The sequence below is a fragment of the Candidatus Leptovillus gracilis genome (assembly GCA_016716065.1).
Taxonomy (GTDB): domain Bacteria; phylum Chloroflexota; class Anaerolineae; order Promineifilales; family Promineifilaceae; genus Leptovillus; species Leptovillus gracilis.
In genome coordinates this window covers 1-115343 of sequence record JADJXA010000026.1, presented here as the reverse complement: position 1 = coordinate 115343, position 115343 = coordinate 1, and the positions used below count along the sequence as shown (strand labels likewise).

The following is a 115343-nucleotide window of genomic DNA, read 5'->3' as shown; positions in this document are numbered from 1 at the left end:
CGCACCAATCCAGCCAGCCTTCGGGCAGCCGCAGCATAGGTGGGGCAAATGTTTCCCAGATGCGCTGCGGCCCGGCGAAGACGTTGCCCGGCATGGGCAAGGGCAGATGGCGCGGCCCTTGCTTGAAGGCGGTGGGCGAGAGGAAGCGCAGCCCAACCTGATGGCCGGGTTGGCTGAGAGCCAGCTGCGGCCAGCCGGGGCCGGGCACGGTCTGCACGTCAGCGATGGTGAATTCCTGCCCGCCAATGTGGCACGGCCGTCGCTCGCGGGCGAACCATTCGCCGGTGCGCTGGAAGAGCGTGGCGGCGCGGTCGGTCAGGGCAGAGAGGCGCAGCCCGGCCAGATGGCCGGCGTCGTTGTAGAGCGGCACAAAGGTGAACGGCCGGGGCGTGGGGTGGCGGTGCAGCCAGTCGGATTCGGCCCGGTCGGCCTGGCCGGTGATGTTGAAGAGGAAGCCGTGCAGGCCGCGGGCGTGGATGGAACGGCCGTTGACCGGATCACGCAGGGGGGTGAAGGTGTAGGTAATGGTGTGCATGGCAACTTACAGCAGTTCTACTGAATTATCCATATCCGCGTCCAACTGATAAAAAGGATCGGTCAATCCTTCCCATTCATGTTCACTTAACTTTGCCGCGATGTCACGCAAGCGATCAGCGTACAAAGGATATAGAGCAGGGAAATCGTTAAAGTGGGAAACGCACTCCCAGGCAAATTCAGCGACATCGCCCAACAAGTCCATATCATGAATGCCTATGCCCCAGAAAAATCCTGCGACAGCTTCAAGCGCGTAAACATACAGTTCTGTTGTACCGTCTGGCTCTTGCCGGGTTGCTAACTGGTATTCCTGGATGGCTTGCGCAATCTGCCCCAAATCCGGCCACATTTCCTCTCCCTCGAATTGAGCGTCTATTCGCTTCAGATAGGGTTGTATGCGTGCGGTGATGTCTTGGGTGTCAAGGTAACGGGCGTGTAAGAATTGCGCTACTGTTGGGGAAACGGCCGTTAGTTCTCGCAGCAGCTCAATTAACCCGTCCTTATTCTCGGCTTGCAATTTTTTGCGAACAGTATGCCATTTATCCATTTCCATTACATGTCACCCAATTGTTGTTGCAGGACTTGGATGGCTGATCGCCACTTTTCATCTTTTCCTACATACTTTTCGGCCTGGTGCAAATCCGTCGCTGCCGCTTTGATATTCCCGATTTGCAGATGCACCTGTGCGCGATGGTAAAGATTTTGCGCTCGTTCTTTCAAGGCAATGGATTGGTCGAGCGCTGTCAATGCTTCCTGTGGCTGTTGCAGCAATCGCAGCGCCCATCCCCGCACATCATACGCGCGCCATTCATTTTCTGTGCCGGCGGTCAATTCAACTGCCTGATCTGCCCAGCGAAGCGCGTCACGTAAAGTCGCGTCTGTTTCAGCAATCCACCTTTTTTCGATGGCCTCTAATGTGCGCCAGGCCATACTGCGCCAGATGTGTTCTTTACGGCCGTTTAGTTGTACCGCTGTATGGTAATGGGTCATTGCCTGCTGGTAATCACCCTGCTTGAAGGCGATAGTGCCCAGCCGCTCCTGGGCATCGGCAAAATTAACCGCGTGGCTGAATGCTTCACGCGCCGCTTCCCGCCAGATTGGGTCGTTTCTGCTTTTTGTGTCGTATGCCTGGCCGAGATGGAACCAACCAAAAGCAAAGCCCGGTTGAATGTCTAATGCCCGTTTCAACCAGGTGATCGCTTCTTCCGAGCCTTTTTCATAGGTGTCGGCCAAATTTACATAGGGAACGGGGTAAGCGGGTCGGCCTTCAATGGCTTGCTGCAACAAATCGCGTGCTGCTTCCATGTTTTTTACTTGCAACTGGGCAAACCCATCACTATGGTCGGCCGCAGCGAATACAATGGCACGCATTTGTGCATCTGAGATTTTGGCCGCAAGGTTACGGGCAAGATCTGCGTAAAACTGCACGGCCGTTAACCGTTCCATTTGCGGGTCAACCTGCCAATCTGCTTTTTTGATGCGCGGGCTGGCCTCTAGCGCAGCGACGATGCCCAAACCAGCATAGGTTAATGCCAGCAACACTAGTTCTTTGTTGGCGTGGGTCGCGGCGGCCTCTACTCTCTGCCGGACAAGATGGAACTGTTCAGCGGCGCTTTGGCGTGCCCAAGCCCCTTTTTCAACCTGATGGTACAAACTAACGCCCAAATTGTAGCGCAGGGGAAGATCGTCTTCGCTGTTGTTGGTGGCAAGTAACTGGCGAAATGTCGCTTCGGCCAGCTCATATTGACCAAGCGCATTGTACAGCGTACCCAGGGTGAATTGGGCTGGCACCCAAAAAGGAGCATCAGCTTGGGCGGCCCGTACTTGCTGCAAAGCTTTCTGTAGCAGGTCTGGCTGGTAACGGCCGTCTTCCCGGTAGCGCTGCCAGAGGTGCAAACCATGCACATATGCAGCCAGCGCATGCCAGGGAGGAGCATCCCCATCGCTCTGGGTCGCCATCAGCCGGTAGGCCCATTCGCTGGCAATAAGTTCACGCTGTTCAGCTAGCGATTGTTGCGCGTCTCCTTCAATCTCCCAATAGGTAATGTGACCATCGGGATGGTGGCGAATTTCGACATGGAGAGCAAGACGACCACCGCGCTGGTGCATTTGCGCGGTGATTGTGTATTCTTGCTGCCGCCAAAGGGTATAAAGGGTTTGGGCAAACGGCCGTAAACTTACATTCACCCCAGCCACAGTCACCTTCTCGAGTACAGACAGAGCGTTGCCCAGAGGGACTGATATTTCCTGCCAGGGGGTGATGACAGGGAACAGGCCCGCCGCCAATGCCTGCGTTTGCAGCGCCTCAACGGCGGCGGTTTGAGTTCGCTGTGCTGTTTGTAGCTGTAAAAAAAGAAGATGGTGGAGACCATTGCCCCAACCATCTTTGGTAAAGTCCTGAACCGGCTGCACCAGGTATCCTAGGCGTGGCTGCCGGGTACTGCGCCATAACCACGCCAGACTCATAACAGCAGCTACTATAGCTAATAAAAAGAAAACCTGGCTAAGCCAAACGGCCGTTGCCCGCCATTGCGCCCACCAGGCTAAACGCCAATTCTCTTGGGCAGCCAAAACACGAGACAACCCGGCCGTGGCCGCTTGTTGAATTTCCGGCTGCACAGAAAGAGCGGCCTCGGCATACTGTTCTTGGGCCGCCGCCCAATCTCCAGCTTCTTCATACACCAAGCCCAGCGCGTACTGCCGCGCCGCCTCTTCCTGCCCATTCGTGATGGTAACGCCAGCCAAGTCGTTCTGGGCAGCATTGGGCACGGGCCATAAAAGCCAGACCATTAGGAGGAGGAAGAGAAAGAGGATGAGGGTAACGGCCGTTGCCGCAACGTGCTTCTTTTTCACTGATTTGCTCTATTGCTTCCCTTTTCTTTGAAGGTTAAGATAGCATTTCACTTAAACAGGCCAGATGGTTCCCTTGTAACTACTAGCCTGTTTCTTGATTTCCTCAACATTTAAACCGTTAGCGCCAGTGAAATCTGCCCTATCTAAAACAGCCAACCGAAAAGAAGCACTATCTACGCGACAATCTCTAAACGAGACGCCAGATAGATTTGTTTTATCAAAGGTTGTACCAGAACATATTTTGCCACTTAAGTCAGCATCTTCCAGGTTCGCGTCTGACAAAGACTTCTGCATTAAATCAACATCATCCAGCTGGCGATTAACGGCCTGCCATACAAGCATCCCCTTTGGATCGAAACAAGTATTTTCATCAATTATTGCATTATGTAGCCTGGTGTTTTTCAAGGAAGCACCAATAAGATTTGCCCCTGATAGATTTGCCCCTGATAGATCTGCGCCATCTAGAATAGCTCCCATTAGTAAGGCATTATTGAATTTACATTTTTTCAAGTTCGTGTTGCGCAAAATTGTGCCTTCTTCAAAATCATGAAGACCAATGGAAGAACTTGTAAGATCAGCCCCTCGCAAGTCGCTACCTTCCAAGTTTGAATTGCTCAGATCAACACCTTGCATCTTGCAGCGAAGGAAATTCCTGTTCCTTAGGTCGAGATTAGTTAGGTCTGCATCCTGTAAATCATCTATGTGAATTATGCTTTGGGTTTGTTTGTTTACTAATTGCCATACGATAAACCATTTATTTAAACCCTGCTCTCCAGAGCTGATCTCACTGTCAATTCTTGACTTATGGAAGTGGCAACGCGAGAAATCTTTTACTTCTGCGAATATCATACTAGAAAGTCGTGCACCATCTAATCTTGCTCCGCGTAATACAGCACCTTTCATACTGCATCCACGTAAATCTGCATTTTGAAACTTTGTTCTTACCAATCTAGCGCCATCAAATTGCGTATTGACAAATGTTGCCTCCGTAAGATCTGCATCTTCAAGTTCAGCTTCCGTCAGATCAACATCCTGCCATTTCACTTTACGCATCTCAACATTTTGCAAAAGTTTAGCCTTGAAAAGTTTTACCCTTTTAAACTTGGTTCCATTCAATTTTGCGCCGTGTAAATGGGCCTCATTTATAATACCATCAGTAAAAACGCAATATGTCCAGTTGCTGTACTTCAAAACAGCCTTATTCATATTGACCCAATTAAACGTAGCATTTTGGCAAGACAGATTTTCCAAATCTGAATCCTTGAAATAACCCGCTTCCATGACGGTTTCATCAAAATCAACACTACGCAAGATACAGTTCGAAAAATCAACATTTACTAAATGCGCACTTTTCATACGGACACCAGATAGCTCCATTCGCGCAAGTTTTGTGTTTTTTAACTCAACTCCAGAGAAATCGACGCCATCTAGAAGGGAATCCGGAAACCGTCGTGGCTGTTCTTGAAGGCCGGAGTCGTTTTCATCTTTAGAGTCGTCATCATTTTTATCTAGATTCGCCTTTAGCAAGATTAACTCCAAACCTTGCAAAAATTCAAACAACTGTGCTTTACGGCTACCATCTAATCCTTTAACTACTTCTAATAAGCGAGCATGGATCATTTCGTGAACATGGTTATTATGGGTATTATCTTCTCCTCTCTCTTGGATGTTAGATTGATTTAGAATCAAATCGGAAACCCTATCAATGAATCCCGTCAACGCCGCCTGTTTCCGTTCTTCATCTGCAATACGCTGCTTGGCTTTTTTATCGTTATGGTCAAGAGTATAAATCACAAGCGCTGCTAAAGCGGGCAAGATGGCTGCTTCAAGAAAATCCCACAGCGTTTTTGGAGGTCGATAAAAAACCACTTCCTCATTAGTGGAGCTCTTTATCAACTTAAATTCCCCCAAACCAACCCAAGACCAGCCAAACTGGCTTCCAATATATACAAAACTAACCAGGATCGTGACTGTTATTAGGGCAATTACTAATCGCTTACTGACAAGTGTTCGCCAATAACTTTTCGCCCTAGCCCACAAATCTTTAAGCTTATATTTCAATGAACGGAAAATCCTGGAAGGCATTCTGCCTAGCTCACTGTTATTGCTCAAATCAGGCAGCAAGTCGGTTAACTTGCTGCCCATTTTTCTAAATCGTTTATTTACCAACTTCCAACGGATCAGGGAGTACCGGTCGTTCCTTGTATTCGTTTAGCTTGCGTGGGCCGTACTCAATCTCCATGTAACGGGTGGCATCAGTCCAGGCAGAATCATCCTCACGCCAGACCAGCATTTCCAGCAGCATACGAATGCGCTCCTGGCGGGCGAACGAACTGCCGCTAATCCTTTCTAAAATAAACTGCTCAAACTTATCGATGTATAGTCCTGGGTCAGTTGCTTCGGCCGCTTCCTGCCAGTTTGTACTAGTAAAAAGGGTGTGGTAGCGTTGCAGCCGTTTCGTTAGCGTTAGTTTGGGGCGAATAGCCACACCACCCATACCCAGCGGCTTGCCCATCCCTATTTTGTGGCAAAAGGTACGACCGTCCTCAGTCGGAAGAGCAAGCGCCCACCATAACAACCCCAACTCCTCCGGCTTCAAATTCTCGAAGCGGATGCGGCAGGTAAAGATGATGCCCGGCTTCAGCGGGATGATGCGGGTCAACTGCGATTCGTGTTCTTTTTCCTTAACTGTTGCCCGGATTTCTGGCTGGTGGCCGCGGTGCCAGTAATGCTTTACACCCCGTATCTGCGTGGTGGTTAAGTCAGAACCATAATAGGCCAATTGATCATTGCGATCTGGATCGTGTCCCTGGCTTTTATCCTGCACTAGGTAGTGCTGAAAAGTGTTGGGCTTGGGGCTTGCCAGGACATGGGGCGTTACCATCTGCATCCAGACACCATCTTTGGCGTTTTTAAAATGGGCATCGCTAAAGAAAACACGGCCGGCGCGACTGCCGGCAGGCCCATCCGCTTCTTCCACCCAGCCAAAAAGCGCGTCGGCCAGATCAGGGTTCTGTCGCCCCTTATGCTCCTCAGACACAAAGTCGTAGGGTGTTGCCGCCCGCTTATTGCCATTCTCGTCCTCAACCAACGCCGGCACTCGGAAGTTGGGGCTGTGGCCAAAGGCCATTACATCACCCCTATCCAGAATGTAAAAGACCGGCTTCAAATGCCCCAGGCAACCCTGGTCACTGCTCCAGTCGATCAACTGCTCGCGTTGGAAAGTGGTAAGGCTGTCCAGGTAATCTCTTACAGTCTGTGGGGGGATTTTCACGGGCTGCTTTTTGCTGTCTGGCAGTAGCATGAGTGCCTGACGGGCGCGTGGAGATCGCGTTTTACCCACATCCCCCGCTTCTAACATATTCCCAGCGCAAACAAGGTTACCTTTGATGCGATAGGCATCACGGGCGCCAAGTGCATTTATTTGCACATAAAGGCCTCGCTTACCATGTTTCGTTTCTGGTTCAAAGCTAACGGCTTGGATTTGTGGCCGGTAATTTTCATCATTGAAGCCGATATAACCTTCCAGCCCCAAAGATTGGATTGCTTTGTCCTTAATCCGGATGTACGTCTCTCCGGTGGGCCATTCGCGTGCTGGTAAGATATACCAGCCATCATATGGCTCGTTGTTTTGATCGTCGTAGAGAAGGTAACCAGCACGAACGTTTTTGGAAAAACGGCCGATCAGGTCATTGTATGGCTCTCGCAACGGATCAAATTTAGACGCAGCCACAGCCCGGAAGAACATTTTAGGCTGGTCGGCCACCCAGCGGATACGGCCGTATCCCAACACTTCCACCAGCTGCCGGATCATCCCACGTAGCGAACTGCCTGGAATGATCGGCTGTAATTGCCCTTCCACTTTACCATCACTAGACGAAAAGAATGGTGCGCGGGTTTCCTTCTCCGCCAAAGTCAACTCATCAGGCTTTTTTAACCCCTGATCACGGAACATCGCCTCCATCATCATACCGCGTATGTGGGTGGGAGCCATGGTCTCAATTTCACAGTCAATCCAGCCGGTGAGAGAATCTTCCTGGAAGGTGTCTTGGTCCGGAATTGTATCCGGTGAAATCCGTACCACCTTATCAGTCAATGGAATGAAATTGTACGGAGCACGAGCTGTATAACGATTGCCGTCGCGATCTTGGCGCTGCCGTGTCGGATTAGTATGTTTAAGAGCCATTGATCTCGCCTCCTTCTGGAGAAAGCTTCAGATTACTGTGCTTCAAGGTCATTTCTCACTCTCCTAGCTCGCTTCCAAGTCCACCAGCCGGCTCAGGCCCACATAGGCCTGCTGCCGCGCATCGTATTCAATATAGTGCCGCACCTTCAAGCGGGCGTGCTGCCCCCGCGCCTGTGGCAGCGGGGGCGCATGGTACAGTTCTTGCTCGCCATCGCGCAGCAGCGTAAATTTGCCGCCAGTCTCAACCCCTTCGCCCCATAACAAATGGTACTCTTCGTAGCTATTGGCAGGCGGTGTAGGCGCATCGGTCAGATAACGGCCGTTAAACACCCCCTCCCCCACCCGCCAGATAAACAACTCCCCGGCCGGGCCAAACAAGCGCAACTGCTGAATCTTCACGCCCGTTAGCTGCGCCTGCCGCGACACCGCCTGCCATTGCTGCTGGCTCGACAAGTGCAGCGTCCCCTTCTCTATTATCCCCCACGCCACCCCGTCATCGGTGTGCACCAACAGATAAGGCATCTCAGGATTTTGGGCATTTTTATACCAGGTCAGCAGCCATGCCCCCGGATCCGTCAAAAAGCTGTCATCAATTGTTACCGGTGTCATGCTGTCACCTCCCTATAAGCCGTTTTGAAGGTTGCCAGATACTTCTCTTCTAGCAACTTGGGATCGTCGCCAGCAAATTGCAGCTGGCCATCCTCGCCCTGGCGCGTAATTGTCCAGGTCTGCCCATCGGCCTCGATGGTTGCCGTCTCCCCTTGTAAACGGCCGCGTCCCACGCTGCTTTCGCCACCCAGCGCCAGATCACCAGTCCATAAATCTTTCAGCAGCAGCAGCAGCAACCCGGCTTGCGCCTCAAATTCAGCGGCGGCATCTCCATACTGGCGCAATTCCAAATAGATGGTCACCTGCGTGGGCGCAAGCGCCTTGGCCCATACCGGCTGTTGGCTAAACAACGCCTGAGGATACGCGCCGCCGGTGAATCGGTCAATTTTCACCCGGCTCTGTACCCGGTCGGCAATACCGTTGTCAATAGTCGCTTCACGCACCAGCAAGCGGCTGCCGGTGGGCTTATCGGCTGCTTTTTCAATCTGCCGCCCAAACATGTCGTCAATGATGGCCGGATTTTTGCCCAGGGTGTTGGCGATGCGCAGCGCTCGCCCACGCAACGCGCCGGCTAGACTGGTGGCGGAGAGAATGGGCACACGGCCGTTTCCCGGCCGGTAAGAACGCAAATGCACCATATCCGGCCCATCTCCCTCCTCACCGGCAGCGCGGATAAGAATAGAGCCGAGCAGGTTGAAGGTCGCCTTCAGGTGCAGGGCACGGCCGTTGCTTTCTCCAACTTCTATATCGGGAAACCATTCGGCAATGGGCTTGGCCGGGTCATCAGGCGCAAAGGCGTGGTTGAGCCAGCCCAACACGTCAGCAGGTTGAGTCATGTCGTAATCTTTAACCTGCCAACCGTCAACGTGACAACGGCCGTATCCCCGCCGCTTACGCATCCCCAACCCAATTTTGCCCGCTTCCAACCCCGAAAGGGCCATGACAAAAGCGCGTAAACACACCTCATCACCTTGGGGTAGCCACAGCTCAAAATGCAAATCAAAAGTAGTCCCGGCGGGCAGCAACTCCACGTCAAACTTTTTCCTGTCCCTGGCGGTGCGCGTCTGCGGGTCAATCGCCACCCCATCCCGGATTTCCACCGCCGCCGCGTCCGGTAGCCGTCCCAGGGCATCATCCACCATCAGCCAGCTTTCCACCGTCGCTTCATATCCCTGCAAGTAACCAAAAAGCTGCTCGGCTAACAAAGCCCCATCTTTCTGCTCCGCCACGCCGAAGCCAGCCTCAAACTCGCGTACATAATTACGCAGCGCCCCGGCAAGAGACGTGCCGGTGAGTAACGGCCGTTGCCGCTCCACCTCATCCCACAGCAGGGCTATGTCCGCCAGCGACTCCGTATCCCCATTTCCCAAATGGGTCGGCGTGTCTAAAACCAGCTTCCCTTGTACATAAATGCGGCGGCCAACACCGCGACTATTCTGCCATTGTTCAGCCATGGGGTGCCCCTCCTTTTCCGCCCGCGCCTGCGTCACTGCCAGTTTAAGAACGCCATCAATCAGGCGCGTCATGTATTCCGCTTTTAACGCCGGTTCCAGAGCTGCTTCCACATCGCGCAACCGCGCCACTGCTTTGCCAGGCAAAAATTTACGCTGGAAATCTGTGTCACTCATTTCGGTCTGGTCCAGAACCCACTGGTAGAGCGATTCGCTGCCATAACGGGCCTGCTGCCATTCTGCTTTGGCCCCTTTTAAGTTTTTTAGGTGGTTGGCAATGATGGTCAGGTCGCCGCGTGCCTGCGCCTGCCGGGTCGCCACGCGCAGCCGTGACAGCTGCGTGGCGGAGGGCAAACGCTGAAACTGCACGGCCGTTACATTCAACCCACGCAATAACCCCTGCTCTAAATCGGCGCGCAGCTTGCGCTGTGCCATGCGCTGCGCGATTGGTTGAGCGGCCGTGTCACGCAGTTCAACACGCGGCGGCGTAGGTAGCTTTATCTCCTGCCGCGTATATTGGCTTTGCGTGTGCCAGTTCAGGGCGATACGGCCGTACCCTTCATTGCGCCGTTCCCCCACTCCATCTCGCGCCAGCTGTTGCAGCTTCCCCATATCCACATCGGCTGTGGCGAAGCAAAACACCGAACCCGCCGCCAATGCCCATGCCTGCGGCAACGGCAAGCCCCAGTAACGGTTGAACCCCCCTACCAATTCCAGTTCGGTAAAGGCGCGGTAATGGGCCTGCGCGTTGGCTAAAAACAACTGCGCCAGGTCTGCCGCCGGGTGCCCGTTAGCCCCACGCACAATGGCCGGGCTGAGCAGGGTGACAATCACCTGTTGCTGCGGCGGCGCTCCTGGGGGCGCTTCGTTTCCAGCCCAGCTTTCTGGTAGGCTGGCGGTGATGGCCACACGGCCGTAGCCACCTGTATGCGAACCGCCCAGCAACAGCACCTGCGGCAGCAACCCGGCAATGTCCTGCAATGCGCTCAGGTCTTCAGCCAACACCAACCCTACCAGCTTTTGCCCCGCCGCCAACGCTTCATAGCGGAAAACCTGGCTGCTGCCGGCACGCTTCTCGTTGCGGTTCTGGCTGGCGTTATGTACCTGTTCCTGGCGTAACGGCTTGTGCAGCGCTACACCACCGCTGGTGTTTAGCTCGCAAAATAAACCATCAGGCGGTTTGGGACGCGCGACGGCCGTTGCCTCCGCCTGGCTAAAATCATAAACAGGGACACCCAACTTGTTTTCATGCCCCTTTTCCACAAACCATGCCCTAGGCGTTGGTAACAGCCGATTACCGCTTTGCGGGTGGGCAGGATAAGCATTTAGAAACCGCACGCTATCAGCAAAAAACAGGTCGCGGCGACCCCGGCCATCATCAGCCAGGTCGCGGAGTTTGTGAGTCTGCTGGAAGGCGCGAATGCAGGCCCCCCGCACCATGCTGCCAGGAATGTAAGCGTAACTGCTGGCGCTGTTGGCCTCGCCGCTGTAGGGCTGGGTTGCCAGCACCGGCTCCTGCAATTCGATGGTGTAAGTCAGAACAAACATCAGCTTCCCTCCTCGGTAGCCGGCGCTAACAGGGTCGCCAGTGGCGCAAAGGCGCTGGTGGTGATGGCCGCCGCCGCCGGATGGGTAAATGGGTCCTGGTCGAAAAGCTGCACCCGTATACGGCCACGCCCCCGATTGCGGTCGGTACCGGCGCGCCGCAGTACTTTGGCGCAGGCCGCCAACAGCGCCAGCGTATTAGATGATGGCGCTTCGTCTACAAAATCTAGCTGCGCGACGAAGGACGTGTCTCGCAAAATCACGCGCACGGTGCGCAATGTCTCATCTCGTGGCGCACCCGTTTTTGCATCCATGGCCGTCTGGCGGCGCAACGTTGTCAGGGAAGCCAATACTTCCTCCCGCTGCCAGCGCCCGTTGGCTATATCGTAGGCCACTGCCTGCTGCAAACTGGAGGGCAATTGGGCGTCGCCAACGTGCAAACCGCCCATCTGTTCTGCCAGGCTGCCGGGAGCGCCAAAAAGTTGTTGGGCGCTTTGCTGCCAGGTGGCAATCTGTCCCGGCAAGGCAACTTCTAGTGCGGCCAGCAGTTCCGCGCATGTAGCCGCCAGCAACCCTTTCAACGTTTTACCGCTGAGGTAGGGCAATCCATAAGCATCGTGCTGCACTTCCGCATCTACCACACCAGCAACGCCATCGCCGCGCCCCAGGGTGGTATCGCTCAGCAGGTCTATTTTTAGCCAGTATTGTTTATTTTCAGGCATGGGGCACCTTTCCTGGTTCCAGAGAGACGTAAAAGTCCAGCGCTTCGAGGGCGTCGAAGTAACCACAGTTACTTCCCGCCCACCCTTTTTGGCGCATATCCGGTTCACCGGGGATGGACGGCAGCTCTAAAGGTGGGTTGTAGCTGCGCAGGAAAATTTGCGTGGCATCTGGCCCCCGGCGCAATGCCTCAGCCAGCCCTTTAATCTTGTTGCGCTTGTTGGCCCATTTCTTTTCTTCTTTCTGCACTTCCTCATCTTGAAACGCATCCAGAAGGCGTACCAGATTTGACCAGGTGCGCCAATGGTGGGGCTGATCATTGCCCGCATGGTCCAGGTAGATGGGGCGCATGAGCAGAGATGTATTGAGGGCTGAGGTATGTTCGCGCTGCCGAATTTCAGCCAGGTCGAAGAGGAAACCGGTGGTGGCAAAGTGCCAATCCAGCGCGTTGGCGCTGGGTTCCTGCGGTTTTCGCAAAACGGGAATGGCTTGCTTGGCGCTGCTGGTTAATGCGGCAGCCAGGTCGTAGGCGCGGGAAAAGGGGTAATGGGTATGCACCACGGCGACGCCGGCGCGGGCGTAAGCGGGTTGCCCATCGGTCAGGTTGCTGCGGCTGAAAGCCTGAACATATTGGGCGGCAAGATTGAGACCAATACGGCCGTCGCCCACAAAGGTCACGTCATCGCCGCCAAAAACTATGGGGCGAAAAGGCAAATACAATCGCTGCCCCCCGCTGACCGGTTTGGGTACGCTGATTTTGCCGCCAAATTTGTTCTCTTGATCCAGGCTGGCAAGCAGGTAATCCACCGTCTCGCGCAGCGCGTCGTTGGCATTGGCCTGTATAGATTCGGAGAAGCGGCGCAGGTTGTAAACATAGGCGTCGTTTTGTGCCGGCTGTGCGTATTGCCCGGCCAGCGCCTCAAAACGGTCGCCCATGCCGTTGCCGTCGGTGTGGCAAACGGCAATGTAGCTGGACTCATCTTTGTTGCCAATCTGGTCAAAGTCGTAGACGAAGAGGAACCCTTTGTTGTGAACTTCGGGCAGCAAGGCGTGGAGCCGATCTTTGCCGGCCGGTTCGGCGCGCAGCTTGGCTGCTACCTCAGCGGAAATAGGACGAGGCCGTTCGCCGAGGTCGGCGATGCGTTTGGCGGCCTCGTCACCGACAATTTGGGGGTCGTCATCATATCCGACGGCCGGTAAACCGGTGAAAACGCAGCTCATGGTGACGCTAAGGCCGGGCAGGGGCATGGCGGGCAAGCTGGCCCGTTTGCGTTGGGATAATTGTTGGCGGAGGGTGGCGTGGACGGCCGTTAACGCCTCTTGCTGCCAGTCAAAGGAGCGCCAATCCATGACCAGCTTCAGGTTGGGAGCCTGACGCAAGACATGGCTACTCAACTGCTGCACAAAGGTCTGGGCTACCGTCTCATCGGCAAAGAGCAGCATGGTGTTACCGCCACCGGCATACACCACCTCTACCTGCAGCCCACCAGAGATGGTTTCATCATTCAGGCGCAACCCCTCGGGCGCTTTTGCTTGCACGTTGCTGTGCGGTTGCAAGTTCATCTCTTGCAAAATGTCGTACACCCAATCTGTTGTCGCCTGCATAACCAACTCCGACGCGCCGATATTTTGCGCCAGGTGGTTGCTGCCAAAGACGTATCGCTGGATGTCGGACACCTCCAGTAAAACCAAAGTGACATTCATTAGCACCCTCCTCGAATTAAGCTGTTTGTGCAAAACCAGTTGCGGAATGCTTCGACCAGATTCGGTATATCGCTGCGGCCGAATACTTTAATGTTTTCCTGAATGTGCCAGTTGCGCTGGATAACGCTTTCCAATTCCATTTTTTGCCCATCATCCACGTAACAAACCAGGGCAATGCGCGCCTCATCCCCGCCTAGCTGCCGGGCACGCAGGTACGCCTCAAACAGGTGCTTTTTCGTTTCGCCCTTTGCCCTTTCGCTGGCAATGCAGGAGACGGCGAAGAGCTGGTAGCCTAACATGGCCGCGACGTCTAAATCGAATTCAGGAACTTTAAGCCCTTTTTGTTGGAATTGTGCTTCTCTTTGTGGGTTGGGGGTGGGCTTGATTTCCGCACCATAATGCGCGATCTGAAACTCGCGGCTGTTGGCTATGATGGCCTCCAAAGCCACATCCTCCAGCCAACCGCTACGAAAAGCCTTGTCATAGCTAACCAGACCTTTATGCTTTTTTCTACCCAGTCGATCTGCTAGCAGGTTTGTATCTGCACGCCCATCACAGAGATTCAAGAAATATTGGCGAATATTGGTCAGCCGCTCATGTTCAGGAAAGGCTGCCATTTTTGTGTCAAGCCAGGCGGTCCACGCCTGCATTCCTGCAGATGTCTGGTGGATTTCTTTCAAAAACGGTAGCAGGTCGGGGAATTCTGGCGTCTGACGAGGCGGTGTTCCCACCGTATAGCCGTGCATGGCGGCCAATGTTTGCAAGCTGAGGGTTACGTCGGTGTGGGAGATGCAGTATGGGTCTGCGGAATTGTCGTACCAGAAAGCCATGCGCCGGGGGTCTAAGTAGCTAAAGCGGCAGCGTGTGCCAAACCGGGCGACCAGGGCACGGTAGGTATGGACAGACATGGGTTTTGTGGCCCCGGTGTAATTGAGGCCGATGCTGGTTTTTGTGCTGCACGTTAAGCCAGCATCATCACAGATTATCTCCAGCTGATTCTCAATTGCCCGTCTGTTACTGTCGTGAATTCCGCGAGGGGAAGCGACCTGAACACCTCTGGTTTGGAGAATCAGGTCGTTTTTGAACACATCGGCCAGGTAGCCCGCTTCATCACGGGTGCTGGGGATGTTTTTTTGGGTGTCAGTATCTTCGGAGTAGAGGAGATGGATGGTGGCGTTATCGTTTGTTAGCAAGCTGGCCGCAACGTAATTGGGCAAGGGGTTTGAGCCGACCAATAAAAATAAATGATCCACGGGATTAGGAGCAAGCTCTGTTTGCGACGTCACATCCCCCTCTTTTGGAAAGAACCTGATAAACAGAACAAAAAAACAAACGGATTAGGAAAGAGCATATTGCCTGGCACTAAGGCATTATGTCCACCTGTCCTATGAAGTTTAGGTGTTTTTGGGCAGGCTGTCAACACCAACACACCAACAGATGGCGGGAATTTTCCTTTTTATTTTGCCAATAGGCTGCTAGAGACAGGTAAACCCATGGGCAATAAAATGTTGATCAAAGGCAAACACCTGTTCGATCTGACGCTGGCGACAGACAGCAAAGCTAACGCAGTCTACCAGGCTCAATCGCCGCTGATTCACCTGTAAAAAGAGCAACATCGCCGCTTCATGCAGCGATTCATCCACCCAAACCACCTGGAGTAACGGCCGAAACCGGGCTACAAAATCTTGTACGGCCGTCATCCCCAACCGATTCTGTATTAAGGCCAGCGTCTCTACCAAAACATAATTACTAGTCACCAACAAGGCGCGTTCTTGCGCCAGCCGCGCCCAAATGCGCAGCGACGCTTCATAATCTTGATCATCCTGGTTTAAGATGGGCAGTAAAGCAGAGGTGTCTACAAAAATTTCCATTATGCGCCGCCCATCCCCCCGGTGGTGGCATAGGCATCGGCCAGGTAATCATCATGGTTACGGCCCAAATCGGCGTCGCCGCTGCGGTATTTACCGGCTACTGCTAATGCCCGCGTATATTGTTCGTCCAACGGCCGTTCCCTCTCCATGGCGATGTACAAATCCACACTCTGGCGAATTATCGCCGATACGGACATCTGCTTTTGCTGCGCCAGCCGTTTCAAGGTACGCGCCTGATTTTTTGTTAACTGAATCTGGGTCCGCATCATCATCTCAGTTATTTCCTGTAGGGCAATTGATGGAATTAGCCCAAATATGTCGTCACTTTTGCGAATATGATAACATGGTTGCCATCACTAAGCCAGACTTCTTAACGACCAGACTGCCTGACTAGCCGATGTCCTGCGGCAACGACATTCCGCACAACCCCTCTCAGGAAACGCCATCTACTCTGACAAGTACGCGCACACTTCTTTTTTTCCGGCTGGAATGTTTCAACCCCTCTCAGGAAACGCCATCTACTCTGACCCATAAGACATATTTATAGTTATGATTGTGGAATGTGTTTCAACCCCTCTCAGGAAACGCCATCTACTCTGACATGATGAACGAATTCAACTCCCAAGAACTGCCTTTTGTTTCAACCCCTCTCAGGAAACGCCATCTACTCTGACCTTAGTGATCTTTATGATCACTGACTCAGGCTCATGGTTTCAACCCCTCTCAGGAAACGCCATCTACTCTGACAACGGGATCAAGTGTCTCAACGATTAGTGGTAGTGCGTTTCAACCCCTCTCAGGAAACGCCATCTACTCTGACCAAAGAATGTTTGGTCGAACGTAACCAGCATAATGCGTTTCAACCCCTCTCAGGAAACGCCATCTACTCTGACTCGAAAGATTCTACTCTAGCGATGGCCGAGACAGAAGGTTTCAACCCCTCTCAGGAAACGCCATCTACTCTGACGACGGCAGCTACAATGCTGCCAAAGACGGGCAGTTGGTTTCAACCCCTCTCAGGAAACGCCATCTACTCTGACTGAGTCTATTTGGACACTAGTGAAGCCTACCTTTGGTTTCAACCCCTCTCAGGAAACGCCATCTACTCTGACTCAAAACGAAACGCAAACTGGTTTTGTCTGGTCTTGTTTCAACCCCTCTCAGGAAACGCCATCTACTCTGACAGCGGGTTCCAGAATTACATCGCCTGGTATGGTCTGGTTTCAACCCCTCTCAGGAAACGCCATCTACTCTGACTCGAATACACCTGGGACTTCGGTAATGGTTCAACCGTTTCAACCCCTCTCAGGAAACGCCATCTACTCTGACGGGTTCCTTCTGTACTTTGACTTGGTTCCTTCTAAAGGTTTCAACCCCTCTCAGGAAACGCCATCTACTCTGACGCAGAACCATCACACCAGAAAACTGGTGGAAAGAAGTTTCAACCCCTCTCAGGAAACGCCATCTACTCTGACGAAGCTGCGGAAGTCCTCTGCCCTGCAATGGCAGGTTTCAACCCCTCTCAGGAAACGCCATCTACTCTGACGGTGGCCCCAAAGCCGAAATGAAGATGACCTCTGGTTTCAACCCCTCTCAGGAAACGCCATCTACTCTGACTGGGATCAATGATCTGCCGGAGCATCTGCCATTTTGTTTCAACCCCTCTCAGGAAACGCCATCTACTCTGACAAATGGCTTTGATCGTCTAGCCAGAGAAGAATATGAGTTTCAACCCCTCTCAGGAAACGCCATCTACTCTGACCAATGCAGAAGTATAACAGTGATTTGATCTAGTTTCGTTTCAACCCCTCTCAGGAAACGCCATCTACTCTGACCGTTTACGGTCACGGTGATGCCAACACCGAAATCAAGTTTCAACCCCTCTCAGGAAACGCCATCTACTCTGACAAAACAGTTTCATAATCATTTGTTTAGTGGTCTTGTGTTTCAACCCCTCTCAGGAAACGCCATCTACTCTGACACTCAATTCAACACACATACAAACCAGCGTGTTTTGTTTCAACCCCTCTCAGGAAACGCCATCTACTCTGACAGTCGCACACCCGGCAATATGGCTGCCGGTAACTGAGTTTCAACCCCTCTCAGGAAACGCCATCTACTCTGACAAGACGTGGATCCTGGTAGACGCCGCGATCCGGTTGGTTTCAACCCCTCTCAGGAAACGCCATCTACTCTGACTATTGGGTGACCATGGCTGCAAATGCCTATGGTATGTTTCAACCCCTCTCAGGAAACGCCATCTACTCTGACCGTTGCTTTCCAGGTTGGTGTTAGCGTTGCATCTAGTTTCAACCCCTCTCAGGAAACGCCATCTACTCTGACATGGACTAAAGTGTCAGATGAAAAACCCAGAATACATGTGTTTCAACCCCTCTCAGGAAACGCCATCTACTCTGACGAGCAATTAACAATGGCAAAACAACCTTGGTACAAGAGTTTCAACCCCTCTCAGGAAACGCCATCTACTCTGACGTTTGACAAAGCTGTAGAAATGTACGAAGAAGCTTTGGTTTCAACCCCTCTCAGGAAACGCCATCTACTCTGACTAGCTGAATTAGCTAACAACATGGCTGAGACAATTTGTTTCAACCCCTCTCAGGAAACGCCATCTACTCTGACGAATGGTACGGTGAAAACTTCCGCGACGCGCAAATGAGTTTCAACCCCTCTCAGGAAACGCCATCTACTCTGACCCATCGATCTGGCCGACGAAAAAATGCGGGCTTACAGTTTCAACCCCTCTCAGGAAACGCCATCTACTCTGACGGTATGGATCTCAATCGTGGAACCCGCTTGATGGCGGGTTTCAACCCCTCTCAGGAAACGCCATCTACTCTGACCCGTCCAATCGCAACTCGCCAGCGCTGAGCCAATTGTTTCAACCCCTCTCAGGAAACGCCATCTACTCTGACTTCTGATTGGAAGTATAATGAGTTGGAAAACCACTTGTTTCAACCCCTCTCAGGAAACGCCATCTACTCTGACGTAGGACTAGTTGGATTGAAAGCATGGGTAGATGAGTTTCAACCCCTCTCAGGAAACGCCATCTACTCTGACGGGGTATAAAATGAACAAATTTGCAAAGGCCTTAGGTTTCAACCCCTCTCAGGAAACGCCATCTACTCTGACCTCATGGTACAAAAATACTTTTTAAAGTCTACTTCGTTTCAACCCCTCTCAGGAAACGCCATCTACTCTGACAACGAAGAACTCATTGCAGCGGAGATGAATTTCGCTGGTTTCAACCCCTCTCAGGAAACGCCATCTACTCTGACTCGGGACTAGTTCCTTTACTTGTAGGACTAGTTGGTTTCAACCCCTCTCAGGAAACGCCATCTACTCTGACCCCATTGGTTGAGAGTCTCTTATTGGGATTGTGGTTGGTTTCAACCCCTCTCAGGAAACGCCATCTACTCTGACTGGCGAGTGGGAGAAATTATCCACGAGGAATGCTTCGTTTCAACCCCTCTCAGGAAACGCCATCTACTCTGACAAACTGGGTGCCAAATTGCGCGCCCTGAAATCTCAGTTTCAACCCCTCTCAGGAAACGCCATCTACTCTGACCCTGAAATCTCAGGTAGTTCACCGACTTGGCATTTGGTTTCAACCCCTCTCAGGAAACGCCATCTACTCTGACTTTGGACAAATGAATGAACCTCCAGGAGTAAGACTGGTTTCAACCCCTCTCAGGAAACGCCATCTACTCTGACTTTGGCTTTGTATCTCTGGTTTCGGCAATTAGTTACGTTTCAACCCCTCTCAGGAAACGCCATCTACTCTGACAAGGGGAAGCAATCTTTGTTACGAAAGTAACAAAAAGTTTCAACCCCTCTCAGGAAACGCCATCTACTCTGACAGTGTTCATTTGGAACGTGGGCGTGACGGCTACTCGTTTCAACCCCTCTCAGGAAACGCCATCTACTCTGACGCGTATAGTTTTATGTCAGCAGTAGCGAATGCTACGTTTCAACCCCTCTCAGGAAACGCCATCTACTCTGACGAGTTAGTTGACTCCGATAAATCTTATAAAAATCTGTTTCAACCCCTCTCAGGAAACGCCATCTACTCTGACCCGACGTCCTCGAACGTTGGCTCTCTCCGGCTACGGGTTTCAACCCCTCTCAGGAAACGCCATCTACTCTGACGCATTTTACTTGGTTTTTGGAGTTCACAAAGAACTGTTTCAACCCCTCTCAGGAAACGCCATCTACTCTGACGGTTGTTTCCTGAGGAAACAGGCTATGAAGATCTCGTTTCAACCCCTCTCAGGAAACGCCATCTACTCTGACACGTATATCTCTTAGCGACACGCTAAGGAGGAGATGCGTTTCAACCCCTCTCAGGAAACGCCATCTACTCTGACGTATGTGTAAAGCATCGGCCCAAACCAGAGAGTTTCGTTTCAACCCCTCTCAGGAAACGCCATCTACTCTGACGACACCTCCTACTACTTTACAGTTCTTGATGGTGAGTTTCAACCCCTCTCAGGAAACGCCATCTACTCTGACTCCGGTTGGCAATGCCCGGAAATTATCACTAGAGTGTTTCAACCCCTCTCAGGAAACGCCATCTACTCTGACAAGCCACGAGTGGCAGTACGGCGACAGTGAAGATATGTTTCAACCCCTCTCAGGAAACGCCATCTACTCTGACTTACAGGATTGCAATCTTAGGTAGTAATCACGTGTGTTTCAACCCCTCTCAGGAAACGCCATCTACTCTGACATGATGATACCTGTTACAGGACAGAACCAGTACAAGTTTCAACCCCTCTCAGGAAACGCCATCTACTCTGACGATATCCCTTCTTACAACAAAGAGAGCTGGTATCTGCATGTTTCAACCCCTCTCAGGAAACGCCATCTACTCTGACACGCGCTAGCCAAAATGGCTCAGCGCTGGCTCTTTAGTTTCAACCCCTCTCAGGAAACGCCATCTACTCTGACTCAAGAATATGAAAACCAATCGCAAGTACCAATTTGTTTCAACCCCTCTCAGGAAACGCCATCTACTCTGACTGATCGGAACGTTGGGCTTTGGAATTGTGATGTTCTTCGTTTCAACCCCTCTCAGGAAACGCCATCTACTCTGACCCGTGATTTTGCCACGCGTATTCGTCCTCTCTACCACGTTTCAACCCCTCTCAGGAAACGCCATCTACTCTGACGCGACGGGGTGGACGTTTAACGGCTCGACTCAGTATTGTTTCAACCCCTCTCAGGAAACGCCATCTACTCTGACTTGAAGTAAACAAGCAAGCAAATAAACGAATAGTTTGTTTCAACCCCTCTCAGGAAACGCCATCTACTCTGACGGACGCTCAGACAAATCTCCTGGGTGGTTGGTGTCAAGTTTCAACCCCTCTCAGGAAACGCCATCTACTCTGACCTGCCGCCCCTTTCCCCCCTGCCGGGGCTCTTGAGGGTTTCAACCCCTCTCAGGAAACGCCATCTACTCTGACGAAGCAATTTTTCAGCGTGCGGAAGCGGCTCTCGAGTTTCAACCCCTCTCAGGAAACGCCATCTACTCTGACTCAGGTATCATTAACTGGGGTGATGGTGTCACAACCGTTTCAACCCCTCTCAGGAAACGCCATCTACTCTGACCTGAGGCTCACACGGCATGGCGGGGTGTCGTGTGAAGGTTTCAACCCCTCTCAGGAAACGCCATCTACTCTGACCTGGACCAGCTGGATTACAACGCCGATCCGGTCGAGGTTTCAACCCCTCTCAGGAAACGCCATCTACTCTGACTCGCACTAGCCAAGCGAATCAATCCTGATCTCGAATGTTTCAACCCCTCTCAGGAAACGCCATCTACTCTGACTCTCAAGCAAAAAAAATCTCGGGAGTGAGATTTTTTGTTTCAACCCCTCTCAGGAAACGCCATCTACTCTGACCCTCCGGCGAACAAACCTACCCCTTTCTATGGTATGTTTCAACCCCTCTCAGGAAACGCCATCTACTCTGACGTGCGATTACGTACAAGAACTGCAACAATCAAATTCGTTTCAACCCCTCTCAGGAAACGCCATCTACTCTGACGAACAATACATAGCAGAATTAGAAAACGAGAATTATGTTTCAACCCCTCTCAGGAAACGCCATCTACTCTGACGGCGGCAGAGATAGCCGAAGTAAAAGCTATCGATGTGTTTCAACCCCTCTCAGGAAACGCCATCTACTCTGACTTACGGCCGGTACGTACCCGATCTCTCTTCAGATCGTTTCAACCCCTCTCAGGAAACGCCATCTACTCTGACTTGGTCACCCAAAAAACCCACCACCTTTGTTAGTTTGTTTCAACCCCTCTCAGGAAACGCCATCTACTCTGACGTTTTATTAGTTCTATTACCCATTATGGGTATAATAGTTTCAACCCCTCTCAGGAAACGCCATCTACTCTGACGATGACCTTGACGCTCAGCACCGATACGGCTGTAGTGTTTCAACCCCTCTCAGGAAACGCCATCTACTCTGACTAGTTTGCCATAAGGCGGACCTGAAATGATTGATTAGTTTCAACCCCTCTCAGGAAACGCCATCTACTCTGACTTTCACTAACATTGCACAGTTAGTGAAGCCAGTGAGTTTCAACCCCTCTCAGGAAACGCCATCTACTCTGACCAACGGCTCCATAGCGTATATGGCGGCAAGGTTGTGTTTCAACCCCTCTCAGGAAACGCCATCTACTCTGACTTGCCACACCATGTTGGTCTGGCACAAGGGAGAAAGTTTCAACCCCTCTCAGGAAACGCCATCTACTCTGACGGCGCAGATTGACGCGGTGGCCGCGCAGACACCTTCGTTTCAACCCCTCTCAGGAAACGCCATCTACTCTGACGGCTGGGTTGGTGAATGCGGCTGAACCCGCTATCCCGTTTCAACCCCTCTCAGGAAACGCCATCTACTCTGACGTGGCTGTTGCGTACGCGCGACAATAAGCCAGTACGTTTCAACCCCTCTCAGGAAACGCCATCTACTCTGACTTGGGATACCCCAGTTCATCTTCATCACAGCCATTGGTTTCAACCCCTCTCAGGAAACGCCATCTACTCTGACAAAATAGGTGAGAGGGAGGGAAACCAATATGTTAAGTTTCAACCCCTCTCAGGAAACGCCATCTACTCTGACAAAGGATAAGTGAGAACAATGACCCCTTTACGGATTGTTTCAACCCCTCTCAGGAAACGCCATCTACTCTGACCCGCAAAGAACTGGCTGAAGGCATCAAGGAATTGGTTTCAACCCCTCTCAGGAAACGCCATCTACTCTGACCCACCGCCCCTGCGGTTGTCCCCCCGGTGGTTCCCGTTTCAACCCCTCTCAGGAAACGCCATCTACTCTGACCTGGAGCGCGAGCCGCTCACCCGAACCAAAGTCCAGGTTTCAACCCCTCTCAGGAAACGCCATCTACTCTGACCCATGTACATGGCAAAGAACAACAACCCCGGATCATGTTTCAACCCCTCTCAGGAAACGCCATCTACTCTGACTCTCTGGCCTTACGAGGATTGGTAGAAAAGCATTCCGTTTCAACCCCTCTCAGGAAACGCCATCTACTCTGACCCACGGTCTTCCGTGTTGACGGCCGGAAGGTCGGTGAGTTTCAACCCCTCTCAGGAAACGCCATCTACTCTGACACCCGGGCACGCGGAGGCCGCGGTATTGGCCGCTGCGTTTCAACCCCTCTCAGGAAACGCCATCTACTCTGACCAACGCCAACGACGCCAGCGACGGCAACGCCAACGAGTTTCAACCCCTCTCAGGAAACGCCATCTACTCTGACTTATGCCTTCCAAAACGGAAGAGCGCCGCCAAGTGAGTTTCAACCCCTCTCAGGAAACGCCATCTACTCTGACGAGATCACTATCTTAATTGGCAACCATGATAATCGTGTTTCAACCCCTCTCAGGAAACGCCATCTACTCTGACCCGTTTACTATCTCGAATTATTTCACCGCGTTAATTGTTTCAACCCCTCTCAGGAAACGCCATCTACTCTGACCCGCGCAGGCATCTCCAACCCATCCAGCACGAGTTGTTTCAACCCCTCTCAGGAAACGCCATCTACTCTGACATTCGACATTTCCACTGTAAACTTCCTGTACATTGTTTCAACCCCTCTCAGGAAACGCCATCTACTCTGACGATCGAGGCGCATTTTCAAGCATTCCTGGCTATTGTGTTTCAACCCCTCTCAGGAAACGCCATCTACTCTGACTGTCGCGCCCCTCTGAGGAGGAGCAAACCTGGCAAGTTTCAACCCCTCTCAGGAAACGCCATCTACTCTGACACGTTGATGCCCGTGTCTTGGCAGCGCTTGATGTGGGTTTCAACCCCTCTCAGGAAACGCCATCTACTCTGACTGGTTCGTGGACTACAAAGAATTCGAGCAGGAATTCGTTTCAACCCCTCTCAGGAAACGCCATCTACTCTGACAAAATGCCTATCTGAACAACAAAAAAAATGTAGCAAGTTTCAACCCCTCTCAGGAAACGCCATCTACTCTGACAGTCCAGGATTCGAATGGCCAAACGGTTGAAGTTTTGTTTCAACCCCTCTCAGGAAACGCCATCTACTCTGACACATGCACCAGTGTGGTGACAATGACAAATGGCTTGTTTCAACCCCTCTCAGGAAACGCCATCTACTCTGACGTTCTTCATGAGATGGGACATATTTTAGCTTGTCTCGTTTCAACCCCTCTCAGGAAACGCCATCTACTCTGACTGATTTCGATTGGGCCGAAAAAACCCAAGGAGTTAGTTTCAACCCCTCTCAGGAAACGCCATCTACTCTGACAAAAAACTTTCGTGGTTACGGTTGATGATGCTACGTGTTTCAACCCCTCTCAGGAAACGCCATCTACTCTGACCTAACACTGTTCCAATTAGACAGATCAAGCATTAAGTTTCAACCCCTCTCAGGAAACGCCATCTACTCTGACAACTGCACCAAAGAGGCTGTTGAACCGTGGCAGTATGTTTCAACCCCTCTCAGGAAACGCCATCTACTCTGACTAAAATATCTAATTCTGTACCAGGGGCTTGTTTGTGTTTCAACCCCTCTCAGGAAACGCCATCTACTCTGACCCGAAACGCCAGAACCTGTCGCTGAGGAACCCATTGTTTCAACCCCTCTCAGGAAACGCCATCTACTCTGACGCGGCTATGGAAAACGTTAACGTTACGCCGATCTTGTTTCAACCCCTCTCAGGAAACGCCATCTACTCTGACGAAGTTCTGGTTAACGAGGACGGCACACTGATTGAGTTTCAACCCCTCTCAGGAAACGCCATCTACTCTGACGTTTCTCTCTTGTCGCTGTACCCTGTACCCGTGATCGTTTCAACCCCTCTCAGGAAACGCCATCTACTCTGACTCTCTAATCCAAGCATCCCCGAACTTAGGAAACTTAGTTTCAACCCCTCTCAGGAAACGCCATCTACTCTGACCCGAACCCCTTTTGATCGGGACCACGGATTCTACGTGTTTCAACCCCTCTCAGGAAACGCCATCTACTCTGACCTGTTTTGAGATACCGTTTCTTTTTTCTTTTATTTTGTTTCAACCCCTCTCAGGAAACGCCATCTACTCTGACTACCAACACACCATGCAACACTGGGCCGAGTTGATCGGTTTCAACCCCTCTCAGGAAACGCCATCTACTCTGACGAACGAGATATATAAACTAACCGTTTACCACAAAAAGTTTCAACCCCTCTCAGGAAACGCCATCTACTCTGACTATGATAGCCTGAGGGTTTATATTGACGGCGTGGAGTACGTTTCAACCCCTCTCAGGAAACGCCATCTACTCTGACGCGCCTTTCCGCATACATGTAACCAGCGATGGTATGTTTCAACCCCTCTCAGGAAACGCCATCTACTCTGACCCGGTTTTCACTGCGGCCGCTTATGACGTGTTTTGTTTCAACCCCTCTCAGGAAACGCCATCTACTCTGACCCGTAACAGACAGCACCCCGACAACCGCATAACCTGGTTTCAACCCCTCTCAGGAAACGCCATCTACTCTGACTGTCCTCAAACTGTACTGTGTATCGTTTGCATATTCAGTTTCAACCCCTCTCAGGAAACGCCATCTACTCTGACAAACCTGTCGATAGGTCGCATTCGTGTATGTTTCAACCCCTCTCAGGAAACGCCATCTACTCTGACGGTTCCGGGACCGTGTTTCAACCCCTCTCAGGAAACGCCATCTACTCTGACAGCAGTTATCCACAATAGGAAACCACATGCCTTATCATAGCAGATTTGCTGAATTTGTGGGCAAATCGGTCCATTTGTTTGCCTCCATTAACCCTGGTTTCACTCATCTTGCCCCACCGACCTTCGTCTTCCGAGGGTCTGCGTTAGTAACCGCTAAAATGACCGTATCTCATCTTTCATTAATCTTTTTTTGCCCGGCAGACCACCCTGTTTTCTCGCGTTTTCGCCTGTTTTCGCCTGTTTTCGCCATTTCCGAGCGTTAATCGCCTCTTCGACCCTTCAATTCGCTTTTGGCGGCTCCGTTTCTCTATGCTACAGTAAGCAAAACAGACTTTACGGATGGGCCATATGCCAGCTCAAACTCTCCCACAAACAAAATCGGCGCCTTCCGCCAATATGCCGACGCCTCTCACGCCGGTCACCCTGACGCTGCTCCTGGCCTACCTCCACTATTATACCCCAGAACTGCTGCCCAGGGGTCATTTCATCGCTCCCACCCACCTGCGCATCATGGCCCATTGGATCGGCCGACCGGCGCCTAAACTTCGCTCTATCCGCCAGCACCCGTTCCTGGCCGCCCACGTCGCCCTGTTGCAAGGCGCTGGCTTTATCCCAACCACCGGACCACGCCTCATCCCCTTGCCCCCGGTCACAGATTGGCTGCACGCCACCTTTTCCGAACAGGTTCACCGGCTGCTGGTCCCGCTGGGCAATCCCTCGGTCTGGCAAGAAACGCTCGCGCACCTCGGCCTGGGGGAGACCATCACCGAAGACCTCACCGTCTATCTGCAGCAGCTCTTGGAACGACAACTAGCGGCTCCCGCACCTGACGAGTCCGGCGCGATGGATTGGCTGCCTGATTCAAACGACGATTCCTGGCTATTGCGTCTGCCAGACGCTTTGCCGCTCTGGCTCCACTTCGACCTGCGTCAGTTCGGAGATTGGTCACCCGGCCAACCTCTCATCTGCACGCCGCTCACCATCGCTACGGCTGCGCAGCGCGGCTATGGGCAGGCGGCGATGCAGTGGATTTTGGAGACCGCTACCCACCAGCCGCTGCCAGAAAAGCGGCAAAAACAGCTCGCCCTTTGGCTGCGCCGCGCCCACGCTTTCCAGGTTCAGACCGTCCGCTTACTGACGACGGCGCAGCATCAGCAGCTTAAAACCATCATCCGGCAGAAACGGCTGCGCGAATCGGTCATCTCCCAGGTCTCGCCCCATCACGCGCTTGTCACTGGCGAGATGCTGCCAAAACTGGAGAAATGGCTAGCCGCACAGGGCTACCCCCTGCGCTATTACCCCTCAGAAGCAGCTGAACCGGGCAGCAACAAGGATAAATCGGCCGAATACCACTGGCTTGGCTTACGGGTTCTCGTTGGTCTGGGCGACCTGCTTCCCCTGCCCTACCCAGCACCGCACGCGCTGCTGGAGGATGCCGCTCACTCCTTGCCGCCGGAAACCATCCATGATCTGGAACACCTGGCCCAACAAACCCTGGACAACTTGCGGCAGGCGGTTCGCGGGCGTGATGCTTTTTTCCCCAGTGAACGTCCCATCCCGGAGGCATGGCTTGCGGTTATCCGGCAAGCTATCTATGAGCAAACGCCTCTCAAGCTCTGTTACCAGGCGCTTGGCGAGCGCAAGCCTTCCTGGCGCGAAGTGCAGCCGCTCCGCCTGGAAGAGTCAGGCGCGTTGGTTTACCTTTACGTCTACTGCTATCGCGCCGAAGCCAATCTTACGCTCCGCCTGGATCGCGTTGAGGAAATAGAAGTTTGAAGAGAGACATCATGAGTGGTCACAGCCACCAGGCGGGAGCGAGAGCGGGAGGAAGAGGTTTGACCAAACTCTAGCTCTCGCTCTTGCTCTGGCTGTTTTCTCATCTCCTCGCGCGCTACACCACTGAAAATATCCCCAACGTCCTGGCGTAGTCAGCGCCCATGACCTCGATTTTCTCCACGGCGTCAGCCGGCAAGGGATAGAAGCGAATGCTGTCCATCTCTTTGGCCTTCACCAGCCGACGCAGTTGTTTCTGCAAGGCGCGCAGCTGCTTTTCCGTCAGGTCACACTCAAACACGCTGTACTGCACCCGATACCCGTGCCCCTCCATAATTTTGGCTATCAGCCGCCGCCGTTTATCGTCACTGATGTCGTAACTTATTACTATGCGCATAACCTGGCCTCGCTTCATACCCCCAAGAATCGCCGGGCCGCCTGCGGCATACGCACCACCCGACCGGCCAACGCTTCGGCGGCCAGGGCATCGGCCAGGTGGTTTTGCTCCCGCGTCACATGCCGAAAGGACACCGCCTCAAAATGACCCAGACGAGCGCATGTTTCCTGATGCAGCCTTTTCAACCGCCCGCTCAACACGCGGCTCTGCCCTTGCATCTGCCGTACCACCACCTCGGAATCGGAGATGATTTCCACTGTTCTGGCCCCCAGGCGATGCGCCAGCGTCAGACCCAACAATGCCGCATGGTACTCCGCCTCGTTGTTGGACATTGGCTCTAGTTGACGGCTTAACCAGCCGACGAAGTAACCTTCTTGCGAGCGCGCAATGGCCGCCGCGCCAGCATGTTCTGTGCCGGACACCGCCCCATCCACGTGAATTGTCACCCGATTAGACATTGAATATGTCCTCCGCGTAATTTTCCTCACCGTTGGCCGACATAGGCCGCTGACGGCCGTTCTCGCGCATTGGTCGGTGACGTGGCCGGGTGTAGGTCCGTCCGCCCTGATGCAGCAGTCGGTCCGTCGTCACCGCTATAGACCCGATTAACAAAATGCGCGTCAGCCAAACCAACAGGGCGACAAATATTGGCGCGTAGCGCAGCATGGTGGACGGGGTGATGAGCGTCGCACCGACGCTGCGCGGCGCAATCGCCAGGGCCACAGCATACCAGGTCATCACCGCGTTCATGCTGGCCCCCAACAGCCAGGCGCCCATCAATAACCACACTTCACGTGGTTCATCCCGCATCGTCTGTTCTGGCGTAAACATGCGCACCAGCCCAGCGAAATCTATGCCGCAAAAGGCAAAAGCCAAAATCGCCGCCCACTCGATTCCCAAAAAACGACGGCCGCTAAACAAATCCATTAAAGCGAAACGGGTGGTGTCGTAGTTAAACAGCTCGAAGCTGACCAGGGCAGACATCAGAATGATGGCCACCAGCACGCCACGTCCTTTCAGCCAGCGCCAGTTACCCCATGAAAATTTCAGACCGCTCATCGTCATCACCTCCATTCAAGACCAAATGACCATCCCCTTGTTGTGCCTGAAGCAGCCGCCGGTGCAGTTCGGCCAGAGGCACGGCTGTTATCACCACATGACCACTGTCCAGGACAACGGCCGTTTCCCGTTTCTTGCCGCCCGTCAGCGAGACCAGACGAGCCGGTGGCAGCGCGCGCAGCAGCCGGCGCATGGGCATTGCCTCCACCCGTCCCACCGCCACGATCCGTTCCAGAGCTATCAGCCCTTCGCCAACCACGACCACCCATTTCATCGTTACCCACCACCTCCTTCACCGTAGACAAACCCGCAAACCATAACGTTCTCCCCGTCTCCCCATCTCCCCATCTCCCCGTCCTCACTTCGCCCGCATCGGCTCATAGCTTGTTTCCTGTCCGGCTATCAGCCGCGCCAACCGCCGCGCTTGCAGCACCACCGCCTGCTGCAGCGTCGTTTCGCCGCCCGGTCCAGCCAACGGGTGATACAACCGGGTACTGAGTCGGCTGCCATAAGCTTGCAGCACTCGCTGCACCCCCGCTTCCCCCAGTTCGACGAGGCGCTCTTTTTGCCCGGTCTGGACAAATTCATCCGGCAGCAGCGCCCCGCGATTGACCATTTCCAAGACCAGCGCGTCGGCAATAAGGGGCCGCCACTCTTCCATGAGATCTAAAGCCAGAGACGGCCGTCCCTGGCTTACCTCGTGGAAAAAGCCCAGATACAGGTCCAGACCCACCGTCTGGATCGCCGCCCGAACGTCTTTAAGCAGCAAGCTGTAAGCAAAACTTAACAAGGCGTTAAACGGGTCTGGCGGCGGGTAATACTCGCGCCGTTCAAACCCCCACGATTTGTCCAGCAGGCTGCGTACGGCCGCGAAATAGTAAGCGGCTGCTTTGCCCTCGTAACCGCGCAAGGTATTCAAGTCACTCGCCTGCCTGGCCGACTGCTGCATCTGCCCCATACCGGTCAACGCCCTGTCGAACAGCCCTCTGTCACGCGGCCAGACCGTCGCGCCCCGGTCTTGTTGACCGCTGGAGGTAATCCGGCTGGCCTGCCGCTGCAAAATCACCCGCTGGTTGTGAATCTTGGCGTCTACAATGGCCTGGGCCACCGGCAGCGTCAACCGCCCTTCGCTCATTACCTGCAACTGGCGCTGACGCAGCGCCACGTGTTTGGAGCCGTCGCCTTCGACGCGAAAGCGATACTTACCGTAGCTGGAGAGAAACACCACATCTATCTCCCGCTGTACCAGTGTAGCCATGATTTGCGTCGTCAACTGCACGCTGCCCATTACCACCACCTGCTCCACCTGGGTTAAGGGAAACTCTTCCAAGACGGAACCTTCCTTAGATTTAACAACCAGGCGTTCGCCGCGCCGGGCAACCCTGGCCCCTTGTTCTTTCACATAGACTGTTGTCATCGTTCACCTCCAACCTTATTTCAGTTGAAACATCTCCTCGCGTACAAAAAACCAGCCAACAAACTGAAAACCTTCGGCAAACGTGGTGACGCGGGTCTTATGGGGATTCATTTCCAGGCCAACCCGCTTCAGATTCAACGCCGCCCACTGCTGCGCCCAGGCAATGGCCGCTTTGTGCCGGGCCAAAATCACAAAATCGTCGGCATAGCGCACCAGCGTGATTCCCCGCTGCTGCATCGCCTGGTCGAAAGGATGCAGGTAGATATTGCACAGCAGGGGCGAAATCACGCTGCCTTGGGACGTGCCAGCTATCGTCTGTTCTGGCCGCCAGGCGTTGCCAATGCGCGTATGCAGCCAATGACCGATGAGCGCCGTCACCGGACCCGGCACACGCCAACGCTCCAGTTGTTTCAACACCCATTTGTTGCGCATCTGTCCAAAACAATCGGTGATGTCGGCGTCCAGCACCCATTGCGCCCCGGCGCGCCGGGCCTGCAACACCGCCTCAGCCGCATCACGGGTGGAACGGCCGTTACGAAATCCATAACTGCACGGCAAAAACTGCCGGTCAAACACCGGCTCCAGGTAGTTGTACGTCGCCCGCTGCGCCACCCGGTCTTTAATCGTCCACAGGGTCAACGGCCGCCATTTGTCGTCTGCTTTGGGTACAAGAATCTGTTTGACGGGCTGCGGGCGGTAACGCTGCTGCACCAACTCCTGGTGCAGGTCGTTCAAATGACGCTCCAGGTCGGCTTCAAAGTCGGCCACCGTCTGACCATCTGAACCACCACCGCCTTTGTTAGCGCGCACAGCCAGCCAGGCGCGGCGCAGCGCGTCTACCTCAAAGGCGGCCTGCCAGGGGCCATACGGTGAGCGCAGATCAGCTACCAACGGCGGGAAACGGGCAGCTCTGTTCATGATGCGCCTCCCGACTCCTCCGACTCGATGACCGGGATAATCTGCTCGTCGGCTGCGTCCTCTCCCAGGGACGCGGGTTTAGCCGGCAGCCAACGCCGTCGGAAGGCTTTTTCTCGTCTCTGCTGCTGCCACTGCGCTCGCCACGTCCCGAAGCGGACGCGCCGGGTACGAAAAAAGTCGCCAATCGTCACCACGCCGCCCGCTTCGTAATAACGAATGGCTGTCTCTCCCAACATGATGGTCATCAGGGCGCACAAGACGCCGCTAACAGCCCAGCCAACAATTGGCACGAACTTTACCAGCGCCAGCGCCAGGTAACGCAGCCCCAAGACGCCAATCACTGTGCCCATCACTTCCCGGTTCATCCCACCGGTGGGGGCCTGCCCATAGGCCGCCCCCACCCGCATCACGACGCCGACCTGAACCATCGCCTGCAAGGGGATGTCCAACAGCGGCACCGGCTGCGCGCCCATCAAGCCGGAAAGAATCGCCGACTGGCGAATGACCCGCCGCGCCGCCACCCGCCGCAGCGCCAGCAGTTCCCGACCCAGGGGAACGGCCAACCGCGGCGCCGCATCTAACATGGCCGGCAGCAATCCATCCTCCACGTTGCTGCCTGTTTGCGCCGAGATGGCGATGACCGGCATGCCCAATTTTTGCACCGCCTGGGCAACTGACTCGTCGGCCGACTCCAATACGTCCACTTTGTTCAAGGCGACAATGAGCGGGCGGCCGCCGGCCCGCAGCGCCGCTACCCAGCGGAAATCGGCCGGGCGCACCCCAATCTGGCCATCCAGCAGGTAGACAACCAACGCCGGGTCACCCAACGCCAACAGCAGCTCGGGACCTGACAGTCCATTCTCCGCCGGTCGCGCCGGTAAATCTGCCAGGACGAACAGGCCCAGCGACTCCAATGCCATTTCGTTGTATAAATGATACTGAGCGACTGTTTCGTCGCCGTTTGACCTACTGCTCGCCGCATCGGAAATGGCCCAACCGCGCAGCCGGTTGAACAGCAGACTCTTGCCACAGGTTTTCAGCCCGACGATGGCCACGCGGGCCTGGCTCTCCTGCCCGATTTCCGCGGCCAACTCATCCCACTGCCAGAGATGGCTTACATTGTCTAACCAACCACCACCGCCTGCCCCAGGCAGCCATCTGCCCAGCCCGCGCGCCGGTGGCGGTAGATTCTCATGGTTCTCGAAGTCGTAAAAATCATCGTTCATTTCACATGCTCCTTATGAATTGTTAAGGCGACGCGCCGAAATGCGCCAGCGCATCTGCTACTGACCGGCGGCCATCGCCTGCGCCGTCAGCCCCCGGCGCAAACGGAAGAGGATCAGGCGCTCCCGGTCGGCGGAGTCCAACCAACTCGTCTGCTCCAATTCCGCAGCGGCCACCGCTCCTTCGGCCGTCAAATGCTCCGGCAGCCGGCTGGCCCCTGCCCCGATAAACCAGGAGCAGGTATCGTGTGGGCGACGGGCCGTCTCCGGCAGTCGGCTTTCGTCATAACGCCACAGGGGGGTGGCCGCTTGCCAGGCGCTCTGCCACCAGGCCGTCCAATCTGCTGACGTTGTCAGGTGGGCAGACAGAACGGTAACGGCCGTTGCCTGCCAGACGCCAGCCATGCGCCCCTCAGCCAACCGATGCAGTCCAACGAAAAGCGTCTCATCTAGCCGCCCGATTTGCCGCCCCAGCCCGCCGAGCCGTTCCGCCGCCCACGTCGCTTCCTGACGGCCGTCGGGGAAGAGGTGAAGGTATAAAGCTTCGGGGAACCTCAGTCGGTTGAGCGGTATGTCGGTATAGATGGGGGCGTCTGGCGCAGTCGGGCTGCCCTCTGTCAACGATTCGTCCGCCTCGCTGCGCTGCCAACTGGCCAACATATCGCCCAATTCAGCCACCTGACCCTGCCACTGTCGAGCCAGGCGGGCTAACTCGGCTAATGTCTGGTTAACGGCCGTTTGCGCCAGCCTTTGCCGTTGTCGGACTGACTGCTGCGCCAGCAAGCCGGCCAACCGCAAACCAGTCTGCCGCAGGCGCCAATAGCGCCAGGCCAACGTTGGCCAGCGCCAGACGCGCAGCCCAACGCCCAGCCAGTGACGCCAATACCCTCCTGGCCAGCTTTCCAGGCAAGCACGCATCCCCGCCTCGACTTCGCCACGCTCCTCAGCCAGGTCGGTATCCAGGCCATCATAGGCAGCCGCGTCATCCAGCATCTGTTCATACAGGTCATCACAGAGTGCAGCCAGCGCCGACAGCCAAACTACGGCCGCAACCATACCCCCAACTGGCTCACCATCTAGCGAGGTAGTCAGGCTATCAACGAATTCCCTGCCCGTCGCCCGGATAATCTCCCCCACAATCTGGTTGTTCGCCTGTTTCTGCTCCTGCAATCTGGCCGCGTCAGCCTCGTAACTCTGTTTGAGCGATTGGAGGTGCTGGCGCATCTGCCAGGGCCAGGGATAATGCCGCGCCAGCCGCGCATACGATGGCGCGGCAAACGGTTCGCCGGCCGTAAACCGGGCAGTTAATCCTTCCCGGTCGAGCTGCTGCGCCTGCAACCAGGCATGCAAAGCAGGCGCTGTCAGGCTTTCTTCAGGCGCAGCCAACCAAAAAGACAGCACCTCTTGCACCCAGCGCCGGATGAAGCGGGGGATCGTCTCCGACGGCGACCACTGCCACACCGCCAGACCAACGCTGGCGATGGGCGTGGCGCTGCTCAACGTAGCCGTGTCGTGGGCGGCAACCCATTCCGGCACGCAAGCCTGCAGCGGAGTGGCAACCAGTCCCCACAACAGTTCCCCCGCTACAAGACCAAGCGCAGCGGGGTCGGACAGGCGCAGCCCCTCTTCGTTCAAGACGTTCAGGGCCAGAATGGTCTGAAAAAACGGTGGCGCGGCGCTCTCTTCCAGGCAGCTGGCCGCGTCGTCGTTGTTGTCCGGGGCCAACCAGATGAGCGTCGGGGCGCATTCCAGGCCGAGATGGCGATAGATGGCATCGCCGATATGTTGGCTCAACGCGCGGATGTAGCCGGCCCTTTTGGCCGCGACATCGGCCACCAGAAAGATTTGCATGTCGCGTGGCCGGGCCAACAACCAGCCTTGCCCGGCAAGCAAACTACTGATGTTCGGTTGAGAAATATGGTTCAGAGCAGCAACCAGGTTCTCATTGAATGGTTCGTCATCGGGCGCACCCTCTTGCGGCGCTTGCACCACCGTGACAGCCGCCGCCGGGCCGCGGCGATTGACCAACAGCTGACTAAGACCTTGACCGGCCATCTCCGCCAATGCCCCCCAGGTAACCACCAAAGTACGGGTGACTTTCTTTTGCTCGTCGGAAACCATGTCTGCCTCCGTAGGAAATTAGAAATTAGAGGGTAGCAGTGAGAAGGGCAGAGCGGCTCTGCCCGCCCTTCTCATATCTCCGTTACATCCGCCGGGCTGGCGCATGAATACCGGCGCTGAACGCATCAATACTGCGCAGGCTGTCGGTATAGTCTCGTACCAGCCGCTTGAGTTCCCGCAGCGGCTCATCCAAGGAGGTTGGGCCGGGAGAGACGCTGCTGTAGTAACCAGATAAGACATGAATCGCCTCGCGCAGCCCCAGTCCGGCAATTTGCGCGTTCACCCGCTCGTTGACTTCGGCCACCAACTCTTCCCGCTCGATGAAGGCGTTGATCGCGTTCGCCAACCCATTGGCCAGCTTCACCGCGATACTGAGGGGATCTGCCGGTTGGTAGTAGAAGAAAGTCCCCTGGCTGTAGATCAGGCCGAAAATAGACCCCAGGGCGAACATCAGGCGACCCTGGTCGCTGCTTATCAGGAAATCCGGCAAGACGTATAACGGCCGTTTGTTCTGATGCCGCTCCAGCGCTTGCTGGTACAGGTCATACTGCTGCAAAGCCGACGGCGGCGCGCCAGCCACGACCACCAACGCCGTCAGACGATAGGGATCATGGGTAGAAACCATCATTGGCTCGCCATCAAACAGGGTGTCGCCCACGTCGGGTACGCCCAACACTTCCAGACGGGCCAGGCCCGCGCCGCCGTCTACCAACCGCGCCCGATTCAGGTTCCAGGATGGCGTCGCCAGTTGGAAAAGCTGCTGCCGCCGGGCGCGCGGTGATACTTCCTCTGCCTGTTCGCGGATCGCCTGCTCCACCCCAATGCGTTTCACCGGCTCAAAGTAGGGCGACAGGCGGGCCGTCAACTCCTGCAACAGCCCTTCCTGGTCCAGCGACAACCAGGTCAGACCATTGCCCAGGCGATGCGGCACATCGGCCCAACCTGGCCGATGGCGCTGGTAGAGGGCCGTGACAAATTCAGGCGAGGCCAGACTGACGGTGGCAATGCCGCCAGCAGAAAGCTTTTGCAGCCGCCGCGGCGTCTCCGCTTCCAGATAATCCCTGATGCCCGCCAGCCGCTCGCGCAGGGAAGTCAGCGCTTGAATGTGCCGCCCAACCCACTGACTGGACTCAAACCAGACTGAACGCTGCGCTCGCGTCAAGTGATGGGACACCTGCGTCTCATGGTAGCTTTGCGCCGCCTGAAAGTAATGCGTCAACGCCACCCGGATGCGGTTCGCCCGCCCCAGAGGAAAACCGGTCGCCGCCCGATTCAGCGCGGTTTCTAATTGGCTGACAGTCTCCGCCAGACGGGACAGCGTTTGCTCTTCGGCGGCGATTTGCTTTTGCGCCTGCTGCGTCAGGTTGTGCAAAGCCTCCTGCGTTTGCGTCAAGGCAGCGACGAGCGTCGCCGGGCTGTTTTCTACCGCAAACAATCTGCCGACCAGCCATTCCTCCCACTGCCGCCGGGTCGCCTGGATGAGCTGCTCGGCCTGCTGGCTGATTTGTGGCAGACAGACCTCTTTGATACGCGCCTGCCCATACTCTTGTACATATTGGCTCGCTTCGGCCGGAAGTTCGTCCGCGCCCTTACGTGTTAACCAGGCCGGCGGCGTTAAGTCAACCAGCCATTCCTGACCTGTCTCCGGGTCCAGACGCAAATAACTGCGCACCTGGTCGCCGCTCAACCCGGCCAGCAGACCGGTTGCCAGTTGGTCGGCTCGCTCTCTCTGCGCGGCGAGAAGCCAGTTTTCTCGCAGCAGCTCCAGGAGAAACCAATCGGTATGTAGTTCGGCCACCATCGGGGCGTCGAACAGCAAATCCCCTTTGCCGAAACTGCCCAGAAAATGGCCCTGTCCGTCGGCCGTTTGTCCAGACAGCGCTTCATCCAGGTTATCGAAGGCATTCTCCCCTTTGCGCCCCATCTGGGTACCCATTTGCAGGAACATGGCCTCGGCTGTCATGGCGGCCACTTCGTAGATGTCATTCCAGGTCTGGCCTCGTGCATCTACCCCATCAATGGCGTGAAAAATGTCAAATGGCGCCTCCTGCGCTTGAATCGTTCGCCCATCCGGATAACGGGCGCGGAATCCATCTTTGACCATCAGGTGATTGAGTTCCCGCAGAAAAGCGCCGCAGTTGGCCACAATGTTTGGCCCGGTGATGCCCTGAAACGCCTGATGCAAAACACCAATGCCGGTGATATGGCAAAATTCCGCCTGCGCCCCCAACTCGGTAAAGTAGTCACGAACCAGGTAGGCCAGGTCCAGCATCGTGCCGGAGCCGGTGCCGCCGACCAGGCTGCCGCAGATAAAGACGTTGATGCCCTGCTGCTGCGAGACATGCGCCGCGTCCGTCTGCCCGCGCCCGGCCAGGGACCACAGCGCCTGACTGATCTGTTCGCTGACCGCTGTGTAATTCCATAACATGGCCAGCAGACCCAGGACGCGCAGTTGTTTGGCCCCGCTGCGCAGGACAACCGGCGCCAGGGTGTTCATGATGCTGCCCAACCGCTCCTGAATCGCCTCCTGGCTGCGCAAGTTTCGCTTAATTGCCAGCACCGGGACGTTGCCGATGTGAATGAATTCGGATGTTGGCTCTAACATGACCAACCCGTGTGGCCCCGGTACGGAGAAGGGTTCCTCGGCTGTATCGAAAGCCAGCAGCCGGATGCGCTGTCGCCACAACGGACCATAGCGCGTTTCCAGAATCACTTTGAGGTAGGTCAAGATGATCTGGCCTGTGCCGCCCGTCCCAATAATGAGCGCCGGACGCATCTGTTCTAACTGCGTCTGACGGCTGAGGGTCAGCGCGGTGGGCGGCTGGCCGTTGCTGCCTGGGGGTTGTTGGGCTAAAGAACTGTTTGTGAGTACCATTTTTCGTCTCCTTTCTTGCTTAACGTTGCGTCACTCTCGGTTAAATCGCCCGCTTCTGGCTGGCTGACCAACCGTTTTGCCGGGCCGTCCGGCGCAGGCGCAGGTCTTCGTAACGAATTCTCACCCCGCCGCCCAGGTCAATAGTGGCCATGTCGAACAGCGGAGTTGGCCGGGACAGTGGCACGTCGTTGACGGTCAACTCGCCCGGACCCTCTAGTATCATCTGAGGCGCGCCATTCACGCTCAGGCCGGGCCGGATAGTGGCCTGCCAGACGCTGCCGGGCAGCGGAATGTCAGCCGGAGGTTTACCGATGGTCACGGCCGTTTGGCGGCGGGTGTCCAGTTCTACCAGTTTGGGCAAACGGCCGTTCTCGGCCAGGACGCGCAGGCTGCCGGAGAGGCGCGGTTGGCGCATCCGATACAGCCCAAACAGGCCGCCAGCCAGACCAGCCAGCAGCAGGCTCGCACCCAACAGCCAGAGGGGCCAACGCCGCGCTGATGGGCTGTCTGTCTGAGGAACGACCGTCGGCGTCAGGACAGGGCTGGTCAGGACGGCCGTTTGCGTCGTCGCTGCGGTAACAGAAGGGGTCGGGCTGGGTGTGGCCAGCGTAGTCGCTGGCGGTCTGGCCGGTGTGCCCGTTGGCTCCCCGGCGGTAGGCAGCGCCAGGGAGATGGCCGGCGTTGGCGTTGTAGACAACGCGGTGGGCAGCGCAGTCGCAGGAACGGCCGTCACCGATCCACTTTTGTAATCCTGCCAAATGGTGACTTGCCCCGCCCCTTCGATGCGCACCGTCCAATTACCGGCGACCGGCTGGTCAACTACCCAGACCTCTTCGGGCGTTTCCTGGCTTTGCCCGGCGCGGCGCACCAATGGGGAATCCGGTGTCAGGGTCTCGCCGGTGGCTGTCTCAATGGTGACTTTTTGCGCTGGATCGCTTTTGCTGATAACCAGGGTGAGTTGTACCAGGCCAGAGGGGACGGAGAGTGTTTCCACCACCATGTCACTCACAGTTGTGGACAGCACGACCCCCTCGCTCTCCCGCCCGGTGAGCGCCACCACAATGCGGTGATAGATGTCGGGCAAATCGGCTGCCGACCGGGCGGTGAAAAAACGGCCGGGCGGCGTCGCCTGACTCATGCTTTGCCACAATGGTTGCCACACACCGGCGATTGTTCGGTCGTTGTCGGTAGCCTCATTGGCCAGGAGAATCAGGAAGAGGGGTACGCCAGCCTGTCGGAACTGGTCACTTTGCGCCTGGAGCGCGTCCCGGTAGTCGGCTGCATCCACTGGCAACGGGGAGCCGGATAACTCTGGTTTGCCATCTGTCAGTAAAACGATGACTGAACGGCCATCGCCCTCTGCCCTCTCGATTTCTGCCTGGGCCAACTGCAAGGCGGTCAGATGGTCTGTCCAGCCAAGTCGAGTAGGCGTGACAATTTCGGTCAGCAGCGCAGCGCGCTGCGCATCGTTGGTGAGGCGGCTGAGGGGGACGGCGACATGCGCTTCGCTGCCGAAGAAAATGACGCCAGCCTGGTGAATCAGGGCCGGCTCATCCACGCCTAGATAGGTCAGAAAAAGTCGGGCAGCGTCCAGACGGAGGAGGTCGGGGTCTGAGCCGACACCCCCCATCTCATACATAGAGTTGCTGTTGTCTATCAGGAGCCAGACGTGTAACGGCCGTGGTGGAAAATTATCTGGCGAACTCGCCTCAGCCGGGGTGAGCCACAGAGAAAACAAAGCGCACAGGCCACCAAACAGCAGTACAAAAAGCAGTAAACAGCCAATGCTGATGCGTCGGCAGCTTCGTTTGGGGCGAGACAAGAGAACTTGCGACCATTGAGAAGGTTGTGGTGTAGCCATACTGAACGCTCCTATGGGAAACTCGAGGGAGAGTGCCCGACGAATATGGCCCAAAGCGGTGCTGCGTACTTTGCGCCGAGTCGTTTTGTTGCTATTCAGTATGAATTACGAAGGAGTGAAAATCTATTAGGCCTGGTTATGCGAGTGGCTAAGAAAAATCTATAACCGCATGACTAACCAGGTTAAGGTGGACAGACTGGAGGGTTGCAAAAGCCGGCATGTTTCAAAATAGCCATTATTGATCTTTACCACTTTCCAGAAGTTACACGGAGGTTCACGGAGGGGGTTACGGAGAGTTGGAGGAGAAGGAGGGTTTTTCTCCGTAAGTCACTGAGCAGATGTTTGTAGGTTGTTATCCTATCAGTTTATCTCTGTTCAGACGGTACCATACCTGCAGCTGTCGCCTATCTTTTAGCGCCAGTTTGCGCAGAATACTATTCACGTGCTGCTTAACAGTGCCAGACACAATATACAAATTAGCCGCAATCGCGTCATTCTGGTAATTAGCCGCGATGAGTGCCAAAACCTCTTTCTCTCGTGGCGTCAGGCTGTGATAGCTATTCAGAGCATCGCGCACATGTGCATCATGCTCTATGTCATGGATCGAGTTATAGCCATTCAAGACTTTCTTCACATTCCTGTCCCAAACGCCAATTCCCTGCATCACCGCATATACCGCTTCGATAATCTCGGCGTCTTTTGATGACTTAAGAATGTAGCCGTCTACATCCGCTGCTACTGCGTCAAAAACATACTGCGCCGAACAATAAGCAGATACCAATAAGATCTTCAATTGCTGGTGGGTAAACTTCCGCCGCAGCTGCTGCGCAACTTCCAGCCCATTTATGCGAGACCCATCCAGCCGTACGTCCAAAAGAACGACATCTGGTTGTATTGCCGCCACAACCTCTAGGGCATCAACCGCGGTGTGGCAAATGGCGGCGACACGAATATCTGATGTTGTTTCCAGGTAGCTTTTAAGCCCATCGGCCGCAATGGGATGATCATCCACAATGACGACAACAATAGGCCACCCTTGTGACTCTCTGCTGCGTATCTGTCTTACCATATCTGTCTTCATCGTCAGACTCCTGCAGGTGGCGGCAAAACCGAGATTTGAATTCGCGTTCCTTCGCCCTCATGAGAATTTACAGTTAGAGAGCTGTTAACCTGTTGCGCGTAATACTCCATTGTGCCTAACCCATAACGGCCGTTTTGTCTGGCTTTAATGACGTTAAAACCGATTCCGTCGTCCCGGATGATAAGTTCCACACCGTTAGCCGCGTCCACTCGATAAACAATTTGAACCATCCGACATTGACTATGACGCAAAGCATTGTTCAGCGCTTCATGCACAATCCGCATTAGGCAAAACTGCACCTGACTCGGTACCATTTCACCCGACGTATATTCAAAACAAATATCAACGTGTGGATGCAGCAGATCCATCCGCGCGATGTAATCACCCAACTCGTGGATAAAACTGATCTGACCATCCGGCGCTTCTTCAAGTGCATTTAGCATGTCATGCAATGATTCCTGGCTTTGATCGGCCGTCGCCTTCAGTTTGCCCAGGTTCACAAGCAACATATCTGTCTGGCCTGCTTCAGCATATCTACAGGCTGTATTCACATACTGTGTCAGGCCAAACAAATTCTGTGACAGGGAGTGGTGAAGTTCTGCTTTCAAGTGACTTCGTTCCCTGGCAATAGCTATGCGACGCGACAGCCGATGGCTGTAGCTCTCCTCCAGGGCAACCGTTGCTTGAGCAGCAAATAGCTTGATAATCTCCTGAAATTCGTGATGGAATTCACGGCGGCGGCGGTAGTTGATGCACAAGAAACCAACAACATCTTCCCGTTTGCCGATAAGGGGGACTCCAGCAAAGGATTTAATATTCTGTCGCTGGGTGAAAGTACGCACACCACTTTCAAGACGGCCGTCTTTCAAGTTGACAAGCAAAGGATCCTGCCGAGCGTTACTGGAGAAATAGCTGGTACGGTCTGTATAGAGCTGATGCATCACGCGCGTGTACATACTGATGAGAATCTGCCCATACCCACGAATGGCATCCGCCGTTTGGTAAGCCAGATCGAGTTCATGGGTATCCTCATTTAAGGTATAAAGCATCACAATATCCGCCTTGAGCAATTTTTCGGCCGATTTCCCAATGAGGGTGATCATCTGATAGGGTTCGTAATACGCCGCAGCATGCTGCATCTTTTGACTTAACGACTGCAAGGTCTTCAATTCTTCAGCTAACTCTTGCGTGCGTTGATGCGCTTCAGCGTTTGCCAGCGCCAGACCAACATGACAGGCGTATTGCTCTAAAAGATGAATCAGGTCCTGCGGTATCGTTTCCTGATGGCTCCGCTCAAAGCCCCCTTCAATTGTGCCTAACGCCGGATAAGGAGATGTGAGCGCCGGATCCGGAATCGGAACCCAGACCCGCACATAACGCCAAAGCTGCTGTTGATGCCACGTTTTGCCATCCAAATACTGGCTGTACTTTCCGTCGTTGAATCGGCTGATGCCCTCTCGAACCGTCCTGGATTGAATGTTTTCTTTGGAACCTGACTGAGGCGAAAGCGGATAGATCGAATTCCTACCCCACATAGTATTGCGATCTGCGACACAACGTATAAGGTTTTCAGCATCGTCAACCAATGATACGGCCGCAAAATCAAACCCGAACTCCTGTACAACATCGTCTGCCACTTGTTTGGCTACCTCCGTGACATTCAATTTGTGGTGTAATTTGATAGACAACGTCCAGAGAAGTTGCTGCTGTTCATGTTGCCGGCTGTTAATGAGCAGCAAACGTATATGACCGAGCATCTTCATCAGTTCATCACAGGCCGTCCTCAATTTGTACTCGGAGACCTGCTCTTGCTCACACGAAATGGTCAGTACACCTAACAGTTCATGTGGTTTCTCAGACCGTCGTATTGGGATAATAACCTGAGCCGATGCCCACTCGTTTACTGGCGATCCCTCTCTTACCAGACATGACCCGATTGTTTTCCCAACTAACATTTGCGACCTAAGCCAGATAACCGGCTGTGCCTGTGACGCAGCTTCAGGAATGCGCGGATCAGCGATCTCTCCCTCTTCGTTACGCAATACACCGTCTCGTAAACGGGGCAACCATAGCTCCGCCTTTCCTTTGGTCAGCTCCTCGATTTGTTTGATAAAAGCACGCCGTTTTTCCTGTGGATCGCCGACCGAAGCCCATTTTTCTGTTGCCAGATTCAACCAATTTTGCTGTTGGTCATAGGCTCGGTTTCGACCATGAATGTTGCGCACCAGATAGTGGAAAACAATCGTCACCAACCAGATACCTAATATATGCTCTCCTAAACTATTGTTCGTCTCCCAAAACGCAAGACCGCGCAGCCACTCGCCCGTATAGAGTCCCCATCCGAGATAGGTAGCAAAAAAGTACAGAAAGGCGACTTCTACCAGAGTGAGAATGACCGTCGTTGTCTGATTGTGTTCGCTAATCAAAAGCGTCGCCAATGCATACAGAAGCCAGAGCATATGATCGTAAACCCCGAAAGTTGCCAACACAAAGATGATCAGAGTGACACCCAGAAGCGAAATCTGCCCTCGAAAGAACTGGACATGCGGATGGTAAAAACGGTGTTCGACTGATTTCTTCATACGCATGCGCCAGATAAAGACAGCACTGTACACAGCCAGACTGCCAACCAGTGTGCGGGGAACGATAATAGGCGCATGCCGATGCTTGAAGGCCGTTTCCGCGACAATAAGCGTCACAAGCACAAAGATGATGGGCCTGAAGTAGGGGGCAGCATGTCGGGCGAGCCATGTGCTGCTGGGAATATATTGGGGCTGGAAAATCAGGCTACCAAGGCCGCGAGGCTGATCGCTCATACTGACTGCTCCTCTTCTTAGTGTCAGCAGAAACCAGTACACCACGTCTGTTTAAGTAACCGATACTTGCGGTCAAGTATAAGAAGGAAAACTAGCCTTGTAAAGAAGCGCTCGGAAAAATCTAACCAGGTTATATACCTCCTGCGGTGTCACCAAAAGGGTGATTGCCTACCTGATTGCACCCCACCTACCCCACTTCTTTAGCTCCTTGGGTGTTTTGCATATCCCACCCAAAAGGCATATTCCAGCGTACCTCAGTCGAGTAGACTAAAGTAGATATGGCCCATTAATTTGGTTGTTTTCGATCATTTTTACTCGAGAAGGAATTTTGGAATATACCTATTGGGTTGGATATGCAAAAACACCCAAATTGTGGGAGAACCCCTGGGATCTAAACCCCCGATCCTGTCAACTATCGGTTAAAGCCTTATGCTTACGCGCAATTCATCCACCTTTCTTTCTAACTGTTGAAAATAGTCTGTCTCCACAATGCTGGCAACTTCATTAGCCGTTTTGTTTTTATCAATTTTGATGTGCAACTGCCGGATTTGTCGTTTCATATTTTCCTGGCGCATACTCGTTTCTTGCGCCATTTGCCCGAAGATGCGGCACAGCTGGCTGATTTCATCATTGCCGGGTGTTTCTTTGAGCGCGCGAATGTGGTAGGCGGACAATTGATCGGTCTCCATGAGTTGGGCTGCATCGCTGAGGTTGACAATGGCGCCAGACAAACGTTGAGCCACCATGCTAGCATTGACGATAACAAAAAGCATCGTCAGAATAATGGTAAAAAGCAGTTTAAACAGGATTAGCCCTTGATCATTATTCCCGCTGATTGCATCAGGCTGGAGCAAAAAGAGGCCAAGCAAAATAATTGGCAAGCCGGCCGCACCCAGAATAACAAACAGCAGTCGTCGGATGAATTTGGAGCGCAGCGCTTTGAAGGCGGTGAAGTCCAAATATTCAAAATTGTAGAGCAGAACAGGCAGCAAGAGGATGACGTTGTAGATGTTGCTCCACACGGCCGGGATGAAGTATTGGGTAAAGACAAAATACGCATCGGCAATGCCCACGGCAACGGTCAAGATTGACGCGACCCCCATGCCGACAACAATGCCAACGATAGCAATGAGCAGCGCAGTTCCATAATCCTTTAAGGTATTGAAGCGGACTATCCGTCGCCGGGCAAAGCCGGGGACCATGCCCATCAGCCCGTTTCCTAGCTGCCAGGGCAGGTAGGTTCCGGCGGCGAAATTGATCCAGGGATTATCGAAAACCTCAGGTAACGGAAAGGAGACGACGCCAGAAAACAGGTCTCCCAGGAAGTTACCGACCATGCCGGTGAAAAACCCGACCTTCGGCCCGAAAGCAAAGCCAAAGAAAATAGGCACAACAATACCAGGGCGAATATTGACATCTCCAGCGGTTGCCAGGGGGAAGATCGTGGTGAGCCAGACTAGAGAAGCATATAACATGGCCCCGATAACAGGGGTTAAGAATTTTTTGCGAATGAGAGCCAGTTGCTTTTGCACATGTTCGTCCATCTCACACTCCTTCGTAAATGTAGCCCAGGTTAACAAAACCTGGGTTACTAATTTCTATCCTTCGCTGCGCAGACTCGCGCCTCTTGTGAAAATGGGAGCGCGGACGTCCTGTCCGCCCCGGCAGGCGAGACGCTTGCGCTCACAGGGTTTTCATTGGTGGTGGTGGGTTAGACCACTCATGAAGTCTCCCTTGAACAAATCTGGGCAGTGCTGAAATGGCAGGTACATTAAACCATTTGCCGTTTTGCCAGATCGGCAAATAGTCCTTCCACATTCATCAGTTCGACGTAGGTTCCTTGTTGGACAATACGGCCGTTTTGCAACACAAAAATCTTGTCCGCCCCCTTGATGGTGCTAAGTCGGTGGGCGATGACCACCCGCGTCGCTTGCAGGTCTTCCAGACTGCGGCTGACCACAGCCTGGGTGTGGTTGTCCAGGGCGCTGGTCGCCTCATCAAAGAACAAGATGCGCGGCCGGTTGACTATAGCGCGGGCGATGAGCAGACGCTGCCGCTGCCCGCCAGACAACGTGCCACCGCCATTGCCGATGATGGTGTGCAAGCCCATCGGCATTTTCTGAATATCTTCAGTCAACCCGGCCATGACGGCCGCGCGCCAGGCGTCTTCCACAGTCAATGGCAAGGAGCCGACAATGTTTGTGAAAAGATCACCGGCCATCAATTTGCCATTTTGCAAGATAACCCCCATTTGCCGCCGTACTTCGCGGACATCCAGATTGTTCAGGTCACGGCCGTCGTAATAGATGCTGCCAGACAAGGGCTGCTCAAAGCCCAGCAGCAGACGAAATAGAGTAGACTTGCCCGAACCAGAAGCGCCGACCAACGCCACAAATTCGCCCGATTTGATCTCCAACGACACATCCTTGAGGATCATCGGGCCATCTTGGCTGTAACGGAAAGAGACGTGGGACACTTCAATGCTGCCGACCAATTCGCCTGGATGCTCTTTGAGGGCGTCAACTTCTGGCATGGCTTGCAACACCGGGCGCGCGCGTTCGTACATGGGAATGATGTTGAGGATGGTCAAAAAGGCGCCACTTAGAGTGAGGACGGCCGTCATAAATTGAATAAACGCCGTGTTGAACGCCAGGAATTGACCGATGGTTAACTCTTCTCGCCCGGACAAAATAACGACGGCAAAGATCGCCATGGCCGTGACGACTTGATAACCGGCGTTAAACACGTTCAAATTATTAGAAACGTCACGCGCCTGGTAACTAAGCTGCCGGGCCTGGCTGAATTCTGCCGCCCAGGTGGCAAAAACGCGCCCCTCGGCGGCAGCGGCGCGAAACTTGGCGATCCCTTCAATCGCCTGCAAGAGAATGCCCGACAGTTTGCCCTGCCGGTGAACCAGCTGACGGTAATACCCCATCTGGCGATACCCGGCCCAAACCATCACCGCGACCGAAATCGCCATCAACCCGGTTGCCGTCCAGGCCAGGCGGCTGTGGTAATAAAAGAGCAAGAAGAAACTGAACACCGAGAAAATACCGGCCAACATGGCGCTCATCACCGTGCCGGAGAGAATTTGTTGGATGCGGCGAATGCCTAAAACACGGTTGCCCAAATCGCCAGACGTATAGCCGCGGAAAAAGGAGACGGGCAGGCTGAGAACCCGCTGCCAGATAGCCGCTTCTAAATCAGCGCCCATGCGCTCTTGCAGCCGGAGCAGGGCCAGATTTTGCACGACCTGAAACAAGGCCATAGCCAAGACGATGATGATTAACGAGAAGCCAAGCTGGAAGAGCTGCAAACGGCCGGCCTGGGGGATGATCTGGTCGAAAATGATGGCGGTGGTGATGGGGATGAGCATACCCAATACGCCCACGCTTACACCTGCAAACAGAATAAGGCGCAGATCCATTGTGTCTCCCGCCAGGCCAAACTTGATCAGTTCCCAGGCGCCCACCGGTTTGTTGGGTAGGGAGCGGTAAAACATGTAGGCAAACGGCCGCATGGTTTCGGCGACTTCGGCGGTTATCGTTTGTTGCTGCCGCGCACCGGGATCATGCAGTTGGTAGCCCTGTTTGTGGGGCATGAGGACAATGGGCTGCCCTGTTTCTTCCCAGAACCCCAGCAATGGGCCATTATCTTGCTGCCACCAAGCGCCCTTCAAAACCACCTGGCGCGTCTGCACACGCGAAGCGCGGACGATATCCGCCAGGGAAAGGGTCTTGTTTTGCTGCGCTTTTTTCGGAGGCGCAATGATCTTCATGCCCAACCGCTGCCCAATCATCTGGCAGGCTTGCAGCAGGGGGTTGTCTTCAGTGGTCACGGCCGTTAACGGCGCAGTCGGCGACATAAAAGGGCCAGCCAGACGGGTCAACGCCTCGTTGATGATGGATTGATCGGACACCTGTTTGCTGCGCAGGCGATCTAGCTCCTGCTGCCGGGTGTGTTCCAGCCATTGGGCGATATTTTGCAACATGTGACGGTGAAAATCCGCCAGATGCGGCCAGGGAACGGTTTGCGCCAGGAATGTGTGGGTGTCAACGAGATCGATCTGGCTGTTTTCGGCCGTTTGAATCCAGGCGCGTTCCGAAATAGGCCAGCGTACTTTGCCATTGAGCAGCGGCAGTTGATTCGCGCCAATAAATCGGGAATGTCCATAATCGTGCCGCACCCACAACACGCCGCGCCGCGCACAGACATTGCTGGCCTCTTCGATGTAAATTGCCGGACCCGCCTCCAGGCGATGGCAATCTTTGGGCGGCAGGCTGTCCAAAAGGCAGGCCGAGAGTTGTCGTACCCAGTTATCGAGCAGCGTAGTCACCGGCTGCCGGAAATCATGATCTTGAGACAGGCGATACAGCCGCTCGGTCGAGAGGCGCAGCAGCCGGGTCTGTTTGCCTCCCACCAACAGCAGCCCGACCTGGCGCTGTTCCACGCGCAAATCCATGCCGAAGATGGCCTGACCCGCCTGCACACGAAACAGATGCGTTCTGCTCCCAGCTGCACCGCCATTTTCCAATGAGACGGCAAACATGTCGGCCCACCCGGTATACACAACCCAACAATGCGCAGGATCGTCCAAGAGGATTGGCTTGTTGCTGCCGCTTTCGATCATTTGTGCTTCCTTATAGCGCAAATGCAGCAGGAACAACTCTTCCACGGGCATCTCTTCTGATTGTTCTACTATCGGGTCGTCTGGTTGACCCCCCTCTGGTAATTGTCGCGTTTTCATACGTACAACTTCTCCAATATTGAGTCAAGCAGCCGCTCTGATTCGGGCGTTTCGGCTTTAATGAGGCGGGCATATTCCCCGCCACGACGCCACAGTTCTTCGTGTGTGCCGCGTTCGACTACCTGGCCGTTGTTCAAGACAATAATCTCGTCACAGTCGCGGATGGTACTCAGACGATGGGCGACAATCAGGCAAGTGCAGCCGCGACGACGCAGGTTGCCATCAATCAGTTTCTCGGTGATGGGATCGAGGGCGCTGGTGGCTTCATCGAGAATCAAGATGGATGGATCGCTGGTCAGCGCCCGCGCGATTTCTAGGCGCTGCCGCTGCCCGCCACTAAAGTTGCGTCCTTCTTCTTCGACAATGTGATCGTACCCGGCGGCCTGGCTGGTGATTTCATCATGGATATGGGCATCTTTGGTGGCGCGGATGATCGTCTCCTCCGGTATTTGCCGATCCCACATGGTGAGATTGTCGCGGATGGTCCCTTCAAAGAGGAAGATGTCCTGATCGACAATGCGCAGCGAGTGGCTGATCACGACACGCGGAAATTCTTCGCGTTCACGGCCGTCAAAGAGAATTTGTCCATCCCAGGGGCGGTACAGGCCAGCCACCACGCGAGCAATGGTAGATTTGCCACTGCCACTGCCGCCAACCAGGGCCACGCGCATCCCTGGCTGCAAAGAGAGGTTGAAATTCTGAATTAAGGGGGCGGCCAGCCGGCTGTAGCCAAATGTCAGGTTACGGATTTCGATCTGCCCTATCAATTTTTGCAGAGGGTGGTCGGCATCTTCCAACAAAGCGCTATCCGCCAAATCTACGCGCGGGTCTGGCTCGTAATTGGTCACATCGCTCAGGCGGCGGACAATGCCATCTACTTCTTGCAACTGCGTGCCCAACTGCACGACCTGGTTGACGGGCGTCAAAAAGCTGGACATCAACGTTTGAAAGGCGATCAGGATGCCGATGCTCATTTGCCCATTAAGGATCAGCGACGCGCCAACGATGAGAATCACAACAGTAGTGATCTGGGTGAGCAAGAAGGGGACAACGTTGATGATTTGGGTGGTGGCCCCTAGCTCCTGGTTGGCGTTGAAAACTTTGGCTTGATACCCAGACCAGGTGGTGAAAGAATCTGCCTCGCGCCCGGTTGATTTGATCGTCTCGATTTGGGACAGACTGTTGAAGGTGGTGGAGAGCAACTTGCCATGTTCCTGAACCAGGCGTTGGTTGACATCTTTGCGATGGCGCGCCACCAGCCTCAGCGCCAGGAAGTTGAGGGCGGCCATCCCAATGCCGATGAGAGTCAGTGTGACGCTGTAATGGAACATGAGGATGGCATAGAAGAAGATCAACACAACGTTGAGCAGGGTGGTCGCCAATTCGCCGGAGAGGAGTTCGGCGACGCGGTCGTTTTGTTCGATACGGGCGCTGATGTCACCTGCGCCGCGCTGGCTGAAGAATTCAATGGGCAGGCGCAAGATGTGCCAGGTGAGACGGCTGGCATTGGATAAAGCCAGCCGTGTTTCCAGGCGCAGTAAATAACGCTGCTGCATCCAGGTGAGGACGGAACGCAACACGGCCGTTAACGCCATTCCGCCCAACAAAGGAACCATCCATTCCGTGCGGCCGCCCACCAGGTAATAATCCACAAAAACCTGGGAGAAGGCGGGGATCATCAGGCCAGGGATGACCAGAACCAGACTAATCAGCACAATGAAGGTCAAGGCCGTTTCCACACCGGCTAACCGAGGCAGCAAAGCGGCCGTCAGGCTGGGCTTTTTGCCCTGCGGTTGGAAATTCTCGCCTCTGCTAAAGGTCAGGACCACGCCGGTAAACGCTTCGTCCAGCTCCTGGGCCGACACCGTGCGCGGGCCGGTCGCCGGATCGTTCAGGTAAACCTTATCCTTGTAAAAGCCTTCGAGGACGACAAAATGGTTGAAGTTCCAATGGATGATGGCGGGCAAGGGCACATTACGCAAATCGGCCGGCTCTTGCCGATACCCTTTGGCTGTCAGGCCATAAGTGCGCGCCGCTTTGACCATGTTGCTGGCTTTGCTGCCATCTCGGTTCACGCCGCAAGCCGCGCGCAGCTCTTCCAGGGGGATGTGGCTGCCATGATAGGCGAGGATGCTGCCCAAAGCGGCTGCGCCACATTCGACCATTTCCATCTGCAACACTGTGGGCGTTTTGGCGCGATGCCGCCCAAGCAGGTAGTTTTTCAGTTCTGGCCACGCCTTTTTTGCTCTCTCGATCCGGTTTTCGGTCATGGAATCACTTACCTTTGGGCTTGTTCGCTTGCGCACGATCTATATCAAGCCGGGGCTAACGAAGGGGCAGCACCAATTCAATGGGGCGCTGCGCGCCGACCTGGATGGTGGCGGAAGCCAATGTGCCGATGAGTCCGGGTGATAGTTGGGCAACGGCCGTATCCGTCTCGAGTAACACACGCACCTCAATCGGGTTGTCCGGCAGCGCCAGGTTGCGGGCAAGCGCCTCGCTGCCCAGCAAGTGGGTTATTTGCTGCGTGGAGACGGGGTATTGGCTAACGGCCGTTACCACACCGAACAAAGCGTCAACATTGGTGGTGGTGACAGGCTCGACCGTCACCGGCATACCGACCCGGAGTTGGCGGGCGGCGGCCGGTGACAGGTAAAAGACGGCTTCCAGGTTCTCATCTGCCCCGGCGGATTGCAGGCTGGCCAGGGAATCGCCGCTGCGCAGTAGTTGGCCTACGACTGTGTTAAGCTGCAAGATACGGCCGTTGTGCAAACTGCGTACCGGCACAGGCGCGTTTTTCCCCAGGGGCAGAATCTCGGCCACGATCTGGTTTTCGGCGACGCTTTCCCCGGCGGTGACGTGCCAGGCAAAAAGCTGCCCGTTTTCAGCCACAATGACATTTTTGATGCCTCCTGTGGGGATCAAGGCGGCCGTCGCCGTTTGTTGCAAGGAGATTTGGCCGAAGATAGCCCAATAAACGGCCGTCGCCACCAGCAGCGCCAGCGCCAGAAAGGCGAGCCAGCTACGGGGGCTGGTCACTTGCATGAGCAGATCAAGCTGCTCCGGGGATGAAAGACGGTCAAGGGAAACTTTGCGAAAAATCGAAGAAGTCATGGGGTTCTCCTCACATCACAACCTGGGGCAGCGGCGTCTCGTTGTTCATCGCCTCTATGCGTCTGGCTGCCGACAAGATGGCTTCTTTCCAGGCGCATACATTCTCCGCCAGGCGTTCATCGGCGGCGGCGGCCAGATCGGCCAGGTTCATGCCGGCCAGCGCGCAGAGTAAAGCGCCCCGGCCGACCATGTCCCGATCCCGTCCCGTTAACGCGCGGTCGAATCGTTCCAGATTGTAGACGGCCGTGACAAACGTATTCATGATCTGGGAAAATGCCGGTTCCGGCCGCAGCGATGAATCCAGGTAATTTTCCAGCCGCCCCCCTGCACGGTAAGCTGGGTATTCTTCCAAACCCATAAAACGCAGCGCCCAATCGGCCCGGTAATGCCCGATGGCGGCGACGATGCCCGCATAGTCGGCCAACAACTCGTCGTGCAGGTGTTGGCGAATAACGCCAAAAACTCGTTTGGTGAAGTAGTGCGCACACTCATGCTCAAGCCGTATAGTCAAGGAAAGGGAGCGCCATTCGTCTGCATCCAACCCTAGCGAAGCAGCGGCCACGTTGCTGTAAGGCCCCTGGCCAAGGATGATGAAACGATCCTGATAAAGATGCTTTTGGGGGATGAGTTCCTGGAAGGCGTGCGGCCAATCTTCGGGCGTGCGCCGGGGATCGGCCGTCAGCCATTGGCGGCGATAGGCACGAACGCGATCCCAGTTGTTGTATCCGGCGACCATGCAAGCGCCCATGGAATCGGGGATGGGGGATGGCTCGTTGCGTTTGGTCAGAGCTTGCACCAGGGCGCAAAAATCGGCGCGGGTGGCCGTGATGAGCGCTGGCACGTCGCCGGCGATGCTTTGGTGAATGTGTAACTGGAGGGCGTCCGGTTGTTCAAGCAACAGGCCGCTCGCTTCGGTCCAGCCGGTGGTATCTACCCCTTGTTTGGTCGCGGCGTGGTAGACGGCCGTTTGGCTGATGCCCTGGTGAATGGGAAATTGCAACTGCACCAACCGGGACCGCAGCGCTTCCCAAGCGGTACCCCGCACCGCTTCCGCCTGATACCCCTGCCAGGCCGCCACATGATGTTCTGAGGGTAAAGGCAGCCGGTCATATTGCCAATCATAGGTAGCTGGTGTGTGTTGGTAAATTGGTGCGTTAACATATGCTGCAATCATGATGCCTTCCCGCCAAAATTTCACTTCGAGTCTAGCTTCAATCCAGGTCAAACACCATATGGGGGTAGTTACATTTCACCTATGACTTTCACTCTATGTCATTCACGGCGACAGTAATGGTTCCATTTGTCGCAATACAGGGGATCGTTTCATCGCCAAGGTCTCTAACAAAGTAGCCGCTTGCGCCGCGCCCTTATAGCGCGCCAACGCTTGCTGCACACACTGTGCATTTTGCCTGAGGTTGCCCTCATAAAGCATCGCCCGGATGCCCTCTTTAAGATTTGCCGGGGTCACTTCATTGGCCGGTATACAATGGGCAATCTCTGCCTGCTGACACACTTTAGCCACATCATAACTTTCGCTTGCCGCAGCAATGATCACCATGGGCAGCCCATACGACAAGGCGTTAAGCATAATACTTGTCGTCCCATTGGTGATCACGCCGTCTGCGTAAGGAAGAATGGCCTGGTGTGGGATATGCTGGCCCACAAAAAAATTGTCTGGTAAATTGCTCTGTATTATTTCAAGATCATTGGTTGACATGGCCACCGCAACAGGCAGCTGCCCTAGCGCCTCTAGGAAAACGGGCCAAAAATCGGGTATGCCATTCATCGTCACCCCATTCTGGCTGAAAGGATTTGACCAGCGATTGTTATGCTGCACATAGATAATGGGTTTCTGAGACGTGGTTACGTTGTTTATCCAGTCCAGTAAAGGTTTATCTGGTGAAATAGGCGATTCCCACAAGCAGCCGCCAACCAGATGCACTTTTTCAGGGAGTGTTTCGATATTTTGTTGCAGTTCTGGCACACTGCGTAAGAGAAACAGGTCCCCCAATAAGCCCGACTGGGAATGGGTGCTTTGCTCCAATGGGGGCGGCTTGCCTGTTAAGTAAACATGAGCCAAACGATATATCTTCCAAAAGTCATCATACCGTTTGGCCTCCCATCTTTCAGATTTCGAGACCGCGACCCCGTTAATGGTTGGCCAAGGATAAGTCGCCAACCCCAATACCGCAACCGGGATGTGATGTTTTCGGGCAATGACCAGTGGTCCCATCGCCAACGCTGAGGCAACAATGACATCTGGCTCAAATGCACACACGGCAGTGGTGACATAATTTGCTTGCCGGCGAATACTTTGTTGATTCATCCATTGTGGTACAGAGAAGATGTGGTCCTGTTCATCCGTTGGTATATATGAATACCCCGATTGCTCCAGCCTCGCCGCAAAAGCAGGGCCAGTGGCAAAGGCAACTTCATGGCCTCTGCTTTGTATTTCAGAGGCAACGGCCATAGCCGGGTAAACATAGCCTTCGCTTGCCAGAACAGAGAATAGATAACGCATTTGCTTTACTCCCGGGGCAATTCAAGCAGCAACAGAGAAGGTATATCTGCCGGATTGGCGACTCTCAATAGACTGTACCCGATACCTGCAAGGCCATTCATGAGGCCCATGGTTTCGATGCCAAGCGGCGCGCCACAAACAAGCCCTTCCTGGCAAATGGATACCGTGAGATCATTGGCTAACTGCTGCACGCGGGCTTTGAGGTTGTTGTCTGGCAGTTGTTGTGCAGCCTGGAGCAAGAACTCCAGGTTGCCAAACGCGCCATGGCAGAGCGAGTGGTTGTCGCCCAATCCTGTGGCGAGTACGCTTTGCACGGCCGTTTCGATTTCCTCGCGCATTTGGGGATCATCCATATAGCCGGATGAAGCTAAACGCGCCATCCCGACGCCGGTTATCCCGTCACACCAAGTAATGGGTAAATTGGGTCCCTCGGCGGCTAAAACAGTTCGTTCATAGGCAATACCAGCAACGGCCGTCTGGTAAAAACGGGATTTCCCGCTCAATTGGTGCAGCTTCAACAATGCCCAGGCAATCCCACTCCCCCCATTAGCAAAACCTACTTTGTTTGAATTGGTTTGTAGATTCTGCGCTTGCCAGTATATGCCTTGCGCTGAATGCTGCGCCTTGTCGAGCAACCAATCGCCGCATTGTATCGCCACATCTAACACCTGTGCTGAGGGACGATGGGCATACAAGCCGGTTAAACAAACAATTGAGCCGGCCGCGCCAGAGAGAATATCCAGGTGAGCATCGCGCTGAATGCGAGGGAGGATTTGCGTCACATAGCTTGCAGCGCGCGTGAGAAGGTCTTCATCTTGCCAGAGAATGCCGAGATGCGTCAGGGCATAGACGATGCCGCCCCAACCGTCAAACCCGCCAATCAGTTTAAGCGCGCGTTTCATAGCCAGTGTCGGGTTTTCCACCCAGCGCAGCACAGAGTTAATTGTTTGTTGAGCCAATGTGGTATAACGGCCGTTGCCCGTCACACGCCCCAGATGCGCTAAAAACAAAGCAGTGCCCGGCAAACCACTATAAAGGCTTGTGTTCCCAGCCTCCAGAAACCACTTGTGCTCTTGAGCATACAGATCAACCCAGGTAGCATGATCTTCTTCCTTGAAGGCTGAAGCTGCAATCCTCTGCCCCAACACGTTTGCCAACACGAGCGAATCGGAGCGCGTACCTGTCGAGGCAACCATCACAGGGTTTCTCGCCAGTTCGCTTGCTGTCGCTGCTCGGACAAATGAAGCCCGCAAGAACCAGATCTGTCGTTCATAATCGGCCGCACACAAGTCTCGCAACCGTTTTTCGGCCAATTCCAGCCCGGACTCTTGCAGGTAACTGGGGATGCAGTCACCCGCGCTGCTCCATACGTTCTTTGAACCGGGTTGAGTTGTAAAAAAGGGGACATCCATCTGCCACAAATCGCTGCGTTCAAAGGGAATTAACTGTTTTAGGTGCGGCTGATCGGGCACTTCAAGCCACAATCTATCGCACGTTTTTTCGTAGTTCAAGCCATCACGCAGCTCTTGTGGTTGCAAACATTGCCGTAATAGCAAGGCATAGGTCATGGTGTTTCTGAGTACAATGCGCGTTTGATCAGCCGCAAATTGGTATAAGGGACTGCCGTGATGTAAAAGCTCGTCACGATGATCGTGCAATAACCAATACATGGCGCGAAATCCGGCCAGTATGTCATCTATATACGCCACGCTGTTTATCGCATGCCCTTGCAGATGGGGCTGGTGATTTGCCTCCCCTCCAGAAATCGGTTTGTGGGCGTACTGCATTTTGTCTGTTCCTACATTTTCCAATACCAAAGCGGTTCGAGTACTTTCTCTGGCAGCATCTCCCATACCGCCTATATCTAAACCGAGGCTGATTAACCTGATATTGGGCAGCAACAACGTGTTGACCACAGAGTCATTGATTTGCTTGTAAGCCGTGGCGATTGCACCATGTGCGGCCATATATGTAGGATGAAACAATGTCTCCAGGTCAATCAGCATGGGATGTTCACCGGCGGCGATCACATTTTCATAATGAAAATCAACTCCTTTCAGAACGGTCAACAACACCAGATAGCCTCCTTGCCTGGTGAAGAAACGCTTAACTTCCGCCTCTGTCGCACAAGCCTGCGCGGACACGAACTCGACCCAACCATGGCTGCCACAGTTGAGCAGCTGCAATGTCGCCAAAGGCGGGGTGAAGCCACGCGCATTGATCCAGCAAAGCAGGGCTTGAAAATGTGCATCAACGTCTAGGGGTTTGGGCTTATAGACCAACTTTCCGCCAGAGCGAAAGGTGACGATCATGACTCTGTCGCCACCAACGTGCCGATCGCCTGCATTGGCATTGATATGGGTCACACAATCATAGGGATCTATCGCCGCAAAGGTGTGGCAAATATCTTCCCAATCACCGCACAAACGGTGCAGGAATAAGCGCATTGCCTGGCCCCAGTTTTGCAAAAAGGTGACCAGCAAACGAGCCAGGACCGGATATTCTTGTAAGAGTGACAGCGCCAGTTCTGGTTGATGCAGACGGCTGATGAAACTTTGAAAACGAGCCTCCGGCGTTTCTCCTTGTAGAAGCCCCAGCATACCCGCCGCATGAAGCTCCAAAATCATGACCGGCATCAATATCTCTGTTAATTCATCCAGCAAGGGGCTAAACAAGCTGTCTTCAATAGTGGTTAAATCAATCGGGATGGGGGAACGGCCGTTCTGCACAACAAGCTCATTGACGACTTCCCGAATGGCGCCTTGCATCTGATGGATCAACGGTTTGATCAACGCGAGAAAGGTTGTATCCACCTTCTCCTGCAAAGCCTCTGACAATCCGGCATCGGCATCAAGGTTTGTTGAAAACGCCGCCAACAACTCCTCGACCCACTCTTGTTTAGACAGGCGCTCTTGCAAGGCCTCCACCGGCTCAGCTAACAAAGAGAGCAGCCCCTCTTCCGTTAAATGGTTCTCCGCTAGTCTCTGCGTAAAATATCCATCCTGGTCAAAAGGCCGCTGACCTTTCCAATGACCCAGGCGTTTCAGATGACGTTCAGCAGGCGCTTGTTCCCTGGACAACTTATTGCTGGCCTGACAAGTTCCCCTTGCCCGACAAGGAGAGCCTGTCCGTTCAAACAGCGTCGCTGCCTGTGACCATAAAGGGGTGTCAAATTTTGCATTCAACATAGCAAACTCAAGTGAGGCAAACTCCTCTGTCTTTCCCGGCTTGGGCAATACATCCCAGAGTACAAAAGAGGTTCGTCAGTTTGCATGAGACATCCTTTGTCCCAGATGCAGTTGCTACTAACACACTGGCGCGGTCACAAGACCGCGCCAAACAAGAGAGATTTGATTGTGATGCCCAAACAAAAGAGGGTTGCTCTCCAGTCAAATTGAATTCACTCTTACAACTTGGCCTGAGAGCAACCCTGACACAGTTTACTGAGCGTTAATTTTAGTATTGCCACAAGTGCCGACGCAGGTCCAGGCTCCGCCGGCAACCTCCTCCAACTCTTCATCCGACAATTCGGCTATGTTGTCGGGAGACGCCGGCAAAGCAGCGAGTTGTTCGGGGGACAAACTGTTGCGGAATTCCTCATCTTTCCAGGCGTGTACAATTTCTTGCGGGGTTGGGGTCTGTTCTGACATGATTTTTTAGTCTCCTTATATTTTTGAATACTGAATATGGTTTCTTGACTGCTGCTTGGAACACGTTTTGCAAAGAGCGTGCACATCTCTATTTACAATCTGTATTCCTTGTATTACAACCTGCCGCGGACAGATTGAAAAACGACGTAATACCATTGTTAATCAAGCGGTATAACTTGACGGTTGTGCAAAAGATAGTGCCACCACTTATCTTCAGACGGCTCGGTATCTTTTCCCCATTCAGCGTTAAGGCCAAAAACACCGAACTTCCGATCTTCTTCCTTTTTGTACTCTTGTATCCAACGTTGTGCATCCACAATGGATTGAAAGGCACATCCACCACGATACTCTTCTGTACGGCCAACCTTAAAGAGGTCGCCCCACACCTGTAGCTGCGCTTTGTATACTTTTTCTGGGCCGACGGTGTAGATCACGTCACAACTCCTTGTCATTGACTCATGCGCCTAACTATGCCAGATCATATTGCAACCACGATCTTGGGACATGATGTAACGGCTATATTTTGCCGTATGACATTGAACCTATAGAGCTGTGTCATCGGTTGGAGAGGGAACAAGACGGTGACGACATTGCCACCTGGCAAACAAAAGGAATAATTGCAGGAGTCCGGCGAAACTTGCGCCGACCTATGATGCCGTAACACAGATTGCCAACTTGTGTTACACGGTAAATGACAAAAAGGGTGTGAAATGAGAAATCTTGCCGTGATCAATCATGCACAAGAATCGTTATCTGACAGCGCAAAGGAAACGGTTGAGATAGATGATATTCCCGTTACCTTTGGCATTGTGTCTACGCCTACGCCTGAGTTTAATAGAAATGCCCCTGAAAATCGGCAGCGGGTACTAGTGAGAAAAAAGGCTTTTTCCTGTAACTACCGTGATAAGGCCGTCATCTTTGCCGCCAGCAAGCAGACCCGATCAGGATTTTTTCACCCTATCGGTTCAGAATTTGCCGGCGAAGTGGTTGACATAGGGAGCGATGTTGTGGGATTGGCTATCGGGGACAGAGTGATTGGCAACAATCATTATTATGACAACAGTTCCCCTTTTGCCGAAGGCGTGCCTACGAATAAAGCATCCAAAGAGTATGAGGCGCTGCACTACGCCAAGCTCATCAATATCCCACCGCAAATGCCAGATGAGGTTGGCGCTGCGTTTAGCATTGGGGCGCAAACGGTTTATGGCATGATCCGTAAACTCAATTTGAAACCTGGCGAAAAAGTTCTCGTGACTTCAGCGAAATCGAATACGTCTTTGTTTGCCATCAATGCCCTGCGCCAATATGATGTCTCCGTCTATGCCACCTCGACAAATGATGAGTATGCCGACAGGTTGCAAGAGATGGGCGTGCGGCAATTATTTGTGATATCACCTGAACCTGACACAAGCAGCATCATGGCAGCGGCCGGCATGTTTGATTGTGTCATTGATCCCTTTTTTGATCTCCATCTAAGCTGGGTGGTGCATTTAATGACCTATAATGCACGCTACATCTCCTGCGGCCGTGCTGGTCAGTATCATGGCATCATTGATAAACGATCACCTGTTTTAGAGGAAACGTATGCGTTGACAGACGTTTTATCCAACGTTGTGGTGAAAAATTTGCAAGTGATCGGAAATTGCGTGGGCGTGACAGAAGATCTGGCTCAAGCTATCGCGGATTACACGGCCGGGCGTTTTAACGTTGTAATTGACTCAGTATACTCTGGCAAGCAGATAGGGAAGTTTATCAACAGGAGTTACAATGCCAGGGGGCGGTTTGGCAAAGTCGTTTATAAATATGACGGCGCTTAACCAGGCAGTAACACAGGTTAGTTGAGCTTATACAAAATACTACTGGTATTCACATGTCATACTAAGGAGCGAAGCGACGAAGTATCCCAGAGGCGTTGGGATTCTTCGCTTCGCTCAGAATGACAAGTTTAAGTTTATACCAGTGACCTGTGTTACCCTGGCTATATACCAGTTATCGCTTGGTTAAATGCCTTGCGGAGTAGACTTGGCGGGTGGCAACCAGCTCTTGTTGATACATAAGTAAGCTTTGGCCTCGTAAGAGGAATCGGGGTGAATGACAACCTTTATATGATTGACGCATCTGATAAACACATTGCGGGAACATGGACCATCAATAAAATTGACCCCTTGCTCTTGGGGTAAAATGTTATATTGACCACCATACCACATAAGTAGGGCTTCTTTTTTATCCGGCGTGCATTGTCCTATTTTGACAAGATAATCTAGTAACAGACGCCAACGCGCTTCTTTCCTAGGGTTATGTTCAGTCAAATAGCATTCAAATCCGATCTTTGGGGAGATCACACCATCTATAATATCTAATTGAAAGGCAATTCGATCCAACAAAGGATCTATTTCGTGCAGCAGATTGTGTACGTCATCATAACAACCGGGCCATCCCACATTTTTCAAATAAGGGACGAGTTGTTCTGAAGTCATATCGGCTACGCAGAGTTTGATGGGCACAGAGTCTCTAGACAACATAGCCCCTACGGAAAACATATAAGACTGCTCTGGTAACAATTCGAAACAAGCGTCTATATTTTGTGCAAGCAGGGGAGGTAAAGGCGCTGCGAACAGTATCTCCAAAGCGAGTTTGGTGGCTTGATGATGCTTCGATCTAAGCGCCTGTAAATCGGTTATACTCGACTTCTTTTCATAAGTGACAAATAACCCGGGGATTGGGATGTGGGGCGGTGGGCCATCTACATCGAACTCAAGCCAAATGTCAGCCACTTCCATGTTTAGAAGTTCTGCCTGCTCCCATTGCACACAGAATTCCTGCACCCGCCGCCAGACATGGCTATCAAGAATCTCTGGTTTGGGAAGCATGTGGCTTGGACGCTTGTTGATGAAGAAGGCACGAGAACCATCATGAGCCAGGAATTGGGGAGCCAAATCCACTGAATCCGATGTTCCTAAACGACATTCTAAAAGCAAGTTAGAGATTGGGGGCAAAATCCCAGAAATTGTTTTGAGGCGCGCCAAAGCTGTGGGAGAAACCAATTCAGGCCTCATCCAGGATTGAGTAACTTCTAAATACCGAGTGGGTGAATATATCATCCTAGATCCTCTTATTTTAATTGTAACCCGCTTCTAGCCGCATAATTTTGGGTTGCGCAGCAATCAGGCGGGGACGGGTTCTGTGCTGTCAAGCAATAGTCGCTCAATGACGTTTTTTAACCCTGCTGTGAACGAGTGGTCGGGATAGTTGATGCAAAATAGAGCGGCGCTGCCGTTTTCGGCGATGTCTATTGACAGGGGCAGCAATGCCGCCACGTCGCACTGATAGGCCTGCTCAACCTGTTCCTTTACTTTGTCAAAGTTGTATTCTGGGGGGACTTTGTTAACGACCAGGCATATTTCGGGCACGCGCAGGCGGCGAGCAACGTCTACGGTGACGCTGGTTCCCTGAAAGTCTTGCTGGTCGGGACGCAAGATAATGACCAGGCTGTCGGAAATGGCAATGGAGAGTAAGGTCTCTTCATTTAGCCCAGGGTGGGTATCAATGAGCAAGTAGTCCAGGGCGAGAGCGGCGATCAGGTCTCGAAAGGCGCCGTGCATGTCGCTGGCGTCATATTTTTCGCGGAGGATGCGCGCAATGTCGTTGGGATCGAGGCTGGAGGGAACCAGGTGGACTTCGCCGCCATTGGCGGTTGTGTACACCTTATGCGCGGCCTCTTCGATGGCGCATTTGCCCCATAGGAAATCGTTTAGGGTGTAGGAAACGGCCGTATCATTCAATCCAAATATAACATGAATACCAGGGGACTGGATGTCGGTATCAAATATGCCGACTCGGTAGCCTTGCTGCGCGAACAGCGCCGCCAGGTTGGCCGTCACGTTGGACTTGCCAGTACCGCCACGAAACGAATGTGTCGAAATAATTTTTGTCATCGTTGCCTCCATTTCAAACTAAAATAAGCTGATTATCAACACTAATTGCAACAGCTTCTTGCTTCATATCCTGTTTCAAGTCTGCTGCAAAATGAATGATATCATCCAGGTGGGCTTCCAATGCCTTCTTGGAAACAAAAGTACGCACAATGGTTACTTGCTCTGTCACCAGCCCACTCTCTTCACTACGCCAGGCGCCTTCGGCGTTGCTGCTGGTCGCACCGCCGAAAAGATTACCGAGGAAGGATAAGGTCGCCTTGACCTGGTTGCTGTTGTCCACTTGTTGATTAACGTCAACGGTTGAAGGGACGAACAAGGCAACGGCATGGTCAAGAGAAAGGCGGCGATACACTTCGTGCAGGGATTGGCAGAGTGGGCTGTCGGCCGCGGCCTGCACGACGGGCGCCTGTTGTGCCTGGGCGGTTGCGACGGCCGTTGAATCCGCCGGAATGACCAGGTGAAATCGAGGATCAACAGTCGTCGTCGCGCCAACAGCTCCATTCAGTGCCAGCACCCGCTTCTGCCCTGGGAATGAATAGGGTTGCAGGGCAGCCCAACGTTGCAGTCCGGCATCAGCGCCCTCTTTCGTTTGTGTCAGAGTGATCAATGTGTGAGCCTGTCCGCGCAAACGCAATAAGAGTTCATCTTCACGGCCGCTGCCGGTGTCGCAGATGATATATTCATATTGCGCCAACAAATCTGTTAACAACATATCGAGCTGCACCTGGGGGGCATAGCCGCTAGGTTCAACTTTGGTCAATACGTCCAGGTTGCTGGCATGGGTCACAATGGTCGCCGGGCCGACATGCTTTTCAGACACGGCCGTTGCCCCATTTGGGAAAAGGCTCTGCGGTTCATCTTTGTGACCTAAAGCCCAGAACAGCGTGCGTCCGTCCTCATCCAGGTCTGCCTGTTGGTGCGCGAGACAGGCCAGGTTATAGGCAAAGGTCGTCACGCCGGCCTGGGGATGGACACCCTCAATGACCCATAACTTACTTTGCTTTTGCAAATGAGCCTGTTGGCAGGCCACCAACCGCTGGCTTAAATAACGGTTCAGAGAATACGCCAGCATGCTTTGTTGGCTGGCAAAGGTTAAAAAATCTGAGGCTGACCAGGCGAGCAAGGTGGTGGGCGCAACGGCCGTATACGTCGTCGTCATCGGCGCCTCACTCAGGCTCTCGCTCAGACCTATCCAGCTGCCACAATGCAAATATCCTCTCCTTTGTCGCGTCTGTATCCCCTTCAACCTGGTTTGCGCCAGCAATCCTTGTTGCACCAACCAGATTCGCTCCGTTTTCTGCCCTTGCCAAGCCATCACCTCATCTGGCAACAGCGTGCACTTCTCCGCTAACCGCAGCAACTGGTCTCTAGTCTGATCATCCAGTTCAGATGTTATCGGCGCCTCAACCAGAAACACATCCGCCGTCTGCTGCAACAAATTCAGGACTACGGTCGGCATATTACGGACAGTCTGGCGCTTAAACTGAAAGCGCGTCGAAAACACCCGCTTCCCTTCGCGCAGTTGCTCCAGGATGCGATTTTGCCGCAGCAGCCCGGCCAAGACCTGTTCCACTTCCGTCAGGCTCATCTTTGAATTCGCCACCAACTCAAAGATCGTCGCCTGTGGTTGTTTGATCAGGTGGCGCAGCAAAGTCTGCTCGGCAGACGACATAGCCAGTAAATCAATAGGAGAAATTGAAGCCATCTTGCCTTACTTAATTGAATAGGCTCTCAAGCAAACCAGAGCCGGCGCGTTCTTGCTTTGCACCCCGGTTATTCAGAAGAACCTGAAATTTACTGTCCCCATCCTTATCAAGACGAGACTCCTGTACCATGCTGTTCACAATCCCTTCCAATTTATCCACAGGAATCTTGGTAAACCCGGCAATTTCTTGCAAGGTCAGGCGCGGACGCCGTATGAGACATCTGATCACATCCTGTTCATGGTTGGATACTGTCAATAAATCTAACGGAGACATAAAGGTCATGATCTGTTTCTCCTTACATGAGTTATAGACATTATCAAGAATGATCTCCCCGATCCGCCGGTTATGCCTGACAGTCAGCCGACAATCATCCTGAACATATTATCTGCCAGCGCGAGTTTGATTGCCTGAGATAGCAATCACTTTTAAACTATGATTCTGGGTATAGGGGGGTATGACTTTCGGCATAGGCGAGCAGCCTCGCCACTTGCTAATAAGACACGATCCGGTTGATCCACGCCCAGGCAACGGCCTCGGCGCGCGTGCGCACCCAGGGGATTTTGCGATAGGTGTTGTGCAGGTGATTTTTTACGGTTCCTTGCGTAATTTTCAGGCTTGCCGCGATTTGTTCGTTTGATAAGCCGTGCGCCAGGAGTTGCAAGACGTTGATTTCACTCTGGCTCAAATCCTGATGCAGTTCGGGGATAAAACGCAGTAAGGTGTTTTGGACTTGTTGATTCAAGACGGTTTGCCCCACATCAACGGCGCGAATGCCAAAGACAACTTTTTCCAGGGGATCGCTTTTCAGCAGATACCCTTTAACGCCAGCCGCAAGCATCGCCCAAACATATTGCTTATCACTGTAACTGCTGAAGGCTAATACGCGGGGAGGTGTTGTTTCGGCGCCTTCCAGGCTGCTCTGGTTGATGTGCCTGGCAACCTGAATGCCGCTTAGATGCCTCAGGTTAACATCCAGGACAACCACGTCTGGGTGCATCTGGTCAACAAGCCGGATGACTTCATATCCGTCATCGGTCTCGGCTACCACTCCCATATCATCATGCCGGCCGACTTCATGCCGCAGCCCATCGCGGATAATCTTATGGGTGTCGGCTAACAAAACATGAATGGCAGGCTCGGTCGACAGGCGAATAATGTCTTGGTTCAAAATACCCTCGATACAAGCAATGCGCGATGAGTTCTACTGTAGAAGGCGATCGGCCATAGGAGGGCAAATCGCTGGTGAATTTCCATTACAGAGAGTATTTTCCCCAAAAACACAAGTCCGTGTTGAGCAAGATAACACATTTCGAGCGTGACTCGTTCATTATTTGCTTATGACTTTAGGTTTATATTCAGGAAGCGCGACTGGCTACGGCCGTTTAACCACAACTATGAATCCTACTCAATCTCAACAATGCGATTTTCCCAGGCCCAGGCGACCGCCTCCGAGCGAGTGCGCACGTTTGGCAATTTCTTGTACGTATTCATGACGTGGTTTTTCACCGTTCCCACCGCAATAAACAAAGTTTCGGCGATCTCTTCGTTGGTATTGCCCTTGGCAATTAAGCGCAATACCTCTAATTCCCGTTGGCTCAAATTATGTTCTGGTTGTTCCCTGCGGGTCAACAACACCTTTTGTACCGGCAGGCTGAGAGCCGGTTCGCCCTGAATCACGTGCCGAATTCCGGCCACAATCCGGTCTGGCGACTCATCCTTCAGCAAATAGCCCTTCGCCCCCATTGCAAACAGATTATAAACATACTCTGGCTCGCAATAGGCGCTGAGAATGAGGATGTGCGGCGGCCAAGGAGCATTGTTTTGGGCATCCCCTGTGACCGGCGTCTCCATCAGCTTCCTCGTCACATCTGTAACCAGCATCCCCGGCATGTTGATGTCTAACAGCAAGACATCTGGGCGCAATGCCTGCGCAAGTTGGATGGCTTCCGGCCCATTGGTTGCTTCGCCAATTACCTCGATATCTGGGTGACGCCCTAACTCATTGCGTATACCCGATCGTACAACGTGATGATCGTCTGCCAACAAGACACGGATTTTGTTCAAACGCGGATTTTGTTCATCATGTTTTATCATTATTCTCACCCATCCCTGTTTTATCCAATAAAGGCATGACAACTTCCAGGCAGGTTCCCTGAGACGGCGTAGATGTGATTTGAAAAGTTCCGTTCAGCAGGTCCACACGTTCACGCATCCCAACCAAGCCAAAATGATTTTGTTCCATCAAGCTACCCAACCGTTCGGGCACAATGAACCCTAACCCATTATCGGTGATTGAGAGCAGAACCTGTTCTGGCTGGAGCGACAATCTGACGCTGACATGTGTGGCCGCAGCATGTTTGCGGATGTTCGTCAAGGCTTTGTCGGTACAACGAAATAAGCACAAAGCAGTGTCTTCGTCAACGGCCGTTCCCCGATCCCCCTCGATCAACAACATTGTCGCAATGCCCGATTCCAACTCAAACCGGTTAACCAGAGAACGAATACTGGGGATCAGGCCCAAATCAAGCGCAGCCGGCCGTAAATCCTGACACAAATGGCGCGTTGTTTGAATTAATACGCTGATTTCTTCTTGCAGCGCCAGCATCTCCGCACCATTCGCTTTGCTGCTCGGATCGGACAGGGGCAAAGCAAACAAGGTCGTCATGTGGGCAAACTGATACTTCAGACCGACCAATTCCTGAATAACCCGGTCATGAAGCTCACGCGCAATATGCTTCCGTTCCTCTTCGCGTGCCCGAATGATCTCCTTTTGGTATTGCTCATTCTCTTGTACTTTGACCCCTAATTCCTGAATGAGCTGCGCATTTTGGAAAATGGCGCTGGCCTGCCGGGAAACAACGTCTAATATCTCCATATCTTCATCACTAAACAAATCCCCGCCATACTTTGGCCCCAGGATCAAAATGCCCAATGAATGATTCAATCCCTTGATCGGAACCCACAAATGGATCGAACGATGATCAAGAACCGTCTGTTCAATGACTGACAGCGCATCTTGCCTCAGTTTGCGCAAGATCATCTGGTTGGTCGTTGGGTGTTGTTCTTCCTGTAAATAACGGTTGATATTTTGCAACTGGCTTAAATGGAGCATATCCGGCGAAAAAGGCGCTTCTGCATCTCCGGCCAAACAGGTAATGGTCTGGAGCGAATGCTGTTCTTGCCACAGTAAGTAAGCCCAATGTACACGCATCGTTTTCTGAATGCTCGCATTCAGCGTCTCCGCTAAGGCTTTGACGTCTGGCGTCAACTCAAGCGTATAGACCACCTGGCTCACTACTGTAGGGTAATCATACCATCCGCCATAGAGCAGATAATCAACCAACCTTTGCAACCGGCGGTACAACGGGTTATACACAACCACCAACCCCATGATAATGACGACGTTCACCAGCGAATCCAGCAGCAGATTGTCGCGGAGCAAACTTTGCAGAGAGTAGGTTGCATAAAGGTACAGGGTACACAAGATGCCGATGACATAGATGGTCGTCGCGCTGCGACTGACATAGCGTTCCAGCTTTATGAATTGGTATTGGCGAATGGCATAGCCATAGCCCACAGGAATGAAAACAAGAAAAAGAAAGGCGAACTTTGCCGGCAACAGCATTTCGTTCAGCACAACTTTGGGAAAGACAACCAACGTCAACAGCGGCATACCGGCTATAAACCCAAAAAGCGCGACCATGCCGACCTGCCGCTTGGCAATGCTCGAAAGGGATCCCCGATAAGCACGCAACAACAGTAACAAGATCAGGCTCAGTCCAACTAACAACCACAGATAAAAGGCAGGGCCATAAACGGCCGTTACACCTTCTGGCAGTACAATCCCATCAACTACAATCAACAGCCGCCATAGCGCGCCCAGCGTGGCGACTCCATACAAAGGAAAAATAAACCACTGTCCTTGCTGTTTAATCTGGCTAAAGGGAAAAAGTAAATGAAAATGAATCGCAAAAGCGACTGTACACCAGGTAAAAACGTGAGACAAATGCCCGGCCCACGGTTGGCTGGTCACACTGCCCAAAGCTAAACTCATGCCAAGCGTCTGGCACCACAAAAAAAAAGCTGCATGTTGCCTGGTAATGACCGACGACAAAAGCACCGTAGTCAGGCTAACAATCCAAAACGAAAGCGCAACAAAGGTGAGCGATAAATGAGTGGCTAACACAAAAACGGGCGCCGGCTCCGTGTACAAAACCTCCAGAGAAACAAGATCACTCCCCCTGTTTATCTGTAACTGGATAATAGAACCCCGTTGCCAATCATAATAAGGAAAGTTACTCTGACTGAACGGCACACCATCAATGCTGACGAGCCGATCATTCACTTGTATCTCAGCGTCCGGTTTTGCGTGATAGACAATGCCCCTGTCGGTCCACAAGACACCCAAATCGGGTTGCGCGACTGTTTGCCAGGTTGCCCAAGAAACCATCAACAAAGAAAAGGCAGCCACAATCGCCATAATAACTTGTGAGATCGTGTTTTTATACTGGACGATGAACATGATCCCTCAACAGAACCAATCACCTCAACCGCATAAACACCGCGCCGATAAAACACAGCAGTTTTCTCAATTCAGTGTAGGGATCAGAACAAAACAAACTTGTCCAATAATTGCTGTAATTTGCTTTTTGTCTCATGGCTTGCGTACATAGTTTTCAACAAATTCGTCGCCTGTTGATGATACAACTTTGCCTGTGTCATCAAGTAAAGAGCCGCACCGCTTTTGATGATCAACTGCCGCGCCAACGCTTCTTGAGCCAGTTCTGCATGAGATGTTTGCAGTAAATAGCGTAATTGGTCTCGTTGCGCACCGGGCAACACAGTCAAAGCATAGGCAATCGGGAGCGTGTGCCTGACGGCAGCGCGTAAATCGCTTTGACCCGTCTCCGTCACCGCCAGATCTGCCAAATCATCATGTATTTGGTCTAAGAGGCCCAAATTATAACCAAATTGGCGATACTGAACGAGTGTGTCCTGATCAGAGCAAACAATACGACCGCCGGCCCAACACACCGCCCCTGTGCCAATTCCACTCTTCGCTGCAGCGATCTGCCAGCTATCCTCCAAAGAGGGCGATGAGTTTGATAAATCCACATGTTGCCCCGCGCACGTTTGTAACAAAGCAAAATAGAACGTCCGCCGTACATCACGGGCCGCAGCCGACGATACGCCATACGTTTCCAAGCTATCCAGAACCAAACCAACCGTGAACAGCAGTCCGGTAGAAAGATTGAGATCAACCGCCATCTGGTCTTGCGTCACAATGTGGTGCCCATCCTCGATATTATCTAGCAGGCGCGCCGAGTGCCGCAACAAGTTCCATGCCGTGACAATTGGCAGCGCCTGTTCATAACTCCCGCCGTGCATTTCACAAAAGAAATAAGGCAGCAGCGCCAGATGATAAGCCAAGGCCGACTGATCGGTGGGATGGTATACCTGTCGTAGCGCCGCGGTAAAACTTTGATCCAGTTGCGGATTGGCCCATATTTCTTCAACAAGTGAGGATGAGGATACGATCATAAAAACATCGAGGGACATCACGGCCAACGTTACAGATCGTCGCCCTAATGCCAGAAACCGGTAACTGGACACTAACAGGTTTAATGCCCTTCCATGATCTAAGGCATAAATTTATTACTTCCCGCACTTGCTTAACTTTGCTATGACTAGGGTGCGGGAACTTATTCTTTTATGGACCCTAAAATTACTATTTACCAGCCCTGACTGCCAATTAGACAATCCCCAGAGGCAAGCTTACCGATAACCATACACGGATTATCGATAAGATAGCAGATTTTAAGGAACCCAAACATTGGCCGGTAACATTGGTGTTGAGTCTTGAACGGATAAAAGCATATGGAGTGTGTTGCCATCCTGGATCAGGGCAAGCAGAGAGTTCGCTTCCAGGGGGGAGAGATTAAATTTATCGAACAACACGTGGGTATTTTGCGTGATTTCAGCTAAAAGGGCGGGGTTGGAGACAATTTGGTACACAACTTCATGTAAAGTATCCATCATTTTTCTCCTTAGGGGCAACTACTAAGACTCTCTGGCTATGATACCTGCGAAGGCGAGTATCCATCGTGGATTCCGTCCTTCCCAAGTATGACAGTCAAAGTAATACAATAACTTTTAATTAACATAAGCACAATGGGTGCGTCAATTAACCGAATGAACTAAGTGCAAAAATCAGCGTGAACGATTCAAACAATGGGGATTACCCATTAAAGAGGTTACCAGCCTCGGCGAGCCGTTCTGTACGCTCTGTAACTAGTTTCGCCCGACCATGCAAACCAAAGACTCTTGTTTGCGTAAGCAGCAGCTTCGTGAGCGTGTCCCGGAAACCTGACATTGTTGTAGCAGTTAAAAAACCTTCTGTATTCTATCGCAAGCATGATTTCTGTCGCGTAAAGAAAGTCATTTTCTAACCGTGACTTTCACCCTATAAGGGCAGTAGCTCGGCAGCCGCGCAACCGGACCAACAGGAATATAAAGGAGTGCACAGGGACGATTGTAGGCAACCACGGACGGCCTGACAGTGTACAAAAGGGCGCTATTTTCTGCTACTTTAGATCACCATAGGGGCGCACCAGGGGTTTTAGGTGGTGTTGACAACCGGCAGCGAAAAGCGGTTGATGCCTTCTTTTGTGCTGAAATCCAGGCGGGTTGTATCATTAGCTGACTTTTTCGGAATCCCTGGGGGTTTATGAACCATCTTTGGCTACAAATTATGGGGTTGTTGCTGTTAGTTTTGGGGGTCAGCCTGGGCTATTGGCGCTGGCTGCGGCCGTATCACAATCGGCTAAATAATGCCCAACGCAGCCTGCTGTTGTTGGTCATTCTAACGTTAATGGGCGGCTTTTTGGGATCGTTTGGTTGGTGGCTGGACGTGCCCGCCAGTTTTTCCTGGGATTTACCCCCGTTAGCGGCGCGAATGCTGGCGGCGGCCGGGTGGTCGTTTGCCCTGGTTTGCTGGTTGGCGCTAGAACGGCCGTCGCTGCCCCGTTTACGCCTTGTTGTCATCATGCTCTTTGTTTACCTGGCGCCATTAGCGGCAGCCATTTTGTTGTTCCACCTCGACAGCTTTGATTGGACGGCGCCGATCACCTATGCTTTTTTTGCCCTGGTTGTGCCGATGACGGCGCTCACCACCTGGCATTTATTTCATCCGATGGGCGTCATTGAAATATCAGGTGATGGGCCGCCAACAGGCATGGTGCGCGGTTGGCTGTGGGGGGCGGCCATTCTCATGACCTTGTGGGGATCAGCTTTGTTTGTCACTGACGGCGGACCATCAGCCTTCATTTGGGTATGGCCGGGTGATTTGCTCACCAGCCGGCTAATCGCCGTGATGCTGTGGACGCTGGCGGCCGCCGCCGGGTATAGTCTGCGCTCCACGGAGGCAATGCCAGTCGCTTTGGCAGCCATGGCCGCTTATGGCGTGGGCGTGGTGGCGGCCAATGTGTGGCATTTCCCGGCCGTCAAGCCCTTCTATGTTCTCTTTTTTGCCGTGCTGGCGCTGGGTTCCCTCGCCACTCTTTACCAAACCAGGTCCAGGTGACTTCGCCCACCTCCGCTGGCAAGCTTTTTACAATTAGGCGCACGGCCGTTGACACAAACGGCCGTCACGTCAAACGGATAGGACCAGGAAACGACCCGGTGACACAGACGAAGTGACTCAAACCCGCGTCGGCAGCGGATGACGCCAGCGCACAACTTCAAACTTCATCTTCTTGTCCGGGCTAAGCGTGGGCACGGGGTCAAATCCTAACTCATAGTTGGCCGGGCTGAGCCTTAACTCGGCAAAGTGAAACAGGGTAGCGACGGTAAGCGCCATCTGCATTTCGGCCAGGCCCTGTCCCAGACAGGTGTGCGGACCCAGGCCGAATGGGGCATAGACGCCGGGTTGACGATGTTCTTTTCGTTCCGGTGTATAGCGCTCAATGTCGAACACCTCCGGGTTGGGAAGTAGGTCGCCAAATGGTGGGGCACTGTCGTGGCGATGATGACGTCGGTGTTGGCGGGAATGGTATATCCGGCAAAAGTGATGTCTTGCGTGGTGGTGCGCGTTAAGGCTGGGGCAATGGACCACAGGCGCATCGCTTCCATGGCTACCCGGTGAGTGGCATCCATGTGGCGCAGACCGGCCGCTGTGGGGCCATCGGCGCCAAAAAGTTCGTCGGCTTCAACCGTCACCTGAGCAGCCAGATCAGGATATTTAAGCAGGGCGTAGAGGATGAAGGCGGTGGTGCTGGCAACGGTGTCCAGTCCGGCGATAAAGGGACCTAAAACGGCCGTCATCATGTCCTGTTTGGGCAAAAAGTCGGGGTCCTCCTGGTGCAGGGCGACTATTGCGTCAATCAGGTCGGGTTCGGCTCCCTGGCGCAGTTCCGGCGCATGCGCGGCCACCACCTCATGCCCGATTTGCATGAACCGAGACTTGGCCTTGCGAAAAGCAGGCGTCCGGCGCAAGATGGCGGGGCGCTGTTTGGTGACGCGGGTGGCAAGGATGGTGCGTACGGCCGTGATGATCTCGTCCAGGTCATCTTTGGCGGAATAGTTGGCGGCAATAACACTGAGCTGCTCGGTGACAATGCGTTGAATTGAATACAGGGCAGGCATTGGCTGATTCTGCGGCCAGGTACTCATCTCGCGCGTGGTAATGGCAACGGCCGTGGGTAAGTTATCAAACAACATCGAACGGGCGTATCCGGGGCGCTGCACTTTGCGGAAACGGGTGTGGTCATCGCCATCCATGCTGATGAGTGACCGATTCGCGCCAAATTCCGCATCCTGTTCCTGCCAGAAATCTTTGGACCGGAACAACGTTTTCCCTTCCTGGGCATAAAACAGATTGGCTTCCACTCCCGCCAGCACCACCATTTCTCGATTTAAGGCGCGCACGCGAAAGACAGGTCCCAATTGACGGTATTGCTCCGTCAGGAAACGGGCCACATTTTGCGCCAGCGGCAGCGCGCTACCCAAAACAGGCAACCCTGGGGCCAACGGTATTTTATTGACGGTTTGTGGGGCGGTTATTGTCATAGGCTCCTTACTTTAGCTCCTTGTTTGTGTGTATGATGGCTCAAGCCTATCGTATCACAAATCAGGCAGAAGGATATGAGAAAGGAGAGAAAGTTGGGAGCTTGTGACGGCAGCGCCGCCAAATGCAGGCGCAGAATCCCACGAAAGCAAAACCGCCCCGTCGAAACGGAGCGGTTTTGTTTTGCCGCCAGACCGGGGATGGTGGCCTGGAGACAGGCGGGCGGGCAATACGTATACGAGAAAGGAGGGTGTATTAACCCTAAGTCCAGCGGAGCGTTCCAGTCGCGTTTCTCTCGTGCCAGTTTTGGGGGGGAGGAATTTCTCTCTCGTATATAACCCCACTGAACCTGACTACAGTCTACAAAAAAAGCGGTGATTTGTCTATAAACGAACGGGGACTTTGGTCAGGGACATGGTGCGTCACCATCCAGGAGTCTCATCAGCGGTTCCTGCCCCGGGTGAGCTGGAAATGGCGTTTGCCCAAAGTGGATAATGGCGGAAAATAGGGGCCATGTCCATACCACCACCTGACATTCCCACGGCCGCGGCCGACATCGCCGCCCAACTCCAGGAAACCCACCCCCCGGCCATCCTGCAAATCCGGCGCATCATCGAACAAATCGGGCTGGAGGCCGCCTACGCCTGCCTGCAAAAGGCGCTCGAAGTCGAAGCCGCGGGGGGAATGCTTACCGCCAACAACAAACAGCGCCGCACGCCCGGCGGGACCTACTTCTATATCGTGCGCGGCCAACTGACGCCGGAACAGCGGCAAATTCTCTGGCCGCCGCCCCAATGGCCGTCGCGCACCAAGCCGTCGGAATCCGCCAAAGTCCCTTCTCCGCCGCCGTCGCGACAGTCTGGTCGCCAACCCAAGTCCCCTCCCCCGCACCCGACATTGCCCTGGGATGCGCGTGAAACCCTGGCCGCCCCGGCCCTGGCAGAAAAAGGAGTCGCCACAACCGTGAAAATCACTCTCGTTGGCCGTCCTGGAAAAGTCATCGAACGTCCTGATGCTGTTATTGTCACCCTGACCGGCCGCAAACCGCCGGCCCTGCCCAAAGGCTTGCCCATCTTGCCCGAAGACGCCGTCACCGTCTTTCTGGTCTACATCGCCAGTAAACAGTGGCAAAAGGTGTCCGTGGCCATGCAAAATCCTGAAGACAAATTGGTCATCGAGGGCTACCCCTTCATGGACGCCAAACTGAAGGTCATCGGCGTATTGACGCAAAATGTGACCACAGTGCTGACGCAGCGCGCCCTGCGCACCAACAGCTAACTCCCCGATTCCCTGTTCCCGCCTTCCCCCGCTTCCGCCCCTTGCAGCCCCTGCGGGCAAAGCTGCTTACTGCGACCGGCAAAACCTTCGTGTAACCATCAAGAGAGACCACCCCCACATGCAGACCCCCAAAGAGAGGGTTAAGAATTTATCCCTATAAGGGGCGCAGGTTCTTTCCGCTTCCGGACACAAAAAAGAGTCATGACCCCTCCACCGGGTGCCAGATAGCCGCACGGCCGTGTCCCACAGACGGCCGTCGCCAATACCGCACCCCCTCGCTATGCTGCCGCCTCTGCGCCGCCAGACGGCCGTTGGCATAATACCGCTTCCCCATCGCTGCCGCTGCTGCCGGCCCGCGTCTCAACACCTCGTCTCCATCGTTCCCCGGCATCCCTTTCATAACCAGGTCTTGGAGTTGGCGGTTGATCCGCTTCTGCCGGCCCTTGGGCCGCTGTAGGTGCTGCCCCGCGTAGCTGTTGGGCAGCTGCCAGGCCAGGTAGGTCTTGCCCTCACGGCCGTGCTGCCCGGCGTAATCCTTCAATTCAAACAATGCCTGGCCTCTCGCCCAGGCGGCTATCTCCTGATTCTCCCTGGTAGCTATATTCCCTACGGCGAAGTTGGACTGAATATTGAGACCAACTCGTTCCTCATAGGCGCGTTGACTGGACCGCCCTACTCCACTCAACTGCTCCAGGGTCACACGAGCAATGGGCATATCCCTTCGGCCGCGCCTAGAGCCTGCCTTGAGTGCATCAAAGGGACAGGCCTGGTCGCCATAAGGCGTTTCTTTGACACGGCCGCTGTGAAACGCAGCATACAAATGGGCGCGGAAGGCACCGATACCGTCCAGCAACACCGCCACCGGCAACGCCACCGGACGGCCGGTTAGCCGGGCGACATCCAGAGCATAGGCCACCTTTGCCGCTGAATACAGCCAGACATGCTGTTTATCGCGCTTCCAAAACACACCTTCACCATCTCTGAGTAAATTTCGCAACTGGCGTTGGCCGCATAAGCGCAGTTTTGAAGATTTTCTTGTCAGGGTTTCTGTTATAATGTCTATGCGAACTACGCCGCGTCCTTCCTCATCCAAATAGCGCAGCATTAGCCAGAGACGGCCTGACGCCGTCATTTCTTGACGCAGCATCCCCAGGCCAATATCAGGGTACAGCTTAACCGCACCGTTGAATAGAAAATTGTGGATTGGCGGTGATTCAGTAAGATCACCAGCAGGCTTACTCTCAGCAGCGGATGACTTAAAGTCTTGTGGCAAAGCATTTAGCCACGCCTGGACATCATCAGCAACATGAGCTGCCGGCTGCCGGCGACGCAAAACGGCCGTTAACGCAGCACTCCCCCACCCTAAATGACCGGGAAAAGCAGCAGTCCCCTCTAAGCAGGATCCATCCCCTACAGAGGCGACAGCATTCCAGGGCAAGCCGTTAGAAGGCTCCCCAGGCAATCCGGCAGGCTCAGTTAGCTGACCCTTAAGCTGCTCACGCAAGGCGTGGAGCTGCCGGTTGGCCTCAAGAAGGTGCGCCGAAGGTGTGGCGAGGGAGCCGTCCATGCCGGTTGGCACGCTGCACCCAGCATCAATTCATTATGCAGGCGCATAACATTGACACAGAGATCAGCCTGTGCTATTCTCCTTAGTGAACTGTGTTGCATAGGAGATGAAAAAATACAACTCCCCCCTCCCCAGTGAAGGGGCTTTATAACAAGGTTAGGGTGGTACCAACACCCAAAACCTCAAAAGTATGCAATTTGACGAATAAAGATACTTCTGCAAAAGCCTGTGTTGACTCACCGGCTTTTTTGCATTCTAGCGGCAGAAAGTGCGGCCTACCGTTAGATGGGTGCGTTTAGCCACCCATGACTGCCGGCCACGCTTAAGTGGCAAGCAATCACGGAAAGCAAAATGCTTGCAAGTGCAGCAATTAGCCAGCTTTATAATTTGGAGGGCAGGTGAGAAGGGAGAGAAACAGCTTGACGCGAACGCTGTTTCAATGCTAATCTACATAATGTAACTTGAAGATGCAGGTATTCCCTACCTCATCGCCGAAACCCTTGTCAGGCCCAAAAATTGACAAGGGTTTTTGTTTGTCATTTCGTTGCCTTGACGCTGCTTCAAGTGGACCAGCGCCGCAGGTCTTTATCAAGCTCCTGTAAATCAACAAGCCGGATACCAACCGATTGCCACCGCTTGCGCCGACTGGGCTGCCCTTCCGCAGGTGGCTCGGCGGCCATCTGCTGCGCTTCAGCCGTCCAGCCACTGGCCGAAAACAAGACGTAATAAACCGACCATAGCTGATTCGTCTTTGGCAACATGATTGATGTCTTGTGCATCAGATTGTGAATAGCTTCTGGGCCAACCGGTCCATTGCCCCAGAAACAATCGCCCAGCACCAGGCTGGTCTCTTTTTCGCTTATCCCCACCACATCAATGGTATAGTTTTTAGTCCATTCACTGCCCACCTCTTCAATGGGCAGCGGCATCTCGCCTTGAGCGCTGGACCGCAGCACCCATTCACGGCATAACTCTTGCCAGGTGTTGGCACCAATAAAGGCTGGCAGTGTTTCCTGGATAAGCTTGAGCATTTCTTCCATTTGGCCCAAGGCCAGCTTGGATTGGTAAGCAGACATGAAACGGTAAAAAAAGCGGAGATAGGGATCGGTCACTGTGTAACGGCCGCGGCGCGAATCGGCGCCGCGCTGAGAGATGGGGACATCACGAACAACAAAGCCCGTGTCGCGCAGGACGCTCAGGTAAAAAGAGGCTTTACTGCTATTTAGACCGGTCCGGGTGGAAATGTCGCTCATCGCCTGCTCGCCATCGGCAATCGCTCGCAGTATTCCCACGTAGTTGTGCAAATCAGTGATGAAATCCTGGAGCAAAATGCGGGATTCATCAATCATCCAGGCATGGGCGGGCAAAACATTGCGGCGCAGGTTGTCGGTAATGCTCAGGTTAGCATCCAGCCGCTCCCAATAGGCCGGTACCCCGCCCCACATGGCATATAACGTCATCCGCTCTTTGGCGCTATAGTCTGGGAAATAGTCGTGTGTGGTGCCGTAAGGCAAAGGGGGCAGCTGCATCTGGGTAGCGGCGCGCCCGTAGAGCGGCGCATCATAGTTGAGCAGGTGCTGACGCATCAGCCCCATCTGGGAGCCAGCCAGAGCCAGCATCAGGTTGGAGTCGCTCAGCCAGCGATCCCATACTTTTTGTAGTACACCGACAAATTCGGGATCCACATCAATGACGTAAGTCACTTCGTCAATAAAGACGGCTACCCGCTTGTTTTGAGCGTAGAGAGAGAGCTGGCGAAAGGCCAACTCCCAACTGGAAAAAGTAAATTCAGGCGGCACGACCGCTTCTGGATCCATGAAATTCATCAAAGCTTGAGAGAAGGATCGCAGCTGGGAAAGAGATGAAGAAGGTTCGGCCACCCAATACAGCCCCCTATCGGCACTTTGCTGCAACCAATGTGTCAGCAGCCGGGTTTTGCCAACTCGCCGCCGCCCGTATAAGATTAGCAGTGTCGCTTTATTTGATTCCCACAAATTGTCTAAAACCTGTAGCTCACGGCTACGTCCTACAAAAGCTGCTCTAAACATGATCGCCTCTTCTAGCATAGGTATGAATAGGCTAGTTTCAAATATGGTAAATCGCTTTCCTTGTTTTGTCAAGCGTTTTCAGATCGAATGTTCGAGATTGTTGCAAAGGCACAACAATTGTCCTTGTAACATGGTTCAGCAAACCTGCTCTTGCCCGGCCAGGCGCCCTTGCCAGGTGGTAAAAACAATACTTCCTGCCTCGACCAAAATCCCTTCCCCCCGCTGCAACAACTGCATGTTTTCAACCAACCGGGGATCACTGCTCAAATACCGTTGCCCCACTTTAGCCGCCATTTGCGGATCTGACTGCACCAGCAACGCAGCCGCCCCAGCGAGAGGCGGGCCGTTGCTGATAAACAGCGCCGGACACAGCCGCATATCCTCAATGGCAAAGGTGGCCCAAGGAAAGCCATGCACAACCAACTTTTTCTCCCGTTGACCAGCTGCGGCCAGCAGCACAGCCCGCAGCAGATGCCGTCGTTCCCAGCTTTCGGCTCTGCAGGCAAAAAGTAAAACACCCGCCCCCACCTGAGACCAGGGGTTGGTCGGCCAGGCCACCCATTCACGCAGCGCCCGGTTAGCGGTCAGCCGGGTTAACGCCAGTCTAAGGCTGGCAACGGCCGCTGACTGTTCCTGCCGCTCTACCTGCTTCAACCATTTTTGCAGGGCGGGAATATCCCCCACTCCCGCCTGCTGCGCTGGAGTCAGCAGATGGAGTCCCTGCGGATGCACATGCATTCCCTGGAACCAATTCTGCCACCGTTGTAATTGGGCCGCCTCTGTTTCCCCCGGAACAAGGGCCAGCGGGTTAAAGCCACCAACCAGCGACGCGCTGTCAATATCCACATAAGTCAACTGCTCACCCAACAGGCGGGTGACGGCCGCTTTTCGCTTTAAGTTGGGGACCAGATCGCCCGCCCCATCAACGACGATAAGATCGGTGTGGTTGTGTGTCACCATCTGTGTGACCTGCTGCACCAGCCAATCGGCGACTGCTTCCTGACGACCGTAAATGTTGATCCGCCCTGTCACATGCAGCGGTGAACCCGACTGCGACCGTCCCAACAGCCAGCATCGTGGATCCGGCTGAGTCGCCCGCAGGTGCGCCGGTGGCTGCCCACCGTTCCAGGTGGGTTTTAGCACCAATCCGGGTAACGGGTTATCCGATAAACGCCAGGTGGCCGGACCGCGTCCCGGCTCCAAAGAAGGTGGCTGCGGCAGATACGCACCGCCTTTATTCTCGTCCTCAACCAGGCATACAAAAGCAAACTCGTTGGCAATGTGTGCGACAAAGGCTCTGTCCCAGGGCAGGTCACTCACGGCCGTCATCCGCGCGGCAGGTGACATGGTTACTTCTGGCGACATTGGCTTGAGCGAAAAACCAAAATCAGCTGCCATGCGCTGCACCAGGCGCACGTGGGTTCCCGGCGCGCCCAGATATAACTCTGAAACCGCTTCTCCCGGTCGGTAATACAAAGCCACGCGACCACATGCTGGCGAACGGGACAGCAGATTAATACAACGTGTCGGCCTCTCCGGTTCCAGGTAGCGCAGCCGAAACCAGACCAGGCCGGTATCCCACTGGGCGCGTGCGGCGCGTTTACCGAACCAATTTTTGAACATGCATTCCTCTTATCAGCCGATCTTATCAGCCCATCTCTTTCCAGAAATCATCTTGCTCGCCATTACCATCTACCGGCAGGTCGCTGGCTACCAGCTTTTGTTCCTGCTCCCGAATCATCACTTCGATCATCACCCGCGACCAGCGGTTGAACTTCACCGACAGGGCAATATTGTCGGCTTCCTGCTGGCGAAATTGGTCCAGTAGTTTGTTACTCATGTGTCTGGTAATCCTTTTCATCTTGTAGTCTGTTGGTCTTTTAGTCAGGTAGCCCATAACCTTCGAGGGTCTCCCGACTATCTGACTACGGGACTACTCGACTAACAGACTAACTCCCAATCAGATACTCGGCCTCTATCGGCCGCAGCTGGAAATAGACCATGTCGGCTTTGCCATTGGCGCGCACCACGGCCATACCCTTACCGTGCCGGTCATCGCTGCCCATCCGCGCCAGGAATTCGGCATGCGAGGGTAGGATCTCGTCCTTGTAATGGTCGGCCAGCCGAAAGGCGGCGTCCCGTTTCATGCCAAAGGCGATGGTCCAACTGACATTGTTGAGGATGAACTGCCCGGCGGTAACGTTGGCGCCGGCGGCCATGGATTCGGCCTGCGCCCCTTCCACGCCAATGAACGCTTCCAAATCCTGGTCAATCATCACCACCGCCGCGCCAAAGGTGCGCACCGTCTTGACCATGTTGGCCAGGAAAGTCATCAGACTGGCTTCCTGGTTCATGTAATGCACTTCATCCACGATGATGGCGCGTTGGCGAGGTTTGCGCCGTACCTGGTGGTTAATCCCCGCCAAGACAGCGTAATAAAACAATGGCCGTCGCCGCTCCGGCACCTGGCTGAAATCAAAGAGCACAATGCGCTCTTTGAGACGTAAGTCCAGGTTGGTGGGCACGTTGAAGGTGTCGGCGTAATCACCGGTGACGTAAAGGCTCTCTATTTCCTCCGCCATTCTGGCCGCCGCAGCGGCCACCTGGCGGCCGGTCATAGGTAAAGCAGCGTCGGTCACGGTTAAGACCTGCACGGCCGTGACCTGCTCCGCCACCTGCATCAATTTGTGGCAAAACGTATCCAGCGTCGGCGTCAACTGGTGATTGCTCATCAGTTCGCCTTCCCAATCGTAGCGAGCGTAGGTCAACTCCAAGGCGCGCCGCACCGCCGCCACTTCGGCATTGTCAAAACGGCGGGGGTTGTTGCCTAACGGATCCAGCAGCAGCGCTAGCAGAGTAATCACATGGTCATACTGGTCGGTGGCGTTCTCATAGACTACGTCCAGGATGTTGAGCGTCGTCGTGGCGTAGGAAAGCTGGCTGTACGAGACATTTTTGCCGCCAGATAAGGCCAGCAAACGGCGGCTGTGACCTTGCGGCTCCAGCAGCACCACCTGGGTGTCCTGCTCAGCCAGACGCCAGGCCAGGGCCTGCGCACCGACCGTCTTGCCTTTGCCGGTGCGCCCCAGGATGATGCCGTGAAAGGGATCGTTGCCCTGCCAGTCCAGGTAGTAGACGTGGGGGGCCACTTCGTCCACCGAGATGCCCACGTAAAAGCCGTTGGCATTTTGTTCACGGCCAACGCCCCACATCCCGGCAAAGACGGCCGGGGCGCGGCTGAGGGTGTTGAAATGACCGGCGGGCATTCCCGGCGGTTTGGCTGCCGGGCCAAACATGCGGGCGGCGGCCGCCTGGTAGCCCAACATCCGGTCCACCTTCATATATTGGGTGCTGGTTTTGCGCAGGCTTTCCAACCTAGCCCGCAGCCCGGCGGCGCTTTTGTCCAGGAGCATAAACAGCACCCGCACGTGGTGCACCGCTTCATCGCGCGCGGTCAACGAAGCTTCGGCTTCTTCGCTGGCGATAAGGGCGTTGCGGTCCTGGCCGTTAAGAATCATGCCCTGCCAGAATTCGGCCGAGGCAGTAACGCGCTCGGGATGTACTTTGCGCACGTCAATGCAGATGATCATCGGCCCGTCGGCGGCGGTGATCATCTGGGCCAGCGGATGACGCCAATCCCAGGTGCGGGTGAGCTGGTAAGAGGCCAGGACGGCGTAACGGTAACGGCTGTTGTCTATTTGCAAACGGCCGTCTTTCTTTTTCAGTGCCGGCGCCATGTGGTCGTGATATTCGGCGTAGTCGCCGGGGATGGGCAACTGCGGATAATTATCTTCTCCCGGTCCGCCCGCCACCACCCGCCAGTGAGCCAGGTCATTGGCGGTGACGGCGTCGTTGAAATCCACCAGGTAATGGCGCGTCTTGCGCATCTCGCCCCGGCTGGCCCAGTCGCCAATCATGCGCACCTCTTCCATCAGGCCGCGCCGCGCCCAATCGTCGTTGATGCTCATGGCCAGGCGGCGGCGTTCCCGTTCCAACCGTTCCAGGCTGGCAGGCATGATGAAGGTCAGAAAGCGGCAGTGCTGCATCGGCCCGGCAAAGAGGGAAACCATCTGGCTGATGACGGCCGACTGATCCTGGCTGTCAATCTGGTAGAAATGGGGCAGCGTCACTTGAAATACACGCATCGCATCACTCCCTTAAAGCTGTTCTACAACCACAGTCGCGGCAAAGGCGCCGCCAATTTGCTGCCGCTCGGCGTGGAGACGCACTTTGTCCCAGTCGGCTTGAATATTGACGATTTGCGGCGAGCCGACCAGGTTCCGGCCCCAGACCACGAGATAGGCGACAACACGCTTCAACACAATCTCGCCATTATGGGTGTACCCGGCTAGATAACCGGCGCTGACAAACAGCGGCGCCAGCCAGAAGGGGGCATTGAACAACCCCACGCCCATAGCCGTCAGGATAATTACCAGCATGAATTGGGTCATAGTCACCTTTCTGATAATCGTGGCCTGCCCTTGATAGATGAATTCGGAACGGAAATGCGTCACACTGAACATTGGCACAGTTCTCCTTTTTTGCGCGGGGGCAGGGGAGCAAGGGGGCGGCGGAGACCCTTCATCCCCCGGCTCCCCTGCCCCTCTGCTCCCAGCTTTAGCCAAGCCCGCAAAGGGTATAGAGGCTTTCGATGGCAAAGCCTGTCAAAATCTGGTTGCCAATGTCGGTGGAGAAAGCCAGTAAGATAAGTCCCAAACCGACAGACCCGGCGACGGCCCCAATTTGCGCGCCTTGCGAAGGCAAAATCGCCGTCAGGTTCTTGCGAAAACCAAGCACTGCCAGGCCGAGCAGCACGGCTGCGCCACCCATGAGTTGTGTGGTAAACAGCGCCCGATCATACGTGTCACAGATGGCCGCCGGAGGCGCTTCACCAGGAGCGCAGGCGGCCAGGACGGTCAGCAACAGAACAAACGGCAGGGCGCTCTGCGCCGGCCGAGGCCAGCGCAGACGATTTGTGCAATGGCCGGTTCTCAGAGGGGTGGCAGACAAGCTGCCCGTCATTGGATGTTCTTTTTCTGGTTGCATAGGCAACATCGCGTCACTCTCCTATAATGGGTTGAATTGAGATACGCGAATGGTGGGTGAGACGGCGAATCTACGACCCACCATTCGCGGGTTGCTGGCTTATGGGTGAGAAGACATCCCGGTAGGAATGCCCGTTATCTCCCATAAGTCAGCGCCGATTTGAACACGCACCGATGGCGCCTGGGGGAGAAACGTCACGGTCAGGTCCACCGTTTCTCCCGGGTGGATCAAAGTGGGCAATCGCTGCCCCGGCAGGCTGGACGTGGCCTGCCCATTAGTTTCATACGCATCACCTCCTTCGTGACTTATTTGAATAAAATCGGGACCTGGGTACACATCCCCTATGCCGGTATGGGTGATAACGGCCGTCAACACAACTTGCCGCTGCGCCTCATCCCACCAGGTCCCGGAAATACCAATTTCTAGCTGCTTCCACAAATGGGGTGTTTCGCCCAACCCCACGACCGCCAGGCTGCCCGCCGGCAGCGCCCGCACTTCGGCCAACAACGGCAGGCCGGAGATCTCATCAGGCAGGGTAAAGCTGGCCTGCCAGTTGCCGCTCTCGTCAGGCGTCAGCGGCACGGCCGTTGTCTGTCCATTTTGTGCCGCCAGCGTGAGCATGAGGCTCTGGCTGGCAGGGATGCTTTCACTTTTACCCTCGACGGCTATACGAATATCGCCGCTAGTCTCATGGTTGAACTGCACAGTCGTTACCCGCAAACTTCCCCCACCCGGTAAAGAAATCTGCTCTTCAAGTTCATACGTGCGCTGCTCCTGCCCCTCTTCGCTGGTTATGTCATAGTTAGCAAAGGCAAACGACACGTCGTCTTCAGCGCCGGCCGGCAGGGCAAACAAGGTCAGGCCCAGCCGGTTCTGAGACAGCAGACGGCCGGCCTCATAGTTGGCGCCTTGCCACGTCTCGGCGACGACAAAACGGAGGGACGCGCCCGTATCGGTGCTGAGGACAATTCGGTCGCCCGGCGCCAGGTTGCGCACCAGGCTGTCGGGGATGCCAATGGCGTAATTGAGCACGGCGCCAAAGAGCCAGACGGCCACCGGGTTGTCTGACAGCATCGTGGCGGCGTTGTAGCGCATCTCCCCTTTGGGCGTCGGTTTGCTGGGATCAATGGGCAGGGCGATGGTTTCTGCCGTCCGGCTGTAGGTGATTTCGATGGCGCTGGGGCGGCCAATGGTCAAAGCGCCGCCCAGGCTGCCGATGGTTTGCAAGGAATCCTCAACGCCGGTGATTTCCGGCAGCGGCATGGCCGGCGTGGCTGTACCATTCGCTCCGGCGGCGGTCGCCGGGGCTGCTGCCGCGGTGACGGTTTGGGCCGCTTCCCGTTGGGTGCGGCCGCGAAAGACGAAAAAAACAAACAGCAGCGCCACCCCCACAAAAACGGCAATCTTAACGAGTGTGCGCCGTCGCTCGGCCGTGTTGTCCGGCTCGCCCAGGCTGCTTTGGGCCAACTGCGGCAGCGCCTGTTCGTACATCGTCTCCGGATTGAGCGTCACCATGCCAGGACGGCCGTCGGGCCGGATGAAGCCGCCGCGCTTGAAATCGTCCCGCCGCTGGCGTAAATAATGGAGGATGTCGGTGTCCGTCCGGTTCTGCTCCGTGTCGGCCATCTCCCGCGCCATGGCCTGGCGGAACGCATCCTGGAATTCCGGTGGTATTTCAGAAAGTTCCTGGTCAATGTTGAGTTCGAGATCAAAATCAAGCATGGTTTACTCCTCGCTGGTGGCCTGATTTTGCACGGGCAAGAAGATGGGCAGGCGTACTGCCGGCAGTCCGAGGACGATGTCGTTGTTGGCCTCCCCCACCCGGACGCGCGCCGACCAGCCGGGCACAAAGGGCACGATAACGCGGGCGACGGTTTCGCCGGTCAGGTTAAAAATAGCTTCTCCCTGGGTATTGGTGAAGACACGGGCCAGCCGCTGCCCCTGGGCATCTACCGCCAGGACACTGACGTTGGCGATGCCTTCGCCGGGTCCAGGCTGGCGGTCGTTGTTGGCGTCGTAATAGACCAGCAGACGAATGCGGGTCGCCGACGCTGTGGTTGACGGCTGGACCCGCCCCACATACTGCACGGTCAACGAGATATGGCCGGTGGTGGTGGTGGCCGCTGTTGTGGTCAGCGGTGCGGCGACGGGTGGACGGGGCGCGGCAGACATTGCGGGCGGCGCAATTGCCGGTGCCGCTGGCTGGCAGACAAATTCATACGGGCCAAAGCTGCCGCCCCGCGCTTCTACTTGAATGATGACCGGTTGTTCCGCCGCCGACTCCCAGGCCAGATAGGAATCGACGCGGCCCACGCCCCGGTCGTCGTTGACGCCGATGACGCCAGAGACGCCCACCACCGTCATCAGGGTGTCTACCCGGTCGGTCACCGTCTCGCAGGTGTAGCGGCTTCCCGCTTTGGCGATGAAGGTAAAGTAGTCCACGTCGCCCGCGCCCACCGTATAGGCGCTGCGCTGGCCTGGGGTGACTGGCCAGGCTGTTTGCGGCGTGTTGTTGGGTTCGGCCAGGTCGGGCTGGATGACGGGCGTTGGCGAAGGCGGCAGCGTGACTGTCGGTGAAGGTGTCGCTGTAGGCCAGGGGGTGGCTGTCGCCGTTGGTTCCACGAGCGAGATGGTCAGATCGTAACGGCCGTTATAGACCGTTGCTTTCTCCACCAGAGCCACGTACCAACCGTCTGCCGGAGCCGTAAATACAATCTGCGAGCCGACATCCACAAGCGAACGATCATCATTTTCGGCCAGCAGTTGCCCATTCCAAAAAAGTTTGAGCCGGGTGTCCAGGCCATCGTAGACGGTGGTCTGAATGCTGACCATTTGCCCAGCCTTGAGATAACCGGTGAAAGTGTCCACGTCGTCGCCGCTCAAGGTCAGGCCCGGTTCCGTTTGCAGGCCAACGACCGTGGCGCTGGCGGCGTCATTGTTAGGTTCAAAACGATCCGGGGGCAGCGAGCTTTCACCGGTGGGGCTGGGCACGGCCGTTGCCTGTTCGTCCGGCGTGGGTGACTGAGGTGGGGTCAAGGTGATGACGATGGGCGTTGGATTTTGCCCGCCAGCCTGCGCCTGCGTGGTGCCCGTCGCGACAAAGATGAGTAACAGGGCGACGAAGCTGAGGAAAGTGATAAAAAGCCAGCGTTTCTTGAGCATCTTCTTCTCCTATTCTTCCAGGGGCTGTTGGCCCTCAACAACCGTTGGACCAACACTCTTTGGGGCCACAGCCGTGGTCTGAGGCGCCACCAGCAAATCGGGCAAGGCCGCCATATCGCTGATAAAGGTATACACCTGGGTCGCCGGATACCCACGACCCACCAATTCCGCCTGCACCACATCACGCAAGCCGTCCTGAATCATCTCCGCCAGGCGCGCCAGCTCCGCGGGTGACAGCTCCATCGCCTGCGCCCCGGCCAGCACACCGCGCACGTTGCCGGTCTGCCCGCCAAAACCAGAGGCGACCACTGCCGGCCCCATCCCAATGGCTTGGGCGACGGCTTGCTCATCGGCTGCGCCGGCGGCCGCTTCCTGGCCGATGACAGCCACCAATTCGGCGCGCGTCAATCGACGCTGCGGCAATAACACCATGTCGGCCACAGCGGCCAACTGCGCATCAGAGAGAAGCGTCGCGCTTGTTTCGCGAATGGCGGCGGTGGCATCTCCGCTTTGAAAAGCCGCCAACTGCGCGGCGTCGCTCAACCCTAGCTGTCGGTAATGGGTGACCCGGTCGGCCGTCGCCGCCATCGCTGCCTGCACGGCCGTGACGGAATGCTGCGCGACGGCCGTTTCAATCAGGGCGGCATTGTGTGCGCCGGTGTAGTGAACCAACGTTTTGTGGGCTGCCTGACCGGCCAGTGAATGCGGCTCCGCCAGCCGCGCCAGGGTGTCGTGGATCACCTGACGGCGTGCATCCTGATATGGCTCTAAACGAATCACCGGTTCCCGGTGGACAGCGCCAGACGCGGCAGTGGAGGGAATCTTGTGTTTATCTTCCTGGCTGTCCCGGTCTGGGACCTGTCCTGAGCGGCTCAAGGGAGTTGAGCTTGTCGCAGGATCCGGCGCGGCGCTGACGCTATGAACGTCCCCCACTCTGTCTCTATCCGGGGCTGCCGCGCCGTCCTCGCGCAGCCAATCTGGGAGGGGGCCATTGGTCGCTCTCTCAGATGAGCGGCTAATGGACTGAACGGCCGTTTCCGGGTTGGTCAAGGCTTGCGTCAGCAGCTGGAGCGCCTGCTCCAGACTGGCAAAACGGTTGAGTAGATCATGGTTGGGCAACGGATCTCGGCCGCCGCTGTCAGCAAGCCCATTCTGCTGATTTCTCACCTGGGCGATCAGGTCGCTGGCCTGACCCCGGCTGAAGGTATCGGTCACTTCAATACCTGACCGGCGCAGAGTGGCCAGTTGGCGCGGCGTCGCCGGCTCGTCTTGCCACAAGCGGGCGGTGCTGTCATCCTCCGGCGCGGTGCTGCCGTATTGGCCGGACACAGAACGGCCGTTTCCGTGACCGCTCCGTCCCGGCGCCACGCCGGACAGGACGACCGGATCGCCGTCGCCATCAAAAGCAGCGTCGCGGGCGCTGGGACGGCTGCCCCCAATCTGGTCAAACGCTGCCCGCAGTGACGGCGATGTGCGCATCGCCAGCCAGGGGCTGGAGCCAAAGCCGGACATGGAGGAACCGGCGCGCATATAGTCGAGCATATCCGGCTCATGGGCCTGCACCTCCCCATCGCGGAAATTGCGAACCAGGGTACGGGCTTCATGGGCGTTTTCAATGACGTGGCGCACACTCTCTGACCGCCCCAGGGTATAACCGGCAATGGTCTTCAACTGGCGCACCCGGCCGTCGGTTTTCTCCGGGTCGGTCCCCAGATAAGCGCCATTCTGATTGCCATCTGCTCGTACTGCAGCGGCGGAAGCAAGGACTGCGCCGCCAGCAGCGACCGTCGCTCCGCCGGTCAAAGCCGCGCCGGCCAGCGCCGCCGTGCCGACAACCGCCTGCCTTCCCATGCGCGCCAGTTCCATACCGCCCGACCCGCCGCTGAGCATCGCCCCGCCAAAGAGGTCAAAAGCGGCCGTGCCCAATTTCATAGCGCTCTTGATGCGCCACAAGATGACAATAAAGGCGATGATGCTGGCCCCAATGTAGAGCCCAATCCCCTGCTGGGCGGCGGCCACCAGCAGGCCAATCATGATGGACACAATGATGACGCTCATCAGCGTCTCGATGAGCAGGTTGATAAACTGGCGCAGGTACGCGCCCAGAAACGCCTGGGTATAGATGAAAAAGGCGAAGAGCATGGCGATAGGCACACCGGCATAGAGAAACATGGCCACGCCGGTCAGCGCCAGGCGCAGGAAATGCTCGGCGATGGCCGTAGGAATGGCGACCAAAGCAAAGAGCAGCCGTTCAATCCCGGCGCTGGCCAGCGCCTTGGCCAGCTGCTGGTCGGCTTCATCACTGAGATTGATACTGGTGGGATCGCCAAAGGGGAAAAAGGCCGCCTCGAAGTCTACCGGAAATTCGCTGCTGTCTAATTCGTCCATGTTGGCCACCAGCATGAAGGCGGCCACCAGGTCAAAACTGCCGATGACGCTGTCGCTATTCACGTCGGGAATCGCGCCCGGCAGTCCGTGATCTGTGCCGTTCATGCTGGTGGCGAAGATGTCACCAGCCGCGCCGTCAATGAGCGCCTGGTCAATTCCGGCGTTCAGGGATTGGCGTAAATCTTCCATCATCTCAATGACGACAATGGGTGAAGAAAAGAAGAAAAAGGCGATGAGGCCGTAGGTAAACAGCTTGCTAGGGTCTACCCAACGGCCGGTGGGCACGACGTTGTTCAGGGCATACCAAAAGCCCAGGGCAGTCAGTGCCAGGATGAACATACCACCCAGCGGCGCGGAAAGGGCATTGACCAGCAGTTCCAAGAAGTAACCGACGTTGTCCGTCACCCAGGCGTTGATGCTTTCAGCAATGATGGCAATAGAGAGGATCGCCCGGTTGATGGCCCACATGATCTGGGCCAGGGTGTATTGCAGGAAGTAGATGGCTTCCGCGAGATAACGGCCGGGGTCAAGCATCAGGGGACTCCGATTGACGATTTGCGATTGAGGATTGAGGATTGAGGATTGAGGATGTGCTGGCGACGACGTGACCACCAGTGAAAACCACCGCCAATCACCAGACCGCCGCCAATAAACAGCAGCAAACGCCAGGGACCGCTGGATGTGGAACCGGTCGTAGCGTCAGAGGCTTTGGTAGGTGCAGGTGTTGGCGTTTCGGCGGCCGGTTTGCCTTCACTGTCTGACGGGCGTGACGTGGGGACAATACCGCCATGCAGAAGTTCCCCAACCGGGATGATGGGAGACGGCACGGCCGCTTCGGGAGCGGCATCGAAGTAGACACGGCCGTCGCTGTGGAAGGTGAAGTGGTAAGTGATGCTGCTATCTCCAACCGTCACGCCCAAACCGCGCAGGCCGCCTTCGGCCACCGCCAGCGCCGAGATGTCGTCCAGCGGCCGGGCAAACAACACCTGGTACAGTCCCCGCCCCACCCGCCAGGCGCATTGGCCGTGGTTATCGGTGATGCAGGCGGGATAGGGTTCCGCTTCCGGCAGTCGCTCCAGAATGACGGTCTCCCCGGCAACGGCCGTGCCGTCGCTGGCGCGCAGCCGGATTTGCAGTGCGGTATCCTGCGCCAGGACGGCGCCTGTCCACAAAAAGAGCCAACCTGTCAGGATTGGAATCAGCCATTTCATTCGTTTCCGGTCCATCACTCTGGTTTCCTCTCTCAATACGGCTCTTGATCTCGCCACCGGGGCAGCCCGTTACGATTGCTGGTCACATTGCGTACATAGGGGCTGCGCCGCGGCCAGAACAGGATGCCCAGGATGACGACCACACCGATGACGATAACGGCTTCTAACATGCCCCCTCCCCCACCTGCCCTTGATGCCAGGTGATCCGTTCGGCCAGGCCGCCGCCAGTCTCGTTACCGAACGAATACCAGCCACAGCCGTCGCCCGTTACCAACAGTCCACCCTGCCCCAGAAACCGGATGTCGCCGTTTCTTCCCACCTGTTTGGAGGCGCCGATGGTACGGCGGGCATAATCCAGGCAGTTTTGTACGCCGCTAAACTCTCCATTGAGTCTCCTCGGCCACGCCGCCGGGCGGCGTTCCGGCTGCGTCGGCCGCTCGTCAAACCTTCTACTGAGGGCCACCAATGCCTGGACCTGCTCTGTCGTCAAGGTGGGAACATCTTCATAACGAGTCCCGCGGCTAAACCGGTAGCGTTGGCCGCCGGGGTATCGACTGCCGGCCGAGACAACCTGACGGCCGTTTCCCAATGTCTCAATGAATCTGACCAGCCGTTTACGGTCGTGGGGCGCGTCCGGCATTGGGTCATAACGTCCGGCCAATGTGCGACCAGGATGGGCCTCTATGGTGTAGAAGTAGACGTGGCAGCCACGCCCACTGGTGACACTGACCAGCGGCTGGCGCAGCCCAAGTGGAGTTTCTCCACCGCTCATCTGCTCACACCAGGCAGGGAGGTTACGCCGGGCTTCTTCGTCGAAATCGAACACGATCAAAGCACGACCGTCTCGCTGCAACCCGCAGCGAATGCCGATGTTGTTGCGAGGCGGCCATATGCTGACGTCTGCCGTTGTGTAAACGGCCGTTTGCCAGCCTTTCAGCAACGGCCGTTTCAGGTCATCTCCTTCGCTGCCCACGAGAACCGGGTGCAGACCTGACTTGATGAGACGCAAAGCTACCACATTAACCGGAGACATTTTCTAGAACCTCCTCATGCAAAAAGACTTGAGCCAGTTCCTGAATCGTTTTTGGCCCGATACCCCGGCTTAGGGGATAAAGCGTTTCCGACCAGTTGCTGCCGTGCCAGGTTGGTCCCAGTCTGAAGGCATCATGGGCAACCGCATTGCTCAAGCGCTCCAGAAATTCGGCAACCGGCAGCTCTCTCATTTCTTGCCGGGCCAGGATGCCGAAGGTTCTCCCAGACAACAGGCTGCGATACCCCGGCAGAATATCTCCCAGGCGTTTCCCTTCGTCGGAAAGAGCGATAAAAGGGACTATCTGTTTTTGCGCGCCGGCTTGCAGACAAACGTGGTAGCCGCTGCGGTTCTGCTTTAAGTGCAGTTGTCCCAACAACTCGCCTTCAGACCCTCTAACGCAGACCAGGATTCCATCCTCAGGGGAAGCGGTAACCTGGATAAAAGTTGTGGGCAGACCGTCGCCGGCAATCATTTCTTGAACGAATTCCATTCCGTTTTCCTCCTATGGATTCGGTCCTGGTCCGGCCCACTGGGCCGGGTCTATCAGGTTGCCGTTTTGGTACACAATCCAGTGGAGATGGGACCCGGTGGAGCAGCCGGTGCTGCCCATCTCCGCCACAATTTGTCCCGCCACGACGCTGCCGGAAATGGCTAAAAAGTCGCTCAGGTGACCAAAATAGTGCAATGTGTCCGCGCCATTGACGCGCTGGTAGTTGCCCAGCCCTTCGTGGGGCGGCTGCGAACCGGGGATATGGGAGCAATCCGGGCCAGCGCTGTTGGGACCGGCATAGGCGATTGTGCCATCCACCGGCGACCAGATGAGCGTGCCCTGGGTATTGGCGATGTCCACGCCATTGTGGAACCATTGCCGTTCCGGCGGACAACCAAAGCCGGTACCGTCAATGCCGGTATACAGTTCGTGACAGCCAAACCCGCGGGTGATGAAGCCGGTGGTCGGCCACATGCCACCCCCGCTCCCTGGAACGCCAGGGCTGCCCTGTGAACCGCCATCGTCCAGGACAATGGGCGTGGGCGGTGGCGGTTTGTAAGCGTCGGTAAATGGCCCCAACGGGTCGTTTTCCAGATAGAACCAGACAGGCAGGCCACCTTCAACCGGCCGGTTCCAATCGGTGATAAGGCCCAGTTCGCGCACATCGCCATTGGGGGTGACAAAACCCAGAACGAAATCTCGTGCGCCGTCTGGGGGGATGGGAACCAACTGCTGTGTTTCGTAGGCGGGCAGGCTGCGAGCAATGAGCGGTTCGTTTTGCGGCGCCCAGCGCCCGACCAATAGCGCCTCGCCCTGCTGGACGCGGCGGATGAAGAACACGTCCGAGACGGGCGCGATGGTTTCCTCGGCGGTGTAGTTGGTCACGCGGATGGTGATGAAATGGTAGACGGCCTGGTCGTGGCGCGGGCTGGGCTGCGTCTCGTGTCCGGTAATGCGAAAGACCAGGCCATTGGGGCCGCCCACGTACACATCGCTGTTCATGTAGAAGTCGCCGATGCGGTAATAGGGCGTCTCCAACGGTTCCGGTGTGGTAAAGCCGATCTGGGGCAGGCCGGGCGTGGTCGTTACCGGCGCTTCAGGCGTCTCCGTAATGTAGAGAGGCGTTGTCGTCACCCAATAAGGCGTGGGCGTGCTCGGGAAAATCGGCGTCACCGTCGTCCATTCGGGCGTGGTGGTGATCAGGTTGGGCACGGGCGTATCAGCATAGACCGGCGTAGAGGTCCCCAAAAAGACGGTAACGGTGGGCACGGGTGTACCTGTTTCCGCCGCCCAATAGCTGGGGCCGGTCAGGCTCGCCGGATTTTCGATGAAACCGATAACGCCACAGCCCAGGCCGGACAAAACAAGCAGGCTGAGGGAGAGGAGCAACGGCCGTTTCGACAAGGGTCGCCTGCTATCCCCGCGCAACACAGGTTGCTGTTTCATGGGGCAGCCACCGCATCATGGCGCAAGAAGGGGAGGTAAGTCTGCCAGCGCACATAGAGATAGTGGGTAGACCAGGCATGCGCCAGCGCCGGGTTGCCCGAACTGCTGACGGCAACGGCCGTGCTGGTGATGGTTTCCGGTACTTGCGCGTTGACAATGGCTTCGTAACTGAAGGTACGCCGATAATCGTTGGCCGCGCCAAACAGGACCGGTCGCAGATGCAGCGTCGTCCCGGCCGTCAGCGGGTAGCCCTGCGGCGGATGGGAATCGCCGCAGCACGGAGCGTAGGCGTAAGTGACGCCGCGCGCGCCCAACTTGTCCGCGATGCCGATGGTGTAGCCCTGGGCCACCGTTTGCGCCGGGTCGGAGAAGTTGTCGTAGATGAAGAATACGTGGGCGGCTGCTGGAAGATCGGCATCCTTGTTTAGCAGAATGGCGATGCCGTGGCGGGCAGTCAGATCGGGATCATTAACGTGGGGCGCATCGTGCCATTGGGCGTAAAAAATGTCGTATCCCTGCACCAGACCGCTGATGATGGCTGCATGGAAACGGCCGTTTGGCGCGGTATCACCGCCGCCCATGTCCACGTCACGCCACAAGCCCGCCAGGAGCAAACCCGGCGCGGCCGCATCCGGCAGCCACAGGTTGTGACCGCCGGCAGCAGCGCCATTCGCCAAAACCAGGCCATTGGCCGACACCGTGAGCTGGCTCAACACTTCGCCGTACAGGTTGGTGGTGTAGCCATTGACCCCCAGATTGATAGTCACGCTGGCGTCATCACAAGATTCACCCCGGGCGACGAACTCGTCGCACAAATTCACCGCGCCGAAGGCGGCCAGGTCCAGATAAGGCAGCGCCGGGCTGTTTTCCTCGATGACGTAGTCCAGATTACCGGGTGACAATTCGCCTTGCCAGCTCAGGGTACGGGCGGCCGGGTCGTAGACCAAATCGCTGGCCGAATCTGCCACGTAGGTCAACTGCGGCGGCAGGGTGTCTGTCAGCCGGTAGGTGTAGGTCACGCTTTCGTAGTTGGCCAGCGTGATCTCGTACCGGACTTTACCACCGGGCTGAATAAAAGCGGGGGCTGTTTTGCGAATCACGGCATACGGGTTATGGGGATCACTCCCCCCACCCGACTGAAAGGATGAAGGTTGAAGGATGAAGGGCCTGCCCTGAACTTGTTGAAGGGATGAAGGGGTACCGGGTGGTATTTGTGCTGGTTGGTAGCCGAAGTCGCGGATGTTAATGATGGGAATGTTTTCTGTATACCGCTGCCCAGAGCCAGTAACGACAAAGCCAACAGGGTCGCCTTCACCTTGAGCCACATCCAGCAGCATGAAAAGGAGAACTGGCAACAGGAAAACAAGCAATAAAAATATGAACCAGAACAGTCGTTGATTTTTCACCAGGATATTTCTCCAAAAAGGGGTTTCATCCTTCATAGTTCATCCCTCATCCTTCTCTTCAGCGCAGCACAACGTAGGTGGCATAAACGTCTTTGTACACGATGTCGGTTTGCAGAGAGTCCCAGAGCAGGACGGCGCGGCCGGGATCAAAGGGATCCGCGGCGGCCAGCAGGCGGTAGGCGGGGCGCACGACGTTGCGCGGCAGCAGGGGGATACCGGGCATGCCGGTGCAGTTGGCTGTGCCTAACTCGCATTGGGTCTGATACGGCCGTCCAAAGCGTAGAAAGGTGGTGTCCGGCGGCGGATCGCCGGTCTCGTAGATGTAGAAGAAACTGATCGAGGGTGGCTCAGTGGCCAACGAAATGAAGGGTGTGACGTCCGGCCGGATTGCGCCGGTGACGCCACCGCTGAGATCGCGGTTGGCCGTAACCGCTTCTGGGCCGGTCCAGGCAGAACCGCCGTTGTCTGACCAGGCGGCGTAAATGGTGTATACGTCACGGCCGTTTGTCGGCGCATAGCCGCTATCCTGGTACCAGGCCGTCCAGCCTTCAGGCACGGGGAGGGAATCTTGCAAGAGAAAGGAGCCTTCAAAATCGCCATTGGTCAAGACGCCGTTCTGGACAGTGACGGCGTCCCAAACGGCCGTTCCCGACATATCCGCAGTATTGAGCGTACCCCGCAGGAAAACGGTTGCCGCGCCGCCCTGGGCGGAAACGGTGACGCTCAATTGAGTGAAGTCAGCCGGCGCGGCCGCAGAGGACCAGACTACGGTGGGGCTATCCGGGTTGTCGCCGCCGGTGGGATCTATGCCGATGCGCAGCGTCAGGTCATTGCCGTCGGCGGTTTCCGCCAGTCCCCAGGCCGCAAAAGTGACGGCGCCGTTGGGATCTGGGATGGAGATGGTCTGCCTGAGGCCGGCATCGAAAGGCGCGTCTTCACTGCGCCAGCGGACAGCGTTTAATCCCTGGTAGATGTGGTTTGGGTTGGCAATCTGGTTGGGAAACAGCGGGTTGACTGCTTCGTAGATGGGTTGAACGTACAAGGGTAAGGGCGGGTCGGGAAACGGCCGTTTCGTCACCCAAGACGCATAAACCCAGGCTTCATCTTCGCTGGCGGCCAGGAAGTCCAGACCAACCGCGCCGGTCAATTCCTCCCCAGAGAGAATGGGGAAGGCGGCTATCTGCTCCCAGACGTTGAACCAGGAAAGGTAACGAAAGACGCGAATCTCGCCGTTGTAAGGCGCGGCCATGATGATGCCGAACCAGTAGGTGCCGGTGGGCGCGCCCCACAAGACCAGTTCTTTCTCGTTGTAGAAGGGCATGACCGCCGGATCGGTACCGTAGGCGACGAACTGCGTCAGCCAGGTTTCGTTTGACAGATGTTTGGCTTTGAAGATGCTGCCATCCTGCTCGTACAAGACATGTGCCCAGTTGAGTTCATCCACGACGACCTGCGGGGTACGGCCGTTTACCACCGGGTGCAGCGCATCTTCCACGACCAGGGGAGCGACGTCGGCCGGGTGTGTGCCCTGATCGGCAGCGCGATAGAGGATACGGCCGTCTTGCACGTAGGTCACATGCAGCCGATTGGCGCGACTGAAGGCCAGGGAGACGCTGCCGCCGCTGTCTACCCGGCGTACCTGGAAATGGTTGCCGCCGCGCGCCAGGGCCACGTACACGTCGCCGTCGCTGAGCCAGGCGGCGGCCAGCATATCATCGCCCACAGCGGTAGCGGCCAAATCCTGGTTGGCGATATCCAAAGAGAGGTTGGCGACGCCCGTGGTGATGAATTGTTCGGGGAACTCCTCGGCCAGTATGTCGGCCGGAATGGGCGTGGGGCAGTAGGTCGCGCCATCCCCGCCGTCAGGCAGCGCCGGCAAGCTGAACAAATCCGGGTCCGTTTGCCGGGTAGCTGTGGGGATGATGGCGACGCCGTTGGCGGTGCAATCTGGCGGTGCTGGTTCGCCGGGGCTGTTACAGGCAACAAACAACGAAGCTGTGATGAAGATAAATGATAGGATGGAAATGCGCCGGGTAGGCTTCATGCGTCGCGCCATGCGACCACTCCTTACTGTTATGGCTATTCCGCAGGCAGGCGGCGGCAAGCAGGCAGTAAGTAACCTCCCGCTCAAGGCATAGACAGCAACAGGTTGAATTGGGTTGTGGGCCCGGGGAATTAGGGATGGATGGACGCGGTAGAAAAGGTTTAGGCGCTGTTTAGGTTGTGTACTCGCCTGACCTTACGGTATCATAGACTTAGCAATTTGAAATTTAACTGCCTGACATCCAATGGCCCAGATACTTTTGTGAGACGCCTAGCTGCGGCTGGCAGCCAAACGTTCATATGTGCAATGAGTTACAATCTTACGCATCTTTTCGTTTCGCTCCAGAGTATATTTCTACTGACAAACAGTATAAATGTACCAGAATACGCACCATCTCCAGGTAAAATACTAACTGAGCTATATTGAGTACGATTTATAGAAATCGGAGAGTCTTCTCCAGGCCAGCCATACCTTTGTTTACAGGCGATTGAGTATTAGATGTCTACCACCAAGCCTACCAACCCCTATATTGCCGGCGACCCGGTGAGCGGCGACGGCCGTTTCATCGTGGCAGTTGGATATGGTTTTTTGAAGCAAAAAATACCTCGCCCATTTTTTGAAACAAAAACAACGCAACAAGAAATGGATTATTATATTTTCGTCTATGCAAGGAGATGCAACGATGGGACAAATATTAGGGAAGGACGGTGCGGAGACTGACGCCGATGGCGATGACAGCCAGCGGTTAACGGGAGTAGTGAAATGGTTCAGCCGGTTGAAAGGTTATGGGTTTATCGCGTCGGATGACGGGAGCGAGGTGTTTGTGCATTACTCGGCCATTAAGGGGGATGGATACCGGGATCTGTCCGAAGGTGATAAGGTGTCATATCTGGTTGTGGACAGAGGCAAAGGACCGCAGGCGGATGACGTAAAGGTGTTGCACCGAGCGTGAGCAGTGAGCGTTCGCAATCCGTAGCACTGCTGAATTGATTCTGTTCGCGCCGTACAGGTGTTGACAGGTACATTTTTTGGAATGGTTTGAGTTCCTGTCATATGAAACAGGTCATATTGGGTTGGTTGTCTTTCTGGTTCTAATTGGCAGAATCTAACGTCCCAAATATGACGACTTTCGTATTTGGCCGAGAGTCATTGCATGAATCGCTTTGGTTGGTTAATTGTAGTGGGTGCATTATCTATAACGTCGCTCCTGACGGTTTTCCGAAGTCTAGCCTTCATTGAAGTTGCCAATGCGCCACAAGTTCTTGACCAAGATTCAGAAGCTATATTTTTGCCAGCCATCTATGGAACCTAAGTCTCGCTTTCTGGGACATATTCTGTTAGGCGAATTCCGAGAAATAATCGAGTGAAAATTCGATGTATTTCGGAATTCGCTTGAGGCATTTTCGCATTGAAGGCTTATCTATTATTCCGAAAATGCCTTATGAAATCGAATTTGGCCTGATTTGGGCATCAGAAATCATTATTCTGCATCCCGATGGGAGCAGCCTCTACGCTTATGATCCCCCTGGAGCCGGGATTGCGACCGGAACATGGGCTTACAAATCTCAAATCCAGGAAGTTTCATTCACAAACTTCCGGTGGATTACCGCTACGTTCCAGCCGCCGAACAGGATATGGGCCACCCAATATATTACTCATGCCGGTTTTGATGTTGGGTTAGAGTGTGGAAGGCAATGATAGATCGCTTCGTTTCACCTGCTGTTGGGTGAGACGATGTTCACTCTATTTTGTGGAACCCGATTAGCTTCACGTTCCCTGTTGACGAAACCAGGCAAGGATGGGTTCAAGGTGATCAATGTGGTGATGTTCGTAGGAACCTTGCAACACGTCAACGAGTGCGTAACCTTTCAGCCAGGGATATTTCTCCGTGTCGAACAGGTCTTTCTCCGGGATCGCCTCGCCTAACGTCAGGAGTCGGAGAAAACCTTCTTGCCAATCTTGATGCACCTGTGACCAGGGCTGTTGGCGGTAGATTTCATGAATGCGAGCGTTAAACTGCTCTATATACTCCTCTGATTCAGGGTCTAACCCACCCAGCCAATCAGGATAGGCTGGTTCATGGTTGTGTTGAGCCGCTTCCAGACGAGCGATGGAGACTTGGTGCCATGCTCTCAAGTGGCCGATGACATCTTTGATAGATAACTCAGAAGGAAGTTGTCGTTTGATGATCTGTTCTTCGCTCAGGCCAGATAGCATGATTTCCCAACGACTCAATTCCTCACGCAGGGCCGTCAGGATTTGTTGTTTTTCGTCCATAGCGGACCTCCAATTCTCAAGAGCGTTTACCAGACAGGATAACTACTCCATATAAACGAACACAACTCTGTCACGCTAGAAAATTGCGCCAATCTGCGGAATGGATAGTTTTTGCAGGCCATGTTTTGGGTGGCGTTTGACGAGCAGGTTGTTATAAAACGGCCGTTACCCAACGTCGCACACTAAACGCTGACCATCTACCGTTTCTTGTAACGCAAGTGCTCATATGAATAGGTCAGTATAAACGACAAAGTCACCGTCAGGAACATCAAGATGAAAAGCAGGATCCGTAACTCCCCGCCTTGTTCGGGATTCCTGATGCCCTCACGGGCCAGGAAAATCAGGTTAAGAACGAGATAGGCGCAGCTGGCAACAACGGCCGTTGGCTGAAACCTCGCCTTTAATCTACCGGACGCCACGCCCGCTAACCAGAGAAGGATAACGACGTTGGCAATGACGCGCAGCGGTTCAAGCTGATTGGTAGTCGCATGAATGACGATGTCAAATATCTGGATGAGGGCAATTGTAATGCCCAGGATACTCAAAATCAGAGAGGGATTGGTTTGCTTCCGCATTATATCCTTTTCATATAGGGGGCGATGAATGGAACGGCGATCCACTGCGTTTTCGGGCGGGCAATAGGGACAAATTCGCCATTTGTCCCTATTGCCCGGATAAGTCTACTCGGCGCTCAAATTGGCTGCCTGCATAACCAGGTTGGCGAACTCTTGCACATCGGCGTCACCCGGTAGATATTCTGCTATTCGTCGTGCCTCAGTGACGATATTACCTAGAGAATTGTCCTTCGCCCAATAGCTGCAGCGTAAAATCTCGGCATATTCGGCGACGATGGCGCTTAGTTGAAAGCGCGGTGTGGCCTGTGTGAACGCGGGCGCAAATTCGGACAACGCAATAGATTGGGTGATTTCACTGACTTCGCCCATTGACGGGTTTGCGTAACGAACATAGGCCAGCAGCGCGGGGGTCTGTGCATCGGGCTCCGGGGCGAACTTCACTTCATGGTGATCCGCCTCGTGCTTTCAAATGTTTGAATCAGCAGCAGGGATAAGCCCACAAACAGATTTGTTCATCGCTCAAATTATCAATTGATGGACAACGTGTCAAAGTCATATCAGCGACGCAATTCACGATTTTGTCAGCGGCCGATTCAAGTATTCGACCGCTTGTTCCTCGTTCAGGCGCGTCCAAAATTCTTCATCTTCGCTGCCGTTGACCAGAATTTCATAATCGCTTCGGTAAAGGTAATAAACGCCACATTCGGGACATGGTTGGAGTTGTAGTTTCCGGCGGCTATGAAGCTGTAAATCGCGCACGATGATGAGGGAACTGGCGGCAAAACGGCCGCCAACGCCTTAGGCAAAAAGGTGACCACGTTGATTGAATTGTTCGCCAAGGGTGAAGTTTGGCGAGGGGATGGGGAAAGCGGCCGCAGGATGAAATTTGAACCGGATGACGGCTACAGCGGTGTCATGCGTCCAGCCGTACCAATCCCAATCGCAGGCACTCAATCATCGCGCCGCTTGAATTGGGTGTATCCAGGGCACGGGAGATTGCGCTCAGGTTGTTGCGCAGGGTGGATTCGGCAATGTTTAACAGATCAGCAACCTCGGCCAATGTTAGTTGGGGGTTATCGGCTACCGTCTGCATGATTTGAATGCGCCGTTCTGTTAGTTGGGGTATGTCCTCCAGCGCCAACCCATACGGGTATAATTTCTCGTGAAGCGCCGGACTCAAAAGCAGCTTCCCTTTGCGGGCAATATCGACAATCGCCTGCGTCAATACCGCACAGGAATTCATCGCTTCATCTTTGAGCATAAAACCGCTGGCACCGGCGCGTATCACGGCCCGCACCAGCACTTTGTGGGCATACCGGGACAGAACGAGGATGTTGGTTTGGCAGGTTTGCACCAATCCCCGGATCGTGTTGCAGGCAGACAAAACTATGCCAGATGGTTTCTCGCTCTTGATGGTATTGAGGCCAAGCAGCACAACGTCTGGATGATGTTCACGGGCCAGTTGGAGCGCCTCGGCCTCCGTCGCCCCTTCGGCCACAATTTCAATCTGGCCGTCGTTTTCAAGGGCCGCTCGCACCCCGATGCGCGCCACTTCCTGGTCATCAATGATCACCACCCGGATTTTTCGAATCATTTTCATCGCTTCACATTCCTCCAGCTATCCTGAATCTGGCGAGCGGCAGGAGACGCCAACGGCCGTTGCGCCTGAATAAAGACATATCAATACAACAAACGTACTTTGTACACCTGCACCGGGAGAATTGGTAAGACGAGAAAAACTGTCTATAATACTGCTTGAATTAGATGCACCGCTAACCCCGGTGGGCAACGCAAGACGTTGCAGCAACGTAAGATGTTGCTTCGGCAATGTTTAAGACGTTGTTTGAAGGCCGCTGACGGTATCCCCATACTGGCAGCGGCTTTTCTTTTTATGGCCTCATCATGGGCTATCCTTCCTTGTCATTACAAATACACACTAAAGACGACAAATACACTGCCGGCGGCTGCCCCCCACCCCAACAGGATTTGTGCCAGCGTATGGTGTTTCAAGCGCATCCGCGCCCAACTGACTCCAATACCCGCCAACGCCAAAAGTACCCCCAACGGCGGCGACACCCAGTACAACGCAGCCGCGCACCCGGCCATCGCCACCGCATGAAGGCTTATTTTCGTCACCAGCCGATTGATTACGGCCGCAATAGCCACAGTGGGCAGCGCAGCATACAGGCAGGCCAGGGCAATTGGCGGTGCGTCGGCCCAGATGAAGGCAAGCACCAAAATCACAAAACAAACACCGGCCAAAAGGTAGATGGTTTGACGCTGCTCCCGGATCGAGATACTCCAGTCACTGTAACGGCCGCGGCGGACATTGATGATCAAATAGACAGCCAGTGGCAAAATGACAATGCTAAAGCCCATAACCGTCCATTTAATCGCGTCCAGCAGCGCTGCGCCATCCAGATAAATCACTAACACCAGCGTTAACACGGATACCAGGAAGGGGTGAAATAGATTGGATAATAAACGGGCCAGACGATCCTGGGCGGATGGCTCAACGTTGATAGGCGTAGTCAATGGCGCCACCTCCATGTTTGGCATACGGCCGTATTTTCCAGGCCACGACACGGCTTATTTTGCGATAGGATTGCACCATCTGGGCAAAATCCGCTTCATCATCCGCCTTTTGTAATTCCTGGTGCAGCAGGCGCGCCTGCTGCAATTTCTGCTCACTCCAGGCGGGTGGGGTTTTACCGGCCTTGTGCGCCACCGTGACAGGCTGCACCGCTAAATCGTTGGTGATACCTGCATAACCAGCCAATGTTTGTTTGGCATCCAGAATGGCAATGACCGCGCGATAAAGGTAAAAATCCAGGTCATGGAGGGTTTCACGCCAGGTAAGTTTGTCTTCGATCACCGGCGGGCAAAGTGTGTTCAGCCGCTTTTGCAGCGCTCTGAGTTCGAACATAGCGGCTACCTTTCCCACAAACTCAAACGGCCGTGCCGCTGCCTGATACCATCTGTTGGGTAAAAACGCCAGGGGAAACAAAACGCCCACGATCACCACGCCTATAGAAATCAGCGGGTACAAAGCCGCCAAGGCCGGTGTGTTTGGGTTGCGGAAAGCAAGCAGCGTCAGGACAATTTTTATGAGCAAAACGGCCGTTGCCGCCAACGATAAAGCAATCCCCACTGCCCAGCGAAGCCGGGCAGAAACAATTTTCTCGCCCCAAAACAAGCGCGTAAAGGTGAACATGGGAATGGCGCAGGAAACAGCCACATAAATGTAGATCGTCTCCATGAAGATCACCTCTGACACCTGTTCGGGAATCGTGTGGTCCGGTTTCTCAGGCAGTGTTACGATGCCAGTGATGTAAACGGCAATCAGAACGGCCAGCGTAGCCAACAAGCTCCAGGGTAGAAAACGCGGTTGGGGCTGTTTTAAGATCAGATAACAAGCAGCGCTGCTAAAATAAACCGCCAACGAAAAAGAGGCGTAGATGATGAGCCAACCTAAATTGGGTAACCCGGTAAAGCGGTCAAAGGCGAGGGATACAGGCCAGATCATAAATGTGAGGCCAATGGCAAAGAAAAGGGAGAAAGCCCAATAATAAAATGTGACAGAGCCGGTGCGCCACTGACCATCGCGCCGCATGGCGTTAAACTTGTAGACAGCGATGAACCAGGCCAGGCCAGCAATAACTGCTTTATCCCACATCAGCCTACACCAGTCCTAAAGATTTGAAGTGGTCTGACAAATCATCGTTGGAAGAGGCCGTTATGGCCAACTGCTTGATGCGCTTATTGTTGATGACCTGATGCTGGATGAGCGAAGCGAGTATTTCAGCTTCTTCTTCAATCCCATCTTTTGCCGGCGCACGGAGTAAAACATGACTCAACACAGTAGGGTCTTCAGCGGACTGGAGCAGTAATGACCGCATTTGAGAGCCGGTCAGACACGCAGTCGGGTGAGAACAGATAATGTGGCTCAATTCGTGCAGCTGGATATGGACCTGCTGTATCAAGGGGCCAGTATCATCATAAAAGATATGCTCTACAAGCTCCTCCGCATCAGACACCCAAACGCCAAACATACCGGGCGGCATGGGCCAGGCCCTGAAGCGAATCTTCCGCCTGATGCGAGATTCAATCCAGGCGACAAAACCATCCATTGTAAATTCGCTAAAGTCGAAATCCAGTTCATCCAATACGGCTTTCATCCGTGATTCTGTACTCATAGGCCAAGCGGCATCCTTATTTGGTTTCTTTTCCCTGCAAGATGTACTCAATCATGCCTAAAATCGCCTGCCGTCCAGCTTCATCTAACTCACTGGCGCGCAAGGCAACATTGCGAACGGAGCTGTCCTGGAAGCGTTCTGCCAGGTCTGTATTCACCCGCTCTTCAATGATGGTTTTGACATTTTCTTCATCCTGAAAAAAATAATTGGGGTCCACTTCAAAGAAGTCGCTCAAGGCTTTGATGATCCAGTATCCTGGATTGGTTGCTTTGCCGGTGCGAAGTCGCCAAACGTAGGCAGCCGTGACAGCCTTATCCGTGCCATGCTGCACATCTTCATAACTATATTCACTGCCATCCGGCTTGGTAACGGTTTTGAATAATATATCTAACCGCCGGGCGAAATCGCTGCCCAATTCTGCTGACGAGGCCATCGTGTTACTCCATTTATAGCCTAAAGGTTAAGAAAAAAGACCGTTTAATACGTTTCATAACCTATAGTATATCTATTTATTGAGGGAGATGCAAATTTGAGGGGTACCTGGGTACTATTCAGCTTTGGGCAAAGCGATCAGAATGGTAGCGGCAAGCCGCTACCATGTCAAATGAGGGGCTGCTTTTTCTAATAAATTCTCCTTACTATACGAAGATATTTAGGAAGGAGTCGCTAAATGCGCCTGGCTGTCGAGCATGAGAAAACCCTGCTGCTGGAGAATATCAATCTGGCAGGCAATATCTTTGCGGCGATGGGTAGAAAAACGGCCATAATCAGGGAAATCCACGTCCTGCCATGATTTTGCCCCCACCAACATCTTAGCCAGACCACTGCGAGAGAAACGCCCCGGATAACGGCATACGACGTCAAGGATGGTTTGCTGTATAGGAGTAAGCTGAATCATAGGCAAGTCACCCCCTGCCCTGCACCTAAAAAGGTGTCTCACCGGTTAAGCTTTGATAGAACTCATTCAGCCAGGCCAGGGCTTCTTCAAACTTCGATATGGGCAGATACCGGTATTTAGCGATGCCAAATTTTCGGTAGAATTCGCCCCAGGTCGCGCCAAATTCATTCCGCCCTGTTTTCTTACCCATGGCGATGGCAATGGTCCTGACCGCCTGACTAATTTGCGTTGCCTGGGCTTCGCTGATATACCGGTCTTCCTGGTGCATATCGGCTTCGATAGTTTCGAGGCGACGGCCGTAATCTGCCAACGTGCGCCCATGGTCGTCCAGTCGCGCATCCAGCATAATTTGATTGCGAGCCAGCTTCATTATCGCCTGCGCTATCTGGTACGCTTCCACCACGTCACTACTGGCCTGCTGGAGCAAGTCGTCGAAGCTGGGGTCGGTAGTCAGCCGGCCTTCTTGGAACGCTTCGGCCAACACTTTGTAACATTCGCGCTGATAGCGAATCAATCGTTCCCGTAATTCAGGCTTGACCCGGCTCGCATCAATTCCAAATAGAAAACCACTGATATAGTCCAGAGGCAAACTCAATACTTCCCGGTTGATCGTGCGATACGAATCGGTGGTGGTAACTGCCACGCTCTTCATTTCTTCGCTTAATACCGGATCACGATTTATACGTCGGCGCTGGGCTGACCAATCCACGCCCAATAGATCGCAAATAGGGCGTACAGGGATATAAACAGAGCCATCCGTGGTGCGGACAGCCAGAACTTCATCTTCGTAAAAATCTACTTGTTTTTGCTCAACAACTGTCAAACCTTTTTCTTCTGACATGAATCCCTCACTGTGGTGCAAAAATCAGTGCGTGGCTGTTACGACCACACACTCAATCGTTAATGACTTCATTCTCGCGCGAAATGCCTCGATTAACCCAAAAACAAAAACGCATACTTCTAGATGTTGGCATATTTTAGCAGCAACAGCAGATCCGAGCGGATACCGTGAACGTTATGTTCACGGAACGAATGACTTCCTTTTTTGCCAATCTTGTTGTCCTCGCCGATCAAAGCTTGGCGATCGGGCACATAATTTCTCCAGCTTACTGTGTAAGTACAACGCCTCCAGAAACAATTAATTGGCAGGCTGCCAGAACTGGATGTCACCTATCAATTTTGATCTTGGCCCTGACGACAGGTTCGTCGTCGACCTCCGGGCGTACACCCTTGTCAAATTGCTGCAATCCCATCAACACCAACCACTCGTAAAAATCCATTCTGCCATATCCGTGCGAGTCAGACAGAGCTTCGATTTCGTCAATGGTTGTGGTGTCGAGAAAGATGGTTTTGCGCACGCGGCCTGCAGCGTCTGTCTTACGGCCTGTTACCTTGGAGGCTTTTTGACGACCCGAGCGAGTCTGCTCCAGCGGATTTTCAAATAGTTCCTTTTTTTTTCGCGCAGGCGGCGCCGGAGCTTCTTCTGATGTCGCTAAGTCAAACTTTTTCCTAGCCATTGAAAACTCTCTCTACAATCTCTGCATAAGCTCTGGATGGGGCCGAACTGGGTGCATATTCAAACAACGTTTGCCCGCCAGCCGCTGGCGCCTCCTTCACATAGACGCTTTCGGGCACAGGCTCACTAACCAAATGCCGCCCATAAAAGGCTTGCATCTGTTCCACAACCTGTGTGGCCAGCACCTGCCGGGAGGACATCATAGTAGGAACGACAAGGGCAACCCGGGCCTTAAAGCGGCGTGAATCCTCTTTTTGTAAGGCGTACAAATCATCAGTGTGCTGCCTGGCGCCCACCAGGCTGACATGATCCGCCTTGATCGGCACGATCACCTCATCGGCAAAATTATAAACAGCCCGCTTAAGCGTATCCAGCTTGGGCGGACAATCTAAGACGATAAAATCAAAACGGCCCAACAATGGGCCAAGCGCATCGGCCAATACTGTGTCCAGGCTAAAACCTGAGCGCCGGGCGGTGCGCATGGTTGTCATCACAACAAGGTCCTGAGTCACATCTTCCAGGTTACGACTGGCTGGCAACAAATACAAATTCGGGCGTGGCAATCCTTCATCCACCCGATCTAAAGAAATGATATTATGCTGCAAACGCTGAAGGTCTCCCGGCTCCATCAAGACATTACCAACGCATAACTTTTCGGCCAGCACATCTTTCCGCACGCCAAAAAAGTCAGCCTGATTACCTTGGGGATCAAGATCGACAACAAGCACATTAGCGCCTTGCCGATGTTTGCGACACATCCGAGCCAATCCATCAGCCAGCACGCCAGCCGTTGTGGTCTTCCCCACCCCACCCTTATTGTCAGCAACTGCAATTACTCTCGTGTTCATAACAGACCTCGTAGGTTGTTTGTAGACAGTATTATACTATTGTACACAACTTGTTTACTTTGTCCACAATTGTTTACAAAATCTCAGATTTCCGCGCTGCCGCGCGTAGCGCAGTGGGGTAGGGGGATAGGATGGAAAATACGTTCTATGCGCCTACGGGCAAATTTGAGGGAAATAAGCGAAATTGCGCTAAGTCACAAAGTCACGCGATTGGTGATGCACAAAACAAAGCCGACCGGCCGTCCTCGGAGCGCTTGGCGCAGGGCTGTGACGGTATGAGCTGAAAGCCAACGGCCGTTCGACAACAAACGGCAAAGCCTATATCCCCTTCTAACCCCGGCAACTTTGTTCCGCCCACCATACGCCAATCATGCCTGCTGACGGCCGTCTTTCGGCAGCGCATACCAGAACATCACTCCCGCCGCCACACGATGACCTGGCCAGTAGACCCACGCCTGCCCGCCGCCGCGCAGCCAGCCCTGCGCCGCCGCCGCGCCGTCAGTGTAATAACGCCGCCGGTCCGCCCTTCGGTCATCTTCGCGCCCGCCGCCAGGGCCGTTCCCCGCGTCCCCTTGTTGACACAGGCCTGCCAGTCGGCGGTTCAGGCGATGCGACCGGCGCCCGGTAGAGTGGGGGCCGGCATACCGGTTGGGGAGCTGGCGCGCCAGATGTTCCTGCCCCATACGGCCGTGCCGTCCGCGGCGATCGTGAAAGGTGAATGTGGCCCGGCCATGCTGCCAGGCATACTCTTGCAGCGCCGCGCCCGAAGCGGCTGCGCCGCCCACTGCGCCGCCCACGGCCAGGCAGGACTGCACGCGCACCCCCGCCCGCTTCTCGTATCCCTGCTGCGCCCGTGGCGATGCGCCGCTTAGGTCGCGCAGACTCTCCCGGCTGATGGGTCCGGCATCCTCGCCCCGGCCGCTGTGGAAAGCGGCGTATAGGTGGGCGCGCAGGTCGCCGATGGGCTGGAGCAGGATAGGGGTCGGCAGTTCCACCATCCGCCCCGACAACCGCCGCAGCCCCAGGCCGGCGGCTACTTTAGCCTGCCCCCGCAGCCACACCTTACCCACCGCGTCCTGCCACCAGAACAGCCCCTCTCCCCGGGCCAACAGCTGGCGCAGATAGCGGGGAGTGCAGAAGCAGGTCGGGCTGCTCTCGTCGGTAAAAACAGCCGTCACCTCCGTCCGCGCCCACCAGCCACGGCCATCTCGGTCATAGGCCCGCAGCAGCAGCCACAGCCGCCCCTCGGCCACACGCCGCTGCTGCAACAGCGCCAATCCCAAGGCAGGGGGAAGAGGAATTTTCGATTTGGGATTTCGGATTTCGGATTGGGTCTCTCTGCTCACCGGTACTGGCGCAGCCGTTGGTGACTTCTCTTCCTCGCTGCCCGTTGCCCCTTGATCATTGGCCACTGACAATTGCCGCAGGTGGGCGGTAACGGCCGTGCTACCCCAGCCAAGATGGGGCGGTAGGACGGCGACCAGGTCGGCCAGGTGGCGCAAGGGGGCGGCGTCTGGTTCTGCAACGGCCGTTGTCTCCGAGTCTGCCGGGGGTAACGGGGCGCGGCTCGCCTGAACCGCCGCCCGCAGCGCCAGCAGACGAGCATTGGCCGCCGCCAGCGCGTCGCCGGGTGGAGCCTGTTCCCGGCCCTGGGGTTGTAGCTTATCCTTCATGAGAACAGACGGCCGTCAGCCCGGCGGCGGTAGGAAGGAGGGGAAGTGAGCGATACCAACCGGATGGTCCGCCCTTCGGCGGCCTGCCGCCCAACGGCTGCCCGTCGCCCAGCGCGGGGTTCACCGCCACCGCTCCCTGTCGCCGGGAGGAAACAACAGCCAGGCCAATAGGGCCAGCAAGAGAACCGCCCCCCAGGTGTTGACAAAAAAACCGGCCACAATCTCGGCCACGTGGTCGCTGGGCGTCGGCTCAGTTTCCGACGGTTGCGCCGTTGGGGGGGCTGGTTCCGGCGGTTCAGGCGCCTGCTCAATTGTCACGGCAACATCGCCATGTTCGCTGGCGGCGATGTAGACGTCGCCGCAGCCGGAAAGAATGACCAGCAGCCCAACGACTACCAATCCCAACACCGCCACCAGCATCAACCGGGGGGTGGGGGAGGGCTTTATGGGCCGCCCTGGCTGTGGACCATCGGGCAATACGTCGTTTTGTTGGATCATGGATGCCTCCGTTTTCTGCTACTGCTACTGCTACTAAACAGGCTCGCGCGACTGAATGTGCTACAAGGTGCTACAGGAGGTAGTAGCGCGCTACTGGCGCTACTAAATGCGACTGTCCTCCTCATGACTCCCCTTCCAGGTCCATTCTGTAGCACACCCATTTTCGCTGTTGATAGGCCGCACCACCGGCATAGCCGAATACTTCCTCTTCGATGCTCCGGCCGCTGCGCCCGGCTTGTGTCAGCCGGATGATGTCCCGGATTTGCTGCGGCGCGATGAAGCCCCACGCCGTCTCCAACCCCACGTTTTCCGGCGTATCATCGCTCAGGCTGTCCGCCGGATTGGCCGCGCTATGTCGTGTCACCCGGTACTCGCCGTCAATGACCTCCCCTATCCTGGCAGGGTCGGCGAGGCCATGGGTGATGGCGTCGGGTAGGGGGAACGGCCGTATGCCCGGCAGCTTCACCTGGGCAAAGCGGTGAACGTCACCGGCCGAAGGGTGGAAGGTTGCCGCCTGGACAATCTGCCCGGCGAAGGCGGCGATGAACTGGCCCACCGGCAGCCCCACCGAGCCGCGCGGGTAGCCTTCGTCTTTGCCCACTTCCAGGAAGGCGCGGCTGGCGGCCGCGGATTCCATCGGGAAGGCCAGCCGCACGCATTGGCGGCGCAGCTCCATGCCGTAGGGACCGAGGACGCTCTCGGTCGGGTCGGTCATGGTGACGGCCAGGTGGATGCCATGTTTGCGGTTGACGCTGGCGACGTTGTTCAGCCCGGCCCACATCAGGTCCACCAGGTAATCTACGCGGGCCATGCGCTCACGCCGTTCGGTGGGGCTGTATCCCTGCTCCTGGCGGATTTGCAGCTTCCACAGGCTGCCCGCCTTCACCAGGGTCAGGAACTCGTCAATGAAGAGCAGAATCTCGCCCGATTCCCCGGCGGCAGGGGGAAGCTGCCGCCAGGAGGCGGCGTTGTGGCGGCGCAGGACTTCGTCGCGGCGCAGCCCTTCCTGGTGGATGATGTCCAAAAAGTCGGCCAGCGGTTCGATGAGGCGCAGCGGTTCCAGGTTGGGGAAGAAGGTGACGTTGGGCAGGTTCTGGAAGGCGTGGAAGTCGGACCCTTTGGCGTTGACGACGACGACGTGGGCGTTCTGCCCCCACATGCCCAACACGTAGGGCAGGGCGAAGCCAACGCTTTTGCCGCTGCCCGATGTGCCCGCCGCCAGGACGTGGGGGTGGCGGTTGCGGTCGAGGATGAGCGCCGGGCGACGGCCGTCGCCCAGAATCGCGCCCAGGGGCAGTTCCACCGGCCGGCTCCAGCCGATGAATTTGGACCAATCGGCCGGGTGGGTGGCGACAGGCACGGCCGTCTCGCTGGGCGCTGTCGGTGGCGGCAGAGCCAGGCTGTCGCTCAGGACGCGGCCGGGCAAGACGCGGATGTTCTCGCCGATGGTGAAGGGCACGTCACGGCCGTTGACCTTCTGCACCACCACCCGATTGCGCTGTCTTTGCCAGAGGATGAGCTGCCAGCCCAGGAAGACCAGCCCGGCCAGCCCCAGGAACCAGAGCACGGGGGCGACGTAGACCATCACCTGCTGCCGCTGCAGGGCGATGGTTTCCTGGCGGCGGCGGTTGGCCAGTTCGGCCTCGTGGTCGCGCAGCAGCAGCGCTTCGGCCTGGGCGAGCTGCTCCAGGGCGACGGCCGTGGCCTGATGTTCGCGCGTCTGCTGCCCGGCGATGGCTTCCAGCGCCAGTTGGGTGGCCCGCACTTCCAGGTCGGCGTTGATGGCCGCCCGCGTGGCCGTGGCGGCGACGGCTGTGGCTGTGACCACTTCGGCGGTGGCCTGCTGGCGGCTGACAGCTTCGGCCGTGCCGCGCATGTTGGCTTCGTAGGTGGCGGCGGCGGCCGCTTGCTGCGTGCCGGTGGCCCGGGCGACGGCCGTTTGCGCCTGACTGAGCATCTGGCCGGGGTCGGGTTGGTAGCCGCCCGAACCCGGCGGCGTGGCGCAGGCGGCCAGGGTGAGAGCGAGAGCGAGAAAGAGAGCTAGAAGAGGGCGGGCGGCCTGATGCGTGTGCATGGTTAGAATTCTTCGTCGTTCCAGGGAGGTAGCTGCCCGGTGCGCGGCGTGGGCGGCGTCAACGGCGTGGGCAGGGTGGGCGGGTAAGCGTGTGGATTGGACCCCGGGTCTTGTGGCGGGTAGGGGGGATTGGCCTGGCGCCAGCAGACCGGCGCCCAGCCATTGGCCGTTCTGCCGCTCCGGGGGCACGGCGCTGGCGGTGGTCCGCGAGCGCATGATGATGTCGGTGACGCTTTCCGGCCGGGTTTTCAGGGTGACGTAGGCGCTGATGGCGTCATCGGCGGCGATGGCGGCCGCGGCAAGGATGAGCAGCAGGAGGACGGCCGTTGCGCCGAGGAGAAGAGGGAGGATGCTTTTCATTGAGAAACTCCAGGGGTGCGAATCACTTCGCATAGTATGGCGAAGATGCGGGATTACACAATCGCTTGAAAACGGGGACGGCGCGGGCGTAGATAAGCGCCGTTGGGCAGAACGGCCGTCGCCAGGCCGTATTCCACCAGCTTGAGCAGCACCCAGGCGATATAGGCGTCGTCTACGGCCAGGTCCACGCCGCCTTCCGGGTGCGCTAATTGGTATTCAGCGTAGGCTTCGACGATGGCCGAGAGGGGGAGGGGGGTCTCCGGGCGCAGCAGGTTGGCGATGACTGCGCCGTGTTCCTGCCAGAAGGCGAAGGCTTCGGGAGAGAGGGGGCGGAAAGCGTCGTTGTTGTGGCTGCCGTGTGTTACACGCAAGAATTTCATGGGTCTTACCTCCGGTTTGGTTTGCTGATTGACAGAAACCGGATACCCGGTTGAAGCCGGGCATCCGTGAACCGAATAGCCCCACTGACCATTGCGGATTTGGGATTTCGGATTTCGGATTGGGTCGCTCCCTAATCCGCACTCGTCAATCCGCACTCCGCAATAGAAAACGGCCGTTTCCCAGCCTTTGCAGGCAGAAAACGGCCGTTCATCCACCAGCCCGGAAGGGTGGGGGATAAAAAAAGCCGTTCCTGTTCAGGAGCGGCTTTGTGCTGTCAGTGGCAATACCGAGACGATTCCGAAATCCGTGATCGGAAATCCGAAATCGTTTGTGGTATTATCAACGCCAGCCCTCGGCCTGTTTGCAGCAGGACTTGGGTTAGGCGTGACTTGAGAGATTCTACCTCTCAGGTCACGTCGCGTTTAGACTATTTGGTTTCAAGCATTATACGGGATATATCCCGTATTAGTCAATCTAGCTTGATGTCTTCTCGATAAACCCCTTTTTTACGACGACTCTGTATGTAATCTTCCACACTCTGCGGTGTAGTAATCCACCGATCCCCAACTTTTTGGGCTTGTAAACGCCCCTTTCTAGCAAGCTCGTTCAAATAATTGGAAGCAAATCCATACAGTTCAGCAGCTTCGGGGAGGGAAATCAGGCGGGTTTTGTCTTCGGTGTCGTTCACAATTCACAATTCACAATTCAAACTTCACAATTTCCCATCGGGCTCAGGCGTCTTGCTCGGCGTTATTTGCTTTCTACTGTGACAGTTCAACGACGTGGGCCAGGCCATTCAAAGTAACAACCATCAGGTTCAATACATCGCGGCCAATCAGCGCTTCGCTGTTTGGCGCCATCGCCACTGCTTCGACACCGGGAAACTCAAAGGGGCCAATGCATAGTTTGACCAGATATGTCTCGACGATAATAGGGCGCCCCGTTATCCCACGCATTTGTCGTCTTCCTACATACCGTCCGCCGGCCGCTTGCAGCGCGTCAATTGGGAACATGGTCGCGTCAGCACCGGAATCAATCAGGGCCAGAAGATGGACGGCTGGCTCTGAACTGCCGGGCTTCGCTACACCAACCTCCACGACGGGTGCAGCCGGATCATATTGCTGGTTATCGTAATGGCTGCTTGTCAGGGGCATTATTCATCTCTCACCAGGCGTGGCGAAGGCATGCGCAATACGCGATCCGGCTTGTCTGTCACCAGCTTTACCAGAACAATATCATCAGGGTGGGTCTGGTCCAATCGCACGACCAGGGCTGTTTGATCCCGATCATGGTCAATTACCTCGCTGTGGTAAACGGCGACGTATTGGCCTTTATACTGACGCAGCAGATCTGGCAGCATCCGGTGGTATGCTGCCTGTTCTTGCTCCATAGCGGCATAGTCTGGATTCGTATACAGAATATCCGGCACGGCCGTTTCTTGCCCCGTCCGATCTGTTACCCACAGATAAACCTCGCCTTCTTGAGGCAACTCAGTTGGTGACGTGATGTGAATGCGTCCCTTACGAATAATGCCATGATAGGCTTGCAGCATAGACATAGGTTATCTCCCGAACTTATGCGTTCGCTAATACTGTCTCTTGCTAATCTGCTTCCATTATAGTGGAAAGGGTAGGGGAGGGGAAACGGCCGTTTCGTATCCACTCCCGTGTAGAAAACACCCGCTGGAACTGCCACTAGATTAGCCAGACCAGCCTGTTTATGTTATTTTTAAAGTGTGTGAGTTCCAACCAGAAACCAACGTGGCGCCTAAGCAGTTATTGACAGACCAATTGAATCCTTGAATCAGTCACCCAAACGGCCGTTACCGGACTCACACTTAAGGAATGAGACATGCAGCCTTACTGCAACACCCAAAACTGGATTTTCTGTAGATAAGACTGCGTGCTTCAAAAGTGGAGGCAGCTATGGAAGATGAAACAGAAACAGGGGTGACAAATCATCCTCAAATCCATAAGGAGGCAGGCTTGACGACAAACAATAACCATTTTGATACCACGCAACAATCCAAAGCTACTGACATTACTTGCGAGCGATTGTTAGTTCATCTTGATCGTGCCATTAGTTTTGCTGTTGTCATCGATTTCAGCCTTGCTACTATGCTGAATAAAGCAAGAGTTGCTGCTTATGCCCTCAATACTCGCACCCAATCTAATCTCCACACTTTTGATATATCTGGAAGTTATCTTGATCTGGCGCAAAACCTTGCCTCCGCTTTAGTTTTCGCTCTTGATCCTGATCGTCTTCACTTGAGTAATGTCAGATTTAATCTTGGTCAATCCTTTAAGCGCCCTTCTGACCGTGACCAAGCTACTGCATACAAACTGGCACAAGATTTACGTCGCGATCTTGCCATTGATAAGGCTCGCGCATTAGATCGCGCTCGTGCATTGGACCGTGCCATTATTCGCATCCTTGTACGCACAGCCGATACACATGACGCAATTGACACACACCTATATGTTAGTTACCTGATCCTACAAGGCGTTATCATTCTGATAACCCTATCAATCAACGAAGATGGGAAACAGGGATCAGCCACAGAGAAAACAAATTAAGAAAGAGGATGACTAACCCGATATAAAATCGCCTTGACTTGTGGGGGTGGGCCGCATAGACATTGTAACCTCTTTGGAATGATTGCTACGGATCAGATGTTACGAATCTGGGCTATGGCATCGGATGCCCGAAACGGTGGTTTTAACTGCGGTTTTGGGCGAGAGATACTCAGCGACGCCTACTGGACAACCCAATTCACCATTACCCAGGCGGACCTCGACCGGCTGGCGGGGTTCATCACCACCTAAACCCAGGCGTAAGACCTGGGCACGCTCATGAAGCGTGTGGTGCACGGCCGTTTGCGGCATGGTCACGACAGCAACACGGCCGTTTCCCCTCCCCACTCCCCACTTCACCCCCACTGCCACCGCTCCGCCGACAAATCCGCCAGGAACGGCGACGGAATCTGCCGGTCATAGGTCACAAACAGGTGGCGCATCGCCCGCGTGCAGCCAACGTAAAACAGCCGCCGCTGTTCCTCCAGGTGGGCGGCAACCTCTGCCGGGTCCGCTGCTTCTGTTTCTCGCGGCAGCCGTCCCGCTTCCACGTGGGCCACGACCACAATCGGGAATTCCAGCCCCTTTGCCGCGTGCAGCGTCGTCACTTTGATGCACGGCTCTTCGAGATCGAACTGGCTGCTGTTCATGAATCGGGCGGGCAGTCCATGATTGCTCAGCGCGTGGGCCAGCGGCTCGCCGACGCTGCTGGAGTACACCAGCACGGCGGCAGCGTTCACCGGCAGACGTAGATGGCGTGCGGCCCGATAAATTTGCTCCGCTATCCAGCGCGCCTGGTCTTCGCTGCCCGCCGCGCCGTAGATGACCGGCAGCATACCGGCGTGGACGTATTCTTGCTGCATCGCCTCGCCGTCAAAATCGGGTATGGGAGCCATGATTTCGGCGGCGGCGGCGGCGATCTGCCGGGTGCTGCGGTAGTTGCGCGGCAAGATGCGCGTGCGTCCCTGGACGTTGAGCTTGTCGTGGACGCTGCGCCAGCGGAAGCCGCGATTGTAGAGCGATTGGTTCGCGTCGGCGGTCAGGAAGACGCCGGCCGGGGTGCGGCACAGTTCCACCGCCAGGGCCAGCGCAGCCGGGGGCAGGTCTTGGGCTTCGTCCACAATCACGTAGTCCCAGCGATTAGCGAATGCGCCCGACTGTACTTCGTCCAGCGCCTTTTGGGTGAGGTGGCCCCAGGTGAAGCGCCCCTGAGCCAGCAGGGTGTCCCGGTAGGCGATGTAAAGCTGCCAGACGGCCGTGCGCCGCGCCGCAGAGAAAGGGATGCCCCGTCCAACACGCCCGGCAGCCAGATAATCGGTTTCGCTGCGGCAGTTCTGGCCCTCAATCACCCAGTCGAATTCAGTCAGCAGGTAGTCGTCGCGCAGTCCGGTCAGGGCGTTGGCTGTGGCGATTTTGGCCGCGTCGCCAAATTCTTTGGGCTGCAAGCTGGCCTGGGCGGCGTGCAGCGCCTCCAGCCGTTGCGAATCGGAGGCCATCTCAAACTTTTCGCCGCTGCGGTGAGCGATCCACTGCGCCGTTTTGTGCAGGGTGGTGATGCGAATTTCTTTGGGCAGTTTGCTGGCCGGCTTGAGCTTTAGCACGTCGCGCAGCAGTTGGCGCAGCAGCGATTCGCTGGAGTTGATGAGAGCGTTGGTGTAGGTGGTAAAGAGGACTGAGGGGACTACGCCCGTTTGTTCGCGGTGATGGATGACAAGTTCGCGCAGGCGGTAGAGGGCGACGGTGGATTTGCCGGAACCAGGGCCACCCTTCACCAGCGCCGGGCCAGACAGCGCCCAATGGGTTAGCGGCGCTTGCTGCGGGTCCAACCGCAGCAGGAAGCCAGACAGTGTGCCTTCGGCGTAGCGGGCCAGGTCTTCGGGGTCGAAGAGGACCTGATCGGGTTGGGCGGCAAGCTGTTCGACGGTGGCCGGATAGAGGGCCTCCATCACCCGGCCCAAGACCTCGAACGGAACTTTGTGGTCTGGCACGGTGAGCAGATCGTCTTCGTAGAGGCAGCGCATGAGCGGCTCGTGGAATTGGGGAGCGATGAGCCATTTGGTGAGCAGGGCCGGGGTGAGTTTGCGCGGCAGCTTTTCTTTGGCCGGTTCTTGTGGCGGGGGTTGCAGCCATTCCGGGTGCTGCTGCCACTCTGGTATCGCCGCCAATTCGGGGCCGAATTGCACGGCCGTTTCCGGCGCATCCCATCCGGGAAAATCGAACCGCTTGTACACAGTCCCTCGCGGGCCAATCGCCAGCAGTTGAATCATCCGCGCTTCTATTGAGGCTGCATACAACAAGCGAAAGTCACCCAAACGGTAACGGTAAACGTTATCCCAGCCTTTCATCTTTT

Annotated in this window: 88 protein-coding genes and 1 CRISPR repeat array (1 of these 89 running past the window's edge); of the genes, 8 read left to right on the top strand and 80 right to left on the bottom strand. The window is 55.0% G+C overall.

All coding sequences use genetic code 11. The features are described from left to right. The 12 genes from cas6 to IPM39_28170 form a co-directional block, all read right to left on the bottom strand. A protein-coding gene (cas6, locus tag IPM39_28225) for a CRISPR system precrRNA processing endoribonuclease RAMP protein Cas6 (GenBank protein MBK8989906.1) crosses the window boundary here: on the bottom strand, positions 1–535 show its 5' portion. Its footprint begins 218 nt before the window's first position; 535 of the gene's 753 nt are visible here — the first part of the coding sequence; it begins with the start codon at positions 533–535; the stop codon falls past the left edge of the window. A gap of 6 nt (positions 536–541) precedes the next feature. Continuing rightward, positions 542–1087, bottom strand: coding sequence for a hypothetical protein (locus tag IPM39_28220; GenBank protein MBK8989905.1), 546 nt, complete (start codon positions 1085–1087; stop codon positions 542–544). Beyond that, entirely contained in the window at positions 1087–3387 is a 2301-nt protein-coding gene (locus tag IPM39_28215; GenBank protein ID MBK8989904.1) for a hypothetical protein, read from the bottom strand. Before IPM39_28215 ends, IPM39_28220 begins: the two co-directional genes overlap by 1 nt. Before the next feature lie 51 nt (positions 3388–3438). Beyond that, the gene (locus IPM39_28210; protein MBK8989903.1) at positions 3439–5532 is read right to left on the bottom strand and encodes a pentapeptide repeat-containing protein; all 2094 of its coding nucleotides are present in this window, start codon (positions 5530–5532) and stop codon (positions 3439–3441) included. A gap of 13 nt (positions 5533–5545) precedes the next feature. After that, on the bottom strand, positions 5546–7573 hold the full coding sequence (locus IPM39_28205) for a TIGR03986 family CRISPR-associated RAMP protein (GenBank protein ID MBK8989902.1): 2028 nt from the start codon (positions 7571–7573) through the stop codon (positions 5546–5548). 63 nt (positions 7574–7636) lie between these two features. Continuing rightward, entirely contained in the window at positions 7637–8182 is a 546-nt protein-coding gene (locus IPM39_28200; protein ID MBK8989901.1) for a TIGR03984 family CRISPR-associated protein, read from the bottom strand. Next, positions 8179–11181 carry a hypothetical protein gene (locus IPM39_28195; protein ID MBK8989900.1) on the bottom strand — a complete coding sequence of 1001 codons (3003 nt, stop codon included), beginning with the start codon at positions 11179–11181 and terminating at the stop codon, positions 8179–8181. Before IPM39_28195 ends, IPM39_28200 begins: the two co-directional genes overlap by 4 nt. Then, the gene (locus tag IPM39_28190; protein MBK8989899.1) at positions 11181–11900 is read right to left on the bottom strand and encodes an RAMP superfamily protein; all 720 of its coding nucleotides are present in this window, start codon (positions 11898–11900) and stop codon (positions 11181–11183) included. Before IPM39_28190 ends, IPM39_28195 begins: the two co-directional genes overlap by 1 nt. Further along, a complete protein-coding gene (locus IPM39_28185; GenBank protein ID MBK8989898.1) occupies positions 11893–13602 on the bottom strand; it encodes a hypothetical protein in 1710 nt (569 codons plus the stop codon). The genes IPM39_28190 and IPM39_28185 overlap by 8 nt, the downstream gene beginning before the upstream one ends. Further along, positions 13602–14888: a hypothetical protein gene (locus IPM39_28180; GenBank protein ID MBK8989897.1), complete on the bottom strand. Its 1287-nt coding sequence runs from the start codon at positions 14886–14888 to the stop codon at positions 13602–13604. The genes IPM39_28185 and IPM39_28180 overlap by 1 nt, the downstream gene beginning before the upstream one ends. A 189-nt stretch (positions 14889–15077) precedes the next feature. Beyond that, positions 15078–15473: a type II toxin-antitoxin system VapC family toxin gene (locus IPM39_28175; GenBank protein MBK8989896.1), complete on the bottom strand. Its 396-nt coding sequence runs from the start codon at positions 15471–15473 to the stop codon at positions 15078–15080. Continuing rightward, a complete protein-coding gene (locus IPM39_28170; protein MBK8989895.1) occupies positions 15473–15745 on the bottom strand; it encodes a ribbon-helix-helix protein, CopG family in 273 nt (90 codons plus the stop codon). The genes IPM39_28175 and IPM39_28170 overlap by 1 nt, the downstream gene beginning before the upstream one ends. Positions 15746–15892: 147 nt before the next feature. After that, positions 15893–25676: a CRISPR direct-repeat array (repeat unit 37 nt; unit sequence GTTTCAACCCCTCTCAGGAAACGCCATCTACTCTGAC). A 399-nt stretch (positions 25677–26075) separates the two neighbouring features. On the opposite strand from IPM39_28170, the gene IPM39_28165 reads away from it, so the two are divergent. Continuing rightward, positions 26076–27503, top strand: coding sequence for a WYL domain-containing protein (locus IPM39_28165; GenBank protein ID MBK8989894.1), 1428 nt, complete (start codon positions 26076–26078; stop codon positions 27501–27503). Positions 27504–27618: 115 nt separating this feature from the next. Here IPM39_28165 and cas2 read toward each other — a convergent pair whose 3' ends face one another. From cas2 to IPM39_28060, 21 genes are all read right to left on the bottom strand, one after another. Continuing rightward, entirely contained in the window at positions 27619–27915 is a 297-nt protein-coding gene (cas2, locus tag IPM39_28160; protein ID MBK8989893.1) for a CRISPR-associated endonuclease Cas2, read from the bottom strand. Next, positions 27912–28355 carry a ribonuclease HI family protein gene (locus IPM39_28155; protein ID MBK8989892.1) on the bottom strand — a complete coding sequence of 148 codons (444 nt, stop codon included), beginning with the start codon at positions 28353–28355 and terminating at the stop codon, positions 27912–27914. The genes cas2 and IPM39_28155 overlap by 4 nt, the downstream gene beginning before the upstream one ends. Further along, positions 28348–28956: a hypothetical protein gene (locus IPM39_28150; GenBank protein ID MBK8989891.1), complete on the bottom strand. Its 609-nt coding sequence runs from the start codon at positions 28954–28956 to the stop codon at positions 28348–28350. Before IPM39_28150 ends, IPM39_28155 begins: the two co-directional genes overlap by 8 nt. Beyond that, on the bottom strand, positions 28928–29230 hold the full coding sequence (locus IPM39_28145) for a DUF370 domain-containing protein (protein ID MBK8989890.1): 303 nt from the start codon (positions 29228–29230) through the stop codon (positions 28928–28930). Before IPM39_28145 ends, IPM39_28150 begins: the two co-directional genes overlap by 29 nt. An 84-nt stretch (positions 29231–29314) precedes the next feature. After that, complete coding sequence (cas1, locus tag IPM39_28140) at positions 29315–30373, bottom strand: CRISPR-associated endonuclease Cas1 (protein ID MBK8989889.1); 1059 nt, start codon at positions 30371–30373, stop codon at positions 29315–29317. A 15-nt stretch (positions 30374–30388) separates the two neighbouring features. Continuing rightward, positions 30389–31291 (bottom strand): group II intron reverse transcriptase/maturase, encoded by a 903-nt coding sequence (locus IPM39_28135; protein ID MBK8989888.1) that lies wholly within the window; start codon positions 31289–31291, stop codon positions 30389–30391. Then, complete coding sequence (locus IPM39_28130) at positions 31288–32517, bottom strand: hypothetical protein (protein ID MBK8989887.1); 1230 nt, start codon at positions 32515–32517, stop codon at positions 31288–31290. The genes IPM39_28135 and IPM39_28130 overlap by 4 nt, the downstream gene beginning before the upstream one ends. A gap of 57 nt (positions 32518–32574) precedes the next feature. Continuing rightward, on the bottom strand, positions 32575–34635 hold the full coding sequence (locus tag IPM39_28125; GenBank protein MBK8989886.1) for a hypothetical protein: 2061 nt from the start codon (positions 34633–34635) through the stop codon (positions 32575–32577). An 82-nt stretch (positions 34636–34717) separates the two neighbouring features. Further along, on the bottom strand, positions 34718–37510 hold the full coding sequence (locus IPM39_28120) for a hypothetical protein (protein ID MBK8989885.1): 2793 nt from the start codon (positions 37508–37510) through the stop codon (positions 34718–34720). A gap of 40 nt (positions 37511–37550) precedes the next feature. After that, positions 37551–39371, bottom strand: a complete 1821-nt coding sequence (locus tag IPM39_28115; GenBank protein ID MBK8989884.1) for a VWA domain-containing protein — start codon at positions 39369–39371, stop codon at positions 37551–37553. Positions 39372–39723: 352 nt separating this feature from the next. Beyond that, a complete protein-coding gene (locus tag IPM39_28110) occupies positions 39724–40452 on the bottom strand; it encodes a response regulator transcription factor (protein MBK8989883.1) in 729 nt (242 codons plus the stop codon). A gap of 2 nt (positions 40453–40454) precedes the next feature. Beyond that, positions 40455–43268, bottom strand: a complete 2814-nt coding sequence (locus tag IPM39_28105; protein MBK8989882.1) for a GAF domain-containing protein — start codon at positions 43266–43268, stop codon at positions 40455–40457. A 419-nt stretch (positions 43269–43687) separates the two neighbouring features. Next, positions 43688–44812, bottom strand: a complete 1125-nt coding sequence (locus IPM39_28100; protein ID MBK8989881.1) for an ECF transporter S component — start codon at positions 44810–44812, stop codon at positions 43688–43690. A gap of 227 nt (positions 44813–45039) precedes the next feature. After that, positions 45040–48015, bottom strand: coding sequence for an NHLP bacteriocin export ABC transporter permease/ATPase subunit (locus IPM39_28095; GenBank protein ID MBK8989880.1), 2976 nt, complete (start codon positions 48013–48015; stop codon positions 45040–45042). Then, positions 48012–50285, bottom strand: a complete 2274-nt coding sequence (locus tag IPM39_28090; GenBank protein MBK8989879.1) for an NHLP family bacteriocin export ABC transporter peptidase/permease/ATPase subunit — start codon at positions 50283–50285, stop codon at positions 48012–48014. The genes IPM39_28095 and IPM39_28090 overlap by 4 nt, the downstream gene beginning before the upstream one ends. Positions 50286–50340: 55 nt before the next feature. Then, positions 50341–51129 carry an HlyD family efflux transporter periplasmic adaptor subunit gene (locus IPM39_28085; protein MBK8989878.1) on the bottom strand — a complete coding sequence of 263 codons (789 nt, stop codon included), beginning with the start codon at positions 51127–51129 and terminating at the stop codon, positions 50341–50343. A 10-nt stretch (positions 51130–51139) separates the two neighbouring features. After that, positions 51140–52303: a hypothetical protein gene (locus IPM39_28080; GenBank protein MBK8989877.1), complete on the bottom strand. Its 1164-nt coding sequence runs from the start codon at positions 52301–52303 to the stop codon at positions 51140–51142. A gap of 102 nt (positions 52304–52405) precedes the next feature. Beyond that, positions 52406–53650, bottom strand: a complete 1245-nt coding sequence (locus IPM39_28075; GenBank protein MBK8989876.1) for a glycosyltransferase — start codon at positions 53648–53650, stop codon at positions 52406–52408. Positions 53651–53655: 5 nt separating this feature from the next. After that, positions 53656–56838: a type 2 lantipeptide synthetase LanM family protein gene (locus IPM39_28070; GenBank protein ID MBK8989875.1), complete on the bottom strand. Its 3183-nt coding sequence runs from the start codon at positions 56836–56838 to the stop codon at positions 53656–53658. A gap of 252 nt (positions 56839–57090) precedes the next feature. After that, a complete protein-coding gene (locus IPM39_28065) occupies positions 57091–57300 on the bottom strand; it encodes a mersacidin/lichenicidin family type 2 lantibiotic (GenBank protein MBK8989874.1) in 210 nt (69 codons plus the stop codon). A 158-nt stretch (positions 57301–57458) separates the two neighbouring features. Beyond that, positions 57459–57734, bottom strand: coding sequence for a hypothetical protein (locus IPM39_28060; GenBank protein ID MBK8989873.1), 276 nt, complete (start codon positions 57732–57734; stop codon positions 57459–57461). A 276-nt stretch (positions 57735–58010) separates the two neighbouring features. Here IPM39_28060 and IPM39_28055 point away from each other — a divergent pair, with 276 nt between their 5' ends. Beyond that, positions 58011–59117, top strand: coding sequence for a zinc-binding alcohol dehydrogenase family protein (locus IPM39_28055; GenBank protein MBK8989872.1), 1107 nt, complete (start codon positions 58011–58013; stop codon positions 59115–59117). A 183-nt stretch (positions 59118–59300) separates the two neighbouring features. Here the strand turns inward: IPM39_28055 and IPM39_28050 are convergent, their stop codons facing one another. From IPM39_28050 to IPM39_28010, 9 genes are all read right to left on the bottom strand, one after another. Then, the gene (locus tag IPM39_28050) at positions 59301–60401 is read right to left on the bottom strand and encodes a hypothetical protein (GenBank protein MBK8989871.1); all 1101 of its coding nucleotides are present in this window, start codon (positions 60399–60401) and stop codon (positions 59301–59303) included. 63 nt (positions 60402–60464) lie between these two features. Further along, complete coding sequence (locus tag IPM39_28045) at positions 60465–61235, bottom strand: MinD/ParA family protein (protein MBK8989870.1); 771 nt, start codon at positions 61233–61235, stop codon at positions 60465–60467. 13 nt (positions 61236–61248) lie between these two features. Then, the gene (locus IPM39_28040) at positions 61249–62940 is read right to left on the bottom strand and encodes a cyclic nucleotide-binding domain-containing protein (GenBank protein MBK8989869.1); all 1692 of its coding nucleotides are present in this window, start codon (positions 62938–62940) and stop codon (positions 61249–61251) included. 10 nt (positions 62941–62950) lie between these two features. Beyond that, on the bottom strand, positions 62951–63223 hold the full coding sequence (locus IPM39_28035; GenBank protein MBK8989868.1) for a hypothetical protein: 273 nt from the start codon (positions 63221–63223) through the stop codon (positions 62951–62953). A 208-nt stretch (positions 63224–63431) separates the two neighbouring features. Next, positions 63432–64109 carry a response regulator transcription factor gene (locus IPM39_28030; protein MBK8989867.1) on the bottom strand — a complete coding sequence of 226 codons (678 nt, stop codon included), beginning with the start codon at positions 64107–64109 and terminating at the stop codon, positions 63432–63434. Positions 64110–64342: 233 nt separating this feature from the next. Beyond that, positions 64343–65035: a response regulator transcription factor gene (locus tag IPM39_28025; GenBank protein MBK8989866.1), complete on the bottom strand. Its 693-nt coding sequence runs from the start codon at positions 65033–65035 to the stop codon at positions 64343–64345. Continuing rightward, positions 65022–67463, bottom strand: coding sequence for a hypothetical protein (locus tag IPM39_28020; protein MBK8989865.1), 2442 nt, complete (start codon positions 67461–67463; stop codon positions 65022–65024). The genes IPM39_28025 and IPM39_28020 overlap by 14 nt, the downstream gene beginning before the upstream one ends. An 83-nt stretch (positions 67464–67546) precedes the next feature. Next, on the bottom strand, positions 67547–68500 hold the full coding sequence (locus IPM39_28015; GenBank protein ID MBK8989864.1) for a polyprenyl synthetase family protein: 954 nt from the start codon (positions 68498–68500) through the stop codon (positions 67547–67549). A 258-nt stretch (positions 68501–68758) separates the two neighbouring features. Then, complete coding sequence (locus tag IPM39_28010) at positions 68759–68980, bottom strand: hypothetical protein (protein ID MBK8989863.1); 222 nt, start codon at positions 68978–68980, stop codon at positions 68759–68761. Positions 68981–69668: 688 nt separating this feature from the next. On the opposite strand from IPM39_28010, the gene IPM39_28005 reads away from it, so the two are divergent. After that, a complete protein-coding gene (locus IPM39_28005) occupies positions 69669–70523 on the top strand; it encodes a hypothetical protein (protein ID MBK8989862.1) in 855 nt (284 codons plus the stop codon). A 233-nt stretch (positions 70524–70756) separates the two neighbouring features. Here the strand turns inward: IPM39_28005 and IPM39_28000 are convergent, their stop codons facing one another. Next, a complete protein-coding gene (locus IPM39_28000; GenBank protein ID MBK8989861.1) occupies positions 70757–72007 on the bottom strand; it encodes a cytochrome P450 in 1251 nt (416 codons plus the stop codon). 511 nt (positions 72008–72518) lie between these two features. Between IPM39_28000 and IPM39_27995 the strand changes: the two genes are divergently transcribed. Beyond that, complete coding sequence (locus tag IPM39_27995; protein MBK8989860.1) at positions 72519–73283, top strand: hypothetical protein; 765 nt, start codon at positions 72519–72521, stop codon at positions 73281–73283. Between the two features lie 199 nt (positions 73284–73482). On the opposite strand, the gene IPM39_27990 is transcribed toward IPM39_27995, so the two are convergent. The 17 genes from IPM39_27990 to IPM39_27910 all read right to left on the bottom strand — a co-directional run bounded on the left by IPM39_27990 (position 73483) and on the right by IPM39_27910 (position 95136). Continuing rightward, complete coding sequence (locus tag IPM39_27990; GenBank protein ID MBK8989859.1) at positions 73483–74250, bottom strand: hypothetical protein; 768 nt, start codon at positions 74248–74250, stop codon at positions 73483–73485. Between the two features lie 1160 nt (positions 74251–75410). Beyond that, positions 75411–76898 carry an ATP-binding protein gene (locus tag IPM39_27985; protein ID MBK8989858.1) on the bottom strand — a complete coding sequence of 496 codons (1488 nt, stop codon included), beginning with the start codon at positions 76896–76898 and terminating at the stop codon, positions 75411–75413. Between the two features lie 135 nt (positions 76899–77033). Beyond that, positions 77034–78521 (bottom strand): hypothetical protein, encoded by a 1488-nt coding sequence (locus tag IPM39_27980; GenBank protein MBK8989857.1) that lies wholly within the window; start codon positions 78519–78521, stop codon positions 77034–77036. A 25-nt stretch (positions 78522–78546) separates the two neighbouring features. Continuing rightward, the gene (locus IPM39_27975; protein MBK8989856.1) at positions 78547–78738 is read right to left on the bottom strand and encodes a hypothetical protein; all 192 of its coding nucleotides are present in this window, start codon (positions 78736–78738) and stop codon (positions 78547–78549) included. Between the two features lie 109 nt (positions 78739–78847). Continuing rightward, positions 78848–81043, bottom strand: coding sequence for a hypothetical protein (locus tag IPM39_27970; protein MBK8989855.1), 2196 nt, complete (start codon positions 81041–81043; stop codon positions 78848–78850). Between the two features lie 12 nt (positions 81044–81055). Then, entirely contained in the window at positions 81056–81421 is a 366-nt protein-coding gene (locus IPM39_27965) for a hypothetical protein (protein MBK8989854.1), read from the bottom strand. Between the two features lie 94 nt (positions 81422–81515). Then, positions 81516–81953 carry a hypothetical protein gene (locus IPM39_27960; GenBank protein ID MBK8989853.1) on the bottom strand — a complete coding sequence of 146 codons (438 nt, stop codon included), beginning with the start codon at positions 81951–81953 and terminating at the stop codon, positions 81516–81518. A 90-nt stretch (positions 81954–82043) separates the two neighbouring features. After that, positions 82044–83666, bottom strand: a complete 1623-nt coding sequence (locus tag IPM39_27955; protein MBK8989852.1) for a hypothetical protein — start codon at positions 83664–83666, stop codon at positions 82044–82046. Positions 83667–83669: 3 nt separating this feature from the next. Further along, positions 83670–85106, bottom strand: coding sequence for a hypothetical protein (locus IPM39_27950; protein MBK8989851.1), 1437 nt, complete (start codon positions 85104–85106; stop codon positions 83670–83672). Positions 85107–85115: 9 nt separating this feature from the next. Next, the gene (locus tag IPM39_27945; protein ID MBK8989850.1) at positions 85116–88028 is read right to left on the bottom strand and encodes a hypothetical protein; all 2913 of its coding nucleotides are present in this window, start codon (positions 88026–88028) and stop codon (positions 85116–85118) included. Beyond that, complete coding sequence (locus IPM39_27940) at positions 88028–88720, bottom strand: hypothetical protein (GenBank protein MBK8989849.1); 693 nt, start codon at positions 88718–88720, stop codon at positions 88028–88030. Before IPM39_27940 ends, IPM39_27945 begins: the two co-directional genes overlap by 1 nt. A gap of 17 nt (positions 88721–88737) precedes the next feature. Continuing rightward, complete coding sequence (locus IPM39_27935; protein ID MBK8989848.1) at positions 88738–88875, bottom strand: hypothetical protein; 138 nt, start codon at positions 88873–88875, stop codon at positions 88738–88740. Further along, positions 88869–89738, bottom strand: coding sequence for a bifunctional DNA primase/polymerase (locus IPM39_27930; protein MBK8989847.1), 870 nt, complete (start codon positions 89736–89738; stop codon positions 88869–88871). The genes IPM39_27935 and IPM39_27930 overlap by 7 nt, the downstream gene beginning before the upstream one ends. Beyond that, complete coding sequence (locus IPM39_27925) at positions 89725–90228, bottom strand: hypothetical protein (protein MBK8989846.1); 504 nt, start codon at positions 90226–90228, stop codon at positions 89725–89727. Before IPM39_27925 ends, IPM39_27930 begins: the two co-directional genes overlap by 14 nt. Positions 90229–90240: 12 nt before the next feature. Beyond that, positions 90241–91674 carry a M23 family metallopeptidase gene (locus IPM39_27920; GenBank protein ID MBK8989845.1) on the bottom strand — a complete coding sequence of 478 codons (1434 nt, stop codon included), beginning with the start codon at positions 91672–91674 and terminating at the stop codon, positions 90241–90243. Next, a complete protein-coding gene (locus IPM39_27915; protein MBK8989844.1) occupies positions 91671–93080 on the bottom strand; it encodes a DUF11 domain-containing protein in 1410 nt (469 codons plus the stop codon). The genes IPM39_27920 and IPM39_27915 overlap by 4 nt, the downstream gene beginning before the upstream one ends. A gap of 58 nt (positions 93081–93138) precedes the next feature. Beyond that, positions 93139–95136 (bottom strand): hypothetical protein, encoded by a 1998-nt coding sequence (locus IPM39_27910; protein MBK8989843.1) that lies wholly within the window; start codon positions 95134–95136, stop codon positions 93139–93141. 486 nt (positions 95137–95622) lie between these two features. Between IPM39_27910 and IPM39_27905 the strand changes: the two genes are divergently transcribed. The 3 genes from IPM39_27905 (at position 95623) to IPM39_27895 (ending at position 96822) form a co-directional block, all read left to right on the top strand. Next, on the top strand, positions 95623–95844 hold the full coding sequence (locus IPM39_27905; protein ID MBK8989842.1) for a hypothetical protein: 222 nt from the start codon (positions 95623–95625) through the stop codon (positions 95842–95844). Continuing rightward, positions 95807–96076, top strand: a complete 270-nt coding sequence (locus IPM39_27900) for a cold shock domain-containing protein (protein MBK8989841.1) — start codon at positions 95807–95809, stop codon at positions 96074–96076. Before IPM39_27905 ends, IPM39_27900 begins: the two co-directional genes overlap by 38 nt. A 422-nt stretch (positions 96077–96498) precedes the next feature. Further along, on the top strand, positions 96499–96822 hold the full coding sequence (locus tag IPM39_27895; protein MBK8989840.1) for a hypothetical protein: 324 nt from the start codon (positions 96499–96501) through the stop codon (positions 96820–96822). Positions 96823–96891: 69 nt separating this feature from the next. Here the strand turns inward: IPM39_27895 and IPM39_27890 are convergent, their stop codons facing one another. The 19 genes from IPM39_27890 to IPM39_27800 form a co-directional block, all read right to left on the bottom strand. Next, positions 96892–97401, bottom strand: a complete 510-nt coding sequence (locus tag IPM39_27890; protein ID MBK8989839.1) for a ClbS/DfsB family four-helix bundle protein — start codon at positions 97399–97401, stop codon at positions 96892–96894. A 197-nt stretch (positions 97402–97598) separates the two neighbouring features. Next, entirely contained in the window at positions 97599–97976 is a 378-nt protein-coding gene (locus tag IPM39_27885; GenBank protein ID MBK8989838.1) for a hypothetical protein, read from the bottom strand. Positions 97977–98081: 105 nt separating this feature from the next. Then, complete coding sequence (locus IPM39_27880) at positions 98082–98345, bottom strand: hypothetical protein (protein ID MBK8989837.1); 264 nt, start codon at positions 98343–98345, stop codon at positions 98082–98084. Positions 98346–98889: 544 nt separating this feature from the next. After that, complete coding sequence (locus tag IPM39_27875; protein ID MBK8989836.1) at positions 98890–99570, bottom strand: response regulator transcription factor; 681 nt, start codon at positions 99568–99570, stop codon at positions 98890–98892. Between the two features lie 329 nt (positions 99571–99899). Beyond that, on the bottom strand, positions 99900–100511 hold the full coding sequence (locus IPM39_27870) for a hypothetical protein (protein ID MBK8989835.1): 612 nt from the start codon (positions 100509–100511) through the stop codon (positions 99900–99902). After that, entirely contained in the window at positions 100489–101652 is a 1164-nt protein-coding gene (locus IPM39_27865; protein ID MBK8989834.1) for a hypothetical protein, read from the bottom strand. The genes IPM39_27870 and IPM39_27865 overlap by 23 nt, the downstream gene beginning before the upstream one ends. A gap of 4 nt (positions 101653–101656) precedes the next feature. Next, a complete protein-coding gene (locus tag IPM39_27860) occupies positions 101657–102172 on the bottom strand; it encodes a hypothetical protein (protein ID MBK8989833.1) in 516 nt (171 codons plus the stop codon). Between the two features lie 16 nt (positions 102173–102188). Beyond that, positions 102189–102605: a hypothetical protein gene (locus tag IPM39_27855; GenBank protein MBK8989832.1), complete on the bottom strand. Its 417-nt coding sequence runs from the start codon at positions 102603–102605 to the stop codon at positions 102189–102191. A gap of 219 nt (positions 102606–102824) precedes the next feature. Then, positions 102825–103070 carry a hypothetical protein gene (locus IPM39_27850; GenBank protein ID MBK8989831.1) on the bottom strand — a complete coding sequence of 82 codons (246 nt, stop codon included), beginning with the start codon at positions 103068–103070 and terminating at the stop codon, positions 102825–102827. 25 nt (positions 103071–103095) lie between these two features. Then, positions 103096–103911 carry an ORF6C domain-containing protein gene (locus IPM39_27845; GenBank protein ID MBK8989830.1) on the bottom strand — a complete coding sequence of 272 codons (816 nt, stop codon included), beginning with the start codon at positions 103909–103911 and terminating at the stop codon, positions 103096–103098. A 325-nt stretch (positions 103912–104236) separates the two neighbouring features. Beyond that, positions 104237–104587 (bottom strand): hypothetical protein, encoded by a 351-nt coding sequence (locus IPM39_27840; GenBank protein ID MBK8989829.1) that lies wholly within the window; start codon positions 104585–104587, stop codon positions 104237–104239. Beyond that, positions 104580–105434, bottom strand: a complete 855-nt coding sequence (locus IPM39_27835) for a ParA family protein (protein ID MBK8989828.1) — start codon at positions 105432–105434, stop codon at positions 104580–104582. Before IPM39_27835 ends, IPM39_27840 begins: the two co-directional genes overlap by 8 nt. Before the next feature lie 368 nt (positions 105435–105802). Next, positions 105803–107107 carry a hypothetical protein gene (locus tag IPM39_27830; protein ID MBK8989827.1) on the bottom strand — a complete coding sequence of 435 codons (1305 nt, stop codon included), beginning with the start codon at positions 107105–107107 and terminating at the stop codon, positions 105803–105805. Positions 107108–107227: 120 nt separating this feature from the next. Continuing rightward, positions 107228–107605, bottom strand: a complete 378-nt coding sequence (locus tag IPM39_27825) for a hypothetical protein (GenBank protein MBK8989826.1) — start codon at positions 107603–107605, stop codon at positions 107228–107230. A 121-nt stretch (positions 107606–107726) separates the two neighbouring features. Then, on the bottom strand, positions 107727–110039 hold the full coding sequence (locus IPM39_27820; protein MBK8989825.1) for a hypothetical protein: 2313 nt from the start codon (positions 110037–110039) through the stop codon (positions 107727–107729). Positions 110040–110092: 53 nt separating this feature from the next. Continuing rightward, positions 110093–110419, bottom strand: a complete 327-nt coding sequence (locus tag IPM39_27815) for a hypothetical protein (protein MBK8989824.1) — start codon at positions 110417–110419, stop codon at positions 110093–110095. Positions 110420–110889: 470 nt separating this feature from the next. Next, positions 110890–111108, bottom strand: a complete 219-nt coding sequence (locus IPM39_27810) for a helix-turn-helix domain-containing protein (protein ID MBK8989823.1) — start codon at positions 111106–111108, stop codon at positions 110890–110892. Between the two features lie 73 nt (positions 111109–111181). Further along, entirely contained in the window at positions 111182–111574 is a 393-nt protein-coding gene (locus IPM39_27805) for a hypothetical protein (protein ID MBK8989822.1), read from the bottom strand. Further along, positions 111574–111978, bottom strand: a complete 405-nt coding sequence (locus IPM39_27800; protein ID MBK8989821.1) for a hypothetical protein — start codon at positions 111976–111978, stop codon at positions 111574–111576. Before IPM39_27800 ends, IPM39_27805 begins: the two co-directional genes overlap by 1 nt. 367 nt (positions 111979–112345) lie before the next feature. On the opposite strand from IPM39_27800, the gene IPM39_27795 reads away from it, so the two are divergent. After that, positions 112346–112996, top strand: a complete 651-nt coding sequence (locus tag IPM39_27795) for a hypothetical protein (GenBank protein MBK8989820.1) — start codon at positions 112346–112348, stop codon at positions 112994–112996. Positions 112997–113349: 353 nt separating this feature from the next. Here the strand turns inward: IPM39_27795 and IPM39_27790 are convergent. Then, a partial coding sequence (locus IPM39_27790) for a UvrD-helicase domain-containing protein (protein ID MBK8989819.1) occupies positions 113350–115343 on the bottom strand: 1994 nt, incomplete at its 5' end.

Excerpts from the sequence above, each read along its gene's own strand:
- IPM39_28220 (MBK8989905.1), bottom strand. The coding sequence starts at position 1,087 with ATGGAAATGGATAAATGGCATACTGTTCGCAAAAAATTGCAAGCCGAG.
- IPM39_28210 (MBK8989903.1), bottom strand. The coding sequence starts at position 5,532 with ATGGGCAGCAAGTTAACCGACTTGCTGCCTGATTTGAGCAATAACAGT.
- IPM39_28205 (MBK8989902.1), bottom strand. The coding sequence starts at position 7,573 with ATGGCTCTTAAACATACTAATCCGACACGGCAGCGCCAAGATCGCGAC.
- IPM39_28200 (MBK8989901.1), bottom strand. The coding sequence starts at position 8,182 with ATGACACCGGTAACAATTGATGACAGCTTTTTGACGGATCCGGGGGCA.
- IPM39_28195 (MBK8989900.1), bottom strand. The coding sequence starts at position 11,181 with ATGTTTGTTCTGACTTACACCATCGAATTGCAGGAGCCGGTGCTGGCA.
- IPM39_28190 (MBK8989899.1), bottom strand. The coding sequence starts at position 11,900 with ATGCCTGAAAATAAACAATACTGGCTAAAAATAGACCTGCTGAGCGAT.
- IPM39_28185 (MBK8989898.1), bottom strand. The coding sequence starts at position 13,602 with ATGAATGTCACTTTGGTTTTACTGGAGGTGTCCGACATCCAGCGATAC.
- IPM39_28175 (MBK8989896.1), bottom strand. The coding sequence starts at position 15,473 with ATGGAAATTTTTGTAGACACCTCTGCTTTACTGCCCATCTTAAACCAG.
- IPM39_28170 (MBK8989895.1), bottom strand. The coding sequence starts at position 15,745 with ATGATGATGCGGACCCAGATTCAGTTAACAAAAAATCAGGCGCGTACC.
- IPM39_28165 (MBK8989894.1), top strand. The coding sequence starts at position 26,076 with ATGCCAGCTCAAACTCTCCCACAAACAAAATCGGCGCCTTCCGCCAAT.
- cas2 (MBK8989893.1), bottom strand. The coding sequence starts at position 27,915 with ATGAAGCGAGGCCAGGTTATGCGCATAGTAATAAGTTACGACATCAGT.
- IPM39_28155 (MBK8989892.1), bottom strand. The coding sequence starts at position 28,355 with ATGTCTAATCGGGTGACAATTCACGTGGATGGGGCGGTGTCCGGCACA.
- IPM39_28150 (MBK8989891.1), bottom strand. The coding sequence starts at position 28,956 with ATGAGCGGTCTGAAATTTTCATGGGGTAACTGGCGCTGGCTGAAAGGA.
- IPM39_28145 (MBK8989890.1), bottom strand. The coding sequence starts at position 29,230 with ATGAAATGGGTGGTCGTGGTTGGCGAAGGGCTGATAGCTCTGGAACGG.
- cas1 (MBK8989889.1), bottom strand. The coding sequence starts at position 30,373 with ATGACAACAGTCTATGTGAAAGAACAAGGGGCCAGGGTTGCCCGGCGC.
- IPM39_28135 (MBK8989888.1), bottom strand. The coding sequence starts at position 31,291 with ATGAACAGAGCTGCCCGTTTCCCGCCGTTGGTAGCTGATCTGCGCTCA.
- IPM39_28130 (MBK8989887.1), bottom strand. The coding sequence starts at position 32,517 with ATGAACGATGATTTTTACGACTTCGAGAACCATGAGAATCTACCGCCA.
- IPM39_28125 (MBK8989886.1), bottom strand. The coding sequence starts at position 34,635 with ATGGTTTCCGACGAGCAAAAGAAAGTCACCCGTACTTTGGTGGTTACC.
- IPM39_28120 (MBK8989885.1), bottom strand. The coding sequence starts at position 37,510 with ATGGTACTCACAAACAGTTCTTTAGCCCAACAACCCCCAGGCAGCAAC.
- IPM39_28115 (MBK8989884.1), bottom strand. The coding sequence starts at position 39,371 with ATGGCTACACCACAACCTTCTCAATGGTCGCAAGTTCTCTTGTCTCGC.
- IPM39_28110 (MBK8989883.1), bottom strand. The coding sequence starts at position 40,452 with ATGAAGACAGATATGGTAAGACAGATACGCAGCAGAGAGTCACAAGGG.
- IPM39_28105 (MBK8989882.1), bottom strand. The coding sequence starts at position 43,268 with ATGAGCGATCAGCCTCGCGGCCTTGGTAGCCTGATTTTCCAGCCCCAA.
- IPM39_28100 (MBK8989881.1), bottom strand. The coding sequence starts at position 44,812 with ATGGACGAACATGTGCAAAAGCAACTGGCTCTCATTCGCAAAAAATTC.
- IPM39_28095 (MBK8989880.1), bottom strand. The coding sequence starts at position 48,015 with ATGAAAACGCGACAATTACCAGAGGGGGGTCAACCAGACGACCCGATA.
- IPM39_28090 (MBK8989879.1), bottom strand. The coding sequence starts at position 50,285 with ATGACCGAAAACCGGATCGAGAGAGCAAAAAAGGCGTGGCCAGAACTG.
- IPM39_28085 (MBK8989878.1), bottom strand. The coding sequence starts at position 51,129 with ATGACTTCTTCGATTTTTCGCAAAGTTTCCCTTGACCGTCTTTCATCC.
- IPM39_28080 (MBK8989877.1), bottom strand. The coding sequence starts at position 52,303 with ATGATTGCAGCATATGTTAACGCACCAATTTACCAACACACACCAGCT.
- IPM39_28075 (MBK8989876.1), bottom strand. The coding sequence starts at position 53,650 with ATGCGTTATCTATTCTCTGTTCTGGCAAGCGAAGGCTATGTTTACCCG.
- IPM39_28070 (MBK8989875.1), bottom strand. The coding sequence starts at position 56,838 with ATGTTGAATGCAAAATTTGACACCCCTTTATGGTCACAGGCAGCGACG.
- IPM39_28065 (MBK8989874.1), bottom strand. The coding sequence starts at position 57,300 with ATGTCAGAACAGACCCCAACCCCGCAAGAAATTGTACACGCCTGGAAA.
- IPM39_28055 (MBK8989872.1), top strand. The coding sequence starts at position 58,011 with ATGAGAAATCTTGCCGTGATCAATCATGCACAAGAATCGTTATCTGAC.
- IPM39_28050 (MBK8989871.1), bottom strand. The coding sequence starts at position 60,401 with ATGATATATTCACCCACTCGGTATTTAGAAGTTACTCAATCCTGGATG.
- IPM39_28045 (MBK8989870.1), bottom strand. The coding sequence starts at position 61,235 with ATGACAAAAATTATTTCGACACATTCGTTTCGTGGCGGTACTGGCAAG.
- IPM39_28040 (MBK8989869.1), bottom strand. The coding sequence starts at position 62,940 with ATGGCTTCAATTTCTCCTATTGATTTACTGGCTATGTCGTCTGCCGAG.
- IPM39_28035 (MBK8989868.1), bottom strand. The coding sequence starts at position 63,223 with ATGACCTTTATGTCTCCGTTAGATTTATTGACAGTATCCAACCATGAA.
- IPM39_28025 (MBK8989866.1), bottom strand. The coding sequence starts at position 65,035 with ATGATAAAACATGATGAACAAAATCCGCGTTTGAACAAAATCCGTGTC.
- IPM39_28020 (MBK8989865.1), bottom strand. The coding sequence starts at position 67,463 with ATGTTCATCGTCCAGTATAAAAACACGATCTCACAAGTTATTATGGCG.
- IPM39_28015 (MBK8989864.1), bottom strand. The coding sequence starts at position 68,500 with ATGTCCCTCGATGTTTTTATGATCGTATCCTCATCCTCACTTGTTGAA.
- IPM39_28010 (MBK8989863.1), bottom strand. The coding sequence starts at position 68,980 with ATGATGGATACTTTACATGAAGTTGTGTACCAAATTGTCTCCAACCCC.
- IPM39_28005 (MBK8989862.1), top strand. The coding sequence starts at position 69,669 with ATGAACCATCTTTGGCTACAAATTATGGGGTTGTTGCTGTTAGTTTTG.
- IPM39_28000 (MBK8989861.1), bottom strand. The coding sequence starts at position 72,007 with ATGACAATAACCGCCCCACAAACCGTCAATAAAATACCGTTGGCCCCA.
- IPM39_27995 (MBK8989860.1), top strand. The coding sequence starts at position 72,519 with ATGTCCATACCACCACCTGACATTCCCACGGCCGCGGCCGACATCGCC.
- IPM39_27985 (MBK8989858.1), bottom strand. The coding sequence starts at position 76,898 with ATGTTTAGAGCAGCTTTTGTAGGACGTAGCCGTGAGCTACAGGTTTTA.
- IPM39_27980 (MBK8989857.1), bottom strand. The coding sequence starts at position 78,521 with ATGTTCAAAAATTGGTTCGGTAAACGCGCCGCACGCGCCCAGTGGGAT.
- IPM39_27975 (MBK8989856.1), bottom strand. The coding sequence starts at position 78,738 with ATGAGTAACAAACTACTGGACCAATTTCGCCAGCAGGAAGCCGACAAT.
- IPM39_27970 (MBK8989855.1), bottom strand. The coding sequence starts at position 81,043 with ATGCGTGTATTTCAAGTGACGCTGCCCCATTTCTACCAGATTGACAGC.
- IPM39_27965 (MBK8989854.1), bottom strand. The coding sequence starts at position 81,421 with ATGTTCAGTGTGACGCATTTCCGTTCCGAATTCATCTATCAAGGGCAG.
- IPM39_27960 (MBK8989853.1), bottom strand. The coding sequence starts at position 81,953 with ATGTTGCCTATGCAACCAGAAAAAGAACATCCAATGACGGGCAGCTTG.
- IPM39_27955 (MBK8989852.1), bottom strand. The coding sequence starts at position 83,666 with ATGCTTGATTTTGATCTCGAACTCAACATTGACCAGGAACTTTCTGAA.
- IPM39_27950 (MBK8989851.1), bottom strand. The coding sequence starts at position 85,106 with ATGCTCAAGAAACGCTGGCTTTTTATCACTTTCCTCAGCTTCGTCGCC.
- IPM39_27945 (MBK8989850.1), bottom strand. The coding sequence starts at position 88,028 with ATGCTTGACCCCGGCCGTTATCTCGCGGAAGCCATCTACTTCCTGCAA.
- IPM39_27940 (MBK8989849.1), bottom strand. The coding sequence starts at position 88,720 with ATGGACCGGAAACGAATGAAATGGCTGATTCCAATCCTGACAGGTTGG.
- IPM39_27935 (MBK8989848.1), bottom strand. The coding sequence starts at position 88,875 with ATGTTAGAAGCCGTTATCGTCATCGGTGTGGTCGTCATCCTGGGCATC.
- IPM39_27930 (MBK8989847.1), bottom strand. The coding sequence starts at position 89,738 with ATGTCTCCGGTTAATGTGGTAGCTTTGCGTCTCATCAAGTCAGGTCTG.
- IPM39_27925 (MBK8989846.1), bottom strand. The coding sequence starts at position 90,228 with ATGGAATTCGTTCAAGAAATGATTGCCGGCGACGGTCTGCCCACAACT.
- IPM39_27920 (MBK8989845.1), bottom strand. The coding sequence starts at position 91,674 with ATGAAACAGCAACCTGTGTTGCGCGGGGATAGCAGGCGACCCTTGTCG.
- IPM39_27910 (MBK8989843.1), bottom strand. The coding sequence starts at position 95,136 with ATGGCGCGACGCATGAAGCCTACCCGGCGCATTTCCATCCTATCATTT.
- IPM39_27905 (MBK8989842.1), top strand. The coding sequence starts at position 95,623 with ATGTCTACCACCAAGCCTACCAACCCCTATATTGCCGGCGACCCGGTG.
- IPM39_27900 (MBK8989841.1), top strand. The coding sequence starts at position 95,807 with ATGGGACAAATATTAGGGAAGGACGGTGCGGAGACTGACGCCGATGGC.
- IPM39_27895 (MBK8989840.1), top strand. The coding sequence starts at position 96,499 with ATGTATTTCGGAATTCGCTTGAGGCATTTTCGCATTGAAGGCTTATCT.
- IPM39_27890 (MBK8989839.1), bottom strand. The coding sequence starts at position 97,401 with ATGGACGAAAAACAACAAATCCTGACGGCCCTGCGTGAGGAATTGAGT.
- IPM39_27885 (MBK8989838.1), bottom strand. The coding sequence starts at position 97,976 with ATGCGGAAGCAAACCAATCCCTCTCTGATTTTGAGTATCCTGGGCATT.
- IPM39_27880 (MBK8989837.1), bottom strand. The coding sequence starts at position 98,345 with ATGGGCGAAGTCAGTGAAATCACCCAATCTATTGCGTTGTCCGAATTT.
- IPM39_27875 (MBK8989836.1), bottom strand. The coding sequence starts at position 99,570 with ATGATTCGAAAAATCCGGGTGGTGATCATTGATGACCAGGAAGTGGCG.
- IPM39_27865 (MBK8989834.1), bottom strand. The coding sequence starts at position 101,652 with ATGTGGGATAAAGCAGTTATTGCTGGCCTGGCCTGGTTCATCGCTGTC.
- IPM39_27860 (MBK8989833.1), bottom strand. The coding sequence starts at position 102,172 with ATGAGTACAGAATCACGGATGAAAGCCGTATTGGATGAACTGGATTTC.
- IPM39_27855 (MBK8989832.1), bottom strand. The coding sequence starts at position 102,605 with ATGGCCTCGTCAGCAGAATTGGGCAGCGATTTCGCCCGGCGGTTAGAT.
- IPM39_27850 (MBK8989831.1), bottom strand. The coding sequence starts at position 103,070 with ATGATTCAGCTTACTCCTATACAGCAAACCATCCTTGACGTCGTATGC.
- IPM39_27845 (MBK8989830.1), bottom strand. The coding sequence starts at position 103,911 with ATGTCAGAAGAAAAAGGTTTGACAGTTGTTGAGCAAAAACAAGTAGAT.
- IPM39_27840 (MBK8989829.1), bottom strand. The coding sequence starts at position 104,587 with ATGGCTAGGAAAAAGTTTGACTTAGCGACATCAGAAGAAGCTCCGGCG.
- IPM39_27835 (MBK8989828.1), bottom strand. The coding sequence starts at position 105,434 with ATGAACACGAGAGTAATTGCAGTTGCTGACAATAAGGGTGGGGTGGGG.
- IPM39_27830 (MBK8989827.1), bottom strand. The coding sequence starts at position 107,107 with ATGAAGGATAAGCTACAACCCCAGGGCCGGGAACAGGCTCCACCCGGC.
- IPM39_27825 (MBK8989826.1), bottom strand. The coding sequence starts at position 107,605 with ATGATCCAACAAAACGACGTATTGCCCGATGGTCCACAGCCAGGGCGG.
- IPM39_27820 (MBK8989825.1), bottom strand. The coding sequence starts at position 110,039 with ATGAAAAGCATCCTCCCTCTTCTCCTCGGCGCAACGGCCGTCCTCCTG.
- IPM39_27815 (MBK8989824.1), bottom strand. The coding sequence starts at position 110,419 with ATGAAATTCTTGCGTGTAACACACGGCAGCCACAACAACGACGCTTTC.
- IPM39_27805 (MBK8989822.1), bottom strand. The coding sequence starts at position 111,574 with ATGCCCCTGACAAGCAGCCATTACGATAACCAGCAATATGATCCGGCT.
- IPM39_27800 (MBK8989821.1), bottom strand. The coding sequence starts at position 111,978 with ATGTCTATGCTGCAAGCCTATCATGGCATTATTCGTAAGGGACGCATT.
- IPM39_27795 (MBK8989820.1), top strand. The coding sequence starts at position 112,346 with ATGGAAGATGAAACAGAAACAGGGGTGACAAATCATCCTCAAATCCAT.